This is a genomic window from Dactylosporangium sp. NPDC051485, assembly GCF_040682015.1.
GTDB lineage: Bacteria > Actinomycetota > Actinomycetes > Mycobacteriales > Micromonosporaceae > Dactylosporangium.
Genome location: NZ_JBFAZW010000011.1, coordinates 1 through 113921, shown reverse-complemented (window position 1 = coordinate 113921; position 113921 = coordinate 1). Strand labels below are relative to the sequence as shown.

Annotated in this window: 110 protein-coding genes and 4 pseudogenes (1 of these 114 running past the window's edge); 57 read left to right on the top strand and 57 right to left on the bottom strand. The window is 71.4% G+C overall.

Annotated features, from left to right (window positions below):
• The 3 genes in view from AB0M46_RS08850 to AB0M46_RS08840 are tightly spaced (at most 44 nt apart) and all read right to left on the bottom strand, a layout consistent with a single transcriptional unit that may run on beyond the window.
• A protein-coding gene (locus AB0M46_RS08850) for an FCD domain-containing protein (RefSeq protein WP_363333971.1) crosses the window boundary here: on the bottom strand, window positions 1–561 show its 5' portion. 261 nt of this gene lie to the left of the window's left edge; the window shows 561 of its 822 coding nt (coding positions 1–561); its start codon is at window positions 559–561; its stop codon lies beyond the left edge, outside the window.
• Window positions 558–4076, bottom strand: a complete 3519-nt coding sequence (locus AB0M46_RS08845) for an indolepyruvate ferredoxin oxidoreductase family protein (RefSeq protein WP_363333969.1) — start codon at window positions 4074–4076, stop codon at window positions 558–560. The genes AB0M46_RS08850 and AB0M46_RS08845 overlap by 4 nt, the downstream gene beginning before the upstream one ends.
• A gap of 44 nt (window positions 4077–4120) precedes the next feature.
• The gene (locus AB0M46_RS08840) at window positions 4121–5047 is read right to left on the bottom strand and encodes a hypothetical protein (RefSeq protein ID WP_363333967.1); all 927 of its coding nucleotides are present in this window, start codon (window positions 5045–5047) and stop codon (window positions 4121–4123) included.
• Window positions 5048–5091: 44 nt separating this feature from the next.
• On the opposite strand from AB0M46_RS08840, the gene AB0M46_RS08835 reads away from it, so the two are divergent.
• The 13 genes from AB0M46_RS08835 to AB0M46_RS08775 are packed head-to-tail and all read left to right on the top strand — an operon-like array spanning window position 5092 to window position 16510.
• Window positions 5092–5958, top strand: a complete 867-nt coding sequence (locus AB0M46_RS08835; RefSeq protein ID WP_363333965.1) for an enoyl-CoA hydratase/isomerase family protein — start codon at window positions 5092–5094, stop codon at window positions 5956–5958.
• Window positions 5955–6953: an acyl-CoA dehydrogenase family protein gene (locus tag AB0M46_RS08830; RefSeq protein WP_363333963.1), complete on the top strand. Its 999-nt coding sequence runs from the start codon at window positions 5955–5957 to the stop codon at window positions 6951–6953. Before AB0M46_RS08835 ends, AB0M46_RS08830 begins: the two co-directional genes overlap by 4 nt.
• Window positions 6953–8125: an acyl-CoA dehydrogenase family protein gene (locus tag AB0M46_RS08825; protein WP_363333961.1), complete on the top strand. Its 1173-nt coding sequence runs from the start codon at window positions 6953–6955 to the stop codon at window positions 8123–8125. The genes AB0M46_RS08830 and AB0M46_RS08825 overlap by 1 nt, the downstream gene beginning before the upstream one ends.
• The gene (locus AB0M46_RS08820; RefSeq protein ID WP_363333960.1) at window positions 8122–8943 is read left to right on the top strand and encodes an enoyl-CoA hydratase/isomerase family protein; all 822 of its coding nucleotides are present in this window, start codon (window positions 8122–8124) and stop codon (window positions 8941–8943) included. The genes AB0M46_RS08825 and AB0M46_RS08820 overlap by 4 nt, the downstream gene beginning before the upstream one ends.
• 4 nt (window positions 8944–8947) lie before the next feature.
• Window positions 8948–9832: an amidohydrolase family protein gene (locus AB0M46_RS08815; protein ID WP_363333958.1), complete on the top strand. Its 885-nt coding sequence runs from the start codon at window positions 8948–8950 to the stop codon at window positions 9830–9832.
• Window position 9833: 1 nt separating this feature from the next.
• Window positions 9834–10913, top strand: a complete 1080-nt coding sequence (locus tag AB0M46_RS08810) for a Gfo/Idh/MocA family oxidoreductase (protein ID WP_363333957.1) — start codon at window positions 9834–9836, stop codon at window positions 10911–10913.
• Window positions 10910–11533 carry an isochorismatase family cysteine hydrolase gene (locus tag AB0M46_RS08805; protein WP_363333955.1) on the top strand — a complete coding sequence of 208 codons (624 nt, stop codon included), beginning with the start codon at window positions 10910–10912 and terminating at the stop codon, window positions 11531–11533. Before AB0M46_RS08810 ends, AB0M46_RS08805 begins: the two co-directional genes overlap by 4 nt.
• Complete coding sequence (locus tag AB0M46_RS08800) at window positions 11524–12300, top strand: SDR family oxidoreductase (protein WP_363333953.1); 777 nt, start codon at window positions 11524–11526, stop codon at window positions 12298–12300. Before AB0M46_RS08805 ends, AB0M46_RS08800 begins: the two co-directional genes overlap by 10 nt.
• 39 nt (window positions 12301–12339) lie before the next feature.
• The gene (locus AB0M46_RS08795; protein WP_363333951.1) at window positions 12340–13173 is read left to right on the top strand and encodes an ABC transporter ATP-binding protein; all 834 of its coding nucleotides are present in this window, start codon (window positions 12340–12342) and stop codon (window positions 13171–13173) included.
• A 2-nt stretch (window positions 13174–13175) separates the two neighbouring features.
• Window positions 13176–14066: an ABC transporter permease gene (locus AB0M46_RS08790; protein ID WP_363333949.1), complete on the top strand. Its 891-nt coding sequence runs from the start codon at window positions 13176–13178 to the stop codon at window positions 14064–14066.
• A gap of 51 nt (window positions 14067–14117) precedes the next feature.
• Window positions 14118–15212, top strand: coding sequence for an ABC transporter substrate-binding protein (locus AB0M46_RS08785; protein WP_363333947.1), 1095 nt, complete (start codon window positions 14118–14120; stop codon window positions 15210–15212).
• Window positions 15213–15214: 2 nt separating this feature from the next.
• Window positions 15215–15502: a hypothetical protein gene (locus AB0M46_RS08780; protein ID WP_363333945.1), complete on the top strand. Its 288-nt coding sequence runs from the start codon at window positions 15215–15217 to the stop codon at window positions 15500–15502.
• 24 nt (window positions 15503–15526) lie between these two features.
• The gene (locus AB0M46_RS08775; protein WP_363333943.1) at window positions 15527–16510 is read left to right on the top strand and encodes an alcohol dehydrogenase catalytic domain-containing protein; all 984 of its coding nucleotides are present in this window, start codon (window positions 15527–15529) and stop codon (window positions 16508–16510) included.
• On the opposite strand, the gene AB0M46_RS08770 is transcribed toward AB0M46_RS08775, so the two are convergent.
• Window positions 16480–17421: a TIGR03619 family F420-dependent LLM class oxidoreductase gene (locus tag AB0M46_RS08770; RefSeq protein ID WP_363333941.1), complete on the bottom strand. Its 942-nt coding sequence runs from the start codon at window positions 17419–17421 to the stop codon at window positions 16480–16482. The genes AB0M46_RS08775 and AB0M46_RS08770 overlap by 31 nt on opposite strands.
• A 107-nt stretch (window positions 17422–17528) precedes the next feature.
• Here AB0M46_RS08770 and AB0M46_RS08765 point away from each other — a divergent pair, with 107 nt between their 5' ends.
• The gene (locus AB0M46_RS08765; protein WP_363333939.1) at window positions 17529–18023 is read left to right on the top strand and encodes a nuclear transport factor 2 family protein; all 495 of its coding nucleotides are present in this window, start codon (window positions 17529–17531) and stop codon (window positions 18021–18023) included.
• A 364-nt stretch (window positions 18024–18387) separates the two neighbouring features.
• Entirely contained in the window at window positions 18388–18888 is a 501-nt protein-coding gene (locus AB0M46_RS08760; RefSeq protein ID WP_363333937.1) for a hypothetical protein, read from the top strand.
• Between the two features lie 402 nt (window positions 18889–19290).
• Here the strand turns inward: AB0M46_RS08760 and AB0M46_RS08755 are convergent.
• A pseudogene (locus AB0M46_RS08755) lies at window positions 19291–19425 on the bottom strand (ABC transporter ATP-binding protein); the annotation flags it as partial.
• A 203-nt stretch (window positions 19426–19628) separates the two neighbouring features.
• Here AB0M46_RS08755 and AB0M46_RS08750 point away from each other — a divergent pair.
• Window positions 19629–19949: a GYD domain-containing protein gene (locus AB0M46_RS08750; protein ID WP_363333935.1), complete on the top strand. Its 321-nt coding sequence runs from the start codon at window positions 19629–19631 to the stop codon at window positions 19947–19949.
• Between the two features lie 176 nt (window positions 19950–20125).
• Here AB0M46_RS08750 and AB0M46_RS08745 read toward each other — a convergent pair whose 3' ends face one another.
• From AB0M46_RS08745 to AB0M46_RS08730, 4 genes are all read right to left on the bottom strand, one after another.
• On the bottom strand, window positions 20126–21592 hold the full coding sequence (locus AB0M46_RS08745) for a glutamate synthase subunit beta (protein ID WP_363333933.1): 1467 nt from the start codon (window positions 21590–21592) through the stop codon (window positions 20126–20128).
• Window positions 21593–21834: 242 nt separating this feature from the next.
• Window positions 21835–22167 carry a cupin domain-containing protein gene (locus tag AB0M46_RS08740; protein ID WP_363333931.1) on the bottom strand — a complete coding sequence of 111 codons (333 nt, stop codon included), beginning with the start codon at window positions 22165–22167 and terminating at the stop codon, window positions 21835–21837.
• An 85-nt stretch (window positions 22168–22252) separates the two neighbouring features.
• Entirely contained in the window at window positions 22253–23458 is a 1206-nt protein-coding gene (locus AB0M46_RS08735; RefSeq protein WP_363333929.1) for a globin domain-containing protein, read from the bottom strand.
• Window positions 23459–23493: 35 nt separating this feature from the next.
• On the bottom strand, window positions 23494–23922 hold the full coding sequence (locus tag AB0M46_RS08730) for an Rrf2 family transcriptional regulator (RefSeq protein WP_363333927.1): 429 nt from the start codon (window positions 23920–23922) through the stop codon (window positions 23494–23496).
• Between the two features lie 205 nt (window positions 23923–24127).
• Between AB0M46_RS08730 and AB0M46_RS08725 the strand changes: the two genes are divergently transcribed.
• Complete coding sequence (locus AB0M46_RS08725; RefSeq protein WP_363333926.1) at window positions 24128–25468, top strand: condensation domain-containing protein; 1341 nt, start codon at window positions 24128–24130, stop codon at window positions 25466–25468.
• A gap of 86 nt (window positions 25469–25554) precedes the next feature.
• Here AB0M46_RS08725 and AB0M46_RS08720 read toward each other — a convergent pair whose 3' ends face one another.
• The gene (locus AB0M46_RS08720) at window positions 25555–25908 is read right to left on the bottom strand and encodes a hypothetical protein (protein WP_363333924.1); all 354 of its coding nucleotides are present in this window, start codon (window positions 25906–25908) and stop codon (window positions 25555–25557) included.
• Between the two features lie 184 nt (window positions 25909–26092).
• On the opposite strand from AB0M46_RS08720, the pseudogene AB0M46_RS08715 reads away from it, so the two are divergent.
• The 6 genes and pseudogenes from AB0M46_RS08715 to AB0M46_RS08690 form a co-directional block, all read left to right on the top strand.
• Window positions 26093–26254, top strand: a pseudogene (locus AB0M46_RS08715) (MerR family transcriptional regulator); the annotation flags it as partial.
• A gap of 429 nt (window positions 26255–26683) precedes the next feature.
• Window positions 26684–26848 carry a hypothetical protein gene (locus AB0M46_RS08710; RefSeq protein ID WP_363333923.1) on the top strand — a complete coding sequence of 55 codons (165 nt, stop codon included), beginning with the start codon at window positions 26684–26686 and terminating at the stop codon, window positions 26846–26848.
• Between the two features lie 35 nt (window positions 26849–26883).
• A complete protein-coding gene (locus AB0M46_RS08705; protein WP_363333921.1) occupies window positions 26884–27876 on the top strand; it encodes an MvdC/MvdD family ATP grasp protein in 993 nt (330 codons plus the stop codon).
• Complete coding sequence (locus AB0M46_RS08700) at window positions 27873–28847, top strand: TIGR04500 family putative peptide maturation system protein (RefSeq protein ID WP_363333919.1); 975 nt, start codon at window positions 27873–27875, stop codon at window positions 28845–28847. Before AB0M46_RS08705 ends, AB0M46_RS08700 begins: the two co-directional genes overlap by 4 nt.
• 187 nt (window positions 28848–29034) lie before the next feature.
• Window positions 29035–29238: a hypothetical protein gene (locus AB0M46_RS08695; RefSeq protein ID WP_363333918.1), complete on the top strand. Its 204-nt coding sequence runs from the start codon at window positions 29035–29037 to the stop codon at window positions 29236–29238.
• Window positions 29235–31376 (top strand): peptidase domain-containing ABC transporter, encoded by a 2142-nt coding sequence (locus AB0M46_RS08690; protein WP_363333915.1) that lies wholly within the window; start codon window positions 29235–29237, stop codon window positions 31374–31376. Before AB0M46_RS08695 ends, AB0M46_RS08690 begins: the two co-directional genes overlap by 4 nt.
• Window positions 31377–31450: 74 nt before the next feature.
• On the opposite strand, the gene AB0M46_RS08685 is transcribed toward AB0M46_RS08690, so the two are convergent.
• Window positions 31451–32278, bottom strand: coding sequence for an alpha/beta fold hydrolase (locus tag AB0M46_RS08685; protein ID WP_363333913.1), 828 nt, complete (start codon window positions 32276–32278; stop codon window positions 31451–31453).
• A 130-nt stretch (window positions 32279–32408) separates the two neighbouring features.
• On the opposite strand from AB0M46_RS08685, the gene AB0M46_RS08680 reads away from it, so the two are divergent.
• Window positions 32409–33386: a sigma-70 family RNA polymerase sigma factor gene (locus AB0M46_RS08680; RefSeq protein ID WP_363333911.1), complete on the top strand. Its 978-nt coding sequence runs from the start codon at window positions 32409–32411 to the stop codon at window positions 33384–33386.
• A gap of 22 nt (window positions 33387–33408) precedes the next feature.
• Here AB0M46_RS08680 and AB0M46_RS08675 read toward each other — a convergent pair whose 3' ends face one another.
• Window positions 33409–34287 carry an alpha/beta fold hydrolase gene (locus tag AB0M46_RS08675; protein ID WP_363333909.1) on the bottom strand — a complete coding sequence of 293 codons (879 nt, stop codon included), beginning with the start codon at window positions 34285–34287 and terminating at the stop codon, window positions 33409–33411.
• Between the two features lie 80 nt (window positions 34288–34367).
• Here AB0M46_RS08675 and AB0M46_RS08670 point away from each other — a divergent pair, with 80 nt between their 5' ends.
• Entirely contained in the window at window positions 34368–36326 is a 1959-nt protein-coding gene (locus tag AB0M46_RS08670) for a BTAD domain-containing putative transcriptional regulator (protein ID WP_363333908.1), read from the top strand.
• Here the strand turns inward: AB0M46_RS08670 and AB0M46_RS08665 are convergent.
• Entirely contained in the window at window positions 36295–37467 is a 1173-nt protein-coding gene (locus tag AB0M46_RS08665) for an acyltransferase (RefSeq protein ID WP_363333906.1), read from the bottom strand. The genes AB0M46_RS08670 and AB0M46_RS08665 overlap by 32 nt on opposite strands.
• Entirely contained in the window at window positions 37464–38531 is a 1068-nt protein-coding gene (locus AB0M46_RS08660; RefSeq protein WP_363333904.1) for an alpha/beta hydrolase, read from the bottom strand. Before AB0M46_RS08660 ends, AB0M46_RS08665 begins: the two co-directional genes overlap by 4 nt.
• Window positions 38532–38680: 149 nt before the next feature.
• On the opposite strand from AB0M46_RS08660, the gene AB0M46_RS08655 reads away from it, so the two are divergent.
• Window positions 38681–39838 (top strand): histidine kinase, encoded by a 1158-nt coding sequence (locus AB0M46_RS08655; protein ID WP_363333903.1) that lies wholly within the window; start codon window positions 38681–38683, stop codon window positions 39836–39838.
• On the top strand, window positions 39835–40497 hold the full coding sequence (locus AB0M46_RS08650; protein WP_363333901.1) for a response regulator transcription factor: 663 nt from the start codon (window positions 39835–39837) through the stop codon (window positions 40495–40497). Before AB0M46_RS08655 ends, AB0M46_RS08650 begins: the two co-directional genes overlap by 4 nt.
• 13 nt (window positions 40498–40510) lie before the next feature.
• Here AB0M46_RS08650 and AB0M46_RS08645 read toward each other — a convergent pair whose 3' ends face one another.
• The 5 genes from AB0M46_RS08645 to AB0M46_RS08625 form a co-directional block, all read right to left on the bottom strand.
• On the bottom strand, window positions 40511–41284 hold the full coding sequence (locus AB0M46_RS08645) for a PHB depolymerase family esterase (protein WP_363333899.1): 774 nt from the start codon (window positions 41282–41284) through the stop codon (window positions 40511–40513).
• 158 nt (window positions 41285–41442) lie between these two features.
• On the bottom strand, window positions 41443–41844 hold the full coding sequence (locus AB0M46_RS08640) for a VOC family protein (protein ID WP_363333897.1): 402 nt from the start codon (window positions 41842–41844) through the stop codon (window positions 41443–41445).
• 20 nt (window positions 41845–41864) lie between these two features.
• Complete coding sequence (locus tag AB0M46_RS08635) at window positions 41865–42611, bottom strand: phosphosulfolactate synthase (protein ID WP_363333895.1); 747 nt, start codon at window positions 42609–42611, stop codon at window positions 41865–41867.
• 17 nt (window positions 42612–42628) lie between these two features.
• A complete protein-coding gene (locus AB0M46_RS08630) occupies window positions 42629–43795 on the bottom strand; it encodes an acyltransferase (protein WP_363333893.1) in 1167 nt (388 codons plus the stop codon).
• Window positions 43792–45336: an AMP-binding protein gene (locus AB0M46_RS08625; RefSeq protein WP_363333892.1), complete on the bottom strand. Its 1545-nt coding sequence runs from the start codon at window positions 45334–45336 to the stop codon at window positions 43792–43794. Before AB0M46_RS08625 ends, AB0M46_RS08630 begins: the two co-directional genes overlap by 4 nt.
• Window positions 45337–45516: 180 nt before the next feature.
• On the opposite strand from AB0M46_RS08625, the pseudogene AB0M46_RS08620 reads away from it, so the two are divergent.
• The 9 genes and pseudogenes from AB0M46_RS08620 to AB0M46_RS08580 form a co-directional block, all read left to right on the top strand.
• Window positions 45517–46002: pseudogene (locus tag AB0M46_RS08620) on the top strand (glycosyltransferase family 39 protein); the annotation flags it as partial.
• A gap of 64 nt (window positions 46003–46066) precedes the next feature.
• Window positions 46067–47242 (top strand): hypothetical protein, encoded by a 1176-nt coding sequence (locus tag AB0M46_RS08615; RefSeq protein ID WP_363333891.1) that lies wholly within the window; start codon window positions 46067–46069, stop codon window positions 47240–47242.
• Window positions 47243–47271: 29 nt separating this feature from the next.
• Window positions 47272–47409, top strand: a pseudogene (locus tag AB0M46_RS08610) (glycosyltransferase family 2 protein); the annotation flags it as partial.
• 43 nt (window positions 47410–47452) lie between these two features.
• Window positions 47453–48775: an alpha/beta hydrolase-fold protein gene (locus AB0M46_RS08605; protein ID WP_363333889.1), complete on the top strand. Its 1323-nt coding sequence runs from the start codon at window positions 47453–47455 to the stop codon at window positions 48773–48775.
• A gap of 296 nt (window positions 48776–49071) precedes the next feature.
• Entirely contained in the window at window positions 49072–50706 is a 1635-nt protein-coding gene (locus AB0M46_RS08600) for an NRAMP family divalent metal transporter (protein ID WP_363333887.1), read from the top strand.
• Window positions 50707–50736: 30 nt separating this feature from the next.
• Complete coding sequence (locus AB0M46_RS08595) at window positions 50737–52017, top strand: CBS domain-containing protein (RefSeq protein ID WP_363333885.1); 1281 nt, start codon at window positions 50737–50739, stop codon at window positions 52015–52017.
• 254 nt (window positions 52018–52271) lie between these two features.
• Window positions 52272–52778, top strand: coding sequence for a hypothetical protein (locus tag AB0M46_RS08590; protein ID WP_363333883.1), 507 nt, complete (start codon window positions 52272–52274; stop codon window positions 52776–52778).
• Window positions 52775–53092: a hypothetical protein gene (locus AB0M46_RS08585; RefSeq protein ID WP_363333881.1), complete on the top strand. Its 318-nt coding sequence runs from the start codon at window positions 52775–52777 to the stop codon at window positions 53090–53092. The genes AB0M46_RS08590 and AB0M46_RS08585 overlap by 4 nt, the downstream gene beginning before the upstream one ends.
• Before the next feature lie 2 nt (window positions 53093–53094).
• Window positions 53095–53433, top strand: a complete 339-nt coding sequence (locus AB0M46_RS08580; RefSeq protein ID WP_363333879.1) for a hypothetical protein — start codon at window positions 53095–53097, stop codon at window positions 53431–53433.
• Window positions 53434–53600: 167 nt separating this feature from the next.
• Here the strand turns inward: AB0M46_RS08580 and AB0M46_RS08575 are convergent, their stop codons facing one another.
• From AB0M46_RS08575 to AB0M46_RS08565, 3 genes are read right to left on the bottom strand one after another with little or no spacing between them, the layout of a single operon-like run.
• Window positions 53601–54275 carry a GNAT family N-acetyltransferase gene (locus AB0M46_RS08575; protein WP_363333877.1) on the bottom strand — a complete coding sequence of 225 codons (675 nt, stop codon included), beginning with the start codon at window positions 54273–54275 and terminating at the stop codon, window positions 53601–53603.
• On the bottom strand, window positions 54235–55428 hold the full coding sequence (locus AB0M46_RS08570) for a hypothetical protein (protein ID WP_363333875.1): 1194 nt from the start codon (window positions 55426–55428) through the stop codon (window positions 54235–54237). Before AB0M46_RS08570 ends, AB0M46_RS08575 begins: the two co-directional genes overlap by 41 nt.
• 34 nt (window positions 55429–55462) lie before the next feature.
• Window positions 55463–55855, bottom strand: a complete 393-nt coding sequence (locus AB0M46_RS08565; protein ID WP_363333873.1) for a GPP34 family phosphoprotein — start codon at window positions 55853–55855, stop codon at window positions 55463–55465.
• Between the two features lie 311 nt (window positions 55856–56166).
• Between AB0M46_RS08565 and AB0M46_RS08560 the strand changes: the two genes are divergently transcribed.
• Window positions 56167–57219: an NAD-dependent epimerase/dehydratase family protein gene (locus AB0M46_RS08560; protein ID WP_363333871.1), complete on the top strand. Its 1053-nt coding sequence runs from the start codon at window positions 56167–56169 to the stop codon at window positions 57217–57219.
• Between the two features lie 20 nt (window positions 57220–57239).
• On the opposite strand, the gene AB0M46_RS08555 is transcribed toward AB0M46_RS08560, so the two are convergent.
• From AB0M46_RS08555 to AB0M46_RS08545, 3 genes are read right to left on the bottom strand one after another with little or no spacing between them, the layout of a single operon-like run.
• Window positions 57240–57710, bottom strand: a complete 471-nt coding sequence (locus AB0M46_RS08555) for a GNAT family N-acetyltransferase (RefSeq protein WP_363333869.1) — start codon at window positions 57708–57710, stop codon at window positions 57240–57242.
• On the bottom strand, window positions 57707–58486 hold the full coding sequence (locus AB0M46_RS08550; RefSeq protein WP_363333868.1) for a hypothetical protein: 780 nt from the start codon (window positions 58484–58486) through the stop codon (window positions 57707–57709). Before AB0M46_RS08550 ends, AB0M46_RS08555 begins: the two co-directional genes overlap by 4 nt.
• An 18-nt stretch (window positions 58487–58504) precedes the next feature.
• Window positions 58505–59056 (bottom strand): hypothetical protein, encoded by a 552-nt coding sequence (locus tag AB0M46_RS08545; protein WP_363333866.1) that lies wholly within the window; start codon window positions 59054–59056, stop codon window positions 58505–58507.
• A gap of 259 nt (window positions 59057–59315) precedes the next feature.
• Between AB0M46_RS08545 and AB0M46_RS08540 the strand changes: the two genes are divergently transcribed.
• From AB0M46_RS08540 to AB0M46_RS08530, 3 genes are read left to right on the top strand one after another with little or no spacing between them, the layout of a single operon-like run.
• Window positions 59316–59870: a class I SAM-dependent methyltransferase gene (locus AB0M46_RS08540; protein WP_363333864.1), complete on the top strand. Its 555-nt coding sequence runs from the start codon at window positions 59316–59318 to the stop codon at window positions 59868–59870.
• Window positions 59830–60129: a hypothetical protein gene (locus AB0M46_RS08535; RefSeq protein ID WP_363333862.1), complete on the top strand. Its 300-nt coding sequence runs from the start codon at window positions 59830–59832 to the stop codon at window positions 60127–60129. Before AB0M46_RS08540 ends, AB0M46_RS08535 begins: the two co-directional genes overlap by 41 nt.
• Window positions 60093–61091: a hypothetical protein gene (locus AB0M46_RS08530; protein ID WP_363333861.1), complete on the top strand. Its 999-nt coding sequence runs from the start codon at window positions 60093–60095 to the stop codon at window positions 61089–61091. Before AB0M46_RS08535 ends, AB0M46_RS08530 begins: the two co-directional genes overlap by 37 nt.
• A gap of 8 nt (window positions 61092–61099) precedes the next feature.
• On the opposite strand, the gene AB0M46_RS08525 is transcribed toward AB0M46_RS08530, so the two are convergent.
• Window positions 61100–61267, bottom strand: a complete 168-nt coding sequence (locus AB0M46_RS08525) for a hypothetical protein (RefSeq protein ID WP_363333859.1) — start codon at window positions 61265–61267, stop codon at window positions 61100–61102.
• On the opposite strand from AB0M46_RS08525, the gene AB0M46_RS08520 reads away from it, so the two are divergent.
• The 3 genes from AB0M46_RS08520 to AB0M46_RS08510 are packed head-to-tail and all read left to right on the top strand — an operon-like array spanning window position 61247 to window position 63475.
• Window positions 61247–61648, top strand: coding sequence for a hypothetical protein (locus AB0M46_RS08520; RefSeq protein ID WP_363333857.1), 402 nt, complete (start codon window positions 61247–61249; stop codon window positions 61646–61648). The two genes, AB0M46_RS08525 and AB0M46_RS08520, sit on opposite strands and share 21 nt — an antisense overlap.
• A complete protein-coding gene (locus AB0M46_RS08515) occupies window positions 61645–62829 on the top strand; it encodes an NUDIX domain-containing protein (protein WP_363333856.1) in 1185 nt (394 codons plus the stop codon). The genes AB0M46_RS08520 and AB0M46_RS08515 overlap by 4 nt, the downstream gene beginning before the upstream one ends.
• Before the next feature lie 7 nt (window positions 62830–62836).
• Window positions 62837–63475 (top strand): hypothetical protein, encoded by a 639-nt coding sequence (locus AB0M46_RS08510; RefSeq protein WP_363333854.1) that lies wholly within the window; start codon window positions 62837–62839, stop codon window positions 63473–63475.
• A 35-nt stretch (window positions 63476–63510) separates the two neighbouring features.
• Here the strand turns inward: AB0M46_RS08510 and AB0M46_RS08505 are convergent, their stop codons facing one another.
• The 6 genes from AB0M46_RS08505 to AB0M46_RS08480 form a co-directional block, all read right to left on the bottom strand.
• Entirely contained in the window at window positions 63511–65082 is a 1572-nt protein-coding gene (locus AB0M46_RS08505; RefSeq protein ID WP_363333852.1) for a serine/threonine-protein kinase, read from the bottom strand.
• Window positions 65083–65102: 20 nt separating this feature from the next.
• On the bottom strand, window positions 65103–68222 hold the full coding sequence (locus AB0M46_RS08500) for a type I restriction endonuclease (protein WP_363333850.1): 3120 nt from the start codon (window positions 68220–68222) through the stop codon (window positions 65103–65105).
• Window positions 68219–70345 (bottom strand): AIPR family protein, encoded by a 2127-nt coding sequence (locus tag AB0M46_RS08495; protein ID WP_363333848.1) that lies wholly within the window; start codon window positions 70343–70345, stop codon window positions 68219–68221. The genes AB0M46_RS08500 and AB0M46_RS08495 overlap by 4 nt, the downstream gene beginning before the upstream one ends.
• A 70-nt stretch (window positions 70346–70415) precedes the next feature.
• Window positions 70416–71693, bottom strand: coding sequence for a restriction endonuclease subunit S (locus AB0M46_RS08490; RefSeq protein WP_363333846.1), 1278 nt, complete (start codon window positions 71691–71693; stop codon window positions 70416–70418).
• The gene (locus AB0M46_RS08485) at window positions 71690–73651 is read right to left on the bottom strand and encodes a class I SAM-dependent DNA methyltransferase (RefSeq protein ID WP_363333844.1); all 1962 of its coding nucleotides are present in this window, start codon (window positions 73649–73651) and stop codon (window positions 71690–71692) included. Before AB0M46_RS08485 ends, AB0M46_RS08490 begins: the two co-directional genes overlap by 4 nt.
• A gap of 1 nt (window position 73652) precedes the next feature.
• On the bottom strand, window positions 73653–75215 hold the full coding sequence (locus AB0M46_RS08480) for an N-6 DNA methylase (protein ID WP_363333843.1): 1563 nt from the start codon (window positions 75213–75215) through the stop codon (window positions 73653–73655).
• Window positions 75216–75472: 257 nt separating this feature from the next.
• Between AB0M46_RS08480 and AB0M46_RS08475 the strand changes: the two genes are divergently transcribed.
• Complete coding sequence (locus AB0M46_RS08475; protein WP_363333841.1) at window positions 75473–77209, top strand: DUF6119 family protein; 1737 nt, start codon at window positions 75473–75475, stop codon at window positions 77207–77209.
• Between the two features lie 125 nt (window positions 77210–77334).
• On the opposite strand, the gene AB0M46_RS08470 is transcribed toward AB0M46_RS08475, so the two are convergent.
• Window positions 77335–78648, bottom strand: a complete 1314-nt coding sequence (locus tag AB0M46_RS08470; protein WP_363333839.1) for an ISL3 family transposase — start codon at window positions 78646–78648, stop codon at window positions 77335–77337.
• Window positions 78649–78782: 134 nt separating this feature from the next.
• Entirely contained in the window at window positions 78783–79568 is a 786-nt protein-coding gene (locus AB0M46_RS08465; RefSeq protein ID WP_363333837.1) for a hypothetical protein, read from the bottom strand.
• Between the two features lie 12 nt (window positions 79569–79580).
• Between AB0M46_RS08465 and AB0M46_RS08460 the strand changes: the two genes are divergently transcribed.
• Together AB0M46_RS08460 and AB0M46_RS08455 are read left to right on the top strand one after the other, a co-directional pair.
• Window positions 79581–79781: a hypothetical protein gene (locus AB0M46_RS08460; RefSeq protein ID WP_363333835.1), complete on the top strand. Its 201-nt coding sequence runs from the start codon at window positions 79581–79583 to the stop codon at window positions 79779–79781.
• Window positions 79778–80092 carry a hypothetical protein gene (locus tag AB0M46_RS08455; protein ID WP_363333833.1) on the top strand — a complete coding sequence of 105 codons (315 nt, stop codon included), beginning with the start codon at window positions 79778–79780 and terminating at the stop codon, window positions 80090–80092. Before AB0M46_RS08460 ends, AB0M46_RS08455 begins: the two co-directional genes overlap by 4 nt.
• 66 nt (window positions 80093–80158) lie before the next feature.
• On the opposite strand, the gene AB0M46_RS08450 is transcribed toward AB0M46_RS08455, so the two are convergent.
• The 15 genes from AB0M46_RS08450 to AB0M46_RS08380 form a co-directional block, all read right to left on the bottom strand.
• Entirely contained in the window at window positions 80159–80989 is an 831-nt protein-coding gene (locus tag AB0M46_RS08450) for a nitrilase-related carbon-nitrogen hydrolase (protein ID WP_363333831.1), read from the bottom strand.
• On the bottom strand, window positions 80986–81672 hold the full coding sequence (npdG, locus tag AB0M46_RS08445; RefSeq protein WP_363333829.1) for an NADPH-dependent F420 reductase: 687 nt from the start codon (window positions 81670–81672) through the stop codon (window positions 80986–80988). Before npdG ends, AB0M46_RS08450 begins: the two co-directional genes overlap by 4 nt.
• Before the next feature lie 4 nt (window positions 81673–81676).
• Window positions 81677–82684, bottom strand: coding sequence for an LLM class flavin-dependent oxidoreductase (locus tag AB0M46_RS08440; protein ID WP_363333827.1), 1008 nt, complete (start codon window positions 82682–82684; stop codon window positions 81677–81679).
• Between the two features lie 16 nt (window positions 82685–82700).
• Window positions 82701–84119 (bottom strand): dihydropyrimidinase, encoded by a 1419-nt coding sequence (gene hydA, locus AB0M46_RS08435; protein ID WP_363333826.1) that lies wholly within the window; start codon window positions 84117–84119, stop codon window positions 82701–82703.
• 16 nt (window positions 84120–84135) lie between these two features.
• Window positions 84136–85491: an aminotransferase class III-fold pyridoxal phosphate-dependent enzyme gene (locus AB0M46_RS08430; protein ID WP_363333824.1), complete on the bottom strand. Its 1356-nt coding sequence runs from the start codon at window positions 85489–85491 to the stop codon at window positions 84136–84138.
• Complete coding sequence (locus AB0M46_RS08425) at window positions 85491–86051, bottom strand: amino acid synthesis family protein (protein ID WP_363333822.1); 561 nt, start codon at window positions 86049–86051, stop codon at window positions 85491–85493. Before AB0M46_RS08425 ends, AB0M46_RS08430 begins: the two co-directional genes overlap by 1 nt.
• A 170-nt stretch (window positions 86052–86221) precedes the next feature.
• Window positions 86222–87049 carry a nitrilase family protein gene (locus tag AB0M46_RS08420; RefSeq protein WP_363333820.1) on the bottom strand — a complete coding sequence of 276 codons (828 nt, stop codon included), beginning with the start codon at window positions 87047–87049 and terminating at the stop codon, window positions 86222–86224.
• The gene (locus AB0M46_RS08415) at window positions 87046–88530 is read right to left on the bottom strand and encodes an NAD-dependent succinate-semialdehyde dehydrogenase (protein WP_363333818.1); all 1485 of its coding nucleotides are present in this window, start codon (window positions 88528–88530) and stop codon (window positions 87046–87048) included. The genes AB0M46_RS08420 and AB0M46_RS08415 overlap by 4 nt, the downstream gene beginning before the upstream one ends.
• A gap of 50 nt (window positions 88531–88580) precedes the next feature.
• Complete coding sequence (locus AB0M46_RS08410) at window positions 88581–89372, bottom strand: IclR family transcriptional regulator (protein ID WP_363333816.1); 792 nt, start codon at window positions 89370–89372, stop codon at window positions 88581–88583.
• A 121-nt stretch (window positions 89373–89493) separates the two neighbouring features.
• Entirely contained in the window at window positions 89494–90558 is a 1065-nt protein-coding gene (locus AB0M46_RS08405) for an ABC transporter substrate-binding protein (RefSeq protein ID WP_363333814.1), read from the bottom strand.
• 142 nt (window positions 90559–90700) lie between these two features.
• The gene (locus tag AB0M46_RS08400) at window positions 90701–91528 is read right to left on the bottom strand and encodes an ABC transporter permease subunit (protein ID WP_363333812.1); all 828 of its coding nucleotides are present in this window, start codon (window positions 91526–91528) and stop codon (window positions 90701–90703) included.
• Window positions 91528–92316, bottom strand: coding sequence for an ABC transporter ATP-binding protein (locus AB0M46_RS08395; RefSeq protein WP_363333810.1), 789 nt, complete (start codon window positions 92314–92316; stop codon window positions 91528–91530). Before AB0M46_RS08395 ends, AB0M46_RS08400 begins: the two co-directional genes overlap by 1 nt.
• A gap of 49 nt (window positions 92317–92365) precedes the next feature.
• Window positions 92366–93217 (bottom strand): ABC transporter permease subunit, encoded by an 852-nt coding sequence (locus tag AB0M46_RS08390; RefSeq protein ID WP_363333808.1) that lies wholly within the window; start codon window positions 93215–93217, stop codon window positions 92366–92368.
• A gap of 270 nt (window positions 93218–93487) precedes the next feature.
• The gene (locus tag AB0M46_RS08385) at window positions 93488–93655 is read right to left on the bottom strand and encodes a hypothetical protein (protein ID WP_363333806.1); all 168 of its coding nucleotides are present in this window, start codon (window positions 93653–93655) and stop codon (window positions 93488–93490) included.
• Window positions 93656–93774: 119 nt separating this feature from the next.
• Window positions 93775–94239 (bottom strand): hypothetical protein, encoded by a 465-nt coding sequence (locus AB0M46_RS08380; RefSeq protein ID WP_363333804.1) that lies wholly within the window; start codon window positions 94237–94239, stop codon window positions 93775–93777.
• A 114-nt stretch (window positions 94240–94353) separates the two neighbouring features.
• On the opposite strand from AB0M46_RS08380, the gene AB0M46_RS08375 reads away from it, so the two are divergent.
• On the top strand, window positions 94354–94767 hold the full coding sequence (locus AB0M46_RS08375) for a DUF2809 domain-containing protein (protein WP_363333802.1): 414 nt from the start codon (window positions 94354–94356) through the stop codon (window positions 94765–94767).
• A 72-nt stretch (window positions 94768–94839) separates the two neighbouring features.
• On the opposite strand, the gene AB0M46_RS08370 is transcribed toward AB0M46_RS08375, so the two are convergent.
• Entirely contained in the window at window positions 94840–96255 is a 1416-nt protein-coding gene (locus AB0M46_RS08370) for a serine/threonine-protein kinase (protein WP_363333801.1), read from the bottom strand.
• Window positions 96256–96461: 206 nt separating this feature from the next.
• Between AB0M46_RS08370 and AB0M46_RS08365 the strand changes: the two genes are divergently transcribed.
• The 3 genes from AB0M46_RS08365 to AB0M46_RS08355 all read left to right on the top strand — a co-directional run bounded on the left by AB0M46_RS08365 (window position 96462) and on the right by AB0M46_RS08355 (window position 102123).
• Window positions 96462–98243, top strand: coding sequence for an endonuclease/exonuclease/phosphatase family protein (locus AB0M46_RS08365; protein ID WP_363333799.1), 1782 nt, complete (start codon window positions 96462–96464; stop codon window positions 98241–98243).
• Between the two features lie 145 nt (window positions 98244–98388).
• Window positions 98389–101418 (top strand): discoidin domain-containing protein, encoded by a 3030-nt coding sequence (locus tag AB0M46_RS08360; protein ID WP_363333797.1) that lies wholly within the window; start codon window positions 98389–98391, stop codon window positions 101416–101418.
• A 159-nt stretch (window positions 101419–101577) separates the two neighbouring features.
• Window positions 101578–102123: an NUDIX domain-containing protein gene (locus AB0M46_RS08355; RefSeq protein WP_363333795.1), complete on the top strand. Its 546-nt coding sequence runs from the start codon at window positions 101578–101580 to the stop codon at window positions 102121–102123.
• A gap of 11 nt (window positions 102124–102134) precedes the next feature.
• Here the strand turns inward: AB0M46_RS08355 and AB0M46_RS08350 are convergent, their stop codons facing one another.
• Window positions 102135–102968 (bottom strand): M15 family metallopeptidase, encoded by an 834-nt coding sequence (locus AB0M46_RS08350; protein WP_363333793.1) that lies wholly within the window; start codon window positions 102966–102968, stop codon window positions 102135–102137.
• 103 nt (window positions 102969–103071) lie between these two features.
• Here AB0M46_RS08350 and AB0M46_RS08345 point away from each other — a divergent pair, with 103 nt between their 5' ends.
• From AB0M46_RS08345 to clpB, 6 genes are all read left to right on the top strand, one after another.
• On the top strand, window positions 103072–103455 hold the full coding sequence (locus tag AB0M46_RS08345) for a YccF domain-containing protein (protein ID WP_363333791.1): 384 nt from the start codon (window positions 103072–103074) through the stop codon (window positions 103453–103455).
• 109 nt (window positions 103456–103564) lie between these two features.
• On the top strand, window positions 103565–105451 hold the full coding sequence (dnaK, locus tag AB0M46_RS08340; protein WP_363333789.1) for a molecular chaperone DnaK: 1887 nt from the start codon (window positions 103565–103567) through the stop codon (window positions 105449–105451).
• Between the two features lie 5 nt (window positions 105452–105456).
• Entirely contained in the window at window positions 105457–105924 is a 468-nt protein-coding gene (grpE, locus tag AB0M46_RS08335; protein WP_363333787.1) for a nucleotide exchange factor GrpE, read from the top strand.
• Entirely contained in the window at window positions 105914–106807 is an 894-nt protein-coding gene (locus AB0M46_RS08330) for a J domain-containing protein (RefSeq protein ID WP_363333785.1), read from the top strand. The genes grpE and AB0M46_RS08330 overlap by 11 nt, the downstream gene beginning before the upstream one ends.
• Window positions 106804–107079, top strand: a complete 276-nt coding sequence (locus AB0M46_RS08325) for a chaperone modulator CbpM (protein WP_363333783.1) — start codon at window positions 106804–106806, stop codon at window positions 107077–107079. Before AB0M46_RS08330 ends, AB0M46_RS08325 begins: the two co-directional genes overlap by 4 nt.
• Window positions 107070–109703: an ATP-dependent chaperone ClpB gene (gene clpB, locus AB0M46_RS08320; protein WP_363333781.1), complete on the top strand. Its 2634-nt coding sequence runs from the start codon at window positions 107070–107072 to the stop codon at window positions 109701–109703. Before AB0M46_RS08325 ends, clpB begins: the two co-directional genes overlap by 10 nt.
• Here the strand turns inward: clpB and AB0M46_RS08315 are convergent.
• The 6 genes from AB0M46_RS08315 to AB0M46_RS08290 all read right to left on the bottom strand — a co-directional run bounded on the left by AB0M46_RS08315 (window position 109688) and on the right by AB0M46_RS08290 (window position 113481).
• Window positions 109688–110314, bottom strand: coding sequence for a peptidase inhibitor family I36 protein (locus tag AB0M46_RS08315; protein ID WP_363333779.1), 627 nt, complete (start codon window positions 110312–110314; stop codon window positions 109688–109690). The two genes, clpB and AB0M46_RS08315, sit on opposite strands and share 16 nt — an antisense overlap.
• A complete protein-coding gene (locus AB0M46_RS08310; RefSeq protein WP_363333777.1) occupies window positions 110311–110829 on the bottom strand; it encodes a sigma-70 family RNA polymerase sigma factor in 519 nt (172 codons plus the stop codon). The genes AB0M46_RS08315 and AB0M46_RS08310 overlap by 4 nt, the downstream gene beginning before the upstream one ends.
• Window positions 110826–111050: a hypothetical protein gene (locus AB0M46_RS08305; protein ID WP_363333776.1), complete on the bottom strand. Its 225-nt coding sequence runs from the start codon at window positions 111048–111050 to the stop codon at window positions 110826–110828. The genes AB0M46_RS08310 and AB0M46_RS08305 overlap by 4 nt, the downstream gene beginning before the upstream one ends.
• A gap of 135 nt (window positions 111051–111185) precedes the next feature.
• Window positions 111186–111875: a dihydrofolate reductase family protein gene (locus tag AB0M46_RS08300; protein ID WP_363334008.1), complete on the bottom strand. Its 690-nt coding sequence runs from the start codon at window positions 111873–111875 to the stop codon at window positions 111186–111188.
• Window positions 111876–111909: 34 nt separating this feature from the next.
• Window positions 111910–112542, bottom strand: a complete 633-nt coding sequence (gene ribA / locus AB0M46_RS08295) for a GTP cyclohydrolase II (protein ID WP_363333774.1) — start codon at window positions 112540–112542, stop codon at window positions 111910–111912.
• A 9-nt stretch (window positions 112543–112551) separates the two neighbouring features.
• A complete protein-coding gene (locus AB0M46_RS08290; RefSeq protein WP_363333772.1) occupies window positions 112552–113481 on the bottom strand; it encodes a lysylphosphatidylglycerol synthase transmembrane domain-containing protein in 930 nt (309 codons plus the stop codon).
• A gap of 220 nt (window positions 113482–113701) precedes the next feature.
• Between AB0M46_RS08290 and AB0M46_RS08285 the strand changes: the two genes are divergently transcribed.
• Window positions 113702–113921 (top strand): hypothetical protein (locus AB0M46_RS08285; RefSeq protein WP_363333770.1); only part of this gene is annotated, 220 nt, incomplete at its 3' end.

Below are 113921 nucleotides of genomic sequence, written 5' to 3'. Positions count from 1 at the left end.
GAAGAGCAGCTCGAAGGTCTGGTTGCCGCAGTTGCGGACCAGCGCCTCGTGGAACTCCTTCATGCAGGCCACGAACTTGGCGAAGTCGCCGAGGCTCGCCTCGGTGCGGTGGTGGATCTCGCGCAGCGCCGGCACCACGGTCTGCATGCGGTCCGGCCGGGTCGCGCACATCTCGGCGCACATCGGGTCGAGGCGGCGGACCGCCAGGCCCAGGTCATGCACGCTGACGTTGCGGGACTGCAGCACGAGTCCGAAGACGTAGCCGGCCCGCTCCAGCTGTGGCGGGTGCACCTCGGCGCCGCCGCGGTTGCCGCGGCGGATGGTGATGAGCCCCTCGGTCTCCAGCGTGCGCATGGCCTCGCGGACCGACGGCATGCTGACCTTGAACTGCTCGAACAGCTCGTCCTGCTTCAACAGCCCGTTGTCGGTCGTGAGCTCGCCGCGCAGGATCTGGTCGCGCAGCTCGTCGGCGAGGCGTTCGCCGACGCGGCGGCGCGGCAGCAGCGGACCCTTCGTGCCGCGGCCCGCGACGGGCTCCGCCATGATCTCCCCCTTGGTCATGCCGTCACCTCGGACGGACGGGCCAGCACCGCCCGGAACTCGGCCACATTGGCGAGCTTGATGGTCTCATATCCGCGAACGATGTCCGGGGCCCGCGCCACGGCCAGGCAACGCTCCCGGTCGTCGGTACGTAGCGCGGCCAGCACCGCGGTCGTGTACTCCTCCGGCAGCGACCGCTCGACCCGGCGGACCTCGGCCCGGCCGAACGGGTCGAACGCCGTGCCGCGCAGTGGCCGCATCGCCCGCAGCACCCCGAAGACCGGCCGGAACCAGCCGCCGAGCGCCAGCTTGTGGCGCAGCCCGAGCGCTCGCAGGAAGGGCGGATGGATGTGGTACTGCACCCGCGCCCGCCCGCCGCCGGTGGCCGCCTGCGCGCCGATGTCGACCTTCAGGTGCAGCCGCGCGACCTCGTACTCGTCCTTGTAGGCCAGCAGCTTGTACAGGTACCGCGCGAACTCCACGGACACCGCGTCGGTCCCGAAGCGCTCCGCCTCGGCGGCCGTGACCCGGCGCACCGTGTCCACGTACCGCTCGGCCAGCCGCGCGTGCTGGTAGTCGACGAGTTCCCCGGCTCGCGGCTCGGCGATCTCCCGTACCGCGTCCGGCAGGCTCACCGCGTCGAGCAGCCGGCCGGCGGCCGCCCGCGCGCCCGGCGACGGGTCGAGCCCGGCCGCGCCCGGCCGGGTCGCCGCCGCCGGCGCCTCGATCACGGCCGGCGAGACCACGTGGCGGCGCCCGGCCCGGAACGCCGCGATGTTGTCCTCGACCGCGACGCCGTTGAGCCGGATCGCCTCCTCGATCGAGGCGACCGACAGCGGCAGCGCCCCGGCCTGGTAGGCCACCCCGAGCAGCAGGACGTTGGCGGTCGTCTCGTCGCCGAGCACGGCCCGGCTGAGCTGTGCCGCGTCGACGGCGGTGGTGCGCCCGACGGCGGCCCGGATGCGTTCCAGCAGCGTGTCCGCCGGCGGCAGGCTGGTCGCCGTGTTCGTCACCACCGCCGACGTCGGCGTGAGCGAGGAGGCGACGACGGCGACGGTCCGCTGTGGATCGGTGCGTGCCAGGTGCTGCGGGGCCGCGCCGCTGAGCGCGTCGAACACGAGGTAGAGGTCGGCCTGGCCGTCGGAGACCGCGGCGGTGCGGGCGTCGACCGGGGCGGCGCCGATCTGCAGGTGCGACACGACGGCGCCGGCCTTCTGGCTCATCCCCGTCTGGTCGAGGCCGGCCGTGTGGAGCCCGTCGAGCAGGGCGGCGGTGGCCAGGACCTGGTTGACGGTGACGACGCCGGTGCCGCCGATGCCGACCAGGTAGATGCCGTAGGTCCGGTCGCCGAGCGCCGCCTTGTCCGCCGGCTCGGGCGGCGGCGCGTCCGGGTCCGCGCGGCGGGGGCGGGGTGGGCGCCGGGTCGCGGGCGCGGTCGTGCGGACGGTGACGAACGACGGGCAGTCGCCGTCGAGGCAGCTGAAGTCGGCGTTGCACGACGTCTGGTGGATCTGGGTCTTGCGGCCCAGCTCGGTGTCGACCGGCTGGACGGAGAGGCAGTTGCTCTGCACGCCGCAGTCGCCGCAGCCCTCGCAGACGCGCTCGTTGATGATCACCCGGCGGTCGGGGCGGGGCAGCCGGCCGGCGCGCCGCTCCCGCCGGGCCTCGGCCGCGCACACCTGGTCGTAGATGAGCACGGTGACGCCCTCGACCGCGCCGAGGCGCTCCTGCGCGGCCAGCACGTCCGCGCGGGGCCGGACCGTGGTCCCCGGGGCCAGGTCGCGCACGCCGCGGTAGCGCCCGGGGTCGTCGGCGCACACGATGATCTGCTTGACGCCCTCGGCGGCCAGCTCACGGGTGAGCGCCGGGACCGGCATGCCGCCCGCAATCGACTGGCCGCCGGTCATCGCGACGTAGCCGTTGAACAGGATCTTGAAGGTGATGTTCACGCCCGCCGCCACGCAGGCCCGCACGGCGAGCAGGCCGGAGTGGGAGAACGTCCCGTCGCCGAGGTGCTGGAAGATGTGCCCGGTCTGGGCGAAGGGGGCCATGCCGATCCAGGGCACGCCCTCGGAGCCCATCGGCACGACCGGCAGCTTCTGGTTGCCGGCCAGCCGCGGGTCGAAGTAGGACATGCCGTGGCAGCCGACGCCGCCGCCGACGACGGCGCCGGCGGGCAGCACGGTGGAGCGGTTGTGCGGGCAGCCGCTGCAGTACGCGGAGGTGCGGGTCAGCAGCGGCAGGGCGATCGGGCCGCGGGCCGGCGCACCGGCCCGGACCGGCTCGGCCAGGCCGAGTTCGCGGCGCAGGATGGGCCTGATCCGGTCGACGCCGAGCTCGCCGTGGGCCGGCACGAGCAGCCGGCCGGCCCGGTCGCGCTTGCCCACGACGGTGGGGCGGTGCGGGGTCGGGTACAGCGCCCCGCGCACCGCCGACTCGATGAAGTCGCGCTTCTCCTCGACGACCACGACGTGCTCGAGGCCGTCGGCGAAGCGCTCCACGACGGCCGGGTCGAGCGGGTAGATCATGCCGAGTTTCAGCAGGCGGATGCCCCGCTCGCGCAGGCCGGCGTCGTCGAGTCCGGCGTCGGTGAGCACCTGCCGGACGTCGTAGTAGGTCTTGCCGGCGGCGACGATGCCGATCCGGGCGCCGGTCGTGGCCCCCTCGATGCGGTTGAGGCCGTTGGCGGCGGCGAAGGCGACGGCCGCGAGGTGGCGGCGCTCGAGCAGGTCCCGTTCCCGATCGACGAGGATGGTGGGGACCAGGTCGATGCGCTGCCGGTGCTGCCACGGCTCGCCGTCGATCTCCAGCTCCGGGCGGTGCAGGGACAGCCGGTCGGGGGCGAGGTTCACCGACCCGACCGAGTCGGCGACGTTGGTCACCACCTTCAGCCCGACCCAGCAGCCGCAGTACCGCGACAGCTCCAGGCCGATGAGCCCGAAGTCGAGCAGTTCCTGGGTGGAGCCGGGCACGAGCACCGGCATGAGCGCGTCGTAGAACGCGGTCTCGCTCTGGTTCGGCAGCGACGAGGACTTCGCCGCCGGGTCGTCGCCGGCCACCGCGATGACGCCGCCGAGCGGGTGCACGCCGAACTGGTTGGCGTGCTTGAACGCGTCGCCGCAGCGGTCCACGCCCGGGGACTTGCCGTACCAGAGCCCGAAGACGCCCTGCAGCCCGTCGCGGAGCCCGCCCGGCGAGGGCTGCTGGGTGCCGAACACGACGGCCGCCGCGAGCTCCTCGTTCACGCCGGGCACGTGCCGGATGTCCTCGGCCGCGAGGGTCTCGGCCGCCCGGTGCAGGGTGAGGTCCAGCCCGCCCAGCGGCGAGCCGGGGTAGCCGGAGGCGAGGCCGCCGGTGCGCAGCCCGGCCGCCCGGTCCATTCGGTGCCGGTCCAGCAAGATGCGCGTGATCGCCTGGGTGCCGGTGAGGACGACGGTGCCGTCGTCGGCGTCGTAGCGGTCCGCCAGCCGGTAGCCGGCGCGCCGGCCGGCCGGCGTCTCGCTGCCGACCGTTTTGGGCTCAACCACTTCGGTCATGGGTGTCTCGGGCCCTTCGTTGCGGGGGGATGTTCGACGTCGCGTCAGGCGGGCTCGGCGGGTGCGCTGGGCACCCGGGCCGCGGCGGATGGGTCGCTCGGGTCCTTGTAGAGCAGGATGGTGCAGGCGCCGCCGTCCAGGCCGGACGGGCACAGGTTGACCGGCCAGGGCGCGCCGAGCCGCTCGCGGGCCATCTCCACGTGCCAGATCGGCACGTGGGTGCGGTAGATGGTGGTGGCCCGCCCGCCCCAGGCGACCGGGTGCTCGTCGTCGACGACGGCGAGGCCGAGCCCGGCCGCGAACCGGCCGTCGAGGACCTGCCGGGCGCAGGTGCCGCACGGGTCCTGCACGATCGTGAACTTCTCGTCGTCCTCGCTGACGACGAGTTCGGTGAAGTGGCCCTGCAGCAGACGGACCAGGTTCACCAGGCGGTCGCCCGCGGGCCGGTCGATGTCGGCCATGAGGCCGCGCAGGGCGTCCTCGCCGCGCCGGCGGTGGAACGCCTCGAGCTCGTCCGGGCCCCACTCGGCGTACACCTGGGAGAGCAGGGCGGACAGCCAGTCCCGCAGCACGTCGATGACCGAGCGCCACTCGGCCTCCCGCCGGTCGAAGACGGCCAGCGCGCCGTCGGTGTCGCCCCGGTCGGCGGCCGCGGCGACCTCGTCGGCCATCGGGGCCGGCAGGTCGTCGCGCACCGGCTCGACGCCGGGGTAAGCGGCAAAGAAAGTCAAGGTCCGACCGGTCAGGAGGCGCAGGCCCGCGCGGCCGTGGCGCTCGGCGGCGGTGGCGAGGATCGTCGTGACCCAGTCCAGGTAGCGCTCGCGCTGGCCACGGTGCTCCCGCTCGAGCGCCGTGAGCTCGTCACGCAGGCCGGCCCCGTCGGACGCCCCGAGCCGGCGCACCAGTCGGGCGCGGGGCGACAGCGACAGGTCCCGCAGCGCCGCATCGGTGAACACTCGCACCTCGACCACCTCCCTTGACGCTAAGGGTATAACCTTATAACCTTCGGGCTGTGATGCACAACACACCCCTTTCGAACGACGACGCGGCGCTCTCGACGCTGCGGGTCTCCATCGATGCCGGGGTCGCGTGGGTCGAGCTGCACCGGCCCGAGGTGTTGAACTCCTTCAACGAGACGATGCTGCGGGAGCTCGCCGGCCTCTGGACGCGGCTGCGGCTCGACGACGAGGTCCGGGCGGTGGTCGTCACCGGCGCCGGCGACCGGGCCTTCTGCACCGGATACGACCGCTCCGGCCTCGACGCCGCCGACGGCGACGGGACCGGGGAGAGCGCCGAGGACGAGTCGAGCGCGCTGCTGAAGGCCGCCAGCCCGTTCCTGCGCGCGGACGTCGGCGACTTCCTCGGCCCCAAGTCGTGCGGCCTGTGGAAGCCGGTCGTCGCCGCGGTCAACGGCATCGCCTGCGGCGGCGCCTTCTACCTGCTCGGCGAGGCCGACATCATCATCGCCGCCGACACCGCCACGTTCTTCGACCCGCACACCACGTTCGGCATGCCGGCCGTGTTCGAGCCGCTACACCTGCTGCGCCGCATGCCGCTGGGCGAGGTGCTGCGCCTGACCCTGCTCGGCTCGGCCGAGCGGATGTCCGCCCGGCGCGCGCTCGAGATCGGCCTGGTGTCCGAGGTGGTGCCCGGCGACCAGCTGCGGGCCGCGGCCGGGGCGATCGCGGGGAGCATCGCCGCGCTGCCGCCCCTCGCGGTGCAGGCGACCCTGCGCTCCATCTGGATCGGCTCGCAGATGGCGCCGGGGCAGGCGCTCGGCGTCGCCCACGCGCTGGTCGCCGCCGGCACCGACCCGGCCGCCCTCGCCGCCGGGCAGCAGACGTTCCGCTCCGGCGACCGGCCCCGGTGGCGGCTGCGATGATGGACTTCTCCCTCTCCACGGAGCAGCTCGACCTGCGCGCGGGCCTGACCGCCCTGCTCGCCGAGCACTCCAGCCCGCAACGGGTGCGGGCGGCCGAGCCGCTCGGCTTCGACCCGGCGCTGTGGGCCATGCTCGGCGACTTCGGCTTCCCCCACCTGGCCGGCGCCGGCGAGGCGACGCCGGCCGGGCTGGCCGAGCTCGCCATCGCCGCCCAGGCCGCCGGGGCCGCGCTCGCCTCCGCCCCGCTGGTGGAGACCCTGGTCGCGACCCGGCTGCTCGACCGCCTCGGCCGCACCGACGTCACCGGCCTGGTCACGTTCGCGCCCCGGCCGGCCGTGGCCGGCGTCGCCCGGACGGCGCCCTGGGCCGCGGTCGCCGACCGGGTCCTCGCCTGGGACGACGGCCGGATCGTGGCATCGGCGCCGGGGCGCGACGTCGACCGCCCGAAGCAGACCCTGGCCGGGCTGGCCATCGGGCACGTGGACCTGGCCGGCGCGACGGTGCTCGCCGCCGGGCCGGACGCGACCGAGGGGTTCGCCGACGCCCTCGCCGACTGGCAGGTCCTCACCGCCGCCACGCTGACCGGCATCGGGGCGGCGGGGCTGCGCCTCGGCGTCGACTACGCCAAGACCCGTCACCAGTTCGGCCGCCCGATCGGCTCGTTCCAGGCCCTGGCCCACCAGCTGGCCGACGCGGCGACCCTCGTGGACGGGGCCGAGCTGCTGGTCCTCGAGGCGGCGTGGGCCGGCGGCTGCGGCAGCGGGCGCCGCCGCGGCCTGGCCGCAATGGCCGCCGCGTTCGCCGGCCGGGCCGCCCGCTTGGCCACCGACCGCAGCCTGCATGCCCACGGCGGCTACGGCTACACGATGGAGTACGACATCCAGCTGTACTTCCGCCGCGCCAAGGCCCTGGACCTCCTCGCCGGCGGCGAGCGCGCGGCCGTCGCCGCCGTCGTGGACCTCGCCCTGGCCGACATCGACGAAGGGCGGGGCTGATGGAATTCGAGCTCTCCGCGGCGCAGCAGCGGTTCCGGGCCGAGGTGCGCGAGTTCCTGGCCGCGCTGCCGCCGTCGACCTCGGCCGCGGTGCACGACTCCGGCACCCTGCACAGCTGGGACGTGCACCGCGCCATGACCGAGCGCGGCTGGCTGGCCGCGGCCTGGCCGGTCGAGCAGGGCGGGCAGGGCCGGGATCCGTTCGAGATGGCCACGCTGAACGAGGAGTTCGCCCGGGCCGGCATCCCGATCGAGGGCTGGCTCATCTCCGAGCTGGTCGCCAAGACCCTGCAGATCGTCGGCACCGAACAGCAGCGGCGGGAGGTGATTCCGGCCATCCTGAGCGGCGCGGCCCTCATGAGCCTCGGCTACTCGGAGCCGGACTCGGGCTCCGACGTCGCCGCGGCCCGCACCCGCGCCATCCGCGACGGCGACGGCTGGGTCATCGACGGCCAGAAGATGTTCACCACGATGGCCCACGAGGCCAGCCACGTCTTCCTGCTCGCCCGCACCAACCCGGACGTGCCCAAGCACCGCGGCCTGACCATGTTCCTGGTGCCGCTGGACGCCGAGGGCGTCGAGATCCGCCCGGTGCCCACGCTCGGCGGCGAGCGCACCAACGCGACCTTCTACGAAGGGGTCCGCGTCCCGGACAGCGCCCGCGTCGGCGAGGTCGACGGCGGGTGGGACGTCATGATGGTGGCCCTCGCGTTCGAGCGGCAGCCGGCCGCCGCCGGGCACCTGCTGCACCTGGTCGAGCGGGCGGTCGCCTGGGCCCGCACGCCCGGCGCCGACGGGCACCCGCCCATCGAGCGGCCCGAGGTCCGCGCCGCCCTGGCCCGGGCCGCCACCGACCTCGAGGTGAGCCGCCTCATGGGCTACCGCATGACCTGGCTCACCGCCCGCGACGTCCTGCCCCACACCGAGGGCTCGCTGGCCAAGCTGTTCAGCTCCGAGGCGCTCATGCGGGCCGCGGCGTCCTTCGAGGACGTGCTGGGCGCGGACGGGCTGCTGGCCGGGCACGGCACCGGGGCGCCGGCCGACGGCTGGATCGAGCACGAGTTCCGGCACTCGGTCGTGACCACCATCTACGCGGGCACCAGCGAGATCCAGCGCGGCATCATCGCCGAGCGGCACCTCGGACTGCCCCGGGAACGGCAGGCCCGCGCATGAGCGCCGTCGAGGACGTCACCCGGCAGATCGGCTGCACGGTCGCCGACGGGGTGGCCCGCATCGTGTTCGACCGCCCCGAGAAGCTCAACGCGCTCGGCCCGCCCCAGCGCGAGCGGCTCATCGCGCTGCTGGACGAGGCCGGCTCGACCGCCGAGGTACGCGCGGTCGTGCTCACCGGCACCGGCCGGGCCTTCTGCGCCGGCGGCGACCTCAGTCGCCCCGGGCCCCCGCCGGCCGGGGACGGGCGGCCGGCGAGGATCGTCGGCGCGACCGGGCCCGCCGTGCGCAGCGCGCAGGCCCTCATCGCGGCCGTGCTCGACTGCCCCAAGCCGGTCATCGCCGCGGTCAACGGCGTCGCCGCCGGCATGGGGGCCCAGCTCGCGCTCGCCGCCGACTTCATCGTGGCCTGCGCCGGGGCCCGCTTCGCCGAGCTGTTCGTCACCCGCGGGATCGTGCCCGACGCCGCGGCGGCCTACCTGCTCCCCCGCGTCCTGGGGCTGCACCGGGCCAAGCGCCTGCTGCTGCTCGGCGGCGACCTGTCCGTCGCCGACGCCGAGCGGCTCGGCATCGTGCACCAGGTGGTCGAGCCCGACGAGCTCGACGCCGCCGCCGGCGCCCTCGCGGCCCGGCTCGCGGCCGGGCCGACCGTCGCGATCGGCCTGGCGAAACGCCTGCTGAACCACTCGCTGGACTCGGACCGGGTCGCGGCGTTCGACCGGGAGGAGATGGCCGTGGCCATGAACGTGTGGACCGAGGACAGCGCCGAGGGGCTGCGCAGCTTCGCCGAGAAGCGCGACCCGGTCTTCCGGGGGTGGTGAGGCGATGCCCAGGCCCACCGACATCGGCGTCGTCGACCTGATGATGGGAATCCCCAAGGGACCCGGCGACGACAGCTGGCGCCGCTTCCTCGGCAGCCAGCTGCGCGACCAGGAGAGCCGGGAGACCTACCGGTTTCCCGCCGAGTACATGTACAAGAGCCTGCCCGGCGAGCGGTTCAGCTCCGACGGGGCCAAGGCCGTGCTGCTGGAGATGGACCGCTGGGGCGTCGAGCGCGGCATGATCACGGTGAGCTTCGACGACGCGCTCTCGGTCGCGGCCCTGCGCGAGCACCCCGACCGGTTCCTCGGCGCCTACCCGGTCGACCCCAACGCCGGGATGGAGGGCGTGCGCGCGCTGCGGCGGGCGGTCGAGGAGCTGGGCGTGGTCGCCGCCAGCGCGATGCCCAGCGGCTGCAACCCGCCGGTGCCCATCAACGACAAGCGCTTCTACCCGCTGTATGCCGCCTGCATCGACCTGGACATCCCGATCTTCGTCTGCGCCGGCGTGCCCGGGCCTCGGGTGCCGTTCGCGGCCCAGGAGGTCGCCCTCATCGACGAGGTCTGCTGGTTCTTCCCCGAGCTGCGCTTCGTCACCCGCCACGGCTGCGAGCCGTGGGTCGACCTGGCCGTCAAGCTGCTGCTGAAGTGGCCGAACCTGTACTACTCGACCAGTGCCTTCGCCCCGCGCTACTACCCGAAGGCGATCCTCGACTTCGCCAACACCCGAGGTGCCGACAAGGTGCTCTACGCCGGCTACTTCCCGATGGGCCTGTCCCTGGAGCGCATCTTCACCGAGCTCGACGACCTGCCGCTGCACGAGCACGTGTGGGAGAAGTTCCTGCGCACCAACGCCCTGCGGGTGCTCGGCCTCGCCGCGGACGGGGCCTGACGTGGGCCGCCGGGCGATCGTCGCGGGCACCGGCTTCGGCCTGCGCGTGCACGTGCCGGCCCTGCGCGCGGCCGGGTTCGAGGTGGCCGCGCTCGTCGGGCAGGACGTCGAGCGCACGACCCGCCGCGCCCAGCGGATCGGCGTCGCGGCCGGGTTCGACTCGCTCGCGGCGGCGCTGGAGGCCACCGCCGCCGACGTCGTCACGATCGCCACCCCGCCCGACACCCACGCCGAGCTGGCCGCGCTGGCGATCGCCGCCGGCCGGCACGTGGTCTGCGAGAAGCCGCTGGCGCTCACCGTCGCCCAGGCCGAGCGGGTGACGGAGGCGGCCGCCGCGGCCGGGCTCGTGGCGCTGGTCGGCACCGAGTTCCGCTGGGACCCGGCGATCGAGGCGGTCCGGGAGGCGATCGCCACCGGCCTCGTCGGCCGCCCGCACACGGCCACGATCATCCGCTCCTACCCGATCCTCGCCGCCGCGGACGCGGGCGCCCCCGGCTGGTGGTTCGACCCGGCGCGCGGCGGCGGCTGGCTGCGGGCGAACGGCACCCACCTGCTCGATCAGCTCCAGCTCTGGCTCGGCCCCATCGCCGAGGTGTCGGCGACGCTCGGCCAGGCGGTGCCGCGGCCGGCCGGCGCCGCCGACGACGGCTACGGCGTGCTGCTGCGCACCGCGAGCGGCGCGACCGGCGTGCTCCAGGAGTGCGCGGCGGCCTGGGGCGAGCCGGCCGAGGTGACCCGGGTCGCCGGCACCGCCGGCACCGTGTCCATCGTGGACGGTCACGCCTTCCTCGCCACCGCGGACGGGACGCGCCGGCTCACCCCGCAGCCGCCCCCGCCGCCGGCCGCCGACGCCGCCGACCCGCGGCCCTGGACGGCGCTGGAGATCGCCGCCTACACCGGCCTCGCGCAGTGGCTGTACCGCCGCCTCGAACGCCCCGACGAGCCGCCGGCACCCGAGTTCCCCCGCCCGGCGACCTTCGCCGACGGCCTGTCCGTCCTGCGCGTCGTCGAGGCGATCCAGGCCTCGGCCGAGCGGCACCGCACCGTCACCGTCCCCGCCCGCCCCCGAGGAGCGCGATGAGCCGACGACTCGACCCCGGCCTCGTCCGGCCGGCCGACACCGCCGTGCTGACGATGGAGCTGCAGCGCGGCATCGTCGGCCCCGAGAGCCTGGTGCCGGACCTCGGCGAGCGGCTGCGGGCCGACGGCGGCGTCGACGCCGTGCGCCGCCTGCTGGCCGCGGCCCGCACGGCCGGGGTCGCGGTCGTGCACGCCACCGTGGCCCACCGGCCCGGCGGCCGCCGGGCGGGCGCCAACGCCCCGATCCTGCGCCGCGCCGAGGCGATGCCCGAGCACCTGCTCACCGGCTCGGTCTCGGCGCGGGTGCTGGCCGAGCTGGGGCCGGAGCCCGGCGACGTCACGGTCGAGCGGAGCCACGGCGTGACCCCGTTCACCGGGACCGAGCTCGACGCCACCCTGCGCGGCCTCGGGGTGCGCACGGTGGTGCTGGTCGGGGTGTCGCTGAACATGGGCATCCCGGGCGCCTCGATGGAGGCGATCGGGCTGGGGTACCGCGTAGTCGTGCCCACCGACGCGGTGGCCGGCGCCCCGGCCGAGTACGCCGCCGACGTGCTGCGCTACACCCTGCGCCACCTGGCCTGGCTGTCCACGGTGGACGAGGTGGTGGCGGCATGGAGCTGAGTGGACGGTGCGCCGCCATCGCCGGTGTCGGCCCGGGGCTGGGCCGCGAGCTCGCCGTGGCCTTCGCCGCGGCCGGGGCCGACGTGGCCCTGCTCGCCCGCCGGGCCCCCTACCTGGAGGAGGTCGCCGGCGAGGTCGCCGCGACCGGGCGGGCGGCGCTGTGCCTGCCCACCGACCTGACCGACCGCAGCGGCTGCGCCGAGGCGGCCCGGCGCATCGGCGAGCGCTTCGGCGCGGTCGACGTCCTGGTGCACAACGCGTTCTCCCGCCCGCCGCTCGGGTCGCTGGGCGAGCGCACGGCCGCGGACTGGCACGCCGCCGTCGACGGCAACATCCTGTCGGCCACCAACCTGCTGTACGAGCTGCTGCCCCTCATGAAGGGCCGGGGGGCCTCCGTCGTGCTGGTGAGCTCGATCTCGGCCCGGCGGCCCTACCCCGAGTCCGGGATCTACGCGGCGATGAAGTCCGCGATGCTCACCCTGGTGCAGGTGCTGGCCCACGAGCTCGGCCCGCACGGCATCCGGGTCAACGCCGTGGTCCCCGGCTACATCGAGTCCGAGAACCTCGAGGCGTTCTTCGCCGACGCCGGCGCGCGCTCGGGCGCCGGCGCCGCGCAGGCCCGCCACGACGCCGAGGCGGCGACGTGCCTGGGCCGGTTCGTGACACCCCGCGAGGTGGCCGACGTGGTCGCCTTCTTCGGCTCCCGGGCATCGACCGGCGTGACCGGCCAGACGCTCGACGTGAACGCCGGCCAGTGGTTCGGCTGACCCCGTCCTCCGCCCACCCCTGAAGACACCTGGAGCACAGTGGACACACAGACACGGCCCACGGCGCCGCCCCCGCCGGCGCCGGCCCCACCCACCGGCGCCAAGCTGCTCGCGACGGGCGTCGAGCGGCAGTTCATCTCCGGCAAGCAGAAGGTGCACGCCCTCGGCCCGCTCGACCTGACGGTCGCGGACGGCGAGTTCGTCTGCCTGGTCGGCCCGTCCGGCTGCGGCAAGTCGACGTTCCTGCGCGTCGTCAACGGGCTGCTGCCGCCGACCGCGGGCACGCTCGACCTCTGGCTCGACGAGGGCCGGGCCGCGACGTCGATGGTCTTCCAGGACTACGGCGTGCTGCCCTGGAAGACGGTGCTGGCGAACGTCCGGTTCGGGCTGGACATGGCGAAGGTACCGCGGCGGGAGGCCAACGCGCGGGCGATGGACTGGATCCGCCGGCTCGGACTCGCGGGCTTCGAGAAGGCGTATCCGGCGACGCTCTCCGGCGGCATGCGGCAACGCGTGTCGATCGCGCGGGCACTGGCCGTACAACCGCAGATTCTGCTCATGGATGAGCCGTTCGCGGCCGTGGACGCCCAGATGCGGGTCGTGCTGCAGGAGGTGCTGCTCAAGGTCTGGGAGGAGGACCGGCGCACCGTCATCTTCGTGACCCACAGCCTCGAGGAGGCCCTCGTGCTCGGCGACCGCGTGGTCGTCGTGTCGGCGCGGCCCGGCCGGGTGGTCAGCGACATCACGGTCCCGTTCGATCGGCCGCGCTCGAGCGACCTGCGCGGCACGCCCGAGTTCGCGGCCCTGCAACAGAACGTCTGGGATGTGCTGCGCGACGAGGTCCAGGCCTCGCTGGCGGCGGGAGAGGAGTAGCCGTGACCCAGGTGACCGCGCTCGTGCCGCCGGACGGGCAGACGAATGGGCGGCTGGTGCGCCGCGAGGCCTCGGCGTCGCCGGAGCGGGCCGCGGGCCGCCGCCGGAGGCGCCGCATCGCCGAGACCGTGCTGGGCTTCGGCGCCCCGGTCGTGCTGTTCGTGGTGTGGCAGGTGGCCGCCACGAGCGGCGCCGTGAACCCGTTGTTCTTCCCCCCGCCGACCAAGGTCTGGGACGCCGCGCTCGAGCTCATCGAGAGCGGCGAGCTGTTCAAGCACCTGTGGGTCAGCCTGACCCGGGTGCTCATCGGCTGCGGCATGGGCGTCGTGACGGGCGTGGCCGCCGGGGTCGCCCTCGGCGCCTCGCGATGGATCCGGGCGACGCTCGAGCCGCTGCTGTCGGCCCTGTACACGGTGCCGAAGCTGGCCGTCTTCCCCCTGCTGCTGCTCATCTTCGGGCTCACCGACACCGCCCTGAACGTGGCCATCGGCATGACGGTCTTCTTCTTCATGTGGGTCAGCACGATGACCGCGTTCCTGGCCGTGAGCCCCGGGCACCGGGAAGTGGCGCAGAGCTTCGACGCCGGGCCGTGGCAGACCTTCCGGCACGTGATGTTCCCGGCCGCGCTGCCGCAGATGTTCATCGGCCTGCGGATGTCGGTCAGCGTCGCCGTGCTCATGATGGTCGGCGTCGAGTTCACCCAGGCGAACCAGGGCATCGGCTATCTCACCTGGTACTCCTGGACGCTCTTCCAGGCGCCGCGGATGTACGTCGGGATCGTCGCCGTCGCGCTCATGGGCCTGCTGCTGAGCAACATCGTCAAGTGGGTGTCGCTGCTCGTGCTGCCGTGGGCGCGCGTCGAGATCGAGGGCGGCGACCGCAATCTCCTCTGACTTTTCTCCTACACCCCCTCCAACACCCCCGCTCCGCGAAAGGAATCCGCCGTGCACCGATTAGCCGCGACGTCTTTCGTCGCCGTTGCCGCACTCGCCGCCACGCTGCTGGCCGCGTGTGGCGACAGCGGCACCACCCCCGCCGCGAACCCGACCGCGAACCAGCCCACGACCGCGCTCAGCGCCGGCCCCACCGGGCCGAACACCCCCGCGCCGAAGCCGCTGCCGAACGAGGTCACGGTCAACGCCTCGATCCCCTTCCGCAACATCGAGGCGTACGCCCCGCTGCTGCTCGCCGAGCACTTCGGCGAGTTCAAGAAGGAAAACATCAAGATCAATATCCAGCTCGTCCAGACGAACAACCTCGTCGTGCTCATGCAGAAGGGCGACATCGACTTCGCCCCGGCCGCACCGTCGGCGGGCCTGTTCAACGCCATCGCGGGCGGCGCCGACATCAAGGGCATCGGCGGCGGCGTCAGCTGGAGCCCGGCCAACCACCAGGGCTACTACGTGCGCAAGACGCTGCTCAAGCCGGACGGCACGTTCAGCGCCTGCGACCTGAAGGGCAAGAAGGTGTCGACCGGCTCGGCCACCGGGCTGGGCTCGCCGGCCGTGGTCGAGCTGGCCGCGTACCTCAAGACCTGCAACCTCACCGTGAAGGACGTGACGATCGTCCCGCTGGGCGGCGCCGACCTGCTGGCCGGGCTCGACTCCGGCTCCGTCGACGCCGGCAACCTCAGCGACCCGGTCTGGAGCACCGCCGAGAAGGCCGGGCACAAGCTCATCATCCCGTTCACGGCCTCGATCACGAGCTACTGGATGGGCAAGATCCGCACCGAGAAGCCCGACGTGGCCGCGGCCATCCTGCGCGCGCTGGTCCGGACCAGCCGCACCTACCTGCAGGGCGACTACCGCAGCAACCCGGAGGTGAAGGCGGGCCTCGTCAAGTCGATGGAGGCGAAGGAGGAGTCGCTGACCGGGCCGTCCAGCCTGATCTTCGACCCGGACTTCAAGTTCCCGGTCGGCAACATCGGGCCGATCGAGACCGCCTGGGCCGGGATCGGCGGGATCGTCAACTTCGACAAGCCGCTCTCCGACGCGCAGATCTTCGACGACCGGCCGCGGCAGACCGCGGTGTCGGCGTAGCGATGCGCAAGTACCTGGCCATCGGCCACCACGGCCCGGTCGATCCGCAGCTGGGCCTGCGTATCGCCGACGCGGCCGTCGACTGGATCTCGGCGCGGCTGGCCGACGGCACGTTCGACTGCCTGTACTCGATGGCCGGCGGCGGGCGGATGATCGTCGCGAACGCGGGGAGCGAGGAGGAACTGCTCGCACTGCTGCGGGCGGCCCCGGACGCGCCGCGGGAGTGGACGTTCACCGAACTGTTCGACGGCATCGAGGTCATTCGCCGCTACGTCGAGTCGATGCGCTGACTCTTTTCTGGAAAGGGCACTGCGATGCGTGACATGTGGGCGGCCCGGCTCGTGGCTCCCTCGACGTTCGCCCACGTGAGCGTGCCGGCGCCGCTCGCGGCGGCCCTCGCCCCCGGCGAGGTGCTGCTGCGGGTGCGCGCCGGCGCGATCTGCGGCAGCGACATGCCGCTGTTCAAGGGCGCCATCCAGCGCCAGGGCGGCCTGGGCAATCATCCCGACGGTGCGCCGCCGGGCGTGGGCTGCCCGATGCACGAGGTCGTCGGCGAGGTGCTCGCCTCCCGCCATCCCGGCTTCGAGCCCGGCACCACCGCGGTCGGCTGGGCACTGGGCCAGGACGCGATCGCCGAGCTGGTCGTCACCGAGGGCGACTCGCTCGTCCCCGACGACGGCCGGCTGTCCCCCGCCGAGGCGATCGTCGCCCAGCCGCTGGCCTGCGTCATCTACGCGGTCGAGCGGATGGGCGACGTGTCCGGGCAGCGGGTCGCCGTGCTCGGCCAGGGCCCGATCGGCATGCTGTTCAGCCACGTGCTCAAGACGCACGAGGCCTTTGTCGTCGGCGTCGATCGCGTCGACCGGTCGGCGCAGGCGCCGGCCTTCGGCGTCGACGAGTTCGTGCACGCATCCTGCGACCGGTGGGCGGAGTCGCTCGGCCCCGCCGACCGGCCGCAGGTCGTGGTCGAGTCCATCGGGCACCAGGTCGGCACCCTGGCCTGCGCGATCGACGCGGCCGCGGGCGGCGGGCTGGTCTACTACTTCGGGGTGCCGGACGACCTGGTGTACCCGGTGCCGATGCACACGTTCTTCCGCAAGGACCTGACGCTGCGGGCCGGCACGACCAAGGACCGGCAGCGGGTGCTGCGGCTGGCGCAGCAGTACCTGCGTGACCACCCGGCGATCCTGGACGCCTACGTCACCCACCGCCTGCCGATGACCCGCGTCCAGGAGGCCTACGATCTCGCGGCCACGCCGCGCGCGGGTCAGCTCAAAATCGTCGTCGAGGCCGAGTGAGCCTCGTGCTCATCGCGGGCGTCGAGCAGAGGCTGCAGGAAGGCCGGCAGCTCCTGCGGCGTCCGGAGGAACGCGAGCGGGTGGACGATGACGCAGTCGGCGCCGGCGTCCCACAGCGCCCGCGCCTCCTGCAGGACCGGCATGGCACCGGCCTCCTCGGCCGTCGTCCCGTGCGCCACCAGGGTCGTGGCCGCGGTGACGGCGACCGAGCCCGGGGCCCGGCCGACCCGCTCGCACTCCGCGCGCAGGCCGGCGATCGCGGCCCGCACGGCCTCGACCGGCATCGGCGCCGCCCACCAGCCCAGCCCGAGCCGCACGATGCGCTCGATCGCCCGCGGGGTCGGGTTGAAGCCGAACGACAGCCGCAGATCCGCGCCCTGCACCGGGACCGGCATGCTGTGCAGGTCCGCGAACTCCAGCCGCTTCCCGGCATGCGCCGCGGGCCCGCCGGCCCAGAGCGCCCGGCACACGGCGACCTGCTCCTCGAGGTAGCCGAAGCGGCCCTCGAACGCGCGCTCGGTGGTGCGGTACTCCTCCTCCTGCCAGCCGACCCCGAGCCCCACGTCGAGGCGCCCGTCGCAGATGACGTCGAGGGTGGCGAGCTGCTTGGCCAGCAGTACCGCGGGCCGGATCGGCGCGACGAGCACGTTGGTGCCGAGGCGGGCGCGCCCGGTGACGCCGGCGACGGCCGCGAGTGCGGTCAGGGGTTCGTACCAGTTGCTCGTGATCGGGTACGGAAAGCCGACGGTGACCCGCTCCCGGTGCGCGCGCTCGCTCATCGTCACGTGGTCGGGCAGCACGAGCAGGTCGACGCCCATCCGGTCGGCCAGCGCGGCCGCCTCGAGCACCCCGGCGAACCGGCCGCCGTAGAGCTCCTCGACACCCATGAGATTGAAGCCCAACCGCACCATCGCGACCCCGCTTCCGTTGCCAGCCAACCGATTCCCGAACCAAGCAAGTGCTTGGTAGCTTAACCGCGCGGGCCCGGATCGCACCAGGCTCGCCCCGAGGAGGTTTCATGACGAACGAGGATGCGATCCGCGAACTGGTGTGCCGGTACTGCCGGGGCATCGACCGACTGGACATGGAACTGGTCCGGTCCTGCTACCACGCCGGGGCGATCGACCACCACACCGGCTTCGACGGCCCGGTCGAGGCGTACATCGCCTGGGTGGAGCCGAAGCTGCGCGGCTTCGACGGCACCATGCACCTGGTCGCCAACCACCTCGTGGAGGTCGTGGGCGACCGGGCGCTGTCGGAGACGTACGGCATGGCGGTGCATTGGGGCACGCCGTCGGACAGCCCGCAGCTGAACTTCACCAGCGGCTTCCGCTACGTCGACATCGTGGAGCGCCGCGACGGCGAGTGGCGGATCCTGGAGCGGTACGCCTCCCGCGAGTGGACGCGCGCGGAGGCCGGCCTGTTCATGCCCCGCGAGGGACCTGGCCCCGCCGGGCGTCGCGACCGCGAGGACTACGTCTACCGGCTCCGGGACCGGCTGGTCACGCCGTGACGGCGAGCGGCGGCGCCGCCCCGGCGGATGTGATGGTGTCGCCGCTCACCGGAAGTTCGCGGCATGGTCGCGGGCCCACACCGCCGCCCCGGCCTCGGCCCGCTCCGGCCCCGCCGCCCGGCCGGTGACGTCCCGCGCCGTGGTGAGCCGCACGTCGGCCGGAGCCTCGACGACCGGCGCAGTACCGCAGCTCGCCCTTCCCGACAGCCTCTCCCCCAGGCGACGCAGTACGTCCCAGGCGCCTGGGGGAGACTGATGCAGTGCCGCTCGCGACTCATCCTCAACCCCGACGGCACCACGACCGGCTACGCCAGGCGGTCCCTGAGTGCACCGGGAAGAAATGAGCGGACTGCGATTGAAGGCCTTGAGCAGCAAGGTGCGGCGCCGGACGGTGTTGCTGATCCTGGTCCTGGTCGTAGTCACGGTGGCATCAGTGGCTGCCGTGGGCACGTGGCTCTTTGCGAAGCCCGACCCCCGCGCCTATCCGGGTAGTGGCGACTATTCGCTGAGCGACAGCTTGAAGTGGGCGCATATCACGCTGCCGGACTGCGCCCAGTCGGCCGTGCGCTACTCGACGTACTCGGACGCCTTCGGCATGTCTACGATAGTTTCCCTCCGGGTCAGCTCCTCGCGCCAGTGTGTCGACGACTTTCTCACCCAGAATCGGTTCACGGGACCAGCAACCCTGAGTATTGCGGAATTCGTATCTTCCGCGCCTCCGGAATATGGATGGCCGCAGGACCCGGAGAAAACCTTTTCGGTGATCGCCGTGGATTTCGCAACTACGTCGCCGCTTCGGGTGAGCGTTGCGGCCGACCTTGGACCCGAAAGAGCCGAGGTATTCGTTGAAGTGCACAGCGGCTAGTACTCCAGCCGCCGTTTGAGATGTTGCTGGTCGGGCCGGGTGGATGCGGGACGACCACCGCGTGATCGTCTGTGCGTTGTGGACACAACAGTGGCCGCTGGTCACAGCGGAGACCCGGCCGCTTGGCGGCGAGTGCTTGGCGGGGTGCTCGCGTCGTTCGCGGGGCGGTTCGTGCGTGTCGAGCCGAGCAGGACGGCGGCGGCGTTCGTAACGGGGCTCCACGCGGTCCGGCCCGCTGCGCGAATGACAACGGAATCATCAGGTTCCCTCCTGCTTCGCGTCCTGGCCACGACGTCGGCCGAGGCTGACTGGCGAACTCCGGCCGCGCTTTTCCTTGCCCCGAGGCTGGGCATGGCTCGATGGTGGCGACTGATCTCGCCGCATCGACACAGATTCCGACCTGGTGGTCTTGTCGGCACCGTTGGGGCCGAGGAACCCGGTCACGTGACCGGGTTGCACGGTGAAGCTCAGGTTATCGACCGCCAACTTCTTGCCGTAGCGCTTCGTCAACTCGTGGACTTCGATCACTTGACCCATCGTGCCGCCGGGTGGGGTTCGGCGCGTCGGTCCAGGGGCGTAAGCCCGTGGTCGGATCCGCGGTGTGCGGAACGCTATGTGCAGATGGGCCTGCGTCGTATTCCCGCTCACCCCGCCGGCCGGATTTGCCCAAGACGGCGGTTCGAGCCGTTCGGCAGGCGTCCCTTCCGCGATTACGCTCGGACTTGAGGAGGTGATCTCGAATGCCCAGATTCCTGTTTGAGGCAACCTACACGCTCGACGGGCTCCGCGGGCTGTTCAAGGACGGCGGCAGCGGACGAGTCGAGGCGGCCCGGAAGATGGCCGAAAGTGCCGGCGGACGACTTGAGTCGTTCGACTTCAGCCTGGGTGAGCCCGACACGTTCGCAATCTGCGAACTGCCGGACAGCAAGTCGGCTGCCGCAGTCGCGCTCACCATCGGCGCATCCGGTGGAGCCAACATCAAGACTGTGGCGCTGCTGGCCCCGGACGAGATCGATCAGGCGGTTCACCAGACCGTCGAATACCGCGCGCCCGGCATCTGATCCGACCGCATCCCCGTTCACGACCTTCATGTCGCCGTGGACGCGGGTGGCGCAGACCTTCAGGAGGTCGTCGATGGCGTGGCCGGCCCGCTCGGCGACCTCCAGCGCGTCGCCGGCCCGCCCCCGCGGCGAGCACGACGGGACGATAGGCCCCGTCGTGCTGGCTGCAGCTCGACCTACCTCGCGCTGAGCGGCATCGAGGCCGGGGTGACCGGGGTGGGCAGGCGTCCACCATCGCCCAGGTACTGGTGGACCGCCGCGGCGGCCGAGCGGCCCTCTGCGATCGCCCAGACGATCAACGACGGTCCCCGACGGGCGTCGCCGGCGACGAAGACGCCCGGCGCCTCGGTCTGCCAGTCGCCGCCGGCGTCGATCGTGCCGCGCCCGTTGCGGGTGAGCTTCGCCTGGGCCAGGTGCGGTCCGGGCTGCGTACCGGCGAATCCGATCGCGAGCAGTGCCAGGTCGGCCGGCACCTCACGAACCGTGCCTTCGACCTCGCTCAGCGTGAAGCCGGGGCCGATGAGCACGTCCACCAGCTCGACCGCGCGCAGCCGCCCCTCGTCGTCGCCGACGAAACGGCGCACCGCGCAGCCGAAGTTGCGCTCGCCGCCCTCCTCGTGCGCCGAGCCACTGCGCAGCATGGTCGGCCAGGTCGGCCAGGGATCGCGGCCGCCGTCGCGCTGCGGCGGAGGCAGCGGTGCCACCTCCACCAACTGCACGCTGGCCGCGCCCTGCCGGTGCGCGGTGCCGAGGCAGTCCGCGGCCGTGTCGCCGCCGCCCACGACGATGACATGCAGGCCGGCCGCGTCGATCGGCGGCGCGTCCAGCGAGCCGGCGACGACCCGGTTCGCGCCCTCCAGGTACACCATCGCCTGGTGAATACCGCTGAGCTCGCGACCGGGAGTGGCCGGCACGTCGCGCGGGTCGAGGGCGCCGCAGGCCAGGACGACGGCGTCGTGCCGCTCCCGCAGCTCGGCCAGCGAGACGTCGACGCCGACCTCGCAGCTGGTGACGAACGACACTCCCTCGGCGGCGAGCTGCTCGACCCGCCGGTCGATGTGGCGCTTCTCCAGCTTGAAGTCGGGGATGCCGTAGCGGAGCAGGCCGCCGACGGCGTCGCTGCGCTCGTAGACGGTCGTCGCGTGCCCGGCCCGCGCCAGCTGCTGCGCGGCGGCCAGACCGGCCGGGCCGGAGCCGACCACGGCCACGCTGTGACCGGAGGGCGTCACGGGGGTGAAGGGCCGCAGCGGCCCGCCGTCGGTGAGGCGGTTGATGATCTCGACCTCTACCTGCTTGATCGTGACCGGGTCGTCACCGATGCCGAGGACGCAGGCCGCCTCGCACGGTGCCGGGCAGAGCCGCCCCGTGAACTCGGGGAAGTTGTTCGTGGCGTGCAACGCCTCCGCGGCGCGCTCCCAGTCGCCGACGCGCACCAGGTCGTTCCAGTCCGGGATCAGGTTGCCCAGCGGACAGGCGTTGTGGCAGTACGGGACGCCACAGTTCATGCACCGGCTGGACTGCTCGTGAATCACCTGTCCGTCGACGCGCTGGTACACGTCGCGCCAGTCGGCGACCCGCTCGGGCACCGGGCGCAGCAGCGGCAGCTGCCTGCGGTACTTCATGAATCCCATCGGATCAGGCATGACTGGCCTCCATCGCCTGGCGGTGCATCCGGATCGCGACGGGACAACATTGGCCCGAAATGTGAGACGGCTATCCCACTGTCGTGGATGGCACCCTAACCGAACCGCCCGGGTGTCTGACAAGGGCCAGAAGCACCGAATGCGCCACACCCACCGTCGAGCGACGTCCGCGGCGGCACCGGGCGAGCCCCCCACAAGCAGGGCGGCGCTCGCCCGGAGCGCCCAGCGCGGTGGTGCAGCCGTCAGGGAGTCTTGGCCACAGTCAGGAGCACGGCGACGTCTTCGACGGCTTCCAGGCCGTGCCGGGCGGGCGGCACGATGAGCAGATCCCCGGTCCTGCCCTCCCACGAGGTCTCACCGCTGTGCAGCCGTACGCGCCCGCGCAGCACGAGCAGCGTCGCCTCGCCGGGGTTTTCGTGCTCGGCCAGGGACGTGCCCGCGCGCAGCGCGACGAGGGTCTGCCGCAGGGTGTGTTCGTGGCCGCCGTAGAGGGTCTCGGCGCTGCGGCCGGTGGAGGAGGCCGCCGCGCGTTCCAGGTGCTCGCGTGCCCGGGCGTCAAGGGAGAGCTTCTGCATGGGTATGCCTTCCGTTACTGGTCGGGACGGGACGCCGATGCCAGGCTCGGTGAGATGGGCGGCGACGCTGCCGCCGCCAGAGACTTCAGCCGGCCGACACCGGGGCGGCACGCCACTGCTCGGAGCCGAACACCTCGTAGCGGATCCGCTCGTCGGGGACGCCGCGGCGACGCAGGCCCGCGCGGACTGTCTGCATGAACGGGACCGGGCCGCACAGGTACACCTCGGCGTCCGGGCGCACCGGGATGGCGTCCACGTCGACCAGGCCGGTGAACGCGTCCGGGGTCGGCTGCTCGTACCAGACGAGGGAGTCGAAGGAGTCCAGCCGTGCGCCGCTGGCGTGCATGTGGGCGCGCAGCGGGTGCCGCTCGAGGCTGCGGTCGGCGTGCACGGCGGTGACGTGCCGGGCCGGCTGGGTGCGGGCCACGTGGTCCAGGATGGCGGCCATCGGCGTGACGCCGACCCCGCCGCTGACCAGCAGCAGCGGCGTGTCGCCGGGGGCCAGGGAGAGGTCGCCGTACGGCTGGCTCAGCCGCAGCCGGTCCCCGGGGGTCGTGTGGTCGTGCAGGAAGCTGGAGACGACCCCGTCGGGCGCCCCGCCGTTGCCGCGCACGCGCCGCACGGTGATGCGCAAGGTCTGGTCGTCGGCGGCCTGCGACAGCGAGTACTGGCGCAGCTGGCGGGTGCCGTCGTGCAGGTCGGCGGCGACGGTGACGTACTGCCCGGGAAGGAACCCGGGGGTCGGGCGGCCGTCGGCCGGAGTGAGGACGAACGAGACGGTGTCGTCCGCCTCGGCGGTCTTGCTGGCGATGACGTACTCGCGCCAGGGGTTCTCGCCGTCCACGGCGGCCTCGGCGTAGATGCGCGCCTCGCGCCCGATCAGCCGGGTGGCGAACAGCCAGTAGACCTCGTCCCAGGCGGCCGCGATCTGCGGGGTCACCGCGTCACCGAGCACGGTGCCGACCGCTGCGAGCAGATACCGGCCGACCATGGTGTACTGCTCGGGGCGGATGCCCAGCGCGCAGTGCCGGTGCGCGATCCGGTTCACCAGGTGCTCGAACGTCACGGCGTCCGGGCCCGCGCCGACCAGGTGCGTCGCGAAGGCCGCCACCGCACCGGCCAGCGCCTGCCGCTGCTCGCCGGTGGCCTGCGCGCTGCGCGTGAACAGGTTGAGCAGGTCGGGGTTTTCGCCCAGCATCGTGTGGTAGAAGACCTCCGAGATGGCGTCGAGGTGGTCGGCGACGACCGGGAGGGTCGCCTCGACGATCGGGGCATTCGTGGCTGACAGCATGGTTGTTCTCCAGATGAGGGGAATGGGTCGCGCGATCAGGAGCGGCCCAGGCTCAACAGCACCTGCCGCACGGGTGGCGCGGTGAGCTCATCGATCGTGATCGGGTCGAGGGTGGCGTAGAAGGCCTCCTGCGCCCGCCGCAGCGCTCCACGCAGCCGGCAGCCCTGGCTCAGGGGACACGCCGGGTCGCCGGTGCACTCGACGACCTCCGTCTCACCCTCGAGCTCACGCACCAGCCCGCCGACGGACGCCGTCCGGGCCGCGGCGGCCAGCCGCACCCCGCCGCTGCGTCCGCGCACGGTCTCCAGCAGCCCGAGGTGCTGCAGGCGCTGCACGACCTTGGCCAGATGATGCCGCGGCACGGCGACCGCGTCGGCCAGCTCGTCGATGGTGAGCAGGCCGTCGCGGGTGGCACCCAGCATCAGGATGCGCAGGCTGATGTCCGTGGAGCGATTGAGGCGCATGAGTCGACCCTACCCAAAGAGGACTCCAAGATTCCTGTTTTATGGGGTACATCACGGGAGCATTCGCCCACCGACCCCGCCACGTCGCGCCGGCGAGCGGCCACGACGCGCGAGGCGATGGTCGGGTTGCCACCGTATTGACAGGCGTTGAACTCCGTCGATTCAATGGGGCGCCGGAGTCACCCCTGACGGAAGCGGGGCAGCGATGACGGAACGGATCCCCGTCGGGTTCACCGGTGCGCGGGGCGGCGAATGCGGGCTGAGCTGGGGCCAGGTTGCGATCTGGCGCGCGATCCAGCGCCTCGTGCCCGACGATGCGAGCCTCAACATGAGCTGGGTGACCGCCCTCGAGGACGAGGGCATCTCCGTCGACACGCCGCTGTCGAGGATCACGGACACGGTCGCGTACATCATGGCCCGCCACGAGTCGTTGCGCACCAGGGTCCGGCTCGACGAGGCCCGCGAGGCGCGACAGGTGCTGGCGCGGGACGGCGTCATCGAGCTCGTGGTCGTCGACGCGGAGCGGGCCGGGGCCGCCGACGCGGCCCGGCAACTGCAGCGAAGCCTCACCGAGCCGCCGTTCGACTACCCGGACGAGTGGCCGCTGCGGGTCGGCGCGGTGCGCGTCGGCGACGTCGTCACCCACGCCGTCTTCGCCATCTGCCACCTCGTGACCGACCGGGGCGGGCTCACCGCGCTCGTGCGCGACGTCCTGGACAGCCTCGCCGGCCGCACGACGCTCGATCCGCCCGACCGGCAGCCGTACGACCAGGCGCTGCACCAGCAGTCCGACGCGGGGCGACGGCAGAGCGAGAAGGCGCTGCGGTACTGGCAGCGTCACCTGCGCGCGGTCCCCCGCAGCCGGTTCGGCGAACCCGGCGGCGAGCCCCGGTTCGTCAGCGCCACCCTCAGCTCTCCCGCCGGCGACCAAGCCGCCAGCCTGCTCGCCGGGCGCGAGCGGGTCAGCACGTCGGCGGTCGTCCTCGCCGCCGCCGCGGTGCAGCTCGCCCGCCAGACCGGCGCCCGCGAGGCCGTCCTGCAGGTCATCGTCAGCAACCGGTTCCGCCCCGGCCTCGCCGATTCGGTCGGGCCCGCCTCGCAGGACGGGCTGTGCGTCATCGAGGTCGGCGACGACGAGCTCGGCCCCGTCATCGGCCGGGCCATGCAGGCCTCGATGCAGGCGTACCTGCACGCGCAGTACGACCCGGTCGCCCTCGATGCGCTCGTCGCGCAACTCGGCGACGTCGACCTGTCCTGCTCGTTCAACGACCGCCGCTTCGACATGCAGACCCCCGTCTCCGCCGCGACGGGCGTCAGCGCCGACGGGCTGCGCGCCGCACTGCCGCGCACGGCGCTCACCTGGGAGCCGGTCGAGCAGTACGGCGCCCGCTACTTCCTGCACGTCAACGCCGTGCCCGGCGTGCTCGACCTCACCCTCTTCGCCGATACCAGCGTCTTCGACCGCTCGAAGGTCGAGGAGCACCTGCGCGGCATCGAGCGGCTGCTCGTGGCAGAGGCGATCGGCGCTCTCACCGTGACCGCCTAACCCAGGAGCCGGCGAGGCCCGCCGCCCCTGCGGACAGCGAGCCGTGCCGGTGGTACACACGCGCAGGTGCAACGGAACGGCTCAGCTCATGGCGTGAGCTCGGGTAGCGGATTGCCTGTCCGGGCGTCGACGACCCGGCGAGCACCGAGCGGTGCGTAGAGCGTGGCGGTCAGTTCGTACGGCAGGCCGATGTCCGGGCCGTTGCCGCTCGGCGCACGGGTCCGCACCGCGACGACAACCGCGTCCGGCCGCTCCTCGAACCGCGCCAGTGTGATCGTGTCGCCCACGCCGAGCGTGAACCGCACCGTCAGCCGCCGGTCGTCGGAACCCGGGCGACGATAGCCGTCGATGGTGACCGGCCCGTCTCCCGGCCTGGCCAGCCAGAAGACGGTGCCGGCCGCCGCGGCCAGGAGGAGCACCACAACGACGACGAGACGCATAGATCCCCCGATTCGAGAGGTAACGGTGATGGCCTAACCAGAGAGCGCTCTCTCGCGCTTCGGGACGCTACGACCATCGAGCACGCGCCGTCGCCCCTGTTCACATGGCGCACACTCCGACGAATGCGGACGGGGCCGCTTCAACGGCGACGCGGACGACACCATCGCAGCCACGTACACCGTGACGCGGCGCACCGAGCCGCGGATCGCCGCAAGGGTCTGGGCCGCGCTCGACGACGCGCGGACGGCGTTGAACGCCGGGGCTGACACCGGCTCCTACGAGCCCGCCGACCGTGACGTCACCGCGGTGGAGCGGTCGGCGCTCATGCGTGCGCAGCGCCCCGCTGCCTATCGCCTGAACCCGCGGTAACGCCCCGCATGGAGCCGCCTGATTTCTACATGTGAGCGCCTTCTCGGGACCCGGACCGGGCTGTTTCCATGGCCGATGCCGCCCCGCGCCGACGCCATCGACGCCCCGGCAAATCCGGGCCCCATCGCGGGATCGGACCATCGCCCAATTGCATCGATGACTCTAAATTGCGGGATACTATACACTGTGGACGCAAGTGCGCCGCAGGCTTTCGATACAGCGTCATGCGACGCCGGCACGGATACGGACAAGCCGACGGTGCGACCATTATCCAATGCGCTTGGTTGCCGTCTGATCGGCGACAGGACATAGCAAGCCGGCTTTAACTGAATAGCAAGTCGGTGCGGGCTGAATGGTGTTCGCCGGACCGCACGGTTCGGCTTCATCAGAAAAGGAGTTGTGCCGATGCTGAAGAAGGCCACGACGCGCATCAAGCTCGACCAGATCGCCGCGTCCGGCGTCCAGCTGCGCGAGGACGAGCTGCGGCAGATCAGCGCCGGGATGCGCAGCCAGGTCTGCACGAAGGGCAGCGGGGGCTGGTCGTGCTCCGGCGACGGCATGAGCGACTGACCGGGTAACCGGACGACGCGCTCTGACATATCGTCATGACTGAACAGATCCTCGTCCTCACGGACGCCGAAGATGTCACCGCCGAACGGGTCGCGGCGCTGCTCACCTCCCGCGGAGCCGAGGTGCTGCTCCTCGATCCGGGGGTCGTGCCGACCGGTGCACAGGTCGACATGATCGCCGGCGGAACCGGCCGCGTTCGCCGGTGGCTGCGTCTCGGCGGCCGGGACGTCGATCTGGACGGTCTGACGTGTGTGTGGCACCGGCGCCCGACCGCGCCGGTGCCACCCCACACCGTCGGCGACCCGGACGTGCGGGCCCACCTGTCCGGCGAGGTGAAGACCTACCTCGACGGCCTGTGGCGGGCGCTGGCCTGCCGCCAGGTGCCCGCCACCCGCGACGTGATCGACCGTGCCGATCGCAAGTCGTACCACCTCGCGGTCGCCGTCGAGCTGGGGTTCGCGGTGCCGCCGACGCTGATCACCGCCGATGCCGACCGGCTGCTCGACTTCTACGACGAGCACGACGGGAAGATCATCACGAAGCCGTTGCACCGCTCGCCGCGCGGCACCGCCGAGGCGCCCATGGGCCGCTACACGGAGCCGGTGAGCAACCGCGACCTCGGATACATCGCGGCGCTGCGGCTGTCGCCGATGATCGTCCAGGCGTACGTGCCGAAGGACTTCGAGCTGCGGGTGACCGTCGTCGGCGCGGCCGTCTTCGCCGTCGAGATCCATTCCCAGGCGACCCGCCACACGCGGTACGACTGGCGCCGCTACGACCACCAGAACACCCCGCTGCAGGTCCACTCGCTGCCCGGTGACGTGGCAGAGCGCTGCCGCGCGCTGGTGGAGCGCCTCGGGCTGAGCTACGGCGCCATCGACCTGATCCTGACCCCGGAGGGGGAATACGTGTTCCTGGAGATCAACCCCAACGGGCAGTACGACTGGCTCGAGCTGGCCACCGGGTTGCCGATCACCGCGGCGGTCGCCGACCTGCTGCTGACCGGCTCGGTCGAGGCGCCGGCATGACGTTGCTGACGGAGGCGGCCGGACTGCTGCGCGCGGCGACCGCCGAGAAGGCCGGGCGGGCCGAGGTACGGGCCCGGGTCGACGCGCTGCGCGCCCGGCACCCCGAGGCGGGACTGCGCCTGCTGTGGCAGCGCGAGGAGTACGACGGGTCGCTGCACTACGACCTGCTCGTCCGGCAACCGGTTACCGACGCGGGCGTGGTGTCGCTGTCATGGTGCCCGGACGACGCCCTGCCGTGGCCGTTGCGCGGCGTACAGCGCGGCGGCGAGATGCTGCTGGTGCGGGTCAACGGGTTCGAGCTGGGCGTGGCCGACGCGATCGGCTTCCTCGACCTGCTGTGGCGGGAGGCGCCGCTGCGCGACCGGCTCGTGGACACCTGCCTGGTGCGCCTGGCCCTGGACGCCGACGGCACGGACCTCGACGACGCGGCGCTTCAGGACGCCGCCGACGCGTTCCGGCGGGCGCGCGGCCTGCTCACGCTCGAGGACACCCGCGCCTGGATGTCCCGCGAGCGGCTCAGCGACCAGCAGTTCGAGGACCTCGTCGCGCACCAGGCCCGGGTGGCGAGGCTGCGCGAGCAGGTCACCGCCGGACGGGTCGACGCCGAGCTCGCCGTCGACCCGGGCCGTTATGACCAGCTGCGGCTGGTGCGGGTGGAGGCCGCCGACGATGCCACCGCGGCCCGCCTGGCCGCGGCACCGGACCTGCTCGCCGCCGCGGCGGCCGACTTCGCCGCCGGGACCGGGCCGGCGCCGGAGCTGATGACGGTCACGCGGGCGGACCTCGATCCCGCGCTGGCCGAGGCGATCGCCGGCAACGCGCCGGTGCCGCTCGCCGGCGGTTATCTCGTCGCCGCGGTACTGGGTGCGCAGCCCGCCACCCGCGACGCGGTCTCGCGCCGACTGTTCGGCGAGTGGCTCGCCGAGCGGCGGGCCGCGGCCCGGATCGAGTGGAACTGGGGCCCGGCATGAGCGGTCCGGAGCGGAGCGGCGCCTGGTCCGGGTCGACTGCCGCGGAGCCTCGTCGAGCCGGGCCGGGCGTTGGGGCCGCGATCCATGGGCGCAGGGGTGGCTCAGGCCGGCGCCGGAGCGCAGCGGCGCCTGGTCTGGGTCGATCAGCGCGAAGCCCCATCGAGCCAGGCTGGGCGGAGGTGACGGCATGAGCGAGGGCAACCTCACTCGCGACGGGGTGTTCCTGGCCGCCGCGGTGCGCCGCCACGCGGAGGCCGGCCGGGTCGAGCCGGAGCGGTTGCGAATCCTGCCCGTCCGGCTGTTCGCGGCGTTGTGGCTGGCGGCCGCGCTGCTGCTCACCGGGCTGGGCGCGGTGCTGCTCGCGATGAGCGCCGGGCCGGTGCCCCGGTGAGCCGCCGGCGCCTGCCGGAGCTGCGCCAGGTCAAGGCGGCCGACTGCGGTGCCGCCTGTCTGGCCATGGTGCTCACCTACCACGGGCGGCCCACGACGGTACGGCAAATGACCGCCGACCTCGGGGTCTCCCGCGACGGGCTGAGCGCATTGGCCCTCGTCGAGGAGGCCGGCCGGCACGGCCTGCACGCCCGGGCATTCTCGATGCGCCCCGAGGAACTGGCCGCGGTGCCGACGCCCGCGGTGCTGTACTGGAACTTCAACCACTACGTGCTGCTGGAGCGCTGGGGCCGCCGTCGGGTGCATCTGCTGGACCCGGTCTCCGGGCGGCGCCGGCTCACCCGCGAGGAGTTCGACGTCGGCTTCACCGGTGTCGTCGTCGGCTTCGAGCCGGGCCCGGACTTCCGGCCCGGCGACGCCGAGCCGGACCGGCCGGCCTGGCGGCGGCAGTGGCTCAGCGCGGCGCTGCGCCGGTACCGCGGGCTGCTGGCACAGGTACTGCTCGCCTCGGTACTCCTGCAGGTGCTCGGCCTGGCGGTGCCGGCGCTGTCGGCGGTCCTGGTGGATCGGCTGCTGCCCACCGGCACCACCAACCTGCTGGCCCCGCTCGGCCTCGCCGTCGCGGTCGCCGTCGTGGCGCACGCAGTGCTCGGCTTCCTGCGCACCGCGCTAATGCTGACCCTGCGCTCACGCGCCGACGACGACGTCACCGGCGGGGTGGTGCGGCACCTGTTCGCCCTGCCGTACCGCTTCTTCGCCGAGCGCGGCAGCGGCGACCTGGTGATGCGCACCCAGAGCGTCGCCGCGCTGCGCGACATCCTCTCCGGTCACGTGTTGTCGACGCTGCTCGACGCCCCGCTGGCGCTGGGGTACCTCGGCCTGGTGCTGTGGCGCGACCCGGTGTTCGGCGGCTTCCTCGCCGCGCTCGCGTGCATCCAGCTGACGATGCTGCTGGTGACCCGCCGCCGCGTCGCCGAACTCGCCGAACGGGAGCTGCACGCCTCCGCCAAGGCGCAGGCGCAGCTCATCGAGGCGCTGAGCGGCATCGAGACGCTCAAGGCCGCCAGCGCCGAGGAACGCGCCGTCCAGCGCTGGTCGTACCTGCTCGCGGGGCAGCTCAACGCCGGCACCCGGCACGGCCTGGTGCGCGGCGCACTGGAGACCGCGCTCGGGGCACTGCAGTACCTCGCACCGGCGCTGCTGCTGCTCATCGGCGCCCAGCGCGTCCTGCACGGCGAGCTGAGCCTCGGCACCATGCTCGCCCTCGGCGCGCTCGCCACCGCGGCGCTCGCCCCGCTTTCGTCCATTGTGGACAACCTGCACCAGCTGCAGCAGACCGGCGCGCACCTGGCCCGCCTCGACGACATCCTGGACGAGGCGCCGGAGGAAGGCGGCCGGGCGGCGCCCGCCCACGACGGGCGGGTGTCCGTGCGCGACCTGAGTTTCCGGTTCGACCCGCGGGCGCCGTGGGTGCTGCGCGGGCTGACGTTCACGATCGAGCCGGGTCAGAAGGTCGCGTTCGTCGGCCGCTCCGGCTCGGGCAAGAGCACCCTTGCCCGGCTGCTGCTGGGCCTGTACCAGCCGACGGAGGGTCACGTGTACCACGGCGGGCACGACGCGGCGGCGCTCGACGTGCGCACGCTGCGCCGGCAGTTCGGCGTGGTGACCCAGGACCCGACGCTGTTCACCGGCAGCGTGCGGGAGAACATCAGCCTGACCGACCCGGGGGCGCCGCTGTCCCGGGTGGCCGCCGCGGCGGCCGCGGCCGGCATCCACGACGACATCATGGCGATGCCGATGGGCTACGACACGCTCCTCGTCGACGGCGGCGGCCTGTCCGGCGGCCAGCGCCAGCGCATCGCCCTGGCCCGGGCGCTGCTGCCCGATCCGCGGGTGCTGCTGCTGGACGAGGCGACGAGCAATCTCGACCCGGCGACCGAGGCGTACATCGAACAGGAACTGGCCGACCTGCCGCAGACCCGCATCGTCATCGCGCACCGGTTGAGCACCGTCCGTGACGCCGACGTCATCTACGTCCTGGACGGCGGGCGCATCGTGGAACACGGCAGCCACGACGAGCTACTCGCCCTCGGTGGCCGTTACGCGGAACTCGCCGCGCTGCAGTCGGTGGCCGGGTAGGCACGGCGCACGAGCCCGGCCGTGGGGCGAACGGCCGCCGCCCCCCGTTGTGGCGGCGGCCGTTCGGGCTCGGTTCAGCGATCCTGGTCGAGGAACGCGAGGGTGACGGCGGCGAACAGCGGCGACAGGAAGACGTCGTAGTGGGTCAGGCCGGGCAGGATGGCCAGCGCGTGGCCGCCTTTCGGGCGGCTCTCGCCCATCCAGCCGCCGTCGCGCAGGCCGCCGTCGAGGAGGTTGAAGACCTCGACGAAGTGGCTCGGGGGTGCCATGTCGGCGTCGGCGGCGACGATGAGGGTGGGGACCTGCAGGCCGCGAACCTCGTCGGTGAAGTCGAAGTCCTTCGCCATGGCCTCGCCGATCTTGTCGAGCAGCCTCGGGAAGTCCTCGGGGCGGGGCGCGACCCGCTGGTACAGCTCGTACATCGGGGTCTCCTTCATGAACTCGGCGGCGGCCGCGCTCACCTGACCCTGCTGCTGCAGCATCTCGGAGTAGATCGCGTCGCGGCGGATGTGCGCCGACGCGGAGACCAGCCGGCCGACCTTCTGCGGGTGGCGGATCGCGACCTGGAGTGCGACGCCGCCGCCGAGGGAGTAGCCGACGACGGCGGGCCTGTCCAGGCCGAGGTGGTCAATGAGGGCGGCGACGTCGTCGGCCATCAGGCGGACGTCGAGCGGCCGGTCGATGTCGGCGGTGCGGCCGTGGCCCTGCAGGTCGACGGCGATGACCTGGTGATGGCCGGCCAGCACGGGCAGGACCGGCCCGAACATCTCGCCGGAGCCGAGGCCGCCGTGCAGCAGGATCATCGGGCGTCCGGTGCCGTGCGTCTCATAGTACAGGTTGATGCCGTTGACCTCGGCGTACTGCCCGGACCCGGCGTCGGCGCTCCACGTGGTGGCGGTCATGGTCTGCTCCTCAAAAAGCGCGTTCAGGATGCTCGGTTCGTACTGTCCCTGGTTCTGACCAGGCGTGGGTCGAGAACTCATCGGTCCCAACGAAACGGATTTCCCGCGCCGTCTCGGTTAGGTTCGGGTGATGAGCGATATGGCGACGGGCACGTCGATCGAGTCGCAGCTGGAGCCGTACCGCACGGAACTGACCGGGTACTGCTACCGGATGCTGGGGTCGGCGTTCGAGGCCGAAGATGCGGTCCAGGACACGTTCGTGCGGGCCTGGCGGGGTTTCGAGCGGTTCGAGGGGCGTTCGGCGCTGCGGTCCTGGCTGTACCGGATCGCGACGAACGTGTGCCTCACGATGCTGGGCAGCGCGCAGCGGCGGGTGCGGCCGATGGATCTCGGCCCGGCCGGGTCGGGGCGGGCGAGCGACCCGGGCGAGCCGCGCCCCGAGCAGATCTGGCTGGGGCCGGCGGCGGACGGGCGGGTGCTGCCGGAGGTCGCCGACCCGGCCGACGTGGTCGCCGCGCGCGAGTCGGTCCAGCTGGCGTTGGTCGCCGCGTTGCAGCACCTGCCGCCGCGGCAGCGGGCCGTGCTGATCCTGCGCGAGGTCCTCGCGTGGTCGGCGCAGGAGGTCGCCGACCTGCTCGGCACGTCGGTGCCCAGCGTCAACAGCGCCCTGCAGCGGGCCCGGGCCACGCTCGCGGCCACCGACGTCACCGCCGACGTCGCCGACCCCCTCGATGAGGAACAGAAGGCGCTGCTGGCGCGGTACGTGCAGGCATTCGAGGCGTACGACCTGGAGGCGCTCACGGTGCTGCTGCGCGAGGACGCCACGCTGTCGATGCCGCCCTTGCCGCTGTGGCTGCGCGGCCCGGACGACATCGTCGCGTGGATGCTGGGCACGGGCCACGGCTGCCGCGGGTCCCGCCTGGTGCCGGTGGCGGCCAACGGCATGCCGGCGTTCGGGCAGTACCGCCCGAGCCTCACCGGCGCCGGACACGACCCGTGGGCGCTGATCGTGCTGGAGCTGTCCGGCGGGCGCATCGCGGCGCTCAACAACTTCCTCGACACGCCGCGGCTGTTCCCGCTGTTCGGCCTGCCCGCCCACCTGGACTGACGGGCCCCGCCACGTGTCGGTGCTACCGCGCGAGCAGGGAGCGCAGCACCTCGATGATCTCGGCCGGGGCCTCCTCGGCCATGAAGTGCCCGGCGGACGTTGTGCGGTGCTCCAGGTCGGCGGCCCAGGAACGCCACACGGCGGCGGCGTCGTAGCCGAGGGCGGCTCCCCAGTCCTGCTGGACGACGCTGACCGGCATGCCGAGCCGGTGCCCGGCGGCCCGGTCGGCCCGGTCGTGCTCGACGTCGATGCCGGCCGAGGCGCGGTAGTCGGCGACGATGGATGGCACGGCCTCCCGGGAGGCGCGTAGGTACTCGGCCCGCACGCCGGATGGGATGGCCTGCGGGTCGCGGGCCCAGATGTCGAGGAAGTGGCCGAAGAAGGCGTCCGCGCTCGCGCTGATCATCCGCTCGGGTAGTCCGGGCGGCTGGGCCATCAGGTACAGGTGGAACGCGACCGCGGCCGCGGACCCGTGCAGGACGTCCCACATGTCGAGCGTCGGCAGGACGTCGAGCGCGGCCAGATGGGTGATCGCGGCGGGATGGTCGAGACCGGCGCGGACGGCGACGAGGGCACCGCGATCGTGGCCGGCCAGGGCGAAGCGATCGTGGCCGAGCTCGGCGGCGAGGGCGACGATGTCGGCGGCCATGGTGCGCTTCGAATACGTGCCCGTGTCGCGCTCCGCGGGCTTGTCACTCGCCCCGTAGCCGCGCAGGTCCGGGCAGATCACGGTGTGCCCGGCGCTCAGGCCCGCCGCGACGTGCCGCCACATCAGGTGGGTCTGGGGGAAGCCGTGCAGCAGCACCAGAGGGCTGCCGGTGCCGCCCACCGCCACGTTCAGCGTCACGCCGTCAGCGACGGCGACGCGCCGATAGTCGAAACCGGGAATGACAGAACCCACGATCGTCCCTTTCTGGTCGGTGATTGCGTTCAGCGTGCCGGTTGCCGATGAGCAGCCGATGAGCGCGATACGTTGGTCGGGTGCGGGTCGGGTTCGGTGTGCTCGGGCCGGTCGTGGCGTGGGACGAAGCCGGCGCCGTGATCGACGTGAAGGGGCCGAAGCATCGTGCGGTGCTGGCGCGGCTGGTCGTCGCGCGCGGCCAGGTCGTTCCCGTCGGCCGCCTCGTCGATGACCTGTGGCGGACACCTCCTCCCGGCGCGGTGAGCGCGGTTCGCACGTTCGTGGCGGCGCTGCGGCGCGCGCTCGAACCGCGGCGCCCACCGCGTGAACCTGCTCGGCTGCTGGTCACCGTGGGCCCCGGCTACGCGCTTCGGGCCGCGCCGGACGCCGTTGACGCCTGGCGGTTCGACACCGCGCTCGCCGCCGCGTCCGCCGCGCCTGCGCCCAGGGCGGCCGAGCTTCTCGACGCCGCCCTGAGCTGGTGGCGAGGTCCCGCGTACGCCGACTTCGAGGACGAGGGGTGGGCCGGCGCCGAACGATCCCGGCTCGAACAACTGCGGCTGAACGCGCTCGAGCAGTACGCCGAGGCGCGGCTGGCGCTGGGGCGCCCCGCCGACGTGGTGCCGGACCTCGACGCCCATGTGGCCGAGCACCCCTGGCGGGAAGAGGCGTGGCGGCTGCTGGCGCTGTACCGCACGGGGCGGCAAGGGGACGCGCTCGCGGTCCTGCGCCGAGCTCGTGGCCTGCTGCTCGATCAGCTCGGGCTCGACCCGAGCCCGCGGCTGGGTCGCCTGGAGGTCGACATCCTCCAGCAGGCCGACCGGATCAGCGGGGGCGCCGGCTCGCCGGGGCCGGAGCGAATCTGGGCGGAGGCCACGGCGGCCTACGACCGGGCCGTGGCGACCGGCTCCCGGGCTCGGCTGGAGTCGACGGTCAGCCTGCTGCGCAGTCTCGCGGTGACCGGGGCGAGCGGGCTGGAGGCGGCACGGTACCAGCGGCTCGCGGCCATCGACGCGGCCGAGCAGCTGGGCGATGCCGAGCTCACCGCCCGGGTGATCGGCGGCTACGACGTGCCGGCCATCTGGACCCGCTCGGACGATCCGCCGCAGGCCGCGCAGGTCGTGGCGGCGGCCGAGCGGGCCCTGGCCGCCCTGCTCCCCGGCGCGCCGGACGCCACACGGGCCCGCCTGCTGGCCACGATAGCGGTGGAGTCGCGTGGCACCCGTGGCGCGCGCGGACTCGAGGCCGCCCGGGAAGCCGAGCGGATCGCCCGCCGCCTGGGCGACCCGGCCCTGCTGGCCTTCGCCCTCAACGGCGTGTTCATGCAGACCTTCCACCGCGCCGGCCTCGCTCCCGACCGGGACCGGATCGGTGCCGAACTCGTCACGCTCTGCGCCCGCAACGGCCTGGTGACGTTCGAGATCCTCGGTCACCTCATCCGGCTGCAGGCCCGCGGCGCCCTTGCCGACTTCGCCGCCGCCGACGCGCACGCCGCCGCCGCGGACCGGCTCGCCGAGCGGCACGAAAGCCCGCTGACCGGTGTGTTCACGCAGTGGTACCGGGCGCTGCGCCTGGCCGCGACCGGCTCCTCGACGCGGGCCACGGAGGGCGCCTACCGGGACGCGGCGGCACGGCTCGCCGGCGCCGGCATGCCCGGGGTCGACCGGGGCCTTCTCCCGCTGGCGCTGCTGTGCCTGCGGGTGTGGCGCGGCGAGCCGGCCTCCTTCGACGACGACACCGACTGGGGGCCGTACGATCCGTGGGCGCGCCCGCTGGTCCTGCTCGCGCGCGATCGGCCGGCCGACGCCGCCGCAGCCCTGCGCCGGACCCCGCAGCCGCCGCGCGACCTGCTGTTCGAGGCACTGTGGTGCCTCACCGCCCAGGCCGCGGTCAGGCTGGGCGACCGACCGACGATGCAACGGGCCCGGACCGAGCTCACGCCCGCGGCCGGCGAGCTGGCCGGGGCCGGCAGCGGCATGCTCACCGCCGGACCCGTCGCCCACCATCTCAGCCGGCTGGCGGCGGCTCTCGGCGAGTAGCCCCTGCGGGCACGGTTTGCCGGCGCGACAACCGGCTCGCGGGTGCGCCGGCCGCGGGACGGCGGGGGCCCGCCTCGAAGCGGTGGAAGACGGCGGTCAACGCGGCCAGGGCCGCGGCGAAGGCGGGGAGCCACAGGAGCCGGGCGAGGGGCCACGTGCCGTCCGGCGGGTCGAGCAGGCCCCGTGGGCGGCCGGTGGGCAGGGCGGCGAACGTCACCAGCAGCAGCGCCGTCTGGTGCCACAGGAACACCGTCATCGCGGCAAGGTTGAGCAACGCGACCGGGGCCCACGCCGCCGGGCGGCGCAGCACGCCGGCCAGCCACGGACGCAGCAGCAGGTACAACCCCAGCTGGGCGGCCGCCAGGGCCATCGCGAACAGCGACGGTGGGTCGAGGTTCGAGAACCGGTCGCCCGGCACGCCGACCGCCGACGCCGGGTAGCCGAACCGGAGCACCAGCGCGGCCCCGCCGGTCACGCCGGCGGCGAGCAGCGGCAGGCCGGCGCCGCGGGGCAGGCGGCCCTGCGCGAGGGCCATGCCCAGCAGATACGGCGCCGACCAGCCCACCGGCACCATGACGATGACCCACCACGCCGGTACTCCGGATTCGCGCGACGCGTCGGTGAGCGCCACGAGTGCCAGGGGCGCCGCCGCGGCCCACGGGCCGGCCCGCGCGACGAGCGGGCGCAGCACCGGTGTCAACGAGGACAAGCCCAGGTACGCGAGCAGGAACCACAGCGGGTGCGTCACGAGCGACTCGACGACGTGCCGCGTGGGCTGCGGCGCGCCGACGGCGTCGAGCACGGCGAAGGCGGGGACCCACACCGCGGCGAAGGCGAGCACCGGGCGGACCAGCCGGCGGATGCGCGTGCGTGCGCGGCTGCGCATCGCCGCGTAGCCGGCGGCGAAGAAGAACGGGCCGAGGGTCTGCAGGAGCCAGCTGGCCGGCGCGAGGTACGGCGCGGCGGACAGCGGGCTCTCGCCGTGCAGCCGCGACGGGTCGAACGGGTCGCTGACCACGGCCGAGACCAGCCAGTGCCCGGCGACGACGCCGGCGATCGACACCGCCCGCAGCGCGTCGACGGTGCGGTCGCGGCCGGCCGGCGTGCGCCGTTCGATGCGCGCCGCGAGCCCGGCGGTCACGGCCGGTCCTCCGGCCGGTCGTCGCCGAACAGGGCGATGCGGGTGAGGCTCGACTGGGCGTCGGTGCCGAGCGCGAGGTAGTGGTCGTGGTCGGCGACGCCGTCGGCGGCGAAGCGGCGGGCGCCGAACGCCGGGTCCGCCGGTTGCCGGCCGTGCCCGAGCCCGGACATCTGCACGCCGGGCACGAACCGCATGACGTCGTGCGGGGACAGCGCCGCCCACACGCGGGCGGTGGTGCCGAGCTGCGCCGCGGTGGCGACGCCCATGCCGGGGCTGCCGAACGCGGCGATGTCGGTGACCGCCGCGGGCAGCCGGTGGGCGGCCAGGCCGATGACGGTGGAGCCGTAGCTGTACCCCAGCAGCGCCATCGTCGCATCCGGACGGACGGCGGCCAGTCCGGCCACGAGGCGGACCAGCGCCTCGGCCCCGGCCCGCGCCAGGTCCTCCCGCGCCGCCGGGAGATCGATGCTGTCGGGCGCGTCGTACCCGAGCCACACCACGACGGCGAAGCCGTCCGCGGCAGTCCCGTAGCGCCGGGCCTCCTCCTCGATGCCGAGGCCCTGCAGGGCCGGCGAGCGCAGCGCCCGGCCGCCGACGCCCCGCCAGAAGTTCCCGGCCCGGTTGCCGGCGCCGGGGACCAGCACGGCGATCCGCCGCGCGGTCGCCAGGTCGCCGAAGACCTGCGCGACGCGGCCCTGCCCGCGCGGGTCGAACAGGAGGAAGTCGCCGTCCCGGCCGGCATACGGCTCGCCCGCCGCCGCCATCGTCCGGCGATTCGCGTCGTACCGCAGTGCGACCGGCGCGCCGTCGAGGTTCCCGACGACGCCCGGGTAGGCGGCGGCCAGGTCCCGCCGCCCGTCCGGCCCGAGCCCGTCGAGGAACCGCGCGATCTCCCCCGGGTCGGCGGTCATCGGGTCGGGCAGGTGCCGGGCGTCGGCCTGCCACGCCTCGATCCCCGGCGGCGGCACGACCCGCGCCGCGCCGGGCGCCGCCAGCACCGTCCCGGCCGCCGGGGCGAGCGCCACCGCGACGGCCGCCAGTGCGCTCAGCAACCGGCGGGGCATGTCGTATCCCTCGTCATGCCATCACGGTCCCGGAGCCGGGCACCGCGGACATCGGGCCGGCGATCACAACTGCGCGGGCGACGGTAGCCCACGGGCGTAGTTCCGCGGACCGACGAAACCGCCCCTGACCGGCGGCTACCATCGGCGCCATGGCACCCCGTCCCGCCGCCCCGAGGCGACGCCCCGTGCTGGCATGGACGGGGTTCGTGCTCTCGCCGCTGCTGTTCGCCGCCTGGATATTCGCCGGCGACCCGCTGCACATGCCGTCCTACGTCATGCCGGTGCTGGCCATGGCGCTGCTCGGGGGCGTGCTGTGGCGACGGCCGTTCGCGGCGCTGGCGATGCTGCTGGTGTTCGTGCCGCTGCTCGAACTGGTTGCGCGGCCCGAGCTGCAGGAGGGTGTCCGCACCGACATGCGGCTCGTCCTGATGGTGGCGGTCGACCTCGCCGTCGCCTTCGTCACGGCGAACAGCCGTCGCCGGGTCTCCGTGGTCACCGCCGCCGGGGTACTGCTGGTGCAGCTCTGCGTGGCCGTCACGTTCCAGATCCGGCCGGCGGACATGCAGGACTGGGCGTTGCAGTACGTCCTGGCCATGCTCGCCGCGTGGTTCATCGGCAACAACGTCCGGCAGCGCCGCGAGTTCGCGCAGGCCCGGATCGCCGAGTCCGCGCGGTCCGCGGTGCAGCAGGAGCGGCTGCGCATCGCGCGGGAGCTGCACGACATGGTCGCGCACAGCATCGGCGTCATCGCGATGCAGGCCGGCATGGGGCGGCGGGTCATCGACAAGCGGCCGGACGAGGCGCGCCAGGCGCTCGCGGTCATCGAGGACACCGGCCGGGAGACGCTCGCGTCGCTGCGGCGCATGCTCGGCACGCTGCGGCGGGCCGAGCCGGAGCCGGGCGCCGTGCCGCTCGACCCGGCGCCGGGCCTCGCCGACCTCGACCGGCTGGCGGCACGCTCCCGCGACGCGGGGCTGCACGTCGAGGTCAGCGGCGGCGCGGACGAGCGGCCGCTGCCGCCGGACGTCGACCTCTCGGCGTACCGCATCATCCAGGAGGCCGTCACGAACGTGGCCCGGCACGCGGGCACCACCCGCTGCGACGTCCTCGTCGAGCGACAATCCGGCGCGCTCGTGATCGAGGTGGTCGACGACGGCCGGGGCGGCGACCCGGGCGGGGGCGGCTACGGCATCCCCGGCATGCGCGAGCGGGTCGCGCTCCTCGGCGGCGACTTCGCGGCCGGCCCGCGGCCCGAGGGCGGCTTCCGGGTGGCGGCCCGCATCCCGATCCCGGCGGACACGCCATGACGGCCGGTCCCGCGGTCCGGGTGCTGCTCGTCGACGACCAGCCGCTGATCCGCAGCGCGCTGCGGGTGCTCATCGCCGACGCCGACGACCTGGAGGCGGTCGGCGAGGCGGGCTCCGGCGAGGAGGCGGTGCGGCTGGCCGGCGAGACCCGGCCCGACGTCGTCGTCATGGACATCCGGATGCCCGGCATGGACGGCATCGAGGCGACCCGGCGGATCACCGCCGCCCCGGCCGCGCCGCGGGTGCTCGTCCTGACGACGTTCGACGACGACGAGTACGTCCACGGGGCGCTGCGCGCCGGGGCGAGCGGCTTCGTCGTGAAGGACATGGCGCTCGACGACATCCTCGCCGCGATCCGGGTCGTCGCCGACGGCGACGCGCTCATCGCGCCGCGGGTCACCCGGCTGCTCATCGAGCGGTTCCTCGCGCCGGTGCGGCCCGCGGCGCGAGCGCGCCTGCAGCTGCCGGCCGTCACCGGCCGCGAGCGCGAGGTCCTCACGCTGATCGGCCGCGGCAGGTCGAACGGCGAGATCGCCGCCGACCTGCACATCACGGTGGCCACCGTGAAGGCCCACGTCGCCCGCCTGCTGACCAAGCTCGATGCCCGCGACCGCGTTCAGCTGGTCATCATCGCCTACGAGTCCGGCCTTGTCGGTTAGTACCGCAGCCAGGTCAACGGCACCCGCCCGCGGTCGCGCCGCGGACGGTGCTGAAGAAGTCCCAGATCACCTGCGTGGCCGACGGAGTGACGTCGTCGCCCTGCGGCCAGTCGTGGCTGCCGCCCTGGTAGACGGCGAGCTGGACGCACCGCCCGGTGCCGCACCGCACCCACGTGCTGGTGGTCAGGCTGCCCTGCGCGCGGGTGTTCGGGCTGCCGGAACAGCGGTTCGCCCGCCGGTACTGGTCCACCTGCCCGTCGACGGTGGGTTGGGTGTAGCCGCCGATGGTGTGGGGGGTTCCGCCGGGGCCGATGGTCAGTTCCGGGTCGCCGGTCGCGGCGATCTCGAGCAGTGCCGCCGGCGCCGGGTTCGGGCACGGCATGGAGCTGACGGCCGCGTACGTCGCGACGGCCGCGAAGCGTCGGGGCACCGCGCACGCCATGCGCAGGGCCATCTTGCCGCCGTTGCTGTACCCGACCAGGAACACCCGGCCGGGGGCGGCGTCGGGCTGGGTGCCGAGCACCTTGTCGACGACGGCGGTGAGGAAGGCGACGTCGTCGACCGCGGCGGCCTGGGCAGCGCCGCAGCAGTTGCCCGCGTTCCAGGACTGGCCGACCCCGGCGGGGTACACCAGGATCGCCGGCCCGGTCACGTCGGCGAACCCGCTGCGCTGCCGCTCATAGTCCGGCGTGACACAGCAGCCGTGCAGGCTGACCAGCACCGGCAGCCGGGCCGCACCGGCCGGCCACGGACGGACCAGCAGGTAGCTGCGGTTCAGGCCGTTCACGACGATCGGGACGGTCGCCTGGGTCCACCTGACGGGCGGTCCCGGCGACGTTCGGACGGACGGAGCGCGAGAAGTGGTCAGGGCCAGGCACACGACCGCGACGAGCGCCACCGCGGTGGGCAGTGGTCGCCTCCGGGGCATCGGTGCCGGCCCGATGGTCAGTACTGCAGCCTGGGGTCGTCGTACTGCTTGAACTCCAGCACGTTGTTGGACGGGTCGGCGAGGAAGATGGTGCGGTGCTGCTCGGCGGTGCCCTCGAACCGCGTCGCGGGTCCGGACAGGACTCGCACCTTGCGGTACTCCACCAGCTGCAGCAGCCGGTCGAAGTCCTCGGCGCGGGCGAACGTGACACCGAAGTGCCGGGGATACTCGGCGGGTTCGGCGGCCACGGCGGCGGCGTCGAGGTGGCACACGAGCTGGTCGCCGAAGAAGTCGAACGTGACGCGGTCGTCGTAGCGGCGGGCCAGCTTGGCGCCGAGGCCGAAGACGTAGAAGCGCACCGCCTCGTCGAGATCGTGGGTGGGCACCGCGATGTGGAAGGCGTCGTGTGCGGATCGCATGGATGGTCTCCTCGAGAGTCTCAGGGAACGGGGCTCGACGGGACGGTGGCCACGTGCAGCAGGGTGTCGCCCCGCAGCCCGCGGCGCAGCGTCTCTGCGCCGAGGACGTCGGCGGTGGCGACGTTGCCGAGGTTGACGCCGGGGCCCAGGGCGGTGATGAGCTCCACCTGGAGCGTCTTGGTCGGCGCCTCGAACATCACCCGCTCGGTGTCGACGTTGTCGATCACCGCGTCCAGGACGTCCCGGCGCAGGTGCCCGTCGGCCCGGGCGATGCCGCTGCGGCCGCTCTCCCGAGCCTCGGTGACGACCATGAAGGCGCCGGCGTCGAGATCCTCGCGCATCGCGTCGACCCACTGGGCCGGGGTGAGCCGCGCCGAGCGGTCGGCATCCTTGAAACCGACCTCGGACAGGACGGGGCGGTACTGCGACATGCGCCGCACGTGCTCGGCCTTGCCGCGCTGGTCCAGCGGGATGGTGCCGTTGGACACCTCGATGTGCGTGGCGCCGGTGCGCCGGACCAGCTGGAGGTACTCGTCGAGCTGGCCGGTCCACAGCTGGTGCTCGAACAGCGTGCCACCGAAGTAGAACCCGATGGCGGCGTCCCGCAGCACCCCGGCCTTGCGATCGAGGTCCCGGGTGACCAGCGCCGTGCCCCAGCCGAACTTGACCAGGTCGATGTAGTCGCCGTGGCTGGCGACGAGATCGGTGAAGGCACCGGTGGGCAGCCCGCCGTCGATCACCATCGTGATGCCGGGTGACGTTCGCATCGCATCCTCCTCGAGGGTCATACCCGGGTACCGCGCCGAGGGCGGCCGGTCAGCGCCAGGCTCAGCGGCGTGCGCAGCGCGACCGCCACCGCCGACCAGCACGCCAGATAGATCAATGGGACGACGGTCATCGCGACCGCGGTGACGAGCGGGCCGGGCTGGCGCTGCGCCACGGCGGTCAGGCCGGTGGCCGCGCACACCGCCAGCAGACCCTGCAGCAGCAACGGGTGAGCCAGGTAGACCCCGAACGAGCCGTCCGAGGCGGAGCGCACCAGGCGCCGGCCCGGTGCCCGCCGGTGCTGCCAGGCGACGCCGCAGGCCAGGAACGCCCACGCGACGGCGACGCTCTCCACCACGACGACGGGCTGGAACACGGCGCTGGCGACCACCGGGGGCTGCCCCAGTGCCGACGCCTGCACGAAGAAGACCGCGACGCCAACAGCGACGGCGAGCGCGCATCCGGCGAACACCCACCGCACCCGCTGGAGGGTCCACCGCATCAGCGTCTCCGCGTGCCACGCCGCCACGCCACCGGCCACGACGAACCCGAGGTAGCTGGGCAGGTACGCGCTGGGGTCGCCGAGCCCGGGCACCCATCCCCGCTGTACGGCGGTGTAGCAGCCGACCTGGTAGACGGCGGCGCCGGCCAGCAGCCATCCATGCCTCCCGCGAGTGGCCGTCAGCAGCCGGCGCAGCAGCGGGAACACGAGGTACACCTGCATCGTCACCAGCAGGAAGTACAGGTGGTAGTGGGCGGCGCCGGTCAGCAGGTCCCTCCCGAACCCGGCCAGCGCCCGCCCGGCCGGCCGCAGCGGCTCGCCGCCGGCGAGGAAGTACACCGCGCTCCACACCAGGTACGGCGCGAAGACCAGCAGGTAACGCTTGCGCCAGAACGCCCACCAGCTCGACGGCGCGCGATCGCGGTAGCTGTAGACGAGCACGAACGCGGTGAGCAGGAAGAAGACCTCGCGGCTGACGTGCAGCACGATGAGCGGCGCGCCGTTGGACAGCGTCACGCCGCCGGGCTGCTGGGCGAGCACGTGGACGGCGATGACGAGCGCAACGGTCAGCACCCGCACGACGTCGACCGGGTCGAGGTGGGAGGGTGGCGCCGGCGCCTGGGCGGCCGGTTCGGCGTCGGGTGCCGTGCGCAGACCGGCGAGCGGCCGCGACGACCCGCTCACCGGCCACCGCCCGGGACCGGCCCGCCGGCCAGGGCCGCCACCTCGGCGCGCAGGGCCCGGCGCAGCACCTTGCCCGTGGGGCTGGTCGGCAGCTCGGCGGTGACGGTGATGGCGGCCGGACACTTGTGGCGGGGCAGCCGCTGGGCGCACAGCCGGTCCAGCTCCTCGACCAGGCCCGCTTCCGGGCGGTGCGGCCGGAGCATGACGAACGCGACCGGCACCTGGCCGAGCCGCTCGTGCGGCGCGGCGACCACGGCGGCCGAGCCGACCGCGGGATGGCCGAGCAGGACGTGCTCCACCTCCTGCGGGTGGAGCTTCTCCCCGCCCCGGTTGATCACGTCGTCGGCGCGGCCGACCAGGTACACGTAGCCGTCCTCGTCGCGGAACCCCAGATCGCCGGTGGGCAGCCACCCGTGCGCGTCCCGGGCCGACCGGCTCGCTTCCGCCCCGTGCCCGGTCAGCTCCAGATACCGGTCGGTCACCTGCCGGCCGCGCAGGACGACCATGCCCTGCGAACCCGGCGGGACGGGCCGGCCGTCCGGGCCGGCGACCGCCAGCGCGACCCCGACCGGCAGCCCGACGGAGCCGGTGCGCCGGGCGGAGACGTCGAGCGGATCGGCGGTGATCTGACCGGCCGCCTCGGTCATCCCGTACGTGTTCAGCACCGCGACGCCGGTGTGCGCGGTGAAGGCATCCTGCGTCGAGACGGGCAGCGGCGCCGATGCGGAACGGACGAAGCGCACCCGCGCAAGGGTCGCCTCGGGTGGCACGGGCTGTGCGGCGAGGGGGCCCAGCATCGCCGGTACGGTGTTGAGCCAGGTGGGTGACCATTCCCCCACCCGCGACCAGTACGCGTCGGGCTCGAAGCGCCGATCCAGCACCAGCGACGCGCCGCTGACCAGCGCCGCGAGCAACCCCATCACCTGCGCGTTCACGTGGAACAGCGGCAGCGCGCTGTAGCCGCGCTGCCCCGGCCCGAAGCGGTGATGCCCGGCGACCCGCCGCGCGGCGTGCAGCAGTCGCGCCTCCGACAGCGGGACGCCCTTCGGCTCGCCCGTCGTGCCGGACGTAGCCAGCAACACGGCCGGACGCAACGCGGCACCGGCACTCGGCCGGACGCCGGTCGGCGCCACGCCCACCGGCACCGGCGCGGCGCGCTCCGCCGCCCAGATCTCCGCCCCCGCCAGCGGCGAGGCGAGCGGCGCGTCGGTGACGACGACGTCGACCCGCAGCCGGGTCAGCAGATCGTCCAGCGTCGGCGTCGGCAGCCGGGGGTCGACGGGCACCACGGTGAGACCGGCGGCCAGCCCCCCGAGGTACGCGGCGGCGAAGACCAGCGGGTCGGCGACGACCAGGCCGACCCGCGCGCGCGGCGGCAACCGGCGCGCGGCGGCCAGTTCCCGGAGCCGTTCGGCGTACGCGGCCAGCGCCGGCCACGAGATCGCGTCGCCGTCCGCGCCGGTGATGAACGCCGGCTCCTCCGGTTGCGCCTGCGCTCGTACAGCCAGCAGTCGAGCTACCACCGCCATGCGTCTCGCCACCGTCCTTTGTCACCTTCGGGTGAGTTCGGCGCCCAGGTCGTCATTGCTGTTGGCATACAAGGGTTTGCGATCCAGCCGCGGCCATACCCAGCGGCGAGCGCTGCAATCGCGGGCCGCCTCACAGCAACCTCACGGTCGCCGGGCGGCGGCGTGGACGGACGTGTTGGCTACCGTTGAGCCATGTCCGCGGCACTGCCGCCGCTCGACGAGACATCTCGAGGCGTCGGATCCCGTTGGTCAGTGGCGTCCCGCCGCCTGCTGCGCGGCCGGGATGGGGATCCGTTCTGGGCCAGGCCCGCGCTCGCCGTCCTGCTCGTCGTCGCCGCGGTGTTGTACGGGTGGGGGCTCGGCGCGTCCGGGTGGGCCAACTCGTTCTACTCGGCGGCGGCCCAGGCCGGCTCGATCAGCTGGAAGGCGTGGTTCTTCGGGTCGTTCGACGCCGCCAACTTCATCACGGTCGACAAGACGCCGGGCGCGTTGTGGGTCTGCGGCCTCTCGGTGCGGCTGTTCGGGCTCAACCCGTGGAGCATCCTGGTGCCGCAGGCGCTGGAGGGCGTGGCGACGGTCGCATTGCTGTACGCGGCCGTACGCCGGTGGTTCGGGCCGGGCGCGGCGCTGCTGTCCGGTGCGGTGCTCGCCACGACCCCGGTGGCGACGCTCATGTTCCGGTACAACAACCCCGACGCCTTGCTCATGCTGACCCTCGTCGCCGGCGCGTACGCGATCGTGGGTGGCGATCGTCGAGCTGACGCCGGCCCGGCACCGCCCGTACGTCGGCGGCTCCACCGACAACAACGTCCTGCAACTGGCCCTTGGGTACAACGGCCTCGGCCGGCTCACCGGGAACGAGATCGCCGGCTTCGACGGGCGGCGCTTCGGCTTCGGCTTCGACGGGCCCGGCTGGGGCCGGATGTTCGACGCCGCGACCGGCGGACAGATCGCCTGGCTGCTGCCCGCCGCCCTGCTGCTGTGCCTGGCCGGCTTCGCGCTTTCCGGCAGGAGCGCCGCGGCACCCACGCAGGCCGGGCGGTGGCGGGCCGCATACGCGCTGTGGGGCGGATGGCTGGTGGCGACCGCACTGGTCCTCAGCCTCATGCACGGCATCTTCCACCCGTACTACACGCTGGCGCTCGCCCCGGCGGTGGCCGCGCTGGCCGGCATGGGCGCACACACCCTCTGGCGACTGCGCCGCGACCGCGCCGGCGCGAACCTGCTGGCCGCGGTGGTCGCCGGGACCGCCGTCTGGTCCTGCGTGCTCCTCGATCGCAGCGCCGCCTTCGATCCGTGGCTGCGCGCCGTGGTCGCGGTGACCGGACTGCTCGCGGCGGCGGCGCTGGCACTGTCGGCGCGCCCGGCTCGTCGCGACCGCCGCCCAACGGCGCTGCTCGCGCCGCTCGCCGCGGCCACCGCCCTCGTCGCCGTCCTCGCCGGCCCGGTGGCGTACTCCCTGCAGACCGTCGCGGCGCCACGGTCCGGCCCGCTCGTATCGGCGGGGCCCGCCGTGCCCGGGGCCCGCGCCGGGCGGCTCGGCGGCATGGACATGGCGCGACTGCTCGTCTACCGCGCGCCCGACCCGCGGGTCCGCGCGCTGCTGGCGCAGAACGCCGGCGCGTACACCTGGGTCGTCGCGACGGTCGGCTCCCGCGGTGCGGCGACCTATCAGCTGGCCACGGGGCGGCCCGCGATGGCGGTCGGTGGCTTCAGTGGCACCGACCCAACGCCGACGCTCGCGCAGTTCCAGCGGGATGTCGCCGCCAAGCGGATCCACTACTTCATCAGCGATCCGTTCGCCCGCGCCTTCGGCGGCACCCGCGTGAGCGACAGCGCCCAGATCGCCGGCTGGATCCAGCACCACTACCCGGCCGCCACGATCGACGGCGTCACCATCTACGACCTCTTGAGGTGAGGCGGTGACCGATGTCCGGCCCCGCGCGCGATCGGCCAGACGCGATCCTCGCCACCGCCGTCGCCGACCTCGAGGGCATCGCGCGGCTCGTCCGGGAGGCGATCACCGGCAGGCCGTCGCTCACCGCGCTGCGGGCCCAGTTCGGCCGCGGCCCGCTGCCGGCCCCTGCGTGGCTGGGTCACCGCCGCGCACTGACGAGGCGGTGATCCCATGAACCGATTGCACCGCAGCACCATCTGGGCCGTGGTCGCGGTGCTCGTCGGCCTCGTCCTGGCCACCGGCGCCGGGCTCTTCGACGGCGTACCGCTGCTGAACCCGGCCGCGGCCACCGCGATCGAACTGCTCGGCCTCGCCGCCCTGGTCGCCTCCTGGTCCCGCCGGGACCCGCGCTGGCTGACCCGCACGCTGCCGCTGCTGTGGGGCTCGGCGCTGACGCTCACCGTCGCGACCGTGGTGACCCTGCGGGTGACCGCGACGATCCGCGACCGCTACCCGCCGGTCTTCGCCGTCTGGTTCGCCCTCGCCGTGGCGGCCATCGCCGGCGTGCCGCTCGCGCTGGCCCGCCCGGGCCTCGTGCGCCGGATCGCCGCCGTGTGCGCGGTGCCGCTGATGCTCGCCGGCGGCCTGCTGCTCGTCGATCAGGTGTATGCCGTCTGGCCCAAGGTCGGCGACCTTCTTGGGCACACGAACGCGCTGGGCGGAGGCGCACTCGACCGGGCGGTGCGGGCGCCACGGCCGTCCGTGCGCGAGCGGGGCCTGCTCGGCGAGTACGACATGCCGGCGACGGTCTCGCATTTCCAGCACCGGCCCGGATACGTGTACCTGCCGCCGGCCTACTTCACCGCCGAGCGCCCGAACCTGCCCGTGGTGGTGGTGCTGGCCGGCGTGCCGGGCTGGACCGGCCAGTGGCCGCAGGCGGGCGGGGCGGTGACCACCGCCGCCGGCTACGCCGCCGGTCACCACGGAGTCGCGCCGGTACTCGTCTTCGTCGACCAGAACGGCGGGACGTACCGGGACACGGAGTGCGTCGACGGGCCGCTCGGCAACGCCGAGACCTTCCTCGCCGCCGACATCCCCGCGTTCGTCACCGGCACGCTGCACGTCCGGCACGACGCCACGGCGTGGGCCGTCGTCGGCTTCTCCGAGGGCGGTACCTGCGCGACCGACATCGTGCTGCGCCACCCCGGCGTATTCCGGCACCTCGTCGACCTGGGCGGTGAGGCGCGGCCGACGCTGCGCGGCCCGCGCACGACCCTGTTCACGCTGTTCGACGGCTCCGCCGCCGCCGAGCGCGCCCACGACCCCGTGCACCTGCTCGCCACCCGACGGTACGACCAGGTCAGCGCCTGGTTCGCCGCGGGAGCCGACGACCCCAGGGGGATCGTCGCCGCCCATCAGCTCGCGCAGGCCGCGGCCGCGGCGGGGGTCACATCCCACGAGTTCACCGGCGACGGCGGGCACAACTGGCAATTCGCCCGCACGGCCTTCGCCCAGGTCCTGCCACAGCTCGCCCAGGGTCTGGGGATCCGCTGACAGGGGCGTGCGCCGCTGCAGCACCACATCGGTCGCCGCCCCGACGTAGGCTCAGAGAGGTGTTCTGGTGCGAGTCATTGAGCCGAAGGGAGGCGAGCGCAGTGGATTCCGGTCCCGACGGATGTTGTCCGCCGACTGGTGTTCTTCATCGTCCTTGGATCGCTCGCGGCACCCGCCGGCCAGGCTCTCCGCTCGGACGTACGGCGCAGTCCCCTCGTTGAGCGACGCGTGCACCAGCGCCGGCTCCGCCGGTGTGTGCCGCCTCAGTCCCGTCCCGGGCGGGAAGGGGATGCACTATGGCGGGAACGCACGCACGTACCGCCAGCGGGCAGACGGCGTTGGATCCCACGCACACCGGCGAGATCCGGGGCGCGCTGGGCAGCATCGCGGCGCACGACACCGGCGACCGGCCCGGGCTGCCGGCCAGGCTGAAGACCCTCCTGGCGATCGTCGGCCCCGGCCTGATCGTGATGGTGGGCGACAACGACGCCGGGGCGTTCGGCACCTACACCCAGGCCGGGCAGAACTACGGCACCCGCCTGCTGTGGACGCTGCTGCTGCTGGTGCCGGTGCTGTACGTCAACCAGGAGATGGTCCTGCGGCTCGGTGCGGTGACCGGGGTGGGGCACGCCCGGCTCATCCTGGAGCGCTACGGCCGGTTCTGGGGCGCGTTCAGCGTGATCGACCTGTTCGCGCTCAACGCCCTGACCATCGTCACCGAGTTCATCGGGATCAGCCTCGGGCTGGGTTATCTCGGCCTGCCCAGGATCCCCGGGGTGCTGCTGGCCGTCGCAGCGGTGATCGCGGCGGCGAGCACCGGCTCGTTTCCGCGGTTCGAACGGGCCTGCCTCGCCCTGGTGGCCGGCTCCCTGGCGCTGGTCCCGGTCGTCGTCATGGCCCACCCGCCCCTGAGGCAGGTCGGTCGCGACCTCGTCGTGCCGGGCCTGCCCAGCGGCGAACCGTCCACGGTACTGCTGCTGATCATCGCGATCGTCGGTACCACCATCGCGCCGTGGCAGCTGTTCTTCCAGCAGTCCTACGTGATCGACAAGCGGATCACGCCCCGGTTCATCCGCTACGAGAAGGTCGACCTGTGGATCGGCATCGTCATCGTCGTGGTCGGCGCCGCGGCGATGATGTGCGCCGCCGCGGCCGCGTTCGCCGGCCGGGCCGGGTACGGACAGTTCACCGACGCGGCCGGCGTCGCCGCCGGTCTGGGCCGATACGTCCACGAGGCGGCGGGCATCCTGTTCGCGATCGCGCTCATCGACGCGTCGATCATCGGCGCGGCGGCGGTCGCCCTGTCCACCTCGTACGCCATCGGCGACGTGCTCGGCCTCAAGCACTCGCTGCACCGCACGGCGCGGCAGGCCAAGCCCTTCTACGCGGTGTTCGCCGCGCTGCTGCTGCTCTCCGCGATCATCGTGGTGCTCCCGGGCTCCCCGCTCGGGCTGCTGACCGAGGGGGTGCAGACCCTCGCCGGCGTGTTGCTGCCCTCGGCGACGGTGTTCCTGCTGCTGCTGTGCAACGACCGCGCGGTGCTCGGGCCATGGGTCAACGGCCGGGCCACCAACCTGTTCACGTCGGCCGTCATCGGCGCGCTCGTCATGATGTCGGTCGTCCTGACCGCCAGTGTCCTCTACCCGGGTATCACCCTGGCCCAGATGCTGGCCATCCTCGCCGCCGGCGCCCTGCTCGGCGTGGCCGGCGCGGCCTGGCTGATTGCCGCGCGCCGCCGCCACCCTGCCCGGGACACCGTGCCGATCGAACGCTCGCAGCGGGAGTCGTGGCGGATGCCGCCGCTGGCCCTGCTGGAGCGGCCGCGCCTGTCGCCCGGGCGCCGGCTGGGCCTGGCGGTACTGCGCGGCTATCTGATCGTCGCCGTCGCGCTCGTCGTGGTCCGGGTGGCCCAGCTCGCGCTGGCACACTAGAAGCTGAACCCGCCAAAAGGGGTCCTCCTCATGCCCTCCGCCCCCGATCCCGCCCTCACCCGAAGACTCGTGCTGTCCCGGCTGCTGAGGACCGCCGCGATCGACGCGCGCGGCCAGCGACTGGGACGCCTGGTCGACGTCATCGTCCGGCTGCCCGCCGAGGGCGGCTACCCGCCGGTCACCGGCCTGGTCGCTGAGTTCGGCCGGCGGCGGGTCTTCATTCCCGCAGCCGTGGTGCGCGCCTGGCGGCCCGACCGCGTCGAGCTCGTCAGCGCCCGCGTCGACCTGCGCGCCTTCCAGCGCCGCGAGGGAGAGGTGCTCCTGCACGCCGACGTGCTGGGGCACCGCCTGCTGGACACCACCACCGCCCGGCTGGTCCACGCCCACGACATCGAACTGACCGCCGGCCCGTCCGGCGTCTGGGTGCTCTCCGGTGTCGACGTCCACCGCCTGCGCTGGCTGCACCGCCCCGGCCACCATCCGCGCCATCCGTTTCGCGACTGGCTCGGGTTCGAGCCGCTCATCGGCCACCAGGCGTCCCTGCACATTCGCCACCCCCTGGTCCGGCTGCGCCGCCTCAGGGCCGCCGAACTGGCCGACCTCCTCGAGAACGCCTCCGCACCGGAGCAACGCGAGATCCTCACTCAGGTCCACACGGACCCCGAGCTGGAGGCCGACGTCTTCGAAGAGCTCGACGAGGACCAACAGAGCCACCTGCTCTCGGGCCGCAGCGACGCGGAGGTCGCCGAGGTGATCGCGCACATGCGCGCCGACGATGCGACCGACGCCGTCGCCGGGCTGCCGCAGGACCGCCGCCGGCGGGTCCTGGCGCTCCTGCCCGACGATCGCCGGGCCACGGTCACCTACCTGCTGCACTACCACGCCGCCACCGCCGGGGGCCTCATGGGCGTGGACGTCCTGGCCCTGCCCGAGGACGCCACCGCGCGGCAGGCGGTGCAGGCCGTCCGCAACGCCACCGCCACCCAGCCCGAGGCCCTCGCCAACCTGTACACGGTGAACCCCGGCGGGCGCCTGACGGGCACGATCGGTCTGGTCGCCCTGCTGCGGGCCGACCCGGCGAGACCCCTTCGGGCCATCGCCGAGCCGGACCCGGTCACGGTCACCGCGGACGCCGACCAGATCGAGATCGCCACCTTGATGGCCGACTTCAACCTGAGCACCCTGCCGGTGGTCGACGACGACCGCCGCCTCATCGGCGTGATCACCATCGACGACGTCCTCGACGAGACCATCCCCGACAACTGGCGCCGCCGCGAGCCCGCCCCGCACCACCACAACACCGCCGCCTGATCCCACGCGATCAGCCGGGCAGCACCGGCACGAGCGGCGGGTGAGCCGCTGTCGCGAGCGACGCCACCCACGACGACCGCTGCTTCGCGCGGGACAAGTTCACGCGGCCGCCGTATTACTCCCACATCAGGCGCCGTCGCTGCAGAAAACCGCGCCTCATGCGCGGCGGCGAAATCGCGCCCAACCCGGACCTGGACCGGGGGTCTCTGAGCAGTGACAGGATCATCCGACAGAGCGGGGAGGCGGCTCTCACGATGCGTGACGGGCCGGGGCTGCTACAGCCCCTGATGATCGACGAACTGCCACCGACCAGGGTGGACCTGCGCCGGGCCGTGCGGGCGGGCCGGCGCCGCAAGCGCGCCCGCGCGGCGGCGCTCGCCGGACTCACCTGCCTGGCCGTGCTCGCCGTGGCGACGGTGGTCAACCGGGCCATCGTCGCGGCCGGGCCGCCGCAGCGGCCCGCGGCGACCAGGCCGGCGACGCCGTTCGCGGTGCTGCCGCCGGTGGCCGCCTACACGAAGGCGCCCGCCACGCCCGGCGTCTCCTGCGTCCCCGGCGACCAGACCGCGCTCGGCGTCGACGCCAAGAGCGTGAAGACGTTCGTGTTCGACCCCACGGGGCGGGTCGGCGTCGGCCGCGAGCAGGTCGGCGACAACGCGTTCGGCGACTACCTGCGCTCGGTCGACGGCCACGTCGAGCGCATCGCCCCACAGGGCGACACCGCGAGGTCCTCGCGGTCGCCACGAACGGCGACTTCGTGACCCGCGGCGGCCGCTACAGCGGCGGGAAGTTCACCCCGCTGCCGACCGTCCAGGCCGCGAACTCCCGCGGCGACGTGATCGGCGACGACCGGTCCGGCCCCGCGTCGGTCGGGCCGGCCGGCGAGCAGCTGCGGCCGCTGCAGGCGCCGCCCGGGTTCACCGCCCGCGCCGTCGCCATCAACGAGGACGGCATCGCCGCCGGCTACGTCGAGCGCAAGGACAGCGAGCTGTCCGACTCGGCGCCGGTCGTCTGGACCGCACCGGCCGGCTGCTGCGTCAGCTGCCCGTGCCGGCCGACGCCCGCAGCGTACTGATGATGGACATCACCGGCGACTGGGTGCTGGCCCGCGGCGTGCGGTGGAACCTGAAGACCGGCGCGATGGACGTCATCGACGACATCTGGGCCCGCTACGTCGACACGCAGGGCCGGGTGTACGGCGACCAGCCGCAGATGGCTCCGCCGCACCCGGGTTACTGGGTCAACGGCAAGGCCGGTGTGCTGCCGGTCGTCGAGGGTGTAGGGGTGGCCGGATGGCATGCGGTCGAGCGTGGTGTCCGCCGAATCGGACCATCGTCGTCGGGCCTCTCTCTGTCTCTTGCGGGGTTTGGAGGTGAGGCTGGGTGGGCCGCCCGCACCGCGCGGGCTGCGAGGTGAACGCGGTGCGGACGACCCAGGTGGGGCGGGCGGCCTCCTATCGATCGCGGGGATCGACAAGGCGGCGCAGTCGCCGTGTGGCCCCACCGTTGCGGAGACGCCGGTCGCCCAACCGGCGTCTCCGCTGGCTGGGTCCCCGACTGGCACAGGTCGGGGCCGCACCCGGCTCAGGACGGGCCACGTCGGTTGCGCGGCGGATCACGCAGGTCAGGATTGGGTTCGCGGTACATCGGGCGCAACGCGACCTCGTCACCGATCGGGATCGACGCGAGCTCGCGGAATCCGTGGCGCTGGTACAGGGCGACGTTGCGGTCGCCAGTGGCCTCCAGATAGGCGGTACGGCCGGCCGCGTCTAGGCGGGTCAGTCGGTGCCGCAGCAGCAGGGAGCCGATGCCCTGGCCATGGTGCTTGGGAACCACGGCCAGGTAGGCGAGGTACTCATGCGGTCCGAAGGGATGGCGATGCTCCATCGCAGCGTCGAGGGCGGCGAATCGGTCGGTGTGCGGGTCGCAGGAGGCAGCGAGGCGTCGCTCGTAGTCGGGGATGGGCAGGCTAAACCGGGTTGTGACGTCGACCCAGATCGCGACGCCGTGGAAGCTGCCGGCCACCTCGATCCGCACGCTGGGCCGGGCGAGGAAGCCGTCCAGCAGCAGCCCGAAGTAGCCGGGGTAGATCGCGGCCCGTTCGTGCGGGTCGGGAACCAGCCAGCGGGCCAGGTCACCGTCATGGAACGACTCGGCCAGCGCGACAGCGAGCAGGCTGTGATCGGCCCGACCCGCGATCCAGAGATCTGCGGCCTCGTCACCGGCTCCGTCCCTGATCGTCGACCTGGGCCGTGGCACCGAGATCGGGAGCGCCCTGGCCGATGCCGGCATACGCCGAGGGCCGAGCGGCGCGCAGATAGACGGCCCGGGCGGCGCCCACCACCGCTGTGACGGCGAAGCTTGCGGGCAGCGTGTACCGCCAGGCCGACGTCGCCGGCACGCCGACCAGCAGGTCGAAGTGTCGCACCGTTAGCACGGTCACGACCGTGAGCAGGACGGCGGCCACGACCGGCGCCACGAACGTCGGCCAGATGCCGAAGTTGTCGCGGCGGTGGCGTTGGTGAGCGAAGTAGACCGTGACCGCGGCCGACGTCACGGTCATGAGCAGCAGCACGCCGAACCCACCGAGGACAGTGCCGGCGAAGAACAGCACCAGGAACGGATCCCAGCCCCGTGCCGCGAACAGCACGACCGTGGCGGCGGCCAGCAGCGTCTGGATCAACGACCCCCAGATTGGCGCCCCGGCGCTGTTGAACCGCTCGAACGCCGACTCGAACCCCACGTAGCCCGCGATGGTGACGCACGCGGCAACCGCGTACCCGGCTAGGGACAGGTGCACCGGGGACAGTGCGTCGAACGTCGTCACGCCGTTCGCCGGGTGGGCGATGTGCACGGCGGCGAATACCAGCACGATGACCAGCTCGGCCGCGAGAAGGACGGCCAGGATCGTCCCGGACAGGTCGACCCGCAGCAGGCCGAACACGGCCACGACCAGACACGCCGCGCCGGACAGTAGCCACCACGGGACGTCGTGGCCGAAGGCGAGCAGGGTCTGGTGCAGGCCGTAGCCGAACGCACCGGCCAGGCCGACTTGCATCACGGTGTACGCCTGAAGCGCGGTCATCGCCGCGGCCACGCCGGGAATGCGGCCCAGCCCGGCGGTGATGTAGCTGTAGAACGCCCCAGTGTTGACGATCTGGCGTGACATCGCCACGTACCCGACCGAGAACACCGCCAGCACGACCGCGACCGCGATGTACACCAGGGGCATCTGTACGACGCCGGTGACCGCCCAGCCGCCGGTGGCGCCGCCGAAGACCACGGTCGCCGGGGCGACCGCCGCGAACGCCGACGCGACCAGCCGCCCCAGACCGAGCCGGGTGCGTTCCAGCGACGCCAGGACATTGCTGGGCCGGCCGCGCTGGACCGGTGCCTGCATAGGGACGGACACGATGTACTCCTTCATTCCAGAGAATTGAGTAGGGTCAGCGGCCGGTCATGACCGTGGACCCGACAACGGCCGCGGTGTGCGTGAGCAGCTGCCGGTACAGCGGCCGGGCCGCGGCGAGCTGCGCGTCGAGGTACCGCTCGGCGGTGGGCCCTCCGCCCTCCAGTGCCCGCACGTGCAGGCCGGTGACCTTGGCCAGGCCGGCGAGGATGACGTCGGAGTCGGTGAACACCCGCTGTTCGAGCAGGAAGATGTGCAGCCGCGCCGCCGGCCACCCGAAGGTGTTGGGGTCGACCGGCCGGTGCACGGTGCGGGAGCGGCGGCCCAGCAGCCGGCGATCCTCGACCCGCACGGCCAGCCGCTGCCGCACGATCCGTCCGGCGACCGATTCGTACGCGGTCTGCGCCAGGTGCCGCAGCCACACCTGCACCGGCAGCCGTCTCCGCGGCGGTGACTGGGACGTCGTGGGTGGCGCCGAGGCGGGCGGGCTTCTGCCGAACGGGCCGTGGGAGGCAGCGGTCCGTTCGGCGCCGCGCCCGCCCCGGGCCGGCTGTGTCGGATGGCCGCCGCCGAATGCATGGGATGGCGACGGCCGTCGCGATGACCAGTCGATCAGGAATGCGCAGGGGTCGGAACCATTGACAGCCGTGAACAGCGGGAACGCTGGAGAGGTCCGCGTGAAGTCCGTGAACTCTCCATCCGGACGCGCTTCTGTGCGAGGACGGCGACGACAATGGACCGGTGCGGGTACTGGTGCTGGGCGGTTCGTGGTTTGTCGGCCGGGCTGTGGTCGACGCGGTGGCGGCCGGAGGTCACGACGTGGCGGTGTTCAACCGGGGCGTCACTCCGGCGCCGCTTCCGGGCGGCGTGCAGCGCATCGCCGGGGACAGGGAGTCGGCGGCTGATGTCCGGGCGCTGGCGCGGTATGGGCCCTGGGACGTCGTCATCGATGTGAGCGGCAGTATTCCGGCCGTGGTTCGGCGGAATGCGCAGGTACTCGCGGACGTCGCAGGTCATTGCGCGCTCGTCTCGACCATTTCGGCCTACCGGGATTGGCCCCACGCCGAAGTCGATGAGGAATCTGCAGTCTGGGACGCCGCTGCCGACGACGACCCAGGTGTGCGCCGCTGGGATCCGGATGCGTACGGTCCGCTCAAGGTCGGATGTGAGATCGCCAGCGAGGAGGCGTTCGGGGCGCAGCGGCTGCTCGTGCTTCGGCCGCACGTGGTGCTGGGCCCCTACGAGTACGTGGGACGACTGCCCTGGTGGCTCGGCCGGATGCGACGAGGCGGTCAGGTCTTGGCGCCAGGCCCCGACCGGGCGATCCAGCCGGTCGATGCGCGCGACCTGGCGATATTTCTGCTGGAATGCGTCGAAACGCGAAAGTCAGGGCTGTTCAACGTGGCGCCCCAGCCGGAGGCGGCGACGTACGGCGGAATGCTTCAGGCGTGCATCGAGGCGACCGCGGGGTCTGCCGAACGGCCGGTGGACCTGGTCTGGGCCGACGAGGACTGGCTGATGGGCCAGGGAGTCACGCAGTGGACGGAACTGCCGCTATGGCGCAACGCCGCAGCTCCGTGGGGCATGAAGGTCGACCGTGCTCACGCCGTCGGGCTGCGATGTCGGCCGCTCGCCGACACGGTTGGCGACACGTGGGCGTGGCTGCGGGACGGCGGTCGTGCCGTGGAACATGAGCGGTTCGCTGAGCATGGGATCGCGCCGGGCAAGGAGTCGGCGATCACCGGGTGGTGGCTCGACCGGGCCGAAGGAGGGCATCGGTCAGGGTCTTCGTGAAGGCTCGGTTGATCGACGGATCACGTCCCGGGGACGTATCGTTCCGCTGGCTCGTATCCGAACTTGGTGAACAGCTGTAGCGCGGCCGTGTTGCGAACGCCGGTCTCCAGGATGACGCGGCGCGCGCCCGACGCGACCGCGGCGTCCTCCAGGCAGGTGAGCAAGGCGTTGCCGATGCCCCGGCCACGCGCGCCCGGAGCCACAAACGTCTTTTTCAGCTCGACGGTGGCGGTCTCCCGGTCGTACCAGCGGCACCCGCCGCACCCGACTGGCCGGCTGTGCCGGTAGGCGACGAAGAAGAATCCGTTCGGCGGCAGGTACTCGTGCGGCGCAAGGTCGACGGAGTCAGCGAAGCCGTATCGGCCCTGTTGTTCCTGATAGAAGGCGGCCAGCAGCCACGCTGCGTCGGGGTGGTCGACCGGGCGCCGGACGAAGGAAGCCTCACCGGCCGGCTCAGCACAACTCGCCGGTGCGGGGAGATCGTTCGTCATACAGTTGATAATGCCTCATCGAACTGCGGAAGAAACTCGGCGGCGATCGGGGAACGCGACCGGCGCGCCAGCGCGGGCCGAAGTTGCCGCAGGTAGTTGCGCCCACGTGGCGACTGCACGACCGGTAACAGGCCGATCCCGGTTCGCAGCGCGTCGACGGCTTCGGGCAAGTCGCCGTTGATCAGCTGGGCCCGGGCCAGGAAGGTCGTGTGCAGCAGGGCCGACCGGGCGTACGTAGGGTGCCCGGCATCGCTGGGCGCGGTCATCTTCGCCACCGAGTCGGTGAGAAGTCCGATGCCCTCGGAGAGCAGCCGTTTGCGGCTCGTGGTGGTGCGTTCGGCGAGCACCACCAGGCCCTGGCCGGCCTCGGCGGCAAGTTGCATCGGATTGAGGTAGTACAGGAACGATGGCCCGTTGTACGTGCGTGCGCGGTCCAGCAGTTCGGCAGCCCGTTCGGCACAGCGGCGGTACCGGGCCAGGTCGCCGTCGGCCGCTGCCGCCGTGGCTTCCCGGCCGAGCAGGCGGGCCCGCAGTGTCGGGTCGGTGGTGCGGCATTCCGCGGCGGCGGCCTCAGCGAGCCGCACGGCCTGGGGTCCATGGCCGGCGAACGCCGACACGTAACTGAGCATCCCGATGGCGTTCGCCGCCCGGTCCCGTGCCTCGAGTGCCCGGCACACACCTACACTGAGCAGCAGATACCGCTCGGCCGAACCGTAGCGGCTGGAGTCGAAGTGCAGCCAGCCGAGCAGTTGGGCGAGATCGGCAACGATCGCCAAGAGCCTGCGGCCGGTCGTCTAGTCGTAGTTGGCGTACTCGACGAGATCCACGACGTTGCGCAGTTCGGCGCCCACATAGCGCAGGCTGAGCGCACCGCCGCCGTGCCGGTCGTCCAACCGACGCAGCCCGGCAACATGCGCTTCGATCAGGTCAACCTGCTCGGGTAGCACCCGCTCGCGACCGGCTCGGTTCCGGGCGACCAGTACGGCGCCACGCAACTGGTCCAGGACCGCAGCGGTGAGATCCGCACCCGAGGCGTCCTCGACGGGACTGCGCGGCGTCGGTGAGGTCGTGGTCAGCTGGCTGAGCTCCCGGACGAGATCGTCAAGGTGCGTGAGCGTGTCCAGGCCAATTGCCGCCGATCGCGTACCGGGAGCAGTCCCGTGAGTGGGCCACAGTTGTTCGACGGTGACGGCAAACCCGAGCCGGTCGGTCAGCACCGCGGCAGCGGCATCGGGGATGGGCGGGCGCGGCCGGAATCCCCGGTTGGTCCATGAGTAGCCGGCAGTCGGGTCCAACCGCAGGCGGTCCCGGCCCTGGCTGGACAGCCGCGCGTTGATCGCGTTCACCAGCTGACGCGGTCCCCAGTCGGCCAGCCGCAGCAGGTCGGCCAGTGCCGCGGGCGGATCACTCATCGATTCCTCCCGATCGGTGTCATCGCACAGTAGCCGAACCGTGACAGCAATGTGGTACCGAATTTGGCGGCGGACCGAAGTTCACGACGTTCACGGGTTGGTGTTCGGAGTTCCCGATGTTCACCGCTGGTCGCCCTGCCTCGAAAGGGCCGGCTGCTGCTGGACTCGATGCCTGATGAAAGGGACCGTCGACATGGCCGTGAACCAGACCCTCGAACGGCAGCTGTCCGAAGACGGGTACGGGCAGATGATCCGAGCGCTCAATCAGCTGCACTGCGCCGGCGAGACCGACTTCTACAGCAACGCCCCGCTGCGTCCGTGCGAGGAACGCCTGTTCGATCGGTACGGCCGTAACACGCGCATCTTGGATGCCGGGTGCGGTGCAGGCCGGGTTGCGAAGGCGATCACCGCGCGCGGCGGCCAGATCCTCGGCGTGGACATCAATCAAGCCGCCATCGACGTCGCCCGGCAGACCTGCCCCGACGCCGCATTCGTCTGCGCCAGCATGACCGACCTCCCGCTGCCTGACGAGAGCTTCGACCAGGTGTGGTGCCTACGCTTTTCGTTCAATGCCCTACCAACGCTCGCCGAGCGAATTGGGGCGTTGGCCGAGCTGTGGCGGGTCTGCGCACCAGGCGGCTGCGTGCTGGTCGAAGCGTTCAACTGGCACTACCGGGGCCCGGTTCGGCCTGGTGCGGCTCGCGAACATGCTCGACCAATGGTCGCGGCTGCTGCGCTGGCACGGTGAAGGTAGGCAGCGCTCGACGCCGATCCCGGCGCGGGACATCCTCTACCTGGCGAACAAGGCCCATGGCGCCGCGCCCGGATACGCCCACCTCACCACGGTCCGCGAGCTGCTCCAGCTCGCCGCCGCAACCAACCTCGGCTCGCACGCCATCGTCACCAGCGAGGCGTCGCTGATGGCCGGCGCGCTGGTGCCGGTACGTCCGCGTCACGGCGGCTACTCGATGTGGCTCGCGGCAACGAAACCGGGCCGACCGTCATGAGGCTGGTACGCATCGGCGACATCGGCGTCGAACTCCACCTCGACCATCGCGCCAACCGCGGTGTCGGAGCGTTCGTGGACCGCATCTCCGACGAAGCCGTCGATCTACCCGGCAGATATCACCTGCTGGCAATTGCCGGCGAACAGGCCCGGCTCGTCATGGACCCGGATCGCAAGACCATGTCTCTGACCCTTCCGCCTGCTCGAACCGAGCGTGATCAGGCCACGATCGAGATCGGCCTGCTGCAAGCACTCGCCCGAGGCGTCGCCTTCCTGGAAGCAGCCGACCCGCAGGTCGCAATGCCGACCGCGCTGCTGCACGGCGGCGCCGTCATGATCTCCACCGACTGTGCGATCGCCGTGGTCGACGGCGGCCTCGGTCAAGGCAAGACGTCACTCGCGATGGGACTCGCCGCCAGACACGGACAGCTGATGGTTGACGAGTTCACATTCGTCACGATCGCTGGCCAGCATGTTACCGTTCTGGCCGCACCGCAATGGCCGTGGCACGTCCGCAGCGACATGGCAGCGCACCTGGTACCCGGGAACGTCGACCGCCGGTTGCTGTTCGCGGGAGACCTCACCGGCATCGCCACCACGGCGGTCAACGCCGACGCCGTGCGGATGATGCTGATACCGGATCGAGGACTACCAGCTGGTGAGACCGTAGACGTCTCCCCGGTCGAGGTGCGCCGCCTGCTGCGCTGTGCGGTCACCGACCACCTGCGCAAGCTCGTCGATCCGCGCCTTGATCACGTCTCGATCTTCGATTCCCCCGATCACCTCGCCACCGCTGATGGTGCACCCTTGCACACCCGACCGGCCGTGCTCGTGCACGACGCCAAGCGGGTGCTCGACGCGCTTGTGACCGTGCCGGTCATTCGGGTCGGCATCGGCGCCCCGGCCGACCTACCTATCAGCGTCACCGCCGCCAGTGCCCGGTGCACGGAACTGCTGGCATGACACCGCCGTTAATCCTGCTCGCCGGTACCAGCGAATCCGGCAAGAGCAGCGCCGGGAGCCACCTCGCGGAGCAGCATCACGCTCGCCGAATCAAGATCCGGTCCATCCTCGCCGAACTGAGCACCGGCCGGCCGGTCACCCACGAGGGTGTACCAATGCGCGAAGGCTTCGACCATCGGGAGTTCCTGGATCTGGTACGTGAACTGCCCGAGCCCGGCGATCCACGCACACTGCTGATCGAGAGCTTCATCGACGCCGAACTCGCCGAGGCGACCAAACGAGCCTGGACCGGGCCGGCTCGCATAGTCTTCATCACAGCGACACACGCCAACCGCATCGCCAGGCTGACCGCGGCAGCCGGGATCAGCCCGGACGAGGCCGCCGCCACCATCGCGCAGAAGGACGCCCGGAAACGGGTAGCCGAGCAGTGGCCGCGGTGGCGCTCGATCACGAACGACTGGATCGACAACGACGGCGACTATGCAGCCTTCATCGCCAGGCTCGACGCCGTCATGACCAGAGCAACGAGCGGCACGAACACAGAGGAGATGACGTGATCCGCCAGTACGCCTCCGCCGGGGCGATCGTCGTGACCACGGACCTGCACCAACCCCGCACCCTCCTGCTGGACCAGGTGCGCGCAACCGGCGAACGGCAGACGGTCGCAGCGAAGGGGCGGCTGGAGCCGGGCGAGGCACCGCTGGCCGCCGCCCTGCGCGAGGTCGCCGAGGAGACCGGCCTCCACCACACCAGCTACGCCGGCTACCTCGGCCAGCAGGCGTACCACTTCACCGACAACGACGGCACCCCCGCCGCGAAAACCGTCGACTGGTTCCTCTTCGCCGCCGACGACACCAGCACCCTCGCCCGCCGCGAAGAAGGATTCAGCGCCGCCCGCTGGGTCGACCTCGAAGCCGCCGGCCACGAGGCCAGCCACGCCGGGTTCGACGAATACCTGCAACGAGCCGCGGACATCGTTGCCTGGCGGCAAGATCGACCGTTGGCGTTCAGCGCACTGCTCGACCGGGCGATCCGGGAAGTCGCCGACCGGGCCGCAGTTCTCCTTGCCGACCAGCCGGAGGCAGGCATCGGCGTGTGCGGCTCAGCCGCCCGCGGCGACTACGTCGAAGGCTGGAGCGACATTGACCTGATCGGCTGGGGCCTGCCCGCCGCTTCACAACTTACCGCCGCGCTGACGGACTTGCTCAACGAGATTGGCGCCCGCCATAGCACGAGGGTGTCGCTCCACCTCGCCGACGAGCGCGGGCACGACGTCCGGTCCGCGGGGGCGGTGTACGACATGAAACTGCAAGCCGCGCTGCGCCGTGTCGGCATCGACCTGCCCGTGATCGCCGGCACGGCCCCCGCAATCGCCCCCGAGACTGTCGACCTGCGACGCGGCCTGCAACTATTGCACCACCTCGCCACCCACGGCGACGTCCGGTCGAACATCGCCCGGCGCCAGCTGTCCCTCGCGTGCAGCACGGCCCGCACCATCGTCACCAACCATGATCCGGACGGCTCGCTGCGCCTACCGGACGTCGTGCGAACCCTCGAACAACGTTGGCCGGGCAGCCAGCTCGGCGCCCTACTCAACGACTACGACGCCTTCCGGCGGGCCGGCGCCGAACCGGCCAGCACCGCCGCCGACCTCGCCACACGAGTCCCCGACGCCCTCACCGAACTGCTCGACCTCGCCAGCTCCGACACCGTGGCCACCACGTCACCGACCGGGTGAGCGCTCGATGCCGGTCGTCTTCGTTGACGGCGTCGACGGCGCCGGAAAGACCACCCTGATCCACCACCTCGCGCGAACCCTACCCACCCAACCGGTGCACATCGCTGACCCGCTCTGGCACTACCTGCCAGCTGTCACCGACGCCGCCGACTTCGCCTCCTGGGTCACCAGCACCCCTGCCGAGGAGATCGCCGCCGCCCTCATCGACGCCTGCATCCACCGCCTCGACCACATCAGGCAACACCTCGGAGCGGCCGAACCCGACAACGTGGTCCTCGTCGACCGGGGACCACGGACAGTCGCTGCATCAGCCCGAGCGCACCTCGCCACCGGACGCTCAGCCAACGCCGCCTACGATCCTCACCCGGCCGTCAAACGGCTGAAGGCGGCCGTCATGCAAACCGCAGAGGCCACCGCTTGCATGACGGCCGAACTCCGCGTCACCAGCTACGACGCCATCCTGTACCGCCTCAGCCACAGCGAACGGACCGATGTTCGGTACCTGCACTACCTCAGGGCATTCCTGCACCACTTCGAGACCGAGCCACCGTGGCTGGGCGTCCAGCGGATCGAACTCGACGCCACCGCGAACGTCACAGTCAACGTAGGGACCATCCGAAAGGTCCTCCGGCTCTCGGCGCATTGAGCCGTTCGGCTCGCCAAGACCTCAGTGACGGACGGTCAGCCCTTGGCGGAGCGTAGGCGAATCTGGGCGATCCGGCGATCGAGCGTCGTTACGTGAACCGACTGCGGGCCGTACTCTGCCGCAAGTATGGGACGCAGTTGGTTGAGGTACCGCAGCCCGTCTTCAGTGCGGCCGTCCGCAGCCAGCAGCATGCCGAGTTGGTACAGCGCATCGCGGTAGAGCTGGTCGTCCTGATCTGCGCCGATAATGGCTAGGAAGCGAGTGAGGTACTCAACGGCGGACCCGGTCTCGCCGATCTCGGCGTGGCTCACGCCCGCGTAGTAGTACAACAAGGCCATATCGCCGTCTTCGCCGTCGAACGTGGGTAGGACAGCGTCCAAGACCGCGGCGGCCCGGCTGTGCTCGTCGGCGATATGCAGCGTGGTGCCCAGATCAATCTGGATCTGCCGTGCCACATCGGGATCGTCCACGGGACGAGCCGCGGCCCGATCCAGCAGGTCGATGGCGTGTTGCAGCTGCTGGTCCTGAAGAAGCTGTGCGACACGGTCCAAAACGTCCAGAGCCTCCTCCGCCGTCAGTAGTTCGGACGACGGCGCCGCTGCACGAGCACCCGCCGGGGTAGCGCTGCGGGGCCGCCGGGCGGGCGCCAGCGGACGCACAAACGGCCGGCGAGGATCACGCTCGCCGATGGCATCCGGACCCTCCGACCTCGCAATCGGTAGCAAGCCGTCGTACACGGTGTCGGCGTCGGGTCGGTCGCCGGGCTGTTTCGCGAGCATAGCGAGGACGAGTTCGTCCAGGGCGGACGGCACGTCGCCGCGGACGGTACGCATGGACGCGGCGGGCGTGTTGACGTGATGGTCGCGGTGGGAGCGGCTGGTCGTCTCGACGAAGGGCACCCGACCGGTGAGCATCTCGTGTAGGACGCAGCCGAGGGCGTAGACGTCGCTGGACGGACCAACCGGATTGCCAAGGACCTGCTCGGGAGGCATGTAGGGCGGGCTGCCGACGGTCATCCCGATCTGCGTCAACCTCGGCAGGGCGCTTGCACCGTGCAGCACGGCGACGCCGAAGTCGAGCACCTTGACCAGGCCGTCACCGGTGACGATCAGGTTCGACGGCTTGATGTCGCGGTGCACGACATCAACGCGGTGGACGTCGACGAGCGTGGCAGCGACCTGTGCCGCGATGGCGGCCGCCCACGAGATCGGCCACGGGTCGTCGGCGTAGTCCCTTACCTTGATCAGTTCGGCCAGGGTCTGACCAAATAGCAACTGCATGACCAGGTAGATACGGCCGGTTGACTCGTCCACACCGAAGTCATAGACGGACGGGATTCCGGGCAACTCCAGCCGCGCAGTCGTGCGAATCTCCCGAAGGAACCGCTCCCTGTCGACGGCGGCGGCATCGGCGAGAACCTGCCCCTCCGGGCTGCCCGGCTGAAGGGTCTGTCCGGGGACCTGGTGCATCAGCTTGATTGCAACGCGGCGGTCGAGCTGCTGGTCGTATCCACTCCAGACCTCGCCCATGCCGCCGCGACCGATGGGCGCGTCGACGCGATAGCGGTTCGCGAAGACCCACTCGTCAGTGGGAATCGACTGGCTCACACACGTCTCCGCCCAGGTAGTCAGCCGTTGCCGTTGGCAACTGTCTCATGACTGGCCGTCTTCGCGGAAACCTGCGAACGCAATTTTCGCAACGCTTCGGCTCGTGCCGGGCTCAGGATCAGGTTGTACGCGCGGCGCCGCGCTTCTGCCTTCACCGCGGCCTGGAACTCGGGATTGTCGAAGTACCGGCCAACGAACGCGGTGTTGCGGTCATGATTGCGGGCGACGATGTTATCCAACTCGGGGTCGGCGACCTGGCCAAACTTGGCGAGGTCGTTGTTCAGCGCGACCGCCTGCATTTTCTCGTCCTCGGCGAGGCTGATGATCTGTTGCGCAATGAGGATCTGATCCGACGAGCTCAGGTCGAAGCCGAACCGGTCGTTAAGCTCCTCGATCACCTCACTCAGCGGCTTCTCTTCCACCACCTTCGCGGCGCCGCCATCGGGCGAGAACCCCGGAATGAGATGCGCACCAGACGGCTGCAGTGCGATGTCGTGGGCGCCGATCTTGTCAATACGCAGATGGCTCAGCGTGGTCTCGCCGATGTCGACGCCAGCGCCCGGCTCGTGCGGCAGCCGACGCAGCAGGAACCGGGTGTAGAGGTACAACCGCTCCAGATCCGGGTCGGCGTAACCGACCACCTGCGCCAGGAAGCCGTAGGCGCGCACATAGTCCGACGCCGCCGAGCGGAACTCCTCGGCTCGGTCCCGGTCCTGCTTGGCAAGATCGGTGAAGCGGTCGACAGCCGGCTGCAGGAATCGGTAGAGCTGGGCGTGCGCCTTCTCCAGCTGCGTCTCGCTCGCCGAGTCCCGCTCGGCGCTCAGCAGCGCGTCGGCGAACGCGTCCATCTCGGCCGACACCAGAACTTGGTGATCCATGACGTCGCGCTGCTTGTCGTACAGCAGATTCGGGTCGGTCGGTTCGGTGATGGTGGTCTCGAAGTACGGCTTGAAGGCCTTCTGGATGTCCTCGGCCTCGTTGGCAAAGTCGAGCACGAACACGTCGTCTTGCGACTTCAGCCGATGCGTCCGGTTCAGCCGCGACAACGTCTGCACCGCCGCGACACCCGTCAGCGGCTTGTCGACATACATCGCGCACAGCAGTGGCTGGTCGAACCCAGTCTGGTACTTCTCGGCGACGATCAGGATGCGATATTCGGCCTGCTTGCGGGCGACGGCCTGCGGGTCGTCTGCCTTCGTGTAGGCGAACGCGTCCGGCAGCGCCGCCTCGGAGAACCCGTTAAGCTTCGGCTCGGTGTAATCGAGGCCATCAAGTGTCAGCGTGCCCGAGAACGCCACCAGCGGGGCGCAGTCGGCGATGCCCCGCTTGTCGAGGTAGCGCCGCATCGCCTGGTACAGCCTCAGCGCGTGCTCACGGGACCGGGTCACGACCATCGCCTTGGCCCGCCCACCCATGCGGTCGGCCACCTCAGTACGGAAATGCTCGACGATGATCTGCGCTCGCTGATCCTGCGATTCGGGGTGCAACTCGGCCGCACGGACCAGCTTCGCCTTGGCCTTCTTCGGATCGACCTCGGGATCGGCCGTCTCCGCGGCATCGACTGCCGCGTTGACTAGCCGCCACCGCGCCTGGTAGGTGATGTAGTTGCGCAGCACGTCGAGGATGAAACCCTCGTCGATGGCCTGCCGCATCGAATACACGTGGAACGGCTCGTCCTTACCCGTCGCCGGATTGCGGGTGCCGAATAACTCAAGCGTCTTGGCTTTCGGCGTCGCTGTGAACGCAAAGTACGACAGGTTCGGGTGCCGCCCCCGTGCCAGCGCCGAGGCGGTCAGCAGGTCGCCGTCGTCATCGATGTCATCTGAGCCGTGCCGTCCCAGCGCCTTCTTCAAAGCATTCGCGGACTCACCCGACTGCGACGAGTGCGCCTCGTCAATGATGACCGCATACCGCCGCCCACCCAGCCCGGCGACCTTGTCCAGCACGAACGGAAACTTCTGCTGCGTGGTGATGATGACCTTCGCCGTCGACCCGGTCAGCGCGTCCGCGAGCTGCTGCGAGTCCTCATCGATCTTTCGAACGACCCCGGCAACGTGGTCGAACTGAAAGATGGTGTCCTGCAACTGTCGGTCCAGGACTACTCGGTCGGTGATCACAATGACCTTGTCGAACACCGGAGCGTTGGCCGCGTTGTGCAGGTTGGACAGCCGATGCGCCAGCCACGCGATCGTGTTCGACTTCCCTGAGCCAGCGGAATGCTCGATGAGATAGTTGTGCCCGGCCCTGTTCTCGGTCGCGTGCGCCGTCATCGCCCGTACCGCGTGCCACTGGTGGTACCGCGGGAAGATCTTCGGACTGGTGTGCGGGTCGCCCTTGCCCTTCCTCGGCACCTCGACGTGCTCGAACCGCTGCAACAGCTCCAGGAAGTTGTCCCGCTGCCAGACCTCCTGCCACAGGTATGAGGTCTGGTACCCGTCGACCGGCGCCGGCGGGTTGCCGGCGCCACCCGAGACCCCCGGTCCGCTCGACCCGACGTTGAACGGCAGGAACCGCGTTCGCTCTCCCGCCAACCGCGTTGTGAGGAAAACGAGGTGCGGGTCAACCGCGAAGTGCACCAGAGCCCGCTTGTCGAACAGCGGCTCCTTCGGATCCCGGTCTGTGCGGTACTGCGCCTTCGCGTCCTCGACATCCTGCCCGGTCAGCGGGTTCTTCAGTTCCGCCGTGGCCACCGGAATCCCGTTGACGAACAGCGCGAGGTCCAGCTCATCGCTGGTCTTTGCCGAATACCGCAGCTGCCGCACCACGGTCAGTCGATTCGCGCTGTACTCGTCGAGCGCGCCGGCCGCAAGCGTGTGACCTGGCCTGAAGTACGCCAACTGGATCGTCACCCCGCGGTCTTTGATTCCGTTCCGCAGCACATCGAGTGTGCCCCGCTTGTCGATCTCGGCCGCGACCCGCTTCGCGAACTCCCGCTGCGCTTCCGGAAGGCCGCCGTAGGTCGTGACGAGCCTCTCGAAAGCCTTCTTCTGGGTTGCCCCGACAAACGTCTCGAGCTCGCTCGTGTCAAGCCCCAGTTCGCACGAGTAGCAACCAAGTACACCCCGTTCCCAACCGCGCGCAAGCATCTCGACCTCAATGGTCGCCTCAAACGCCTCTTCCATGTAAACGTGCGCGTTCACTCGACCTTCCCTTCGCCCGGGTCCTCGGTCTCACGCAGAACAGCGCGCGCCATCGATGCCAGCGACTCATTGTCGAGGAACCACCTCGTAGTCCCCTGAACCGCGACCGGTGCGCCGCTCCATTCGGCGAGTGCATACATACGCATGACTAGCCCGCTCGGCGTGTACCGCCTGCCGTCTGCCGCCCACACCAACGGCCGGCTCCGGTCGTTCACCCAAGTGACCGAGCCCCTGCGGCCGTCCTCTGTAAGCCACCCGGCAAGGCCCTCGCGCTCCGGCTCGGTAGCCGCTTGGAAGTTGAGGCGAATTCCGTCCTTGATTCGTGCAGCATCCACCAGGATGTGTACCGAGTTGCGGCGCCTATTGGCACGCTGCCGCGGCGCAGGACGGTACTCCGGCTGGAGATCGGGCACGGCTACCCCAAGCTCGAAGGACTGCAGCACCGACCGCACCAACGGCCGGATCCGGTCGGCCGATGCGAGTGTCGGTCCGATGAACGAGTTTTGACCAAACTGCCTGTCAATATCGGTGACGAGCCATCGAACGGCCCGGTCGACCAGGTCCGGCACGCGGTCCAATACACCGTCCCAGTCATACTCGATATCGTCGATGCCGTCGCGGCCCATCTCTTGAAATACGATATGCGTAATGATAAGCGGGCCTTGCTCGGCAACGGCTTGGGCGCGGCCTTCCAGATTTTCTTGCATGGCGTGCAGCGAGTCACGAACTTTGCGCATCAGCTGAACCGAACGCCAGATCTGAATGGCGGGTGGACGCTCGCCGAAGATACGGGTGTAGGCACCCTGAGCGCCCTCTTCCCACAAAAGATCCTCGTTGCTGCGAATCCGCTGTGCCATTCCCGGATCCGGGTGTGCACAGGCCAGCGCAATCGCGGCCTCGCGGACGGTGCAGCCGCTCTCCGGCGAGGGCTCGAACTCGCTCCTTCTGATCGCGTACGTCAGACCGAGAGTCAGCGAGAACTCCTCGCGAATCGCCAGTTGCACATCGTCGAGTGCGACGAAGTCTCGTCGCTCGATATGATTCTGAGTGTTCGTGGCCTTCGTGATCTGCGTGCTGGTCGTCTCGTCCGAACTCTCGATGATCCGGACTCCGACCAGGGCTTCGCGTACGGTTTCGGCGCCACTCTCGACCGCGTCTGCAATTGCGGCGACCGTCTGGGCGCCGTTCACTACGCTGACGTTGGTTGCGTGGACCGTGGCCGAGCCGAAGGGAGAGGTCTTGCTCTTGGGCACTAGGCGGAGCGTGTCACAGAGGACGATCACACCGTTGTTCCGGTACCAGAACTCGTAGGGCTCCTCAGTTAGGCTCCGGGTGATGTCGGCGTTGACCTGAGTCACGCCGAGCGACTCCCGGATGTTCTTTCGGAACAGCAGATCGCTATTGTCGGCGTACCACGACGCCACAGTGCCCGCGGTTGTGACGCCGTTTACTGCGCGCATTGGAGTAGTCAGCTCGAACCATCGCTCGAGCTCGAAACTCAAGTCAATCGGATCCTGTTCCGCCACGCTACGGATCATGTCCCAGACTTGATCGATGTAGAGTACCTCGAAATCGAGATACTGACCGTGGGCGTTGAACTCATCCCGCAGCTCTTTCAGGCGCAGCAGAACATTGTCATGCAATGGCACTTGGCGCATCAACCCGATCGTCAGCATGATGCGCGCCTGAACATCTCCGAGAATTGTTGCGATCTGGTTAGCGAAGGGCTGGAACTTGGGATTGAACCGTCCGAACTCCCGATGGTCGATCTTACGGAGACCGTCCGCCATTGTGAGAATGTCCTGCTCGCGGAAATTTGCCGTCCCCGCATCGCTCCACTTCGTCTGGATCAGCCAGAGCCTTGGCGCACCTGCCGCGATGGCCACTGCGTCGATGCCGAAATCCTGACCACCGTCAGTGACGGCCGACGCCGCCTGCTGATCACCGCAGCCCGTGCGGCTGTGTGCAATCGCTGCCGCAAGAGCCCGCGTGAGCAGGCCGCGCCGACGCTCCTCGGGATTCGGATTAGTGAAGTCGCTGATGTCGATACGATCTTCAAACCTTCGGCGAAGTGCCTCTGAGATCACTCGCACCTGACGCGACGTGTCTGACGGCTGCGACACTCAGTCCTCCCGCGTGGGTTCGCTTCCTCGAGCATTGAAATCCGTCGCACTCTAGCCCGAGTCGCGGGCTTCATGCCAAATGAGTTTCGCGCCCTGTGGTGACATCGAGCCGCCCAGTAACCGCCGCCGCAGTCAACGCCTGCCGACGCTCCGCCAGCACGGCACGTTGCCGTGCCATCATTTTCATTGATGCCTCAACCTCAGCGAGGGCGGAGGTGGCGGCCTCGACAATGGCTCTCTGTTGCACAAGCGCAGGAAGCGGAATGCGAAGATCACGGATTTTGCTGCTGCTTGTCGATGCAAGGTTAGTGGTCTTCGTTCCCGTTCTTTCAAAATGAGCCCGTGCAATACTCGTCCGGGTTAGCAACGCAAGGTACCGAGGATCGAGGCGTCGAGCGTCCACCCGGACTACAAAGACGTGATTTTGATGAAGGCATCCTTCGATCTCTCCGTCCCACACCGTTCCGCGTCCGAGCTTGTCGAGATCGCCGCCTTCGGTCATCAATACGTCACCCGGCCGCATCACGGATCTGGCCGCCACGTCCCTCGGTACCGTTATCTCGCTCACCTTATTAAGATCTAGATATCCGGCCTGAACGTTCGCCACCCGCAGATATGGCCTCGTAACATCGCTTAGGCCCCTCGCGCGCGATCCATCCACGGTGACGCCCGTCTGAATCTTTGCGAGATAACCAAGCCGGACCTCGGGGACGTTCGGTCCGACGGCGAAGTTGTCCGAAACCAGAGCCGTCGCCAATTCCTTCAGCAACTCGATCTGCATTGACCGCATAGAACCGATACGATCAATACGTTGAGTCTCGTTGTCGAGGAAGTCAGTGATTCGCCGCTGGTCGCTCAGCGACGGAAGAGGGATACGAAGCTCGGCAATGTCTGGCATGTAGATCGTCTTGTGAGTCGAACCCATTGCCAGTCGCCGGAGGTCGGGGGCCATAGCTCGAAGAGCATGGAGAAGGTACCGTCTGTCCAGCCGCGCACCACAGGTCCATGTCGCAAAGTCCTGACTCGTCGCCATGTCGGCGCCGAGAATTGCAGAGAACCCTACAGAAGCAGTACGCGAAAGGATGACGGTCCCGGGAGGGTGTCGCACGGCGGATGAGTTCGCGATACCGAGCAGGCTGATCTTCTCAACGGTTGACGATATCGTGTCGACGGTTCCGTCCCGGAGTTGACCGACGTCGGCGAGGGTCACCCAGGGAATCGTGCAGTTCTCCCAATACTCCGGGTGCTGCCTGCTAGGTGTGTGCCCGGTTCCCAGGCGGGCAACGTAACGGATCGGCACCGTCGGCCAGCGCGAGTCGCGCAACCACGGCGCAACCTCAACGCTCACGATGTCACCTCGGACAGGAGGGCCTGGATCTGAGACTCCAGGGCACGGAGTTCGGCATCAATTTCGGCGAGCGGGCGTGGGGGTTCGTATACGTAGAAGTGACGGGTGAAGGGGATTTCGTAGCCAACCTTGGTTTTCGTTTCGTCGATCCAGGCATCCGAGACGTGTGGCACGACTTCGCGGGTGAAGTATGATTCGATGTCTTCCTTGAGGGGGATGTTTTCGTAGTCGCGAAGGTCCGGATCCGGGAGAACAGCGCCTTTCGCCTTCTGGACCTCCCCGTCCGGGTCGCTGATCGAGACGGCGTCCCAGATGCCCTTTTCGACAGCGGCGCCCGGCCACGCGGTGCCGGCGGCTGCTGCGGCCGCGTGCAGGGCATTCTTGACCTCTGCCTTCGTGGGCCAGGTAGTGCCGATAAGGGGCTTGAAGGCTCCGATGAGGGAGTCGCGGCCCTCGTAGCGGGCCAGGGGCTTCGACTCGGCCAGGGCCGCGAGCGTGTCTTCGGTGATCTCGAAGCGGAGCTTGAGCGGGCGTTCGACGGTGATGCGGTGGTACCCGAAGCCCGTGGTGTCGAAAACCTTTACACGGGCCTGGTCGAGGTGGTCGGGGTCGACGGCGACGGTGAGGGCGTCGGCGTACAGCCGGGTGATGTAGGCGATCTGGTCGTCAGAGATCATCTTGCGCTTGTCGCCAAGACTCTTCCGCATCTTGACCCACTGGTCGCGGGCGTCGAGGAGGATAACCTTATGCTTCAGGGCGTCTGGCTTGCGGTTGGAGAGGATCCAGAAGTAGGTCGAGATGCCGGTGTTGTAGAAGAGTTGGTCCGGTAGGCCGATGATGCCTTCGAGGTAGTCGTTCTCTAGGATCCATCGGCGGATCTCGGACTCGCCGGATCCGGCGGCGCCGGTGAAGAGCGGCGAGCCGTTAAAGACGATGGCCAGGCGGGAGCCGCCCCTCTCCGGGGTCTCCATCTTCGACAGCATGTGCTGCAGGAACAGGAATGAGCCGTCGTTTATGCGCGGCAGGCCAGCGCCGAAGCGACGGGCGTGGCCGAGGGCGGCCTCCTCCTCGACGACGTCCTTGACCTTTTTCCATTCCACGCCGAACGGCGGGTTGGCGAGCATGTAGTCGAACGGACCCGCGTGCTGGTCGTCGCTGAACGAGTTGCCGAAGACGATGTTCGACGGGTCCTGTCCCTTGAGCATCATGTCGGAGCGGCAAATGGCGTACGACTCGGCGTTGATCTCCTGGCCAAAGAGTTTGACCTCGACGTGCGGGTTGAGCGAGGTGATGAGCTCCTCAGCGGCGGACAGCATGCCGCCGGTGCCGCAGGCGGGGTCGAGGATGTTGATGACGTTGCCCGGGCCGGTGAGGCGATCGGCGTCAGCGCCAACCAGAAGGTGGACCATCAGGCGGATAACCTCGCGCGGCGTGAAATGCTCACCGGCCGTCTCGTTGGAAATTTCCGAGAACCGTCTGATCAGTTCCTCGAAGACGTAGCCCATCTGATGGTTGTCGATATGGCCTGGGCTGAGGTCGATATCCGCGAAGCGTTGGACTACCGGATACAGTAGCTTGGCATTGGCGAGTCGGACGATCTGCGTTTCGAACTCGTACTTGTCGATGATCTCGCGAGCGTTGGCCGAGAAGCCGTTGATGTAGTCGAGAAGGTTCTTGGCGACGTCCGGCGCGGAGGCGCCGATGGTGGCGAAGCTCTGCAGCGAGGTGTTGTAGAACGGCAGGCCGGCGGCGATCCGCAGCAACTGGTCCTTGTTGGTTATCTTGAGGGAGGCGTCGCGATCCCAGACCTCTCGGCGGGTCGGCTCCATCACGCAGTCGAGGCGGCGCAGGACCGTCAGCGGCAAGATCACCTTGCCGTACTCCGACTGCTTGTAGTCGCCACGCAGCAGGTCCGCGACCGACCAGATGAAGCCGGCCAGTTCCTGATGGGTGCTCACGTCACCTAGCTCGCTTTCCGTGTTCTTCCTGGGCTGATGGGGCGAAGGTTCCTGTGGTCAGGCCATCGACGGCGGTGCGGATTGCGGCGTTCGCCGACGCGGCGACTTCCTCGACCGCGGCGGCGAACGATGTCAATCGGCGGAACGCCTCACCGTAGTGGCGTTGCTCCGTCGGTGTCATGCGCGGAATGCGGGCGCGTCGCAGGTCCAGCCGAAAGGTCCCGCCCAGGCTGCCGGAAGCTTGGCGTCTGTTGATCTCTGCACGCAGGAAGCAGGCAAGGAAGTGAGGGTCCAGTACGGCGGGGTCGCATCGAACTGCTGAGCCCGCCCGCATCTCGGGTGCGTTGGCCTCGTCGAGCACAAAGGCGTCGAAGCCTCGCGGAACGGCTGGCACGATCACGTCGCCGGGGCGTGCCGACTTGTAGTCGATGAACGCGAGCGCGCCTGACTTGGCTAGATCGTTGAGGCTGATGAGCGGTCCTGGGACTTGGCCGTTCGCCGGTGCGAAGGTCGGCGGATGGCCGTCCAGCCCGCGTACAGCTCCGGCGTATCGGTCGCGTAGCGCGGCATACTCCGGCGCAACATCGCGCGGCTCGATTTCGATGTGGCCGGTCGGCAGAAGCAGCACGTCCTCATCGAGTAGTTCAATCGATGGCACGTCCCGGGTGTGCACCGGATCAGTGAAGACAGCCGCCCACGCCTTTTCGTCGGCGGGCAGGTCGTCCGGTGTGCGGTCGGTCAGGTCGACCATCCGCAACGTGTAGGTGGGCCTGCCGACCTGCCGAGCGAGTAGCCAAATCTGCCAAGGGTGCAGCGTGCCGACCACGGCCCCCTCGGGAAGCCCGATAACGTGTGTGAGCGCACCGGCACGCAGGAGCCCGGCCCGGATGCGTCGACCTGAGGCTCGGGTAGCTGCGGAGAACGGGACGGCGACGACGGCGACGCCGCCTGGCTTGAGTTGGGACAGGCAAAACTGAGCCCAGGCCAGCGGCTGATCGTGTCGCAACGGTTGACCGAATTCCCAGTTCATGCCGTCCAGCGGGCGATCGCTGAGCGGGCTGACCGAAATCAGTGCTTCCGCGCCACCTGGCGTATGAGTTCCAGGGGCCACTGCAAGATCGACCGCCGTTGCGCCGACGGACAGCAGCGCGGATCGCGCGTCTTCGAGCTGGGCTGTTTCGAGGTCGCGGCCTACGTACCGCAGTCCAGAGCCGAGCCGTTTAGCTGCGGCGGCTAGCCGCGCACCGTCCCCGCAGGCTGGGTCGAACACAGTTCCGTCGGTCAGCGGCGGGAGGAGCGCAGCCATCGTCCCAGCAAGCCGAGACTCCAGGGACTCACTTGGCCGTTGCGCAGCGGGTGTGTCGAGCGTCTTCACATTTGCGGCGCGCCCATTGTCGATCAGCCAGGCTTCGACGTCCGCAAGAGCGAACGTTGGGCTGTACGGCGTTCCTCCGATCGGTGCGGGAAAGTCGGCGTGCCTACGACGCCAGTTCGACACAGCGGCTCTGCCCACTCCGGCAATGCGAGCAACATCGGCGGCGGTGACCTCAACGTTGTCTGTCATCAGTGCCTCCGTAGCGCGTTCACAGGCACAGTACACAGACCGTCAAGTTCACGCAACGCGTATCCTTGCGTGAACAGCGCCCACTGTGTACATTGCTCTATGTTCACAGTGGCTTTAGAGGTCTTCATGCCACAGAGCGACGGGTGCTGACGCAGCAGCGAGACCTCGCGCACGCGAATGCGTCACCACATGTCGACTTCCACCCGCCATCCCACAGGGGCCTGGCGTGCCAGAGGCCAACCGCGAAGGGCCAGTTCATGGATGTAGCCGCGACCTACTCGCCCGAGAATCACAACGACAACGCCCGTGCCGATCGGGCGACCAAGGCATCCCGGAACCGCAACAAGCCCAACAGCCGTCGGAGCGGTGGCTCCTACCGCACCACCCTCTACCGGCTCGACGGTGTCCCGCCCAACCCTGACGGGCTGCGGAGAGCCCTGAACAACCGGTACCTGCGCGGACAGGACTTCGAGATCCACCCGACGACCGTCAGTGATGCTCCGGCCCTTCTCGTGCATGGGCACGTGCCGCGGGACCGGGCCGATTGGTGCCCGGTCATCACGGGGCTGACCGGCAATGCGGTCGCCGTCGGATACAGCAGCGCCGGAGGAGCGCTCCTCGTAGCCGTCGACGGAGTGGTGTACGCCCTCACGTACGGCACGGTGGGCAGGCACATGATCAATCCGGATCTCTACGACCCGGGGTTCGGGATCGGCTTCGCCATCCGTGCCGTAGGCCCCGAACGGATCATGCGCATCACCCGCAGGATGCTCGCTTCCACCGGGCGTACCGACCGCAGTCAGGTCCCTGGTGGCCTGCACATCCGGCAGTTCAACATCGAGCGCTGGGGGGAGATCGTCGGGCAGCTCTGCGGCACGCTCCTCGACAACCCGCGGCTCACCGTCACCCGGCTGACCAAGCGCCCGGTGTCCGTCGCCGGTGCCAACTCTCTGCAGATCCCGCTGAGCGTTGATCCGGTCGGCCTGCTGGACGACCTTCGCGAGATCACCCGTGTTTCCGCCGTGGACACGCCCTCGCCCGAACTTGAGTTCATCGCTCAGGTCCAGCCGCTGCCCACCGGCGCTCGCACGCAGGAACTCGACGAGCATCTCGACGACCTGCTCGGACAGGTGGCGCCCGACGGGCTGGCGCTGACGATGCCCATCAGTCAGGCCGAATACGAGCCGTTGGCCGTGGCGTATGAGATCAAAACGGTCGGCAGCCGGCGGGCGCATCTGTCGGAACTCGACTTTGAGGCCGTTCTCGAACGAGCGCGGACCCGGCCGGCGGGCATGCGGCTCAAGGCGTTGAAGAATGGGACCATCGCGCTCTGCGCCAACAAGCACGGCGACCTGCTGACCCCGCCGGAATCCGCGCACAAGTGGATCACCGCTGAGATTGCCAACGGAAACGCGCGCATGATCTACCAGGAAGGCAAGTGGTACGAAATCGGGGAGCACCACCTCGACTTTCTCGGTACCGAGATCGAGGAGATCCTGAGTCGGCCGCCCACCATCGCACTCCCCCCGTGGACCACGAGCCTGGCCAACGAGGACGCCTACAACAAGCACGCCGCGAGGCACGGCTTCGTACTGCTCGACAAACGGCTGCTGAAGACCCGCCAGCACCCGTACGGCATCGAGGGATGCGACCTGCTCGGCCCTGACAACGAGCTCATCCACGTCAAGCGGGCAGATCGCTCGTCGCCCCTGAGTCACCTGTTCTACCAGGGCGAGGTCGCTATCGACGCGCTGCGTTACGAGCGCGACGCCCGCGCCCAGCTGGCCAAGATGGTCCGGCACGCGGATCCCGGTCGCGGCTTCACCGCAGCGTTCAGGCCGAAGAAGATCGTGTACGCCATTGCCCTCAGCTCCGGCAAACCGCTCAGCGCCAAGACCCTGTTCACGTTCTCGCAGGTCGCCCTGTATCGGGCCGTCCGTAGGCTCCGTAGCGACAACATCGACGTGGAGGTCATCGGAATTCCTCCCCGCTGACGGCGTCGAGGTGGCTGGGCCGGCGCCGACCGGCCCTGTCTCTCGCTGCGACACACCTATGAACCGGTGACTGTACATGCGGATGGTGCAATGATCTGGCGGCGGGTCAAACCGGCTCTTCGAAATTAGCGGGGGTCGAGATGTCCGCGGGTTTTGCGGGTGGTGGCGGTTCGGGTTCGTAGTCGCTGGTTGACGGGGTTGCGGAAGCCGTAGGCGTTGCGGGCGATGGTTTTGATGACCCGGTTGGTGCCTTCGGACCCGGCGTTGGTGATCCCGGTGTGCAGGAATGCCAGGATCTCGGGCCACCACGTTTCGACGGTTGTGGCCAGGCGTTCCAGTTCGGGGAGGTCGGCGTCGGCGCAGCGGTGGTAGAAGCGGTGCAGCAGATCGCGGACCTGTTCCCGGTCCGGGTGGGTGCGGGCGGTGGCGAGCAGGTCGAGGAGGTCTTCCTTGGCGTTCCAGGCGGTGGTGATCGGTGCACCGATCGGTGCGGGTAGGCCGGCGAGTTCGTCGAGGAGGGCGTCGACGTGTTCGCCGCGCATGCGGGCGGCGGAGCGGGTGAGCCGGTTGCGTAGTTCCCATTCACGGTTGCTGTTGCGGCCGCGCCGGCCGCGGTGGGTGACGGTGACCCGGCGGCGGACCTCGGTGAGGGTCTGGTTGGCCAGCTGGACCAGGTGGAAGTGGTCCACGACCAGGGTGGCCTGGGGCAGGGCCCGGCGGATCGCGGACTTGAAGATCGTGCACATGTCGATCGCGACGAACGCCACCGCGTCGCGCCAGGCCTGGTCGCGGTCGCCCAGCCAGTCGATGACCGCTTGGGCGGTGCGGCCTTCGACCTGTCCGAGCAGGCCCTGCCCGCCGGACAGGTCCACAAACCCGACGTGCCACCGGTCCACCGCGGTCTGCCAGACGCCGGTGGCCTCGTCCAGGACCCATCTGGGCCGGCCGCGGCGGGTCTCGTCGATGCCGAGCACCTGGACCGGCTCGGGCTGGGCTGGTAGCACCGACCGGGCGTGGCTGGTGAACGCCGCCGCGACGACCGGCCAGGACATGTCGTGGTCGCGGGCCGCCTGGACCACGGCGCGGCCGGCGTCGGCGACCGCGGCCCCGGCCGAGGCCCGTAGCCGGCTGGTCAGCCGCTTGCGTGGTGGCACGGCCGGGACCGACTCGGTGAACGAACGACGCCGGCAGCCCGGCTCGTCGCAGCGCCAGCGGCGCTTGGTCCACACCAGTTGTGGTCGGCGGCCACCGACTGGCAGATCACGCGGCCGGGTCACCCGCCGGCCCTTCGACCGTCGGGCCCGGGTGCCGCAGTCCGGGCAGTGTCGTGCCTGCTCATCGTCGGCGACCAGGTGCACTACCGGTCCGTCAGGGCCGCCGGCGACCCCGACCACGGCCAGGCCGTCAAGGCCCAGCAGCCGCGTCGTATCGTTAACCACGCCCGTAGCTCTTCTGTTGTGATCATCTTGCTTCGACAACAACATGATCTACACGAGCTACGGGCATCTATCAGTCAGGGTCCACAGTGGAGCCCAGCCCGGCTGGTCAAACCCCCACCAAGTTCGAAGAGCCGTCAAACCGAGTCAGCAGACGGCGCAACGGGTTGCACGACGATTCGCTGGCCTGGTCTGCACCGATCTGCGACGCGACGCCGCTCGGCATCCGATGCAACCAGGATCGTCACGTTCAGCATCCGGCCGGCGACCTCATCGTCGATGCGCGATTCAACCGGGCACACCACCATCGCTGGCGCGTGCTCAACCATGATCGACACCCCCATGGCGTGCTCGAAATCGGCTGGCAAGATCCACGGGACCGCTCCAGTCTGGTCCGTTACCCACCGCACCGCCGTAGGCGTCAGTCGTTGTTGCCGCTCAACAAGCGCCGCAACGTTCGCGACGTGACGCTCCTTCTCCTGCTGTTGACGACGTATCTCTTCCTGTCGGCGTCGCACCTCGCGCAGTGTCTTCTCCCGCTCCGCGGCTTCCGCACGATAGCGTTCCGCCCGTGCAGTAGCGACTACGGAGTTGAGCTGCTTGATCACGTTCAGCAGCTCGTTGTAGCGGCTTCGACTGCGCCGGCTGGCCCATGCCCCGCCGGTCATCGCTGACATCGACGGCTCCGGCTCCGTTCGTGCCTTCTCCACGCCTGGCAGCAACTCCCACACAAGGTCGTCCACGCAGACGCCGTTAACGAACTCGTCAAGCGGCAGCTTTGTCGCCTCCCAGCTTCCATGCCCAGGGCAGTCGACGGCGTCGGCGAAAATCCCGTACCGACGGCACTGGTGGCCGGTGCCGCATAGCTTGACTGCGAGTTCGGCCACCGGGCTGGCCACAGTCAACGCACGGGGCTCGCCCACGTCGACGATGATGTGTGGGGGCTCCGCGGCCACGATCTTGGCGAATACCCACTGCCCCAGGCAACGGTGGCCCTCGGCGGGATCGCCGAGGACGGCATGGTCGCCGCGGCCTACACGAGCGAGGTGGACGGCCGGGCGGTGCGCGGCGCGGTCGCCTGGCTGCCCGACGGCACCCGCAAGGACCTGCCCCCGCCGGGGCCGACCCGACCATGACCAACGTGAACGGCGACTGGATCGTCGGGGGCTCCTCCCGGTGGAACGTGCGCACCGGCTCCCTCGACCAGGTCACCGGCCTGCTCGTGCGCAAGATCGACAAGTTCGGCCGGGTCTTCGGCGAGGCGCCCGACCTGGCCCCGCCGTATCCGGCGGTATGGGTCAACGGCACCGTCACGTGGCTGCCCACCGATCCGCGGAGGCCGCTCGGGATGATGGGCCGGATCAGCCTCGACGGCACCCGGATCACGACCGTCCTGCAGGCCGACAACCCACCCGACCCGCGCCCCGTGGTCTGGACCTGCAGATAGCGAGCGGCCGGGCTCCGGCGCATGCGGTGAGGGACGGCATCGCATGCGCCGGCGCCCGGCCCGGGGTTACGCGGTCGGGCCCATCTTGGTCAGCCGGGCGTAGAGCTCGGGCCGCCGGTCGCGCAGGAACGGGCGCTTGCGCCGGGACAGTTCGACCAGGCTCAGGTCCACCTCCGCCACCGCCACGCCGTCGGCGCCATCGGCGGCCTCGGCGAGCACGTCGCCGTTCGGGCCGTAGACGGCGCTGAGGCCGAAGTAGTCCTTGACGCCCTCCTTGCCGACGCGGTTCGAGCAGATCACGAACATGCCGTTGAACACCGCGTGCGCGCGCAGCTCCAGCTGGAAGACCTCGCGCATCGGCGCGCTGGCCGAGGCCACCGGCACGCAGAGCACCGAGCCGCCGCGCAGGGCCACGATCCGGCTGAGCTCGGGGAAGTGCCGCTCGTAGCAGATGATCGTGCCGACGCCGGTCTCCCCGGTGTCGACGACCTCGGGTTCGCTGCCGCCCGGCTGGAAGTAGAACTTCTCCGGGAAGCCGTTCGAGAACGGCAGATGCGACTTGCGGTACACCGACTTGAGCTCGCCCGCGACGTACGTGCAGGCGGTGTTGTAGTACACGCCCGGCACGTCGGCCGCCTCGAAGATCGACGAGACGATCGTCATGCCGTGCTGCCGCGACCGTTCGGCCGCCATCCGGTTCGAGGGGCCGTCGAGGCGCTCGGCCAGCTCGAAGTATTCGAGGTCGGGCTCCGGCTGGACGAACGGCACGGCGAAGAGCTCCGGCAGCAGCAGGATCCGGGCGCCCTGGCCGGCGGCGTCGTCGATGAGGCCGGCGGCGCGCCCGATCGTTTCGGTGCGGTCGCTTGAGGCCTGTAGTTGCAGCGCTGCGAGTTTCACGCGAGGACCTTCTCCGAAGCCTGGGTCAGTCCGGTGATGGCCACCCCTGACCGGGTCTTGTACCGCTTGTTCACCGAGATGAGCACGGCGGTGAGCGGCTCCAGCTGGCGGGCCAGCCGCAGCCGGCCGGCGTCGACCGCCCGGCCGCCGGTCACGTCGGCGGCCAGCCCCATGACGAGTTCCTTGGCCGCGCGGTCGTCGCCGCACACCAGGACGTCCTCGTGGCTCAGGTCCGCCTCCGGGTCGAGCAGGAGCGGGGCGGAGAGGTGGTGGAACGCACCCACCAGCGTGGCTTCGCCGACGATCGCGGCCGCTTCCTCCGCGGCACTGCCCGCGGGCACGTCGAGGCCGAACGGGCCCAGCTTGTCGAAGCCCAGCGGGTTGACACAGCTGATGACGATCTTGCCGGTCAGCGCGCCGGCCAGGCCGGTGACCAGCTCGGCGTGCCCGTCGTACGGCACGGCGAGCAGCACGACGGGCGCGGAGGCGGCCGCGTCGAGGTTCGAGGCACCGGTGATCTCGGCGGCCTCGAGCTGCTGGCGCAGTTCCGCGGCGGCGACCTCGGCGCGGGCGGTGTCGCGGGAGCCGAGCACGATGGCGTGTCCGGCGCGGGCCAGGCGGTAGGCGAGGCCGCGTCCCTGCGGACCGGTCCCGCCGATGACCGCGATCCTTGTCAGGCTCATCGGCTCAGGCCTTCGCGGCCTGGGCGAGCCGGGTGAGCGTCTGCTCCTTGTCGCCCAGGGTCGAGATGATCGGGCTGCGGACGCCGGCCTCGTGGTACGCCATCAGCTTCTGGAACGCGTCGTCCGTGGAGCCACAGGCGGTCACGTTCTGGACCAGGCTGTTGGGGACGAGCTGCATCGCCCGCTTGATGTCCTCCGGGGTGGCCGGCCAGCCGGCGATCTCCTGGAGCCGGTCGACCAGCTCGCGCTCGACGCCGCAGTGCTCGGCGATGTGCGGCTGCTGGCACAGGTACAGCGTGAGGAACGCCTTGCAGGCGTCGATGGCCTCCTGCGGGTCGTCGTCGTTGATGCTGCAGGAGACGATCTGGGTGAGGTCGATGTCCTGCTTGCCGTCGGTCCGCTTGGCGAGGCCGCGGTCGATGGCGGCGCGGGCGCCGGCAAGGTACGACGGCGGCAGGAGGAAGTCCATGTGCACGCCGTCGCTGATCTCACCGGCCAGCTCGAGCATCTTGGGCCCGACGGCGCCGATGTAGATGGGGATGTCGACGGGCTTGTTCTCGCGGTACATGCTGTCGAACCGCACCCCCCGCATCTGCACGAAGTCGCCCTCGAAGTCGACGAGCTCGTTGCGGAAGAACGACTGCAGCACGGTGATGTACTCGCGCATCGAGGCGATCGGCTTGGTCAGGGGCTGGCCGACCTTGGTCGCCAGCGGCTCCCACCAGGCGCCGATGCCCAGGATCGCCCGGCCGGGCGCCACCTCGTCGAGCGTCTTGAAGGTGACCGCCATCAGCGCGGCGTTGCGGCTCTTGTTGTTGACGACGCCGGTGCCGATCTTTACGTTGCGGGTCTTGCTCGCGATGATCGCCGCCGGCACGATGCCGTCCCGGGCGAGCCGCCCCTCGGCGACCCAGACGGACTCGAAGCCGTTCTGGTCGGCGAACTCGGCCTGCCAGTAGGTCTGCTCGAGGCTGAGCCGCTCGCCGACATGGATACCAAGAGGAAGTTTCATCGAAGTACAGCTCCGTTCAGAAGAAGTTCGGCTCGACGCGGTCGGCGAAGGCACCCCGGCCCGCCGCGCCGCTGAAGGAACCCGATGCGTCCACCAGGTGCTCGCCCCGCGAGAGGACGTGGACCGGCTTGCCGGTCACCCGCATCCCGTCGTAGAGGTTGTAGTCGGTCCGCATGTGCGTGCCCGCGGTGGTGATGACGTGATCGGCCTGCGGGTCCCACACCACCAGGTCGGCGTCGGCCCCGACCGCGACGATCCCCTTGCGGGGGAAGAGGCCGAAGAGCTTGGCCGGCCGGGTGGACACCAGGTCGACGAACCGGCACGGGTCGATCCGCCCGCTCGCCACCCCGCCCTGCCACAGCACCATGAGGCGGTCCTCGATGCCGGGCACGCCGTTGGGCACCTTGGGGAAGTAGCCGGGGCTGCGCAGCTTCTGCGGCGGAAGGTCGTCGGGCTGGTGCATGCAGAAGCCCGCGTGGTCGGTCGCCATCGTCGCGATCGCGCCGGTGACGAGCGCCTTCCACAGGCCTTCCTGGTTGCTGCGCTCGCGGATCGGCGGGGAGCACAGGTACGCGGCGGCCCGCTCACCGAGGCCGGCGTAGTCCTCGTAGGCGACCTGCAGGTACTGCGGGCAGGTCTCCGCCCAGACCCGGCGGCCGTCGGCGCGCGCCCGGCCGATCTCCTCGGCCGCGGCGGCGCTGGAGACGTGCACGACGTACAGCGGCGCACCGACCGACTCGGCGAGGACGATCGCCCGGTGCACGGCCTCGGCTTCGGAGTCGTGGCCGTGCGCCGTGGCGTGGAAGTGCTCGGCCGTGTTGCCGCGCTCGATCAGCCGTTGCGTCTCACGGGCCACCATGTGCCCGTTCTCGGCGTGCACCATCGGCAGCACGCCGCACTCGCGCGCCAGGTCGAAGCCCTCCAGGAGCTCACCGTCGTCGACCATCTGGGTGCCCGGGTACGCCATGAAGAACTTCCAGCTGCCCGCCCCCTCGCCGGCGAGCCGGCGGAGGTCGTCGAGCACGTCGGGCTGCTGGTCGCGGGGCGGGACGATGGCGTGCAGACCGAAGTCGACGACGCAGCGCTGCGCCGCCGCGTCCCGCCGGCGCAGGTACGTGTCGTACAGCGACCGGCCGGGCTCCTTCTTCACGAAGTCGAGGATCGTCGTCGTGCCGCCGTGGGCAGCGGCGACGGTCCCGGTGTAGAAGTCGTCGGCCGTCCTGGTGGTGAACCCGTCGATCGGGTACTCCAGGTGCGTGTGCGCGTCGATCCCGCCCGGGATGACGAGCTTCCCGGTCGCGTCGATGACGTGGTCGGCGGTCCAGTCCGAACCGATACCGAGCGCGACGATCCGCCCGTCACGCACCAGGACGTCGGCGCGGATCGCCGAGTCCGCGTTGACGACCGTGCCGCCGCTGATCAGTGTCGATCCCATATCCATCTCCTGAAACTCAGCCCTGGTAGTGCTCGTCGGCGAGGGCGAGCACCTCGTCGAGGACGCCGAGCGCCAGGTCGATCTCTTCGGGCTTGATGACGAGCGGCGGCGTGAGGCGCAGGACGTTGAAGTTGGCGGTGAGGTACACGCCCCGCTCCATCGCCGCCTTGAGCAGCTTGCCCACGGGTGCCGCGGCGGCCCCCTTGGCGTTGAACGGCACGAGCGGTTCCTTGGTGGCGCGGTTCTTCACCAGCTCGACGCCGTAGAAGAGGCCGCGGCCGCGGATGTCGCCGATGCTCGGGTGCCGCTCGGCCAGCGCGGCCAGGCCGGCGCCGAGCCGCTCGCCCATCGCCCGTGAGTTCCCGACGACGCCCTCGTCCTCCATGATCTGCAGCGAGGCCACGCCGGACGCGCACGCGAGGGGGTGACCGGCGTAGGTCAGGCCGCCCCAGAACATGTTGTCCTTGAGCCACTCGGAGATCCGCGCGTTGACCGTCATCGCCCCGAGCGGGACGTAGCCGGAGTTCAGGCCCTTGGCGGTGATGAGGATGTCGGGCGTGACGTTCCAGTGGTTGCAGGCGAACCACTCGCCGGTGCGGCCGAAGCCGGCCATCACCTCGTCGAAGATCAGGATGATGCCGTACCGGTCGCAGACCTCGCGCAGCGACTGCAGGTACCCGTCCGGCGGGTAGAGCAGGCCGTTGGTGCCGGTGACCGGTTCGACGATCACGGCGGCGACGGTCTCGGGGTTCTCGTACTGCAGGATCTCCTCGAGGTGCGGGCCACCCGAGCAGACGGGGCAGGGATCCGGGTGCCCGGCCGGGCAGCGGTAGGTGTACGGGTCCAGCATGCGCACCACGCCGCTGATGCCCGGCTCCGCGGCCCACCGGCGCGGGTCGCCGGTCAGCGACATCGCACCCGCGGTGGCGCCGTGGTACGAGCGGTAGCGGGCGACGATCTTGTGCCGGCCGGTCACGTGGCGGGCCAGCCGGACGGCGTTCTCGTTGGCCGCCGCGCCACCGGTGGTGAAGAAGCTCATCTTCAGGTCGCCGGGGGTCAGCCCCGCGATCATCTCGGCCAGCTCGGCGCGCGAGCGCTCCGCGAACCCCGGCCCGATGTAGCACAGCTCCTCGGCCTGGGCGCGGATCGCCTCGACGAGGCGGGGGTGCTGGTGGCCCAGGTTCAGGTTGACGAGCTGGGACTGGAAGTCGAGGTACTTGCGGCCGTCGTAGTCCCAGAACCATGAGCCCGATCCACCGGCCACGGGGATGGGGTCGAGCGCACCCTGCACCGACCAGGAGTGGATCACGTACTCCTTGTCGACGGCCTTGACGCGCTGAGCGGTCCAGGCCTGAGTCTCGGTGATCGTCATCAGTTGCCCTTGACCTCGGCGCCGAAGGTGGCGAGCCGGGCAAGCGGGCGCCCGGCGTTGGCCGCCGCGCAGATCACGAAGATCTCGCGAGGCCGCGGCACGTCGGCGACCTGCAGCGTCACGGTCTGGTGGTGGGAGCGCGTCTTGGCATCCAGCTTGTGCTTGAGCGGGATGTCGATCGGGCTGCCGGGCAGCCCGACCTTCTCGGCCGCCGGCAGCAGTTCCGTGCCACCGGCCGCGTTGCGGAAGACGTTGCCGAAGCGCAGGTTGTGGATGAGCGCCGAGCCGTGCTCGACCTCCCCGTCGATGCCGACGAGGGCCGCCTTGCCGAACGCCTCGACCTCGTCGCCCAGCAGCTCGACGCAGGCGGGCCCGATGAGGCTGCCGATCTCCTCACCCAGCTCGTCGGCCAGGGTGACCAGATCCCGCACGTAGGCGCTGGGGTAGGGGTTCTCGATGACGACGCCGACGAACGCGACGCGGTGGCGGGGCTGCACGTCCTGCCCGTTCTCCAGCCAGGTCTCCTCGAGGTGGCGAACGATCTTCCGGACCCTGATCACGATCAATCCTCCTGTGGTTCACTCAACGAACCGTCGGTTCAAATACTGTCGATACTGCGAAGGACTGTCAAGCGTCCTGAAGTTCGGAAAAAGCTGAGGTGATCCGACCCGCACAAGGGCAGCCGACATCGGCCGGCCGCTACCGCGCCGGGCTCAGGTCAGCTCGAGGATCAGCTCAGATACAGGTCGGTGCGCCGGTCGGCGAGCGGCTGGTTGAACGGGTTGTCCCGGCGCTCCCGGCGGGTGCCGATGAGGTCGATCTCGGCCATCACCAGCTCCTCACGGTCCCGGCTCGCGGGACCGGCCAGCGGCCAGCCGTCGGGGCCCACGAGCACGGACCGGCCGACGAACTCCTGGCCGCGCTCGACGCCGATCCGGCTGATCCCGGCGACGTAACACTGGTTGCTGTGCGCGCCGGTCATGCACATCAGGTGGGCCATCGCCGGCCCGTCGGCGGGCTGCCCCGGCACCGGCACCCAGTTCGACGGCAGGACGACGAGATCGGCGCCCTGCACGGCGACGCTGCGGAACATCTCCGGGAACCAGGCGTCGTAGCAAATGCCGACCCCGATGCGCCCCAGTGGCGTGTCGAAGACCGGAAAGCCGGACGTGTTGGGGTCGTAGATGCGTTTCTCGTCGTTCCACAGATGCGACTTGCGGTACTTGCCCAGGTAGCCGCCGGGCCCGAGCACCACGGCGGAGTTGTGGATCCGCTCGCCCTCCCGCTCGGTCACGCCGCCGACGATCCAGATCTTCAGCTCCGCCGCGAGCGCCGCCCAGCCTGCGCTCGTGGGGCCGTCCGGCACCGGCTCGGCGTACTGCGCGGCCTCCGCCCGGTCCGTGAAGACATAACCCGCCGACGCCGCCTCTGGCAGTACCACCAGCTTGGCCCCGCGGGCGGCCGCCTCCCGGATCCAGAACGACGAGGCCGCGAGGTTCGCCCTGATGTCACCGAAGGCCGGCCTCATCTGGACGCCGGCCAGCAGGAAGCCGGTCACCAGGCCGCCCGGACGGCCGTGTACTTGATGTTCAGGTACTCGTCGATGCCGACCCGCCCGCCCTCGCGGCCGAGACCCGACTGCTTCACCCCGCCGAACGGCGCGGCCGGGTTGGAGATGATGCCCTGGTTGAGGCCGACCATGCCGCTCTCGAGGCGCTCGCTGACCCGCAGGCCGCGGGCCAGGTTCTCGGTGAAGACGTAGGACGCGAGGCCGTACTCCGAGGCGTTGGCCATGCCGACCGCCTCGTCCTCCGCGTCGAACGCCACGACGGGGGCCACCGGGCCGAAAATCTCCTCCCGGACCGTCCGGGCCTCGCCGGGTACGCCGGAAAGGACCGTCGGCGCGAAGAAGTAGCCGTCGCCGGCGATCGCCTCTCCCCCGGTCACGACCTTGGCGCCCGCCGCCGTCGCGTCGGCGACCAGCTCACCGACCGACCTCACGGCGTTGCCGTCGATGAGCGGGCCCACCTCGGTCGCGGGGTCGAGCCCGTGGCCGACGCGGAGGCTGCCCAGCCGCTCGGCGAGGCCGCTGACGAAGCGGTCCACAACGGCGCGCTGGACGTAGAACCGGTTGGCGGCGGTGCAGGCCTCGCCGACGTTGCGCATCTTCGCCTGCACCGCGCCCTCGATCGCCAGGTCGAGGTCGGCGTCGTCGAAGACCAGGAACGGCGCGTTGCCGCCCAGCTCCATGGACGTGCGCAGCACCCGCTGGGCGGCCTGGCCCAGCAGCGTCCGGCCCACCTCGGTCGAGCCGGTGAACGACACCTTGCGCAGCCGCGCGTCGTCGAGCAGCGCCGAGCTGGCCTGCCCCGACCGCGCCGTGGTGAACAGGTTGACCACGCCGCGCGGGACGCCGGCCTCCTCGAGGATCCCGACCAGCGCCAGCATCGACAGCGGGGTCTGCTTGGCCGGCTTGACCACGACCGTGCAGCCGGCCGCCAGCGCGGGACCGATCTTGCGGGTGCCCATCGCCATCGGGAAGTTCCACGGTGTGATGAGCAGGCACGGGCCGACCGGCTGGCGCATGAGCAGCACCCGGGAGCCGCCGCCCGGGGCGGTGAGGTAGCCGCCGTCGATGCGGACGGCCTCCTCGGCGAACCAGCGGAAGAACTCCGCCGCGTAGCTGACCTCCGCCTGCGACTCCGCGAAGGCCTTGCCCATCTCCAGGGTCATCAGCCCGGCCAGGTCGTCGCGCCGCGCGACCATCAGCTCGAACGCCCGGCGCAGCACCTCGCCCCGCTCGCGCGGCGGCGTGACGGCCCAGGCCTGCTGCGCCCGGTCGGCGGCGGCCAGGGCGTCGAGGGCGTCGGCGACGGACGCGTCGGCGACCTCCGCGATCACCGAGCCGGTCGCCGGGTCCTCCACCGTCAGCGCCTTGCCACCCTGGGCCGGCCGCCACTCCCCGTCGATGTACAGGCCCTTCGGCACCCGTCCGGCCACCGCCGTCGCCGCGGCCAGCGCCTCGTCAAATGCGGCCATTGCATCCTCCTCCACCGGCCGGGTCACCCGGTCCGGTCCATCGCCGGCGTCTAGAGCCGGCCGAGCCCACTCGGCAGCTCGATATCGGTATTGCTGAGCAGTTCGCTGAGTTGCCGCGCGGCCTTCATGACCGACTCCGCCACCTCGTCGATGGAATCGCGGGTGAGCCGGTAGGTGGGGCCGCCGATCCAGACGGCGTACGGCGTCGTGCCACGGATCTGCACCGGCGCGGCCACGGAGGCCGCGCCGACCTCGAGCTCGTCGTAGGCGAAGGCGAACCCGCGGGAGCGGACCGCGGCCAGCGAGCCCATGAACGAGTCCAGGTCGCCCACCTCCGGCGGGGCGTAGGTGGCGAACTCCTCGGCGAAGTCCGCGCGGACCTGCGCCGGGTCGAGCGCGGCCAGCAGCACCTTGCCGGTGGACGTCGCCCACACCGGCTGGGTCCGCGGCACCGGCTTCAGGGTCTGGCCGATGAGCGAGGGCCCCGGCACCTGAGCCACGACCATCACCTTCGGGGCCAGCAGGACGTCGAAGCCCGCCGTCTCCCGGGTCTCCCCCGCCAGACCCCGCAGGACATCCCGCATGTGGCCGTAGGCGCCGCCGCCGTCGAGCAGACCGCCCACGATGGACAGCAGCCCGAGCGACACGCGGTACCGCCGCGTCACCGGGTCGAGCGTCAGCCAGCTCTCGCGCTCGAGCACGGTCAGCACCCGGTAGCAGGTCGCCTTCGGGATGCCCGCCTCGCGCGCGACCTCACTCAGGCCGACGCCCTCGGGATGGGCCGCCACCGCCCGTAGCAGCCAGATGGTGCGCCGGACCAGCCCTGCCTCACCAGACGCCATCGAGTTCCTCCGTCTATCCGCGTGCCATCGTCAGCGGCAACTGTTCCGATGTCATCCTGGCAGGCCCTGCGCGCCACCGGGATGCCGGACGAGCCGACAGGCCGCCCGGCACCCCGATCGGTTACTTCCCGCCCTCGGTGATGGTCACCGGTGCGGGCGTGTAGGAGCTGCCGACGACGTCCATGCCCGAGGACTTGAGCTCCTCGCGGGCGCGGTCGGACAGGTCGGTGCGGAACGCGTTGCTGTCCGGCTTGTTCTTGAGCACGCCGGCCTTGGTGGCGATGTCGATCGTCTGGTCCCAGGACGCCTGGTCCATCGCCCCGACGCCCTTCGGCGAGGGCCAGATCAGCTTGTTGATCTCACTGAGCATCCAGGTCTGGTGCCCGGTGCCCAGCGCGCTGCCGTGCGCCAGCACCGTGTCGACGCAGCCCTTGAGGTCGTCGCGGCAGAAGGCCCAGCCACGGTACGACGCCTTGAGGAACTTCACCGCGGTGTCCTGGTTGGCCTGCTCCTTCAGCCAGTCGCCCCGGCTGTAGATGCCGTCCTCGAGGCTGGTGTAACCGGACGCCTGCAGGCTGATCGCGGTGAAGTCGGAGGGCTGGTACAGCTGCCCCGTCTTCGGGTTCTTGGTCTCCAGCAGCTGGGCGTACTCGTTGTAGGTCTTCGCCTGCGCGGCGTCGACCTCGCGCTTGAGCAGCAGGGACATGTCGAACGGCTGCTGGATGATCTGCGTGTCCTTGGCCGGGTCGACGCCGGCGCCGCGCATCGCCGCGTACAGCACCAGCTCGTTGCCGTAGCCCCAGCTGCCGACCTTCTTGCCCTTGAGGTCGGCCAGCGTCTTGATACCGGAGTCGGCCCACGCGACCTGCAGGTACGCGCCGCGCTGGAAGACCTGGCCGATGTTGACCAGGTCGGCACCCTGCTCCCTGGTCACCATCGTCTTGGTGACGTGGCTGACGGCGAACTCGGCGTTGCCGGACGAGAGGACCTGCTGGGGGACGATGTTCACGCCCCCTTCCTGGATGGTGACGTCCAGGCACTCCGCGTCGTAGTACCCCTTGTCCTTCGCCGCGTAGTAGCCGGCGAACTGGGCCTGGGCGACCCACTGGAGCACGACCCGGACCTTGGTCTTCGACGTGCAGTTCTTGCCGGCCTCGGACGCGGCCTGGGTCCCCGTGTCGGACATGCCGCCACAGCCGGACGCGAGCAGAGCAGTGGCCGTGAGAGCGCTCAGCGCGGCCGCGACGCGGCCCGGCCGGGCGGATAACCGGCTACGAAGGAACATGCTGACTCCATGAGTTTGAGGGCGGGGGTGTGAAGGCCATGTCCTACGGGTTCTCGTCGTGCAGCGAGGCATGCCAGGGCATGAGGAGCCGCTCCAGAAGGGACACGACACCGAACATGGCCAGCCCGAGGGCGCTCGCCACGAGGATCCCGGCCCAGGCGTACTCGAACCGGGGCAATGCCGCCTGATAGGCGATGTAGACGCCGAGTGCGTTGCTCGGCCCGCCGAAGTACTCGGTCACGATCACACCGATCACGGCGAGGGTGGAGCCGAGCTTCAGCGCGTTGAACAGGAACGGCAGCGCGTTGGGCAGCCGCAGCATCAGGGCCACGTGCCGTGGCTTGGCCGCCAGCGACTCCATGAGCTCCAGGTGCAGGGGGGAGACCTGGAGCAACCCCCTGGTCGTGTTGACCAGGACGGGGAAGAACACCATCACGGCGGCGACGCCGGCCTTGGAGACCAGGCTCGTGACACCGAACCAGTTGTTGAAGATCGGCGCCAGGGCCACGATCGGGGCGCAGTTGACGATGACGGCGACCGTGAGCACGGGACCGGACATGCTCGGGAACCGGCTCAGCACCAGGGCCACCCCGACGCCCCCCACCACGCCCATGAGCAGGCCGAGCAGCACCGCCTCGACGGTGATCCGCGAGGCCGACATGATCGTGGTGAACTGCCCGGCGAATGCGGACAGGACCGCGCTCGGCGCCGGGACGATGAACGACGGCACGTCGAACACGACCACGGCGAGCTGCCACACGCCGAGGATCACGACGGCGGTGACGGCGACCGGGAGGTACCGGCCGAGGTGGGTCCGCAGTTTGGTCCCGGCCCCGGGCGACCGCAGCCGCGCGGCCTGGGTAACGCTCATCAGGCGGCCTGCTCAGCGAGCACGCCGTGCAGCGCCGTGCGGACCTCGGTCACCTTGGCGAAGAACGCCTCGGTGGTACGGGTCGCCGCGGTCCTCGGATACGGGAGGTCCACGTCGATGCTGTCGGCGATCCGGCCGGGGCGGGCCGTCATGACGACGATCCGCGAGGACAGGAAGACGGCCTCGGAGATGCTGTGCGTGACGAACACGACCGTGGTCCGCGTGTCCGCCCAGATGCGCAGCAGCTCGCCCTGCAGCCGCTCCCGGTTCATCTCGTCCAGCGCGCCCAGCGGCTCGTCCATGAACAGGATCTCGGGATCGGCGGACAGCGCGCGGGCGATCGCCACCCGCTGCTGCATACCGCCGGACAGCTGCCACGGGAAGTGCTTGGCGAACTCGGCCAGCCGGACGAGCTCCAGCATCTCGTGGGCCTTGGCCCGCCGCGTCTGCTTGTCGGCGCCGGCGACCTGCAGCGGCAGCTCCACGTTGCGCTGCACGCTGCGCCAGTCGAACAGGCCGGCCTGCTGGAAGACCATCCCGTAGTCGCGGTCGCTGCGCGCCGCGCGGGGCGTCTTGCCGTTGAGCGACACCTCGCCGCTGGACGGCTCGGTCAGGTTGGCCAGCACGCGCAGCAGCGTGCTCTTGCCGCAGCCGCTCGGGCCCAGCAGCGATACGAACTCGCCGCGGGCGATCGACAGGTCGATGTCCTGAAGCGCGGCCACCGAGCGCTTGCCGCTGTTGAACTCCTTGTTGACTCCGCGCACAGAGATGATGGCGGGCTCAGACATCAGCGCCTCCAGGCATGTCTTGAACAGGCAGGTGTGGAAGGGGACGGGCTCACCGCGCGTGGCGGTGCCGGAGCGCGAATCGCTCGACCAGTCCCAGCAGCTGCACGAACACGATGCCGGCGACCGCGGAAACCAGGACGGCCGCGTACAGCTTTTCCGGCCCGTTCGAGTAGTAGTAAGCAAAGGTGAGGATCGACCGCCCGATGCCGCGGCCGGTGCCGGCGGACAGCTCGCCGACGATGGCGCCCACGACGCTCGCCGTGGCGGCCAGCCGGAGGCCGGCGAACATGAACGGCAGCGCCGCCGGAATCCGCAGCCACCACAGCACCTGCCGGCGCTTGGCACCGACGCTGTGCATGAGCTCCAGGTGCACCTTCTGCGGTGACTTCAACCCGCGAAGCGTGTTGATCGTGACCGGGAAGAACGCGAGGTAGGCGGCGATGCCGGTGACCGCGATCCACGGTGGGGCACCGGCCTTGCCGCCCCAGATCACGATCATCGGCGCGATGGCCACCAGCGGTACCGTCTGCGACGCCACCAGCCAGGGCATCAGGCCCTTGCTGAGCGGGACCACGTTCAGGAACACGATCGCCAGCAGCAGGCCGAGCACGGATCCGGCGACGAGCCCGTAGAGGGCCTCGCGCAGCGTCACGGTGGTCTCGCCGATCAGGTACGCGGCCAGCGACATCGGGTCGCCCCGCCGGGCGGGCTCGACCAGCGAGTGCAGGATCGTCGAGAGGTGGGGCATCGACAGATCGTCGGTGGCCACCGGAAGGCGGATCGATGTCCCGGGCACGACATCGCCGATCGCCTGGCCCAGCGCCTTGTACCCCTCCCAGAGCCCGGCCAGCACCGCGACGACACCGATCGCGCCGACGGTGTTGATGGCATGTTTCTTCACGTCAGGTCCGCGTAGGGATCGGCCCTGCGTCACCCGTTCCGTGCGCTTGGCGCGACCCGTCTCGGCCGGTGCCGGAGGCGGAACGATCTTTGTCGCGGTCATGTGCAGGCACTCTCCGAAACCTCTCGGGAGCCGTCGTACGGCGGTGGGTTTCACTCAGTGAACCGTTGGATCGGATCACTCAGTGAACTGGTGGTTCACGATAGAGCCGTGACGCAGGCCACGTCAATGCATCTGAGAAGCCGGATTCCGCGCGCTCCAGCGCCCCACTCAAACGCGGATGACCAGCGGATTTCCGGCTGTTTCCGGCGTGTATCGGGTCAGCCGTTCGGTCAGCCCGGCCTCGGCCGAGGGTGCCCGACCGGGCGACCGCTCGGCCGCCGCCGCCCCGGAACCGGCATGACGGCGGTCGGCGAGCACCACGAGCGCGGCGACCACCTGATCGCGTTCAGCGCTCGTGCAAACCCGGTCGCAAGCGCGGCATCGCCTCGGCCCGGTCGCCGGGGCCGGACAGGTCGATGCCGGACACCTCGGCGATCCGCCCGAGGCGGTAGCGGTCAGAGCTGCGTGCCGGGAGAGCGGCGCACTCGCCGCCGCGTCATTGCCGTGCGCAGCACGCGCAGGCCGCTGCGGGCCGCGCCCAGCAGCGCCAGCGTGGCGGGCACGACCGCGATGACCAGCGCCGCCAGGCCCGCCCAGGCCGCCGCAGTGCCCAGCCCGCCGGCGCGGATCGGGGCCACGCAGAGCCTGATGAGGTACAGGATGCCGGGCACGGCGAAGGCGGCGAGGTACCCGAGCGCCAGCGCGATCCCAGGCATGTACAGCCACAGGTAGCGCCGCGCCCACGCGATCTCGCCCGCGCCGGTGCCGGCCAGGTGTTCCGCGATGAGCCGGTCGGCGGCGACGTACCGGCCGGGGTGCAACAACAGCGCGATGAGCACGGCCCGCGGCTTGGCCCCGCCGAGCGGCACCGCCTCACCGGCGACGACGACCTCCAAGGGCCCCAGGATCCGGAAGTCCACGCTCCTCCTCGGCTACGGTTCGACCGCAGCCGAGGATTGCACACGCATACACCGCGCCCGCCGGACAACGCACCCGCAGCCGGGGCGGCGGGGCCTGCGCTTACCATCCCAGCGATGCCGATCAAACACCTCAGGTTCCGGCTGATCATGCTGGCCGCGGCGGCCGTGTTCCTGGCCGTCGCGCTGGCGATCCGCGCGTTGAGCGCCGGCACGCTGAACAGCACCGGCCGCCTGGAGCAGTACTCCGGGACCGCCCTCTACGCGTCGATGACCTGGGCCGGGACGCTGATCCTGCGGCCCCGCCAGCATCCGCTGGTCGCCGGCGGCACGGCATTGGCGTGGTGCTGGGCGATGGAGTGCTTCCAGCTGACCGGGCTGCCCGCCGAACTGTCCACCCACAGCCTGCTGTCCCGGCTCGTGCTGGGCGTGCAGTTCGACCTGACCGACCTGCTCTGGTACCCGGTGGGCATCATCCCCCTTGTGGCCCTGCACCAGCTGGGGCGGCCTGTTTGGAACAGGTGGTTGTGACAAACGGATGGGCCCGGCCCGCGGCGGCGGCCTACTCGAAGTGGGCGGTCGTGACGACCCGGCGGGCCCGGCCTATTTGCCGTGGGTGGTCGTGACGACCGACGGGTCCGGCCCGCGGCACGTCACCGTCATGTCGATCGTGGTGTTGCCGTGGGCGAAGGCGGCCGTCGCGGCGTCGGCCGGGCCGGCGTTGACCCAGTCGGCCTTCCACGGGGACTTCGGCCTCGACGACAGGATCTCGGCGAGTCCGGCCGGGGCGCACCTGGCCTCGATGGCGCCGCCCGTCGAGATGAAGGTCTGCGCCGGGCCGGGCGATGCCGGCTCGGGAAGTGCCGATGCGGTCGTACCGCCCGCCCCGGACGGGCCGGCGTCGGTGACGGCCGGCGCGGGGCTCTCGCTCGCGGCGGACGCCTGCCGCCCCGCCTCCGCCGACGTGTGGCGGGCGGGCTGCGGGATCGCGATCCAGGCGGCGGCCACCACGATGGCGACCCCGGCGAGCACCCCGACGGCGGGGCGGAATCGGCGGCGCCGGGCGGCAGCCGCCGGCGCGGCGGGGCGGGCTCCGCGGCGCCGGGCGGCGGCCGTCGGCGCGGCGGGGCGGACGAGGACAGTGGAGGGGCCGCCGTCCCTGGCCGGCGGGGCCACCGCGTGGGCGAGGTCGTCGGTGACAGCGCGGATGCCGGCCGCCTCCGCAAGGGCCGTGGCGACCTCGGCCGCGGTGGGACGGGCGGTCGGGGCCTTGGACAGGCAGCGCTGGTACAGCTCGGCGACCTCGGGCGGGACGTCGGACAGGGTCGGCAGCGGCGCCGGCGGCCGGTGCAGGTGCGCGTCGAGCAGCTCGGTCGGGCCGGACGCGACCCACGGCAGGCGCCCGGCGAGCAGGCGGTACAGCAGCACGCCCAGGGAGTACACGTCGGAGGCCGGCGTGACCGCGTCGTCGGTGAGCCGCTCCGGCGCCAGGTAGTCGGGGGTGCCGAGGATCTCGTTGTCGAGCACGCCGCGGGCCGGGCCGGCGGCGGCCGCGATGCCGAAGTCGACGACCTTCGCGCCGGTCGGGGCGAGGATGATGTTGGCCGGCTTGACGTCGCGGTGGACCATGCCGTCGGCGTGGGCGGCGGCGAGCCCGGCGGCGACCTCGGCGCAGATCCGCAGCGCCGCGACCGGGGACAGCGGGGACCGGACCCGCTGCTCGAGCGTCGGGCCGGGCACCAGCTCCATGACGACGTACGGCGTGCGGTTGCCGTCCTGGACCGTCTCGCCGAAGTCGTAGACCTGGGCGACGTTCGGATGGGCCAGCGCGGCCGCGGCCCGGGCCTCGACGCGGATGCGCTGCCGGGCCCCGGCGTCGGCGCTGTGCGGGCCGGACAACAGCTTGACCGCGACCTTGCGGCCCAGCACCTCGTCGCGGCCGCGCCACACCGTCGACATGCCACCGACGCCCAGCACGTCCTCGAGGTGGTATCGCCCACCCAGCACCCACTCATGCACAGATACCCAGGTTCTCCATTCGCTCAGCGTTCTACACATCAAGATTCGGTCACGGTCGCGATCACGGCAGCACGGCCCGCGACCGTTCAATGACTATCCGTTCCCGAGCCGGGCGTTGCACCGACAGCCGCCTGGCGTTTGCCGGGGCGTCACGCCGGGTGTCGACGATCTACACCATCGTCAATTTTCGATTCCCTGGAGCGCAGATGCGCAACATTCTCCTCCTCGTGCTGGCCGCGCTGGTGGTGGTCCTGCCCGCCCGGGCCGCCCAGGCCGCGGCGGACGGGACGCTGACGGTGGCGGCCGGGTCCGTCACGGTCGGCGCCGACATCCGGTTCAGCTACACCACGCCCCGGCCCACCGCCAAGAACTGGGTCGGGCTGTACTCCGACCCCGGCAACGGCCCGGTGGGCGAGGCCTACGTCGGCCCGTCGACCAAGTGGGTGTACGCGACGGCGGCCAGCGGCTCGGGCACCCTGCCCACCGGCGGGCTCGCCCCGGGCGCCTACATCGTGTACTTCCTGTACAACGACGGCTACACCTGGCTCGCCCAGCCCGTCCGCGTGCAGCTCACCGCCGCACCCACCGGCGGCTTGACGCTCGCCTCGACGACCGTCGCGGCGGGCAACCCCATCCAGCTGAGCTACTCGACGGACAAGCCGAACGCCAAGAACTGGGTCGGGCTGTACCGCAACCCCGGCGACGGCCCCGTCAACCAGGTCTCCGTCGGGCCGTCGCTCAACTGGACGTACACCCCGAACTCCAGCGGCACCGCCTCGCTGCCCACCTCCGGGCTCGCCGCCGGCGACTACGTCGTCTACTACCTCTACAACGACGGGTACACCTGGCTCGCCCAGCCGGTCGCGCTGCGGCTCACGGGCACCGGCGCGGCGCACTTCCCGACCTCGGCGTTCACCCTGCGCAACGCGAAGGCCGGCGCGGCCTACTCGGCCACGGTCGGCGGCCTGGTCCAGGGGGACACCACCGGGCTGACCTTCGCCAAGACCTCCGGCCCGGCCTGGGCGAGCGTCTCCCCGACCGGCGCGGTGACCGGCACCCCGACCGCGGCGGGCACGGCCACGCTCGGCATCCGCGCCACCACGGCCGCGGGCACGGCCGACGCGACGGTCACCATCCGGGTGCAGTCCGGCGTGCTCGTGCCCCAGCTGCGCGCGCTGAGCTGGAACCTGTGGCACGGCGGCACCTCGGTCGCCAACGGTACCGAGAAGGAGCTGAAGTTCCTGCTGGAGCGCGACGTCGACGTCGTGGGCATCCAGGAGAACAACGGCACCGCGGCGCAGACCCTGGCCGCGGCGCTGGGCTGGTCGTACTACCAGAACGCCGACACCGCGATCCTGAGCCGCTACCCGATCACCGCGACCACCCCGACCGTGGCCGGCTCGGCCGTGGCCGCGAGGATCGACCTGGGCGCCCGCTCGCTGCGGCTGTGGAGCGCGCACCTGGGCTACACGCCCTACGGCCCGTACGACGCCTGCTTCGGCCGCATGACGGTCCAGCAGCTGCTCAACCGGGAGGCCTCGGCGGGCCGCACCGGCCAGATCAACGACATCGTCTCGGCGATGTCGTCGGACCTGTCCGCCGCGGGCACCACCCCGGTCCTGCTCACCGGCGACTTCAACGCCCCGTCCCACCTGGACCGGACGGCCGCGAACACCCGCTGCGGCTACGGCGCCGTCCCGTGGCCCAGCTCGACGGCCCCGGCCGGCGCCGGCCTGACCGACTCCTACCGCCAGGCCCACCCCGACCCGGTCACGAGCCCGGGCAACACGTGGTCCCCGGTCGACAAGACCTTCGCCGGCGGCTACGGCTACGACTCGCACACCGGCGAGCCCGAGCCCCAGGACCGCATCGACTTCGTCCACTACAAGGGCCCGCTGGCCGTCCTGTCCTCCGACGCCCTGTCGACCGACCCCGGCACCTGGCCGTCCGACCACGCCGCCGTGCTGACCGTCTTCCAGGTCAACTGAGGTCCGAACCGAGCGGGAGGGGGCGCGCCGAGAGCGGCTTGACATCGACGGCAGTCGTGGCGAATGCTTCCGAGAGAGCGCTCTCTCGAAGTGATCACCACCCGCCGCCGATCGATCACACTCTCAGAGCCGAGGTACGACCACCATGACGGTAGAACCTCTACCGGCGCCGAAACGCGCCCGGAAACTCCGCAGACCCCTCCTCCTCGCGGCCGCCGCGGTCCTGCTCGTGGCGTGGACCGCGCTGGTCGTGCTGCCCGCCAGCGCCGCGACCACGCTGCTGTCGCAGGGGCGGCCCGCCACCGCCTCCTCGACCGAGAACGCCACCTTCCCCGCCTCCGCCGCCGTCGACGGCGACGCCGGCACCCGATGGTCCAGCGCCTTCGGCGACCCGCAGTGGCTGCAGGTAGACCTCGGGGCCAGCGCCTCGATCAGCCAGGTCGTCCTGCAGTGGGAGACCGCGGCCGGCAAGGCATTCCAGATCCAGACGTCGGCCGACGGCGCGTCCTGGACCAGCATCTACTCCACCACCACCGGGGCGGGCGGCACGCAGACGCTCAACGTGACCGGCACCGGGCGCTACGTGCGGATGTACGGCACGGCCCGCACCACGGCCTACGGCTACTCGCTGTGGGAGTTCCAGGTGTACGGCACGACGGCCGGCCCCACGACCAGCCCGACGGCGCCGAGCACCTCGCCCACCCCGACCGGCGGCTGCGGCACCACGAACGCGGCCCTCTACGGCACGGCGACCGCCTCGTCGTCGGAGAACGACGGCAGCGGCCCCGGCGCCGCGATCGACGACAACACCGGCACCCGCTGGTCCAGCCTGTTCGGCGACCCCCAGTGGCTGCAGGTCGACCTCGGCGCCAGCCTGCCGGTGTGCCAGGTGAAGCTGCAGTGGGAGGCGGCCTACGCGACCGCGTTCCAGATCCAGCTCTCCACCAACGCCAGCAGCTGGACCACCGTGTACTCCACGACGACCGGCACCGGCGGCACGCAGACCATCCCGGTCAGCGGCTCGGCGCGGTACGTGCGGATGTACGGCACGGCCCGGGCCACCGGCTACGGCTACTCGCTGTGGGAGTTCGGGGTCTACACCGTCGGCGGCGTGGTCGCCACGCCGACGCCCACCCCGACTTCTCCGGCGCCCGGCAACTGCCCGTGGGTGAACTCCTCGGCGTCGACCGCGTCCAAGGTCACCCAGCTGCTGGGGCAGATGACCCTGCAGCAGAAGACCATGCTGCTGCACGGGACCAACCCCACGAAGACGTACATCGGGGAGGTCGTCGGCATCCCGTCGCTGTGCATCCCGACGATCAACTTCCAGGACGGGCCCAGCGGCGTCGGCGACGGGCTCGGCGGGGTCACCCAGATGCCCGACGGCGTGACCACGGCGGCCACGTTCGACACCGCCTACGCGAAGCTCTACGGGCAGACCATCGGCGCCGAGTTCGCCGGCAAGGGCGTGCACGTGGCCCTCGGCCCGACGATCAACATGGTCCGCGACCCGCGCTGGGGCCGCTCGTTCGAGACCTACGGCGAGGACCCCTACCTGTCCGGGCAGATGGCCGCCGCCGACGTGCAGGGCATCCAGAGCCAGGGCGTGATGGCCCAGGTCAAGCACGCCGCGGCGTACAACATCGAGCAGCCCGCCGGCACGATCATCGTGGACCAGCGCACCCTGCAGGAGATCTACCTGCCGGCCTTCCAGACGGCGATCACGCAGGGCAACGCGGCGTCGGTGATGTGCGGGTACAGCAACGTCAACAACGTCCCGGCGTGCCAGAACCCGCAGCTGCTCAACATCCCGCTCTACCAGCAGGCCGGGTTCACCGGGTTCGTCGGCTCGGACTGGGGCGGCGCCCACTCGACGGTCGAGTCGGCCAACGCCGGCATGACGATGGAGATGCCCGGCGGGTACTTCTACGCCGACTTCCTCACCCAGGCGGTGCAGAACGGCCAGGTCAGCCAGGCCACCCTGGACACGATGGTGACCCGGGTGCTGACCAAGATGTTCGACTTCGGCATGTTCAACAAGGCCCCCAGCGGCTCGGCCACGGCGAACGTCACCACCTACGCGCACCAGCAGGTGGCGGTCCAGGGCGCCACGGAGGGCACGGTCCTGCTCAAGAACAACGGCGTGCTGCCGCTGAGCGCCACCAGCGGCACGTCGATCGCGGTGATCGGGGTCGACGCCGGCGCCGGCACCCAGACCATCGGCGGCGGCAGCGGCACGGTCACCAGCTCGGGGACGACCTGGCCGATCACCGGCATCCAGAACCGGGTGGCAGGCACCGGCGCCACCGTCACCTACAACGAGGGCACCGACCAGGCCGCGGCGGCCACCCTGGCCCGCAACTCCACCGTCGCGGTCGTCTTCGCCAGCGACAACTACGGCCACGAGGAGGCCGACAACACCAGCCTCAACCTGCCGAACAACCAGGACGCGCTGATCTCGGCGGTGGCCGCGGCCAACCCGCGCACGGTCGTGGTGCTCAACAACAACGCGGCCATCCTCATGCCGTGGCTGAACAGCGTGGCCGGCGTGTTCGAGGGCTTCTACGACGGCCAGGGCTGGGGCAAGGCGATCGCCGCGCTGCTCTTCGGCGACGCCAACCCGTCCGGGCACCTGCCGATCAGCTTCCCGGCGTCGCTGTCGAACTCGCCGACCAGCACGGCCGCGCAGTGGCCCGGGGTCAACGGGCAGGTGCAGTACTCGGAGGGCATGAACATCGGCTACCGCTGGTACGACGCCAAGAACGTCGCGCCGCTGTTCCCGTTCGGCTTCGGCCTGTCGTACACCACGTTCGGGTTCAGCAACCTGCAGGTGGGCGCCATCTCCGGCAACTCGGCCACGGTCACCGCGACCGTGACGAACACCGGCAGCAGGGCGGGCACCGAGGTGGCCCAGCTCTACGTCGGGCACCCCGCGGCCAACGGCGAGCCGCCACACCAGCTGCAGGGCTTCCAGCGGGTGACGCTCAACCCCGGCGCCTCGGCGACGGTCACGTTCACGCTGCCGATGCGCGCGTTCGCACACTGGGACACCGCGTCCAACAGCTGGATCGCGTCGGCCGGGACGTACCAGATCCTCGTCGGCGACTCCTCGCGCAACCTTCCGCTCACGGGCACGCAGACGGTTCCCACGACGGTGACCGTCCCGCTGCGCTAACCGACCGAAACGCGCAACAGCTGGTAGCGGTGGTCGGACTGGCCACCGCTACCGCCGAAGCGGTACTCGTGGACCCGCACGTCCGCGCTGGTGAACGCCCAGTCGAGGCGCCACCAGCGCGGGAATTGCGCAGCGTCCAGCCCGTTGGACGGCTAGGGTGTGGCCGTGCTCGCCGACCTCCTGGACCGCTACCGCCCCGCCGACGCCGCCGAGGAGGCCGACGTCGACCGGGTGCGCAGGCTGCTCGCCGACGCCCCCGACCCGTGGACGCGGGCGATTCCGTTGCACGTGACCGCGTCGGCGCTCATCGTGCACCCGCCGACGCGGCGGGTCCTGATGCGCTGGCACGCGCGGCAGGAGGCGTGGCTGCAGGTGGGCGGGCACGGCGACCCGGGCGAGACCGATCCCGTGGCGGTCGCCCTGCGCGAGGGCGTCGAGGAGACCGGGCTGCGCGACCTCGGGGCGTGGCCCGACGCCGCCATCGTGCACGTGGTCGTCGTGCCGGTGAACGCCAAGGGCGACGAGCCGGCGCACGAGCACGCCGACGTACGTTTCCTGCTCGCCACGGACCGGCCCGGCGAGGCCCGGCCGGAGAAGCCCGACGCGCCGCTGCGCTGGCTCACCGTGCCCGACGCCCTGGCGGCCACGAGCGAGCCCAACCTGCGCGAGACCATCACCCGCGCCGCGCGCCTGCTCGAGGCGTAGGCCGGTGCCGCTCAGGCCACGGGGAAGTCGAAATAGGTGTCCGGGAAGGGCTCGTGGGCCAGGGTGTAGTGCCACCACTCCTTCGGATAGTTGGTGAACCCGCCCCCGGCCATCAGCCCGGTGAGCAGGTCGCGGTTGGCCCGCTGCCGTTCGTCGAGCCCGCCCGTGGCCGTGTGGGCGAGCGGGTCGAAGCAGTCGAAGCCGGTGCCCATGTCGAGCGTGTCGTCCGGGAAGCGCTGCCCGGCCGGCTCGGTGCACGACACCAGCGGCTCGCCCGGCCGGTAGGCCCGCTGGGCGGCCGCCGGGAGCGCCACCACGGTGAGATCGAGCGTGCTGCCGCGGCTGTGCGCGGTGGGGCCGCCGATGTAGCCGTCGGCGAACAGCTGCGACTTGTCGACCTGCGGGTAGAACTCGGCCTTCATGGTCTGGTCGGGGTTGTCCGCCCAGCGCACGAAGTCGTCGACCGCCCGCTGGGGGCGGTAGCAGTCGTACACCTTCAGGCTGTACCCCCGGGCCCGGGCGCTCTGTTGCACGCGGTGCAGCGCCTCGGCCGCCGTCCGGGTGAGCAGGCAGCGCGGCCGCTCGTAGCCGTTCACGACGCGGCCGACGAAGTTGTGCGGCGTGGCGTAGCGGACGTCCTCCAGGATGCTGGGATCCACATCGGACAGCGCCACGAACCCGTCGGGCAGCTTCACCGAGGGAGCGGGCGAGGCCGGCGGGGAGGGCGAGGGCGAGACCGGGGACGAAGCCGACGGCGAAACCGAGGGCGACGGGCTCACGGGGACCCGGGGGGCTCCGCACGCGGCGAGCAGCGCACAGGCCAGCGTGGCGATCAGCAGGCGCACGAGGCGAATTATTCGAATTGTGCGGTGGTCGATGGGTGCCCGGCCCCGGCGACGGCCACCTGGCCGTTGGCAGCGGTTTGCGGCGGTACGTCATGATCGAAGCGTGCTGCGCTTCGTGCTCAACGTGCTCTGGCTGATCTTCGGCGGCGGCTTGGTGCTGTTCCTGGGCTACGCCCTGGCCGCGGTCATCTGCTTCGTGCTGATCGTGACCATCCCGTTCGCGATCGCCTCCTGGCGGCTCGCCGTGTACTCCCTGTGGCCCTTCGGCCGGACCGTGCGCGCCAAGCCGGGCGGCGCCGGCGTGGTCACCGGCCTGGCCAACATCCTGTGGGTGGTGCTCGCCGGCTGGTGGCTCGCCCTGACCCACATCACCGCCGGCATCGGCCTGTGCCTGAGCGTGATCGGCATCCCCTTCGGCATCGCGCACTTCAAGCTCGTCCCCGCCGCGTTCTGGCCCCTGGGCCGCGAGATCGTCGACCTGGACTGACCCGGACGGCGTCCTGCGCCCCGGCTCATCCGGGGCGCAGGACGCCGCTGCGGTACCCCCGCGGGATGGTCGAAACCGAGGACCGTCTCCGTCGGAAGGACGCAGACCCATGGCCAGGGCAGTAGGCATCGACCTCGGGACGACCAACTCGGTGATCGCCGCCTTCGAGGGCGGCCACAGCACGGTGATCCCCAACGCCGAGGGCAGTCGCACCACGCCGTCCGTCGTCGCGTACACGCCGGGCGGCGAGCGGCTCGTCGGGCACCTCGCCCGGCGCCAGGCGGCGCTCAACCCTGAGGGCACCATCACCTCCGCCAAGCGCTTCGTCGGGCGCCGCTACGACGAGGTGGCCGAGGAGTCCGAGACCGTCACCTACACGGTGGTCCCCGGGCCCGAGGGTGCGGTCCGCTTCGACGTGCGCGGCAAGCAGATCTCGCCGGAGGAGGTTTCCGCGCTCGTACTGCGCAAGCTCGCCGACGACGCCGCGAAGTACCTCGGCGAGAAGGTCACCGAGGCGGTGATCACGGTCCCGGCGTACTTCAACGACGCCCAGCGCCAGGCCACCAAGGACGCCGGGCGCATCGCCGGGCTCGAGGTGCTGCGCATCATCAACGAGCCGACCGCGGCGGCGCTCGCCTACGGCCTGGACAAGGCCGGCCACGAGACGGTGCTGGTCTTCGACCTCGGCGGCGGCACCTTCGACGTGAGCATCCTCGACGTCGGCGACGGCGTGGTCGAGGTCCGCGCGACCGCCGGCGACACCCACCTCGGCGGCGACAACTTCGACCACCGCCTGGTCGACCACCTCGCCGAGGAGTTCAGGCGGGAGAACGGCATCGACCTGCGCAAGGACCCGCAGGCGCTGCAGCGGCTCACCGAGGCGGCCGAGCGGGCCAAGATCGAGCTGTCGACGGTGCCGCAGACGCAGGTCAACCTGCCGTTCATCACCGCCGACGCCAACGGCCCCAAGCACCTCACCACGACCGTCTCGCGGGCCACGTTCGAGGAGCTCACGCACGACCTCCTGGAGCGCACGATGGGCCCGGTGCGCCAGGCGATGACCGACGCCAAGGTGGCCGAGGGCGACCTGGACGAGGTCATCCTGGTCGGCGGGGCGACCCGCATGCCGGCCGTGCAGGCGCTGGTGCGCCGGCTCACCGGCGGCAAGGACCCGAACATGAGCGTCAACCCGGACGAGGTCGTCGCGCTCGGCGCCGCGATCCAGGCCGGCGTGCTCAAGGGCGACGTGCGCGACGTCGTGCTGCTCGACGTCACCCCGCTCTCGCTGGGCGTGGAGACCCTCGGCGGGCTCATGACCCGCATCATCGACCGCAACACCACCATCCCGACCCGGCGCACCGAGACGTTCACGACCGCCGAGGACAACCAGCCGGCGGTGGAGGTGGTGGTCCTGCAGGGCGAGCGCGAACGCGCCGCCGACAACCGGACCCTCGGCCGGCTGCGGCTGGAGAACATCCGGCCGGCCCCGCGCGGCGGCCCGCAGATCGAGGTCACCTACGACATCGACGCCAACGGCATCCTCAACGTCTCGGCCCGGGACAAGGACACCGGCCGCGAGCAGCAGATCACCATCACCGAGAGCGGCACGCTGGACAAGGACGAGGTCGAGCGGATGGTCCGCGAGGCCGAGCAGCACCGGGCCGAGGACGAGCACACCCGCCGGGCGGTCGAGGCCCGCAACGAGCTCGACAGCGCGGCCTACCAGGCGCAGCGGCTGCTGGAGGAGGGCGGCACCCAGGTGCCCGAGCACGAGCGGGCCCGGGCCGAGATGCTCATCCAGCAGGGCCGGGAGGCGGCCAAGGACCCCGACGCCGACCAGGCGCGGCTGCAGTCCCTGACCGCGGACCTGCGCCAGGTCGCCTACGGGCTCGCGCAGAGCCAGGCGCAACAGCCGCAGGGACAGGCACAGCAAACGCAGCGGCCGTCCTCGAATGTGGACGAGGACGTCGTCGACGCCGACTTCACGGGCGGGTGAGCGCGATGGCGGCCGGGGAGACCGCGGAGGTCGACTGGGAAGAGCGCTGGAAGCGGGCCGCCGCGGAGGCCGACAACGCCCGCAAGCGGTGCGAGCGGCTGGTGGCCGAGCGCACCGCGGCGGAGCGGGCGCTGGTCGCGGGGGCCTGGCTGCCGGTCCTCGACCACTTGGACCTGGCGCTACACCACGCCAGCGCGGACCCCGCGGCGATCGTGCAGGGCGTGGCGCAGGTGCGCGACGAGGCCCGGGCGGTGCTGACCCGGCTGGGCTTCCAGCCCGTCGGCGCCGAGGGCGAGCCCTTCGACCCGGCCCGGCACGAGGCCGCCGAGGCCGTCGAGGCCGCGGAAGTCCCGCCCGGCTCGGTGGTCCGGGTGGTGCGGCCCGGCTACGGCGGCCCGGCCGGCCTGCTGCGCCCGGCGGTCGTCGCCGTCGCGCGGCCCCCGGCGGAGAAGGACGCCGACAATGGCGGATGACTACTACCGGATCCTCGGGGTGCCGCGGACCGCGACGGCGGATGAGATCCAGCGGGCGTACCGCACGCTGGCCCGCCGCAGCCACCCCGACGTCAACAAGGAGCCGGGCGCCGAGGAGCGGTTCAAGCAGATCACGGAGGCCTACCACGTGCTCTCCGACCCGGGGAGCCGCGCGAAGTACGACCGGTTCGGCGCCCAGTGGCGCCAGGTCCCCGAGGACTTCGAGACGCGCCGGCACGCCGGGGCGTCCGCCGGCCCGCGCCGCAGCTCCAGCTTCGTCGACATCGACCTCGAGGACCTGCTCGGCAGCGTCTTCGGCGGCGGGCGCGGCGGCCCGGTGCCCGGCGCCGACGCGGAGGCCGAGATCACCATCGGCGTCGAGGAGTCCTACACGGGCGGGCAACGCACGATCACGCTGCCCGGCGGGGACCGCTACGAGGTGACGATCCCCCGCGGCGTCACCGAGGGCCAGCGGATCCGCGTCGCCGGGCAGGGCTCCACCGGGCTGGGCGGCGGCGCGCGGGGCGACCTCTACCTGGTGGTGCACTTCCGGCCCGACCGGCGGTTCACGGTCTCCGGCCGGGACGTCACCGCCCGGCTGCCGGTCGCGCCGTGGGAGGCGGCCCTGGGCGCCAAGGTGCCGCTGGCCACGCCCGGCGGCCAGGTGCGGGTCGACGTGCCCGCGGGCTCGTCGTCGGGGCGGCGCCTGCGGCTGCGCGGCCAGGGGCTGCCGGACCCGCGCGGCGCTCCCGGCGACCTCTACGCCGAGGTCCGGATCCTCGTCCCGCCGCACCCGAGCGCCGACGAGCGGCGGCTGCTCGAGGAGCTGGCGCGGGTCTCGTCGTTCGACCCCCGCAGCAGCGACCCCCGGAGTAGCAGATGAGTGTTGCCCTCGTGCACCGCCCGTCCATGACGTTGGAGGCGTTCGCCACCGCCGGCGGCGTCCACCCCCTGTTCGTCACCCGGCTGGTCCAGCTCGGCCTGCTCGAGCCGGTCGCCGGCGTCTTCCCGCACTCGCAGCTGGCCCGGCTGGCCCGGATCCGGCGCCTGCACGCAACGCTCCCCCTGAACTACGCCGCCGTGGGCGTGGTCCTGGATCTGCTCGCCCGCATCGACGACCTCGAGGAACAGCTCAGGAGGCGGCCGTGGACCTGAACCGGCTCACCGAGAAGTCCCGCCAGGCGCTCATCGAGGCCCAGCGCATCGCCACCCGCGCCGGGCACCCGGAGGTGGACGGCGAGCACCTGCTGCTGGCCCTCATCGACCAGCCCGAGGGCATCGCCTCCCGGCTGCTGGCCGGCTGCGACATCGACGTCGGCGCGCTGCGCGACCAGGTGCAGGCCGACCTCGACCGCCGGCCCAGCGTCTCCGGCCCGGGCGTGCCGGCCGGCCAGGTGGCCGTGACGCATCGGCTGGCCCTGGTCCTCGACGCGGCCGAGCGGGAGGCGGCGCGGCTGCGGGACGAGTACGTCTCCGTCGAGCACCTCCTCCTCGCGCTGGTCGACGAGGGCTCCGCCACCGCGGCCGGTCGCCGCCTGCAGTCCGCCGGCCTCGGCCGGGAGCGCCTGCTGGGCGAGCTGACCAAGGTGCGCGGCTCCCAGCGGGTCACCTCCGACAACCCGGAGGCGGCCTACGAGGCTCTGGCCAAGTACGGCCGCGACCTCGTCGCCGACGCCCGCGCGGGCCGCCTCGAGCCGGTCATCGGGCGCGACGAGGAGATCCGCCGGGTCGTGCAGATCGTGTCGCGCAAGACGAAGAACAACCCGGTGCTGATCGGCGACCCGGGCGTCGGCAAGACCGCCATCGTCGAGGGGCTGGCCCAGCGCATCGTCGACGAGGACGTACCGGAGGGCCTGCGCGACAAGACCATCTTCGCCCTCGACATGGGCGCGCTGGTCGCCGGGGCCAAGTACCGCGGCGAGTTCGAGGAGCGGCTCAAGGCCGTGCTGGCCGAGGTGAGCGGCGCCGAGGGCCGGATCCTGCTCTTCGTCGACGAGCTGCACACCGTCATCGGGGCCGGCGCCGCCGAGGGCGCCATGGACGCCGGCAACCTGCTCAAGCCGATGCTGGCCCGCGGCGAGCTGCGCATGATCGGGGCGACGACGCTCACGGAGTACCGTCAGCACATCGAGAAGGACGCGGCCTTCGAGCGCCGGGTCCAGCCGATCCTGGTTTCCGAGCCGAGCCCCGAGGACGCCGTCACCATCCTGCGCGGCCTGCGTGAGCGGCTGGAGGTCTTCCACGGCGTGCGGATCCTCGACGCCGCCCTGGTCGCCGCGGTGCGCCTCTCCCACCGGTACATCGTCGACCGCTTCCTGCCCGACAAGGCCATCGACCTGGTCGACGAGGCGTGCGCGATGCTGCGCACCGAGATCGACTCCCAGCCGGCCGAGCTCGACGAGGCGGCCCGGCGCCTGATGCGCCTGGAGATGGAGGACGCGGCCCTGGCCAAGGAGACCGACCCGGCCAGCGTCGCCCGCCTGGACCAGATCCGCCGCGCGATCGCCGACCTGCGCGGCGAGGTCGACGCCATGCGGGCCCAGTGGAACGCCGAGCGCCAGGCCATCCGCAAGGTCCAGGAGCTGCGCGAGGAGATCGAGCGCCTGCGCCGCGAGGCCGACCTGGCCGAGCGCCGCTACGACCTGGACCGCGCCGCCCAGCTGCGCCTGGGGCGCCTGCCGGAGCTGGAGCGCCGCCTGCACGGCGAGGAGGAGCGCCTGGCCGACAAGCAGTCCGGCCACCGCCTCCTGCGCGAGGTGGTCACCCCGGACGAGATCGCCGGCATCGTCGCCCGCTGGACCGGCATCCCCACCACCCGCCTCATGGAGGCCGAGCGCGACAAGCTCCTGCGCCTGCCGGAGCTGCTGCACGAGCGCGTGATCGGCCAGGACGAGGCCGTCCAGCTGGTCGCCGACGCGGTCATCCGGGCCCGCTCGGGCATCCGCGACCCGGACCGCCCGATCGGCTCGTTCCTGTTCCTGGGCCCGACCGGGGTGGGCAAGACCGAGCTGGCCAAGGCCCTGGCCGCCGCGCTGTTCGACACCGAGGACAACCTGGTCCGCCTCGACATGAGCGAGTACCAGGAGCGCCACACCGTCTCCCGCCTGGTCGGCGCCCCGCCCGGCTACGTCGGGTACGAGGAGGGCGGCCAGCTGACCGAGGCGGTGCGCCGCAAGCCCTACTCGGTGATCCTCCTCGACGAGATCGAGAAGGCGCACCCGGACGTCTTCAACACCCTGCTGCAGCTGCTCGACGACGGCCGCCTGACCGACGCCCAGGGCCGCACCGTGGACTTCCGCAACACGGTCGTCATCATGACGAGCAACCTGGGCTCGCAGTACCTCCTGGAGGGCGTCACCCGCGACGGCGAGCTCACCGAGGAGGCCCGAGCGGCCGTCACCGCGGCCCTGCGCGGCCGGTTCCGCCCGGAGTTCCTGAACCGGATCGACGAGACGATCCTCTTCCGCCCGCTGACCATGCCCGAGATCGAGCAGATCGTCGACCTCATGCTGGACGACCTGCGCGCCCGCCTGGCCGAGCAGCGCATCACGATGCGCGTGACCGAGCCGGCCCGCCACCACATCGCCGAGGCCGGCTTCGACCCGGTGTACGGCGCCCGCCCGCTACACCGCTACCTGCAGCGCGAACTGGAGACCCGCATCGCCAAGGCGCTGCTCGCCACCGGCACCACCGAGGACGCCGAGATCACCGTCGACCTGTCCCCCACCGGCCTGGACGTGACCTTCGTCCCCGCCCCGGCCCCTCAGCACGCGATGTAGACCGCCCGGGCCCGGTTGCGGGCCGCCCCCACGTCGGAGACCGCCGGATTCCCGGCGTCCACGGTGAACAGCGGCACGGCTCCCTCCTCCAGGAAGCTGGCGGCCCCCGACCCGCGGGTGAACTGCACGGACTCGATCCGGTCCGCCCATCCCCAGGCCTCGAGGTCCTGGTATCCGCAGTCGCTCACCTTGCCCCGTGGATATCCGAAGCCGGGCCGTTCGTAGAAGCACACCCAGCCCGTCGGGCAGTCGCTGGCCAGCAGGCTCGGACCGGCCCCGGCGACCGTCACGACCACCGCGCCGTCGTTGTAGCTGATCTCCGCCAGGCCGGTCTGCCGGCCGCCCGGGTGCGCCGCGAGGTACTGGTCGACCTTGCGCTGCACCGCCGAGACCTGAGGGACGCCGTCGTCGCCCGCGCCGGGGCGAGGGCTCAGCCCGAACAGGATCGCGGTCACCGCCGCGAAGCACGCGACCGCCACGACGCCCGGCCGCCGGGCCCGCCGGGCCCGGCGCAACGCGCGCCGCCGCACGACGTCGGCGAGCCCGGCGTCCGCGTCGACCGCGGCCGCGAATCGCTCCTCCGCCCGCCTGATCTCCTGCTCGTAGCTCACGCCCCGCCTCCTTCCCTGGTGACCGGCCCGATGGCCGCACGGGGTATCCGGCGCCGGAGGGCCTGCTTGTGGCTGCGGACCGTCGAGGCATCGATGCCGAGGACGCGCGCGACCTCGGCGGTCTCCATGCCGTCCGCGCTCAGCAGGAGCACCGCACGCTGCTGCCGGCTCAGATGCCGCAATGGCTCGGCGAGGTCCCGCATCAGCTCCACGTGGTCGAACGAGTCGGCCCACGGGATGCAGGGCCGGGCGCGCAGCCGCACGAGCGCCCTCAACTGCGCCGCGAAGCGCCGCCGCGCACTGAGCGCGAGGTTCCTGGCGATCCCGCAGGCATAGCCGACGTTCGCGTCGAGGCCGGCGGCGCGGCGCTCGGGCCATCGCTCCAGCAGCACCGTCATCGCCTCCTGGACCAGATCCCAGGCCTCCTCCTCGTTGCCGGTGATGAACCGGGCATGGACGAAGACCCGCGGCATCGCCGATCGGTAGAACCGTTCGTAGCCCTCGTCGACGCTCACCGCCCCGGCCGGCGGGTGTCACCGTGGCGACCGCGATCGTCATGGGCCATGACGAGGACCGCGGTGCCCCTGGGTGCGCAGCACCACCACGCCTCGGCCGGCCGCAGGGACAGCGCCACCCGCTCGGCGGCCCGGACCGACGCCACGTGCCGGAGCGTCGCGAAGAGCTCGCGCGTCCCGATCACGAGCAGCCCCGCGACGAGGGCCCACACCTCAACCATCCGATCCCGTCCTCCCTGCCGGCGCTCCGCCGAGCGCGTCTGCCACTCCTCGCACGAGCGCAGGGATTGCGTCCAGGCCGTTGCATAACAACTCGGCCACCGCAGCCGGCAGGGTTGCCGTGGCGGACCGGTCACTCAACCTTCGAAGCGGTCGGACAAGGCGTACCGCAGCAGGACCACGTCGTCCATCTGGCGGACCTCGACCACGGTGGCCCGGTGGCCGGAGTCCCACGGGAAGTGCCCGTCGCCGACGAAGCGCGGCGCCCGCCCGTCGCCGACGAAGAACGGGGCGATGACCAGCTGGAGCTCGTCGACCAGCCCGGCGGCGAGGAACGTCGTATGGATCGTGCTGCCGCCCTCGACCAGCAGCCGACGCACGCCCCGGGCCGCGAGGTCGTGCAGGGCCAGCGCGAGGTCGACCGGCTCGCCGCCGTCGACCACCTCGGCCCGCCCGCCGAGGCGCTCGCGGTTGCGGCAGGCGGTGCCGGTCGCGCAGTACACGATCTTGTCGGTGTCGCCGTCGGTGAAGAATCGGGCGTCCGGGTCGATGTCGCCGTGTCCGACGATCGCCACCTTGGCCGGGAGCGGCGGCAGCCCGCGCTCGGCCCGCCGCTCCCGCCGCTCGGGGGCGCGCACCATCAGCCGCGGGTTGTCCCGGCGGATGGTGTTGGCGCCGACCAGGATGGCGTCGCAGCCGGCCCGCATCGCGTCGACACGGTCGAGATCCTCGCTGTTGGAGAGCATCAGCCGCTGGTCGGTGGCGTCATCGAGGTAGCCGTCGAGCGACATCGCGCAGCTCAGCAGCACGTACGGGCGCTCGCCCAGCGCGGTCCCCGAGTGTTCGCGCAGCGCGAGGGCCTCACCGCGCGGCGGCACGGCTCGCCTTTGCCGCGAGGTAACCCGCGTTGGCCGGGCTGAGGAACACGCCGGTCGGCACCACGCCGGCCACGGTGACGCCGAGCCGGTGCAGCTGGTCGGCCTTGTCCGGGTTGTTGGTCAGCAGCGCGATGCGGGACGCGCCGAGCGCGTCGAGCATCTGGGCCGCCGCCGAGTAGTCCCGCTCGTCCTCGGCGTGGCCGAGCGCGACGTTCGCCTCGTAGGTGTCCAGGCCGGTGTCCTGCAGGGCGTACGCGTCGAGCTTCGAGTAGAGCCCGATGCCGCGGCCTTCCTGGCGCAGGTACAGCAGGAAGCCCCCCTTGTCCGAGATGCGCTCGATGGCCTCGCGCAGCTGGGGCCCGCAGTCGCAGCGCTGACTGCCGAAGATGTCACCGGTCAGGCACTCGCTGTGCAGGCGGACCAGCGGCGCCGGGCCGCCCTCGGCGCAGCGCCGCAGCGCACCGGACCAGTCACCCAGGCCGAAGGCGACATGCTCGCGCCCGTCGACGAGCCCGTGGAACGAGAACAGGCGGGCGGTGGTGGAGTATCCGTCGAGGAGCCGCAGCGGCACCGTCACCTGCGTGCGCATCGTTGCCCCGGGCAGTGTTTCGAACATGCTCCTCCTTCAGGTGGCCACGGCGCGGCGGCGCAGCAGCAGCACCGCGACGCCGGGAAGGCTCGACACCAAGACCAGTACCCCGTAGACGGTCGCCGTTGCGACTCCTTGTGCGGCGCTCAGCCCGGCCGCGCCGAATGCCCAGGCGGCCACCCCCTCGCGGGGGCCGAACCCGCCGATGTTGGCGGGCACCCCCATGGCGAGCAGGGCCAGCAGGGTGAGCGGCAGCAGCTGGGCGGCCGGGGCCGTCAGGCCGGCGGTCCGGGCGGCGACCAGGAACGTCACGAGGTGCCCACCGACGGCGACGGCGGAAAAGAACACCACGCCGGGCCAGACCCGCCGGTCGAGCAGCACCCGGCGCACGTCGGTGCGGGCGGTGTGCACCAGCCGGCGCCAGGCCCGCGGCCCGCGCCGCCCGGCGACCAGCGCGAGCACCACCACAGCCGCGGCCACGGCGGCGACGCCGAGGGCGATGCGGGGCACGTACGGGCGCACCGGCGACGGCAGCGCCCACAGCAGCCCGAGGGCCAGCGCGCACTGCACGACCTGCCCGGCGCCGCGCTCCCACACCACCGCGCGCACGCCGCGGCCGACGTCGCCGTGCTCCCGGCCGTGCCCGACGGCCCGCTCGACGTCGCCGAGCACGCCGCTGGGGACCGTGGAGTTGATCAGGCAGGAGCGGTACATGTCGGCCACCGCCGCCCACAGTGGCAGCTCCAGGCCGAGGCCGCGGGCGACCAGCCGCCACCGCCAGGCGCACGCCACGATGGTGGCCGCCCCGACCCCGACCGCCGCGGCCAGCGCCCACGCGTCGATCGTGCGCAGCCCGGCCAGGAACGGCCCGCTGCCGAGCCGCCACAGGAGCAGCAGCAGTACCGCCACGCCGCCCACCGTCCGCACCAGTCCCCAGGGGACCGCGGGGATGCGGATGCGCGGCATGGTGGGTTCCTTCCGTCTGAGGGGATCTCTGTGTCATACGCCCCGCGGCCACTGTGGGTTCAGTCCCACGCCGGGCACGCTGCCGCCGAAAGCGCCACGGCCACCCGTCGAGGCGATTGTGGGTTCGGTCCCACGCGGGGCACGCTGCCGCCGAAAGCGCCGCAGACCCCGTCGCGGCCACTGTGGGTCAGAGCACCGCGGCCACCTGTCGCCGGCCATTGTGGGTTCAGTCACACGCCGGGGCACGCTGACGGGAAAGTGTCGCGGCCACCCGTCCGGCGGTGGCCTCCCAACCGGCCAGGGTTGGCCGGCGGGCGAGGGCGGCGGCCCGCAGCCGGCCGCGCAGCGCCGGGTCGGCGAGCTGGAGGGTGTGACGTACGGGCGCAAGGTGCGTGAGGCCGTCATCGCGTTGAAGCTCAACCAGCAGTACACCAAGGGCG

Coding starts and splice junctions, on each gene's coding strand:
- AB0M46_RS08405 (WP_363333814.1), bottom strand. CDS start 90,558: ATGTCCGACACGGGGACCCAGGCCGCGTCCGAGGCCGGCAAGAACTGC.
- ribA (WP_363333774.1), bottom strand. CDS start 112,542: ATGTTCGAAACACTGCCCGGGGCAACGATGCGCACGCAGGTGACGGTG.
- hydA (WP_363333826.1), bottom strand. CDS start 84,119: ATGGGATCGACACTGATCAGCGGCGGCACGGTCGTCAACGCGGACTCG.
- AB0M46_RS08455 (WP_363333833.1), top strand. CDS start 79,778: ATGACCAACGTGAACGGCGACTGGATCGTCGGGGGCTCCTCCCGGTGG.
- AB0M46_RS08580 (WP_363333879.1), top strand. CDS start 53,095: ATGGACATCACCGGCGACTGGGTGCTGGCCCGCGGCGTGCGGTGGAAC.
- AB0M46_RS08520 (WP_363333857.1), top strand. CDS start 61,247: ATGCGCGAAGGCTTCGACCATCGGGAGTTCCTGGATCTGGTACGTGAA.
- AB0M46_RS08720 (WP_363333924.1), bottom strand. CDS start 25,908: ATGCGTCTCGTCGTCGTTGTGGTGCTCCTCCTGGCCGCGGCGGCCGGC.
- AB0M46_RS08360 (WP_363333797.1), top strand. CDS start 98,389: ATGACGGTAGAACCTCTACCGGCGCCGAAACGCGCCCGGAAACTCCGC.
- AB0M46_RS08410 (WP_363333816.1), bottom strand. CDS start 89,372: ATGGCGTCTGGTGAGGCAGGGCTGGTCCGGCGCACCATCTGGCTGCTA.
- AB0M46_RS08820 (WP_363333960.1), top strand. CDS start 8,122: ATGAGCGCCGTCGAGGACGTCACCCGGCAGATCGGCTGCACGGTCGCC.
- AB0M46_RS08290 (WP_363333772.1), bottom strand. CDS start 113,481: ATGCCGCGCATCCGCATCCCCGCGGTCCCCTGGGGACTGGTGCGGACG.
- AB0M46_RS08765 (WP_363333939.1), top strand. CDS start 17,529: ATGACGAACGAGGATGCGATCCGCGAACTGGTGTGCCGGTACTGCCGG.
- AB0M46_RS08660 (WP_363333904.1), bottom strand. CDS start 38,531: ATGCCCCGCCGGTTGCTGAGCGCACTGGCGGCCGTCGCGGTGGCGCTC.
- AB0M46_RS08825 (WP_363333961.1), top strand. CDS start 6,953: ATGGAATTCGAGCTCTCCGCGGCGCAGCAGCGGTTCCGGGCCGAGGTG.
- AB0M46_RS08695 (WP_363333918.1), top strand. CDS start 29,035: ATGAGCGAGGGCAACCTCACTCGCGACGGGGTGTTCCTGGCCGCCGCG.
- AB0M46_RS08640 (WP_363333897.1), bottom strand. CDS start 41,844: ATGCGATCCGCACACGACGCCTTCCACATCGCGGTGCCCACCCACGAT.
- AB0M46_RS08475 (WP_363333841.1), top strand. CDS start 75,473: ATGGATGTAGCCGCGACCTACTCGCCCGAGAATCACAACGACAACGCC.
- AB0M46_RS08590 (WP_363333883.1), top strand. CDS start 52,272: ATGCGTGACGGGCCGGGGCTGCTACAGCCCCTGATGATCGACGAACTG.
- AB0M46_RS08510 (WP_363333854.1), top strand. CDS start 62,837: ATGCCGGTCGTCTTCGTTGACGGCGTCGACGGCGCCGGAAAGACCACC.
- AB0M46_RS08330 (WP_363333785.1), top strand. CDS start 105,914: ATGGCGGATGACTACTACCGGATCCTCGGGGTGCCGCGGACCGCGACG.
- AB0M46_RS08770 (WP_363333941.1), bottom strand. CDS start 17,421: ATGGTGCGGTTGGGCTTCAATCTCATGGGTGTCGAGGAGCTCTACGGC.
- AB0M46_RS08710 (WP_363333923.1), top strand. CDS start 26,684: ATGCTGAAGAAGGCCACGACGCGCATCAAGCTCGACCAGATCGCCGCG.
- AB0M46_RS08650 (WP_363333901.1), top strand. CDS start 39,835: ATGACGGCCGGTCCCGCGGTCCGGGTGCTGCTCGTCGACGACCAGCCG.
- AB0M46_RS08395 (WP_363333810.1), bottom strand. CDS start 92,316: ATGTCTGAGCCCGCCATCATCTCTGTGCGCGGAGTCAACAAGGAGTTC.
- AB0M46_RS08725 (WP_363333926.1), top strand. CDS start 24,128: ATGACGGAACGGATCCCCGTCGGGTTCACCGGTGCGCGGGGCGGCGAA.
- AB0M46_RS08635 (WP_363333895.1), bottom strand. CDS start 42,611: ATGCGAACGTCACCCGGCATCACGATGGTGATCGACGGCGGGCTGCCC.
- AB0M46_RS08705 (WP_363333921.1), top strand. CDS start 26,884: ATGACTGAACAGATCCTCGTCCTCACGGACGCCGAAGATGTCACCGCC.
- AB0M46_RS08480 (WP_363333843.1), bottom strand. CDS start 75,215: ATGACAGACAACGTTGAGGTCACCGCCGCCGATGTTGCTCGCATTGCC.
- AB0M46_RS08740 (WP_363333931.1), bottom strand. CDS start 22,167: ATGCAGAAGCTCTCCCTTGACGCCCGGGCACGCGAGCACCTGGAACGC.
- AB0M46_RS08800 (WP_363333953.1), top strand. CDS start 11,524: ATGGAGCTGAGTGGACGGTGCGCCGCCATCGCCGGTGTCGGCCCGGGG.
- AB0M46_RS08775 (WP_363333943.1), top strand. CDS start 15,527: ATGCGTGACATGTGGGCGGCCCGGCTCGTGGCTCCCTCGACGTTCGCC.
- AB0M46_RS08655 (WP_363333903.1), top strand. CDS start 38,681: ATGGCACCCCGTCCCGCCGCCCCGAGGCGACGCCCCGTGCTGGCATGG.
- AB0M46_RS08835 (WP_363333965.1), top strand. CDS start 5,092: ATGCACAACACACCCCTTTCGAACGACGACGCGGCGCTCTCGACGCTG.
- AB0M46_RS08745 (WP_363333933.1), bottom strand. CDS start 21,592: ATGCCTGATCCGATGGGATTCATGAAGTACCGCAGGCAGCTGCCGCTG.
- AB0M46_RS08440 (WP_363333827.1), bottom strand. CDS start 82,684: ATGAAACTTCCTCTTGGTATCCATGTCGGCGAGCGGCTCAGCCTCGAG.
- AB0M46_RS08780 (WP_363333945.1), top strand. CDS start 15,215: ATGCGCAAGTACCTGGCCATCGGCCACCACGGCCCGGTCGATCCGCAG.
- AB0M46_RS08555 (WP_363333869.1), bottom strand. CDS start 57,710: ATGACGAACGATCTCCCCGCACCGGCGAGTTGTGCTGAGCCGGCCGGT.
- AB0M46_RS08535 (WP_363333862.1), top strand. CDS start 59,830: ATGCTCGACCAATGGTCGCGGCTGCTGCGCTGGCACGGTGAAGGTAGG.
- AB0M46_RS08415 (WP_363333818.1), bottom strand. CDS start 88,530: ATGGCCGCATTTGACGAGGCGCTGGCCGCGGCGACGGCGGTGGCCGGA.
- grpE (WP_363333787.1), top strand. CDS start 105,457: ATGGCGGCCGGGGAGACCGCGGAGGTCGACTGGGAAGAGCGCTGGAAG.
- AB0M46_RS08805 (WP_363333955.1), top strand. CDS start 10,910: ATGAGCCGACGACTCGACCCCGGCCTCGTCCGGCCGGCCGACACCGCC.
- AB0M46_RS08525 (WP_363333859.1), bottom strand. CDS start 61,267: ATGGTCGAAGCCTTCGCGCATTGGTACACCCTCGTGGGTGACCGGCCG.
- AB0M46_RS08605 (WP_363333889.1), top strand. CDS start 47,453: ATGAACCGATTGCACCGCAGCACCATCTGGGCCGTGGTCGCGGTGCTC.
- AB0M46_RS08595 (WP_363333885.1), top strand. CDS start 50,737: ATGCCCTCCGCCCCCGATCCCGCCCTCACCCGAAGACTCGTGCTGTCC.
- AB0M46_RS08540 (WP_363333864.1), top strand. CDS start 59,316: ATGGCCGTGAACCAGACCCTCGAACGGCAGCTGTCCGAAGACGGGTAC.
- AB0M46_RS08375 (WP_363333802.1), top strand. CDS start 94,354: ATGCCGATCAAACACCTCAGGTTCCGGCTGATCATGCTGGCCGCGGCG.
- AB0M46_RS08730 (WP_363333927.1), bottom strand. CDS start 23,922: ATGCGCCTCAATCGCTCCACGGACATCAGCCTGCGCATCCTGATGCTG.
- AB0M46_RS08305 (WP_363333776.1), bottom strand. CDS start 111,050: ATGGTTGAGGTGTGGGCCCTCGTCGCGGGGCTGCTCGTGATCGGGACG.
- AB0M46_RS08845 (WP_363333969.1), bottom strand. CDS start 4,076: ATGACCGAAGTGGTTGAGCCCAAAACGGTCGGCAGCGAGACGCCGGCC.
- AB0M46_RS08815 (WP_363333958.1), top strand. CDS start 8,948: ATGCCCAGGCCCACCGACATCGGCGTCGTCGACCTGATGATGGGAATC.
- dnaK (WP_363333789.1), top strand. CDS start 103,565: ATGGCCAGGGCAGTAGGCATCGACCTCGGGACGACCAACTCGGTGATC.
- AB0M46_RS08365 (WP_363333799.1), top strand. CDS start 96,462: ATGCGCAACATTCTCCTCCTCGTGCTGGCCGCGCTGGTGGTGGTCCTG.
- AB0M46_RS08700 (WP_363333919.1), top strand. CDS start 27,873: ATGACGTTGCTGACGGAGGCGGCCGGACTGCTGCGCGCGGCGACCGCC.
- AB0M46_RS08685 (WP_363333913.1), bottom strand. CDS start 32,278: ATGACCGCCACCACGTGGAGCGCCGACGCCGGGTCCGGGCAGTACGCC.
- AB0M46_RS08750 (WP_363333935.1), top strand. CDS start 19,629: ATGCCCAGATTCCTGTTTGAGGCAACCTACACGCTCGACGGGCTCCGC.
- AB0M46_RS08325 (WP_363333783.1), top strand. CDS start 106,804: ATGAGTGTTGCCCTCGTGCACCGCCCGTCCATGACGTTGGAGGCGTTC.
- AB0M46_RS08830 (WP_363333963.1), top strand. CDS start 5,955: ATGATGGACTTCTCCCTCTCCACGGAGCAGCTCGACCTGCGCGCGGGC.
- AB0M46_RS08430 (WP_363333824.1), bottom strand. CDS start 85,491: ATGACGATCACCGAGACTCAGGCCTGGACCGCTCAGCGCGTCAAGGCC.
- AB0M46_RS08735 (WP_363333929.1), bottom strand. CDS start 23,458: ATGCTGTCAGCCACGAATGCCCCGATCGTCGAGGCGACCCTCCCGGTC.
- AB0M46_RS08600 (WP_363333887.1), top strand. CDS start 49,072: ATGGCGGGAACGCACGCACGTACCGCCAGCGGGCAGACGGCGTTGGAT.
- AB0M46_RS08400 (WP_363333812.1), bottom strand. CDS start 91,528: ATGAGCGTTACCCAGGCCGCGCGGCTGCGGTCGCCCGGGGCCGGGACC.
- AB0M46_RS08680 (WP_363333911.1), top strand. CDS start 32,409: ATGAGCGATATGGCGACGGGCACGTCGATCGAGTCGCAGCTGGAGCCG.
- npdG (WP_363333829.1), bottom strand. CDS start 81,672: ATGAGCCTGACAAGGATCGCGGTCATCGGCGGGACCGGTCCGCAGGGA.